Raw genomic sequence first — 113,432 nt, 5'->3', positions numbered from 1 at the left:
CAAGCACGGCCTGCGCGTCGAGGCATTCGTCTGCCGCAAGCCCGACGAGAACTTCGAGGGCGTCTACAAGTACCTGCTGCGACGCAACCGCCGGCTGTATTCGGTGGCGTACACGATCGACAAGATCGGCGACATCTACCTGGTCGGTCAGATCGCCGAGCACGCGGTGACCGCGGACGAACTGGACCGCATCCTCGGGCAGGTGCTCGAGGCGGCCGACGGCGACTTCAACACCCTTCTCGAACTCGGATTCGCCGGTTCCATCAAGCGGGAGTGGGAATGGCGTGTCTCGCGCGGCGAGTCGCTCGCGAACCTGAAACCGTTCGAACATCTCATCGAGGACTCGCAGTCCTGAGTATGGGTTGACCTCCCGCGGACGGGAATTGCGCGCGGGTAGAGTTGCGGCGACCCTGTGACTGGAGTCACAACTGCTTCTGCAACACTTCGAGGGAGTGACCCACGTGAGCTTCAAGAGCCCGTTTCCGGACGTCGAGATCCCGAACCGCAGTGTCTACGATTTCCTGTTCGGTCACCTCGACCCGGCGGACGGGGAGCGGCCCGCGTTGGTCGACGGTGCCTCGGGTGCGGTCACCACCTACCAGACTTTGGTGGCGCAGATCGGCGGGGTCGCCGGGGCGCTCGCGGCCCGCGGTCTCGCGGTCGGTGAGGTGGTGGCCCTGCATTCACCGAACGTGCCGGCGTTCGCCGCGGTGTTCCACGGCATCCTGCGCGCCGGCGGTGTCGCCACCACCGTCAACGCCCTCTACACCGCCGAGGACATCGCCAAACAGCTCACCGACTCGCACGCGAAGTTCCTGTTCACCGTCTCCGGCCTGCTGCCGCAAGCGACGGACGCGGCGGCACGGGTCGGGATCCCCACCGGGAACGTCATCGTCCTCGACGGCGCCGACGGGCACCCGTCGCTGACGGATCTGCTCACCGAGGGCCATCAGGCGCCGGACGTCTCGTTCGACCCGGCCACCCAGCTGGCGGTGCTGCCGTATTCGTCGGGGACCACCGGCCGGCCGAAGGGGGTGATGCTCACCCACCGCAACCTGGTCGCGAACGTGTGTCAGATCGACCCGCGGATGGGCATCGGCGCCGACGACCGGCTGTTGGCGGTGCTGCCGTTCTTCCACATCTACGGGATGACGGTGCTGCTCAACGCGGCCCTGTTCAACCGGGCCGCCCTGGTGACGATGCCGAAGTTCGACCTCGTCGAGTTCCTGTCGATCGTGTCCGGGCAGCGGTGCACGTATGTGTTCATCGCCCCGCCGGTCGCGGTGGCGTTGGCCAAGCACCCGCTGGTCGACGACTACGACCTGTCCTCGGTGCATTCGGTGTTCTCCGGTGCCGCCCCGCTGGATCAGGAACTGGGTAAGGCCGTCGCGACCCGGCTCGGCTGCCGGGTGCGGCAGGGGTACGGGATGTCGGAGATGAGTCCGGTCTCGCACGCGATCCCGTTCGACCGCGACGACATCGCCCTGGACTCGGTCGGCCCGACGATCGCGAACATGGAATGCAAACTGGTCGACCCCGCGACCGGGCAGGAGGTCGACTACCCGGCCGTGGGGGTCAGTGCGCCGGGGGAGTTGTGGTGCAAGGGCCCGAACATCATGGCCGGGTACCTGGGCAACGAGGCGGCGACCGCGGACACCCTGGACGCGGACGGGTTCCTGCACACCGGGGACATCGCGACCGTCGACGCGGAGGGGGTGGTGACGATCGTGGACCGGATGAAGGAGCTGATCAAGTACAAGGGGTATCAGGTGCCGCCCGCCGAACTGGAGGCGTTGTTGCTGACGCACCCGCAGATCGCCGACGCCGCCGTCATCGGGGTCCTCGACGAGGAGGGTGAGGAGGTGCCGAAGGCGTTCGTCGTCACCCAGCCCGGTGCCGAGGATCTGGACGAGGCGGCGGTGATCGCGTTCGTCGCCGACCGGGTCTCCCCGCACAAGAAGGTCCGCAGGGTCGAGTTCATCGACCTCGTCCCCAAGTCCGCCGCAGGCAAAATCCTCCGCAAAGACCTCCGGGCCGGCGAGGCCCGCCGGACCTGACGGCAGGGGTTCACGGCGCGAGGGTTCCGGCAGGCATGCCAGGATGAACGGCATGAGTACCGGAACCCTTGTGCTGCTCCGCCACGGCGAGAGCGAATGGAATGCGCTCAACTTGTTCACCGGCTGGGTGGACGTCCACCTGACCGATAAGGGCATCGCCGAGGGCAAGCGCGCCGGCGAATTGCTGCTCGAGCACGACCTGCTCCCCGACGTGCTGTACACGTCCCTGCTGCGCCGCGCCATCAGCACCGCCAACATCGCGCTCGACACGGCGGACCGGCACTGGATTCCCGTCATCCGCGACTGGCGTCTCAACGAGCGCCACTACGGCGCCCTGCAGGGACGCAACAAGGCGCAGGTCAAGGACAAGTACGGCGACGAGCAGTTCATGCTGTGGCGCCGCAGTTACGACACCCCGCCGCCGACGATCGAGCCGGGCAGCGAGTACAGCCAGGACACCGACCCCCGCTACGCGAACCTCGACGAGGTCCCGCTCACGGAGTGCCTGAAGGACGTCGTCGTCCGTCTGATCCCGTACTGGGAAGACACCATCTCGGCCGATCTGAAGGCCGGCAAGACCGTCCTGATCACCGCGCACGGCAACTCGCTGCGCGCCCTCGTCAAGCACCTCGACGGAATCTCCGACGAGGACATCGCCGGGCTGAACATCCCCACGGGCATCCCGCTGCGCTACGACCTGGACGAGAACCTGAAGCCGCTCAACCCCGGCGGCACCTACCTCGACCCCGAGGCCGCCGCCGCCGGCGCCGCCGCGGTCGCGAACCAGGGCGGGAAGTAACCCGTGCAACCGGCCGGACGTCCCGTTCGCGGGACGTCCGGCCAACAGCAGGTTAACTGCGGACGAAGACTCCGGTTGCCGCGTGTGACGTGCGCGGAAATGCCTGGACCCTGCGTAACCGGCCCGCCGCGCGAACGTACGATTCAGGCGTGAGTGTTGTTCAAGCCGTCCTGCTTGCCATCGTGGGCGGCTTCGTCGGTTACCTCGTCGGTGGCGTGCTGATCCCCATGCTGTCCACCCGGCAGGCGCAGCGAATGGAAGAGACGTCGGGGCTCACGATGTCTCAGGTCCTCGACCTGATCGTGCTGGCGTCCGAGAGCGGTATCGCCGTCGTCGACCAGTTCCACGACGTCGTCCTGTTCAACCCCCGCGCCGAAGAGCTGGGCCTGGTGCGGAACCGTCTCGTCGATGACCGTGCGTGGGTGGCGGCGCTCCGCGTCCTCGAAACCGGCGAACCCGTCGAGGTCGACCTCAGCACCAAGACCCCGCAGCGGGGACGCGACCGGATCGCGGTGCGCGGCACCGCACGCCTGCTCAGCAAGGAGGACCACAACTTCGTGGTCCTGTTCGCCGACGACGACTCCGAGCAGGTGCGGATGGAAGCGACCCGTCGCGACTTCGTCGCCAACGTCAGCCACGAACTCAAGACGCCCGTCGGCGCGATGGGTCTGCTCGCGGAGGCACTCCTCGAATCGGCGGATGATCCCGATTCGGTCCGGCACTTCGGCGAACGCGTGCTCGGTGAATCCGTGCGCCTCGGCAAGATGGTCACCGAACTGATCGCGCTGTCCCGGCTGCAGGGCGCCGAGAAGTTGCCCGACCTCGAGGCCGTCTCCGTCGACGAGGTGGTGGACGAGGCACTGCAGCGCTGCAAGATCTCCGCCGAAGCCGCAGGCATCGCCGTCACCACGGACCACAACAGCGGTTACGAAGTCCTCGGCGACCGCGCGCTGCTCGTCACCGCACTGTCCAACCTGGTGCAGAACGCCATCGCCTATTCGCCGAAGGGATCCCCGGTCTCGGTGAGCCGGTCCATCCGCGGCGACAACGTGGCGATCTCGGTGACCGACCGCGGCGAAGGCATCGCCAAGGCCGACCAGGAACGCGTCTTCGAACGCTTCTTCCGCGTCGACAAGGCGCGGGCCCGGGCGACCGGCGGGACGGGACTCGGCCTCGCGATCGTCAAGCACGTGGCCGCCAACCACAACGGATCGATCGACCTGTGGAGCAAGCCCGGAACGGGTTCGACGTTTACCCTGCAGATTCCTGCACACATCGAGACAGTAGAGACGAACGGCGGGGACGCCGACGGCGGAACTGTCGGGAGGAGAGAAACCGGTATGGAGGCCAAGCGATGACAAGTGTGCTGATCGTGGAAGACGAGGAGTCACTGGCCGACCCATTGGCCTTCCTGCTCCGCAAGGAGGGATTCGAGACGACGATCGTCGGCGACGGACCGTCCGCGCTCGCCGAGTTCGACCGGGCCGGTGCCGACATCGTCCTCCTCGACCTCATGCTGCCCGGCATGAGCGGCACGGACGTCTGCAAGCAACTCCGCAGCCGGTCCGGCGTCCCCGTCATCATGGTCACGGCGCGGGACAGCGAGATCGACAAGGTGGTGGGCCTCGAACTCGGCGCCGACGACTACGTGACCAAGCCGTACTCGGCGCGGGAACTGATCGCCCGCATCCGCGCGGTGCTGCGCCGGGGCGTCGACAGTGAACTCGACGTCGCGCAGGACTCGGCCGTCCTCGAGGCCGGACCGGTCCGGATGGACGTCGAACGGCACGTGGTCCAGGTGAACGGCGAGGCCGTCACGCTGCCGCTCAAGGAGTTCGACCTCCTCGAGTACCTGCTGCGGAACTCGGGCCGCGTGCTCACCCGCGGACAGTTGATCGACCGGGTGTGGGGCGCGGACTACGTCGGCGACACCAAGACCCTCGACGTGCACGTCAAGCGTCTGCGCTCGAAGATCGAGACCGACCCGGCCAAGCCGGAACACCTCGTCACCGTCCGCGGGCTGGGCTACAAACTGGAGGCGTGAGCGGACGCCGGCCCGACACGGTTGCGCACGAATTCGTCAGCCGCACAGGCAATTGCCGGTGCGGCTGACGAATTCGTGGGCGTCTGCCGGAACGGGCGTCGGTCAGAACGGGTTGTACACCCAGACGCCGCGGAACGGTGCCGAGATGATCTGCGTGATCGCGTGCTCGCGGCCCTGGTCGTCGAACTGCCTGCAGTAGACCGCGACGTAGTGCCCGTCGCCCTTGCATTCGATGACCCGGCCGGTGCCGTACGGGCTCAGCACGAGCGCCCGGTCACCCTTGTCGCCGAAGGCGCCCGGATCGAACGGTGCGACGAAGTTCGTCGTCTTGTCGTAGAAGGTGTTCCAGTCCGGGGTCGGGTCGGCGGACGCGGTCGGCGCAAGGGCGAGCGTTGCCGCGGCGGTCAACAGGGCACCGGTCAGAATTCGAGCGAACATGTTCTCTCCCGTCGTGGCTGTGCCCGGAATGGGGCCGTGACGGCTAAATCGACCGCTGGGTCCGGTCCGTTACCCGGCGGCCTTCCGCTGTGCGGCCACGGTCGCGGGATGGACTGCGACGAGTCCGAGGCCTGCCCTGCGCTTGCACAGCTTCGCCAATTCCGCGTACGCGGCCTTGCCGAGCAGTTCTGTCAGCTCCGGCGCGTACGACTGCCAGACGGCCTTGGCGCCGACGTGAGCGTCGGGTGAGCCCGAGCAGTACCAATCCAGGTCCGCGCCGCCCTCGCCCCAGCCACGCCGGTCGTACTCGGTGATGGTGGTCTTGAGGATCTGCTCGCCGTCGGGGCGTTCCACCCACTCCTGGGTGCGGCGGATCGGGAGCTGCCAGCACACGTCCGGCTTGACCTCGAGCGGCTCGATTCCGCGCTTGAGCGCCATCGAGTGCAGCGCGCAACCGACACCGCCCTCGAAGCCGGGACGGTTCAGGAAGATGCAGGCGCCGTGATACCGGCGGGTGCGCAGCGCGGGCTCGTCCTCGAGGTCGTCCTCCTCGATGTACCCCTTCTTGCCGAGCCCCTTCTCCATGAACTGCCAGTCCTCGGGTGTGAGCAGCTTCACTGACTTGTTCAGCTTCTCCAGATCCTCCTCGTCGGAGAGGAACGCGCCGTGCGAACAGCAGCCGTCGTCCGGCCGGTCGCCGATGATGCCCTGGCAGGCCGGAGTGCCGAACACGCAGGTCCAGTGGGATAGCAGCCACGTCATGTCCGCGGCGATGAGGTGCTCGGCGTTGTCGGGATCGGGGAATTCGACCCATTCGCGAGCGAAGTCGAGGGGTACTTCGGGGCTGGGTGTCATCTTGTGTGAACGCCCTGCTTTACGTGCTGTCACAAAGCCCGACGGTAGACCCAGTACCGTGTCAATGTGCGACTAGGGGTACTCGACGTCGGAAGCAACACCGTCCATCTTCTCGTAGTGGACGCCCACAGGGGCGGCCACCCCACACCGATGAGTTCGACCAAGTCGACTCTGAGGCTGGCGGAGAACACCGACGACAAGGGCGACATCACCGCTCAGGGTGCAGATCGCCTGGTCACGACGGTGGCAGATTTCGCCAGCATCGCGAGGACCTCCGGGTGCGGTGAACTCATGGCCTTCGCGACGTCCGCCGTCCGCGACGCCAACAACTCGGACGACGTGCTCGCGCGCGTCCACGACGAGACCGGGGTGACGCTCGAAGTCCTGTCGGGTGTCGACGAGGCCCGGCTGACGTTCCTCGCCGTGCGCCGATGGTTCGGGTGGAGCGCGGGCCGCATCCTGAACCTCGACATCGGCGGCGGATCCCTCGAACTGACGACGGGCGGCGACGAGGACCCGGACGTCGCCCTGTCGCTGCAACTCGGCGCGGGACGGCTCACCAGGGACTGGCTCGAGGCCGACCCGCCGGGCAAGCGTCGTGTGGCGGTGCTGAGGGATTGGCTGGACGCCGAACTGACCGTCCCGTCGAAGGAACTGCGCACGGCGGGGCAGTGGGACCGGGCCGTCGGCACGTCAAAGACGTTCCGGTCGTTGGCCCGGCTGACGGGCGCCGCACCGTCCGGCGCGGGCCCGCGGGTCAAGCGCACCCTCACCGCCAGCGGTCTCAGGCAACTCATAGCTTTCATTTCGCGGATGACGGCCTCGGACCGTGCAGAATTGGAAGGGGTGAGCTCCGACAGGTCGCAGCAGATCGTGGCCGGAGCACTCGTTGCGGAGGCCAGCATGAGAGCACTGGGCGTGGAGGAACTCGAAATCTGCCCCTGGGCTCTGCGCGAGGGTTTGATCCTCCGCAAGCTCGATACGGAAATGGGCGGTGAATTGATGGTGGGTGCTCGATGACCGAGGACAGTCAGCAGATCTCTGTGTCAGAGCTGCTCAAACGCAACGGGCAGCAGGTGGAGTCCCGGGGCGGACGGCGTCGGCGTGGCGTCGCGGGAGGAATCTCCGTCGCCGAGCTGACCGGTGAAATTCCGGTGGTGCGGGACCCGTCCGAATCGCGGGCACTCGAATCCGATTCCGAGCCGGAACCTGCCGCGCCCGAGCCGTCGCGCACGCCCGCGCCGGCGACGCCGTCTGCGCCGGCAGCATCGTCGGTGCGGGCTGACGAGCGCACCGCCGCTGTCGAGGCTCCAGTCGACGACAGCGACGATGACGACGACGAACCCATCGCCAGTCGTCCCGCCGGCCGTGGCCGCGCCGTGGTGCCGGGCGGCACGTCGCGCGATCACCAGGGAACCTGGGTCAGCCGCGCAGTCCGGAAGGAACCGCCCGCGCCGGAGGCCGCCACGCCGGCTCCGACGGTGGCCGCCCCGGTCGTGAAGAAGCCGGAACCGGCCCCGACCGTCGCCGCTCCGCGGGTGACACCGGCGCCGAAGGCCGACACCCCGGCCAAGGCCGAACCGGCCGCGAAGTCCACTACACCAGCGAAGCCCACCGCGAAGCCCGAAGCCCCGGCGAAACCCGGAACATCGGCGAAGGCGGGTACGGCAGCAGCGTCGAACGGCGCGTCGAAGTTCGCGAAGACGCCGAAGCCGGAGGCCCCCGCCACGGCGAAGCCGGAACCCGCGCTGCTGTCCGGATCGACGCTGGCCGGCGACCTGATGCGTCAGTCCCGGGACTCGGATGCGGCGAACGCGGCCGAGGAGACGGACCTCATCGAGGCCGCCACCGACGAGGCGGACACCGCGCAGCGCGACGACGACACGCACAAGACCGAGACCCCGCGCCGTTCCCGCAAGGAGGCGAAGGCCGAGAAGGCCGAGGCCGCGAAGGCGGGCAGGAACGACGAGGCCGGCGAGAACTCCACCCGCGAGTGGGCCGTCCTCATCGGTCAGGGTGTGGTGGCCGTGATCGCCGGGGCCCTGCTCTTCAAGGGTTTCGAGAAGCTGTGGGACGTCTTCCCGTGGGTCGCGCTGATTCTGGCGCTGCTCGTCATCGTGGGCCTGGTCGCCATGGTCCGCATCCTGCGCCGCACCGACGACATCACCAGTTTCGTGATCGCCGTCGTCGTCGGGATGATCGTCACTCTGGGGCCGTTAGCCTTCATGCTTGCGTCGGGCTGAGTTGCTCATGGTCGGGGACAGCGGGCACGAGCAGGTTCGACGGTCACCGCGTGGGCGGAAGGTACTGGTGGGCCTGTCGACGGCCTCGGTGTACCCGGAGAACACCGAGGCGGCATTCCGGTACGCGGCCGATCTGGGATACGACGGCGTCGAACTGATGGTGTGGGCCGAATCGGTCAGCCAGGACGCCGGCGCGGTGGCCGGACTGGTGCGCAGGTACGCGATCCCGGTTCAGGCGATCCACGCGCCGTGCCTGCTCATCTCGCAGCGGGTGTGGGGCGCCGACCCGGTCGCGAAGCTGGAGCGATCCGTGCGCACCGCCGAATCGCTCGGGGCGACGAGCGTCGTGGTGCACCCCCCGTTCCGCTGGCAGCGCCGTTATGCCGACGGCTTCGCCGATCAAGTGGCCGGCCTGGAACAGCGCAGCGACGTGATCGTCGCGGTGGAGAACATGTTCCCCATGCGGGCGGACGGCTTCTTCGGCAGCAAGGAGAGGTCCGCCGAGCGGCTGCGGCGGCGCGGCGGGCCCGGGGCGGCGCTGTCGGCGTTCAGCCCGTCCTACGACCCCACCGATTCGGGGCACGCCCACTACACGCTCGACCTGTCGCACACGGCCACGGCCGGGATGGATGCGATGAAACTGGCGGAGCGGATGGGGGAGGGTCTCGCGCATCTCCACCTCGCCGACGGCCGGGGTGCGTCGATGGACGAGCACCTCATTCCCGGTCACGGCGCCCAGCCCTGCGCGCAGCTGTGCCGTCACCTCGTCGACACCGGGTTCGACGGGCAGGCCGTGGTCGAGATCAACACGCAGAACGCCCGCACGCAGCGGGAACGGTCGTCGATGCTCGCGCAGGCGCTGGCGTTCGCCCGTGACCACCTCGAACCGGGCCGCGCCGCGTCGGGGTCGCCGCGCAGCCACTCCGGCGGCGATCACGACGACACCTGAGGCGTCTGCCGGGTTTCTCCTGCGGTAAGCTCGGGGTCACATTGGATAGTTTTAGTATCCAGTCGAGTTGCCGAAGGAGGGGCCGTGCGCGTTTCCGAGTTGGTCGCCCGCACCGGCGTTCCGCTCGCGACGGTGAAGTATTACCTGCGCGAAGGTCTGCTGATGCCCGGCGAGGCGACGAGCGCCACCCAGGCCCGGTACGGCGAGGAGCACGTGCAGCGCCTCGGCCTCGTCAAGGCGCTGGCCGGAGCCGGACTGCCGATTCCCCGCATCCGGGAGATACTCCGCCTCGTCGACCATCCCGACGGCTCGCTGTTCGACGTCCTCGGCCAGGCCATCGCGCAACTCCCGCCCTACCTCGACACACCAGCCGACGATTCCGACGAGTTCCCGCGGGCCCGCGCCGTCCTCGACAGGCTCGGGCAGGTGTACGACCCCCGGTACGTCGCGGTCGGTCAGCTCGAACGTGCCCTCGTGGCACTCGAGGAAGCCGGCATCCCGATGACCGAGGAGCGACTCGACGCCTACGGGCGCCACGTGCGCGGGATCGCCGAGATCGACATCGGGCTCATGCCCACGGCTTCGGCGGAGGACGCGATCCGGTACGCGGTGCTGGGCACGGCTGTCTACGAGCCCGTGATCGCCGCGATGCGCAGGCTCGCGCATCAGGACGTCGCGCAGAAGCGCTTCCGGAACCCCGAAGAACAGGACCAGCAGTGAGCTCAACTCCCTTCCACGATCTCAACGTCCTCACCGCTGCCGGTGACGGGACGTACCGGGCGTCGATCGACCCGATCTGGACGATCGGCCCCAAGGTGCACGGCGGCTCGATGATGTCGCTCTGCGCCGCCGCCGCCCGCAGGCGACTGCTCGACGAGACCGGCGATGCCGGGCTGCCCCGGGTGCAGCCCCTCGCGGTCGGGGCCAACTACCTGTCCGCCCCGGATCCGGGCGAGGTGACGCTGTCGACGACGGTGCGCAAGCAGGGTAAGCAGGTGTCGTTCGTCGACGTGGAGCTGACGCAGGGCGACCGTGTGGCCGTGCACGCGTCGGTCACGCTCGGCGTCCCTGACGTGGGCGAACCGCAGTACAGCGGAGACCACGCCCTGGCGCAGCTCCCGGTGGAGCCGCCCGCCGACGCCGTCGTGCTCACGGCCGACCACCCGATGGGGCAGATCGTCCACGTGGCGCAGGGCTGCGACATGCGGGTGGACGGGACGTCGGCGCACTTCCTGACCGGCAACCAGGGCGAACCCGAAGTCCGCATGTGGGTGCGACCGCGAGCCGGCGACGAGAGCGATCCCGACACCGCGGCGCTGTTCGCGATCATGACCGGCGACATCAGCGCCCCCGTGACGATGAACCGCGGCATGTTCGGCTGGGCACCCACGGTCCAGCTGACCACCTACCTGCGCAGGCAGCCCGCACCGGGCTGGCTGCGCGTGATGGCCAGTAGCACGGTGCTCGGCGGCGCATGGTTCGAGGAGGACCACACCGTCCTCGATTCGACCGGGGCGATCGTCGTGCAGAGCCGGCAGCTGGCGATGATCCCCCGCTAGGAAGGCGCCGCACAGCGGCGTGGCAGGCTGTTCGCCATGACGAGAATTGCGGTAATCGGAGGCGGCAAGATCGGCGAGGCCCTCATCTCGGGGCTTCTGCAGGCAGGTCACGCCGTCAAGGATCTGGTGGTGGCCGAGCAGCACCCTGCGCGCGCCGACGAGCTGGCTGCGGCGTACTCGGTGCGGGTCACCACCCCGTCCGACGCCGCCGAAGGCGCCGACGTCATCGTGATGGCCGTCAAGCCGGGAGACGTCGAGTCCGCGCTCACCGAGGTGTCCAAGGTGGAACTCGACGGCGAGCGCGAGCAGCTGCTCGTCTCGCTCGCTGCCGGCATCCCTACCGCCTTCTACGAGACGAGACTGCCTGCCGGGTTCCCGGTGGTCCGGGTCATGCCCAACACACCCATGCTGGTCGGTGAGGGCGTCAGCGTACTCGCGCCCGGCAGACACGTGAAGAAGGAACACCTCGACCTGGTCCGGGGCGTCCTGTCGTCGGTCGGCAAGGTCGTCGTCGTCCCCGAATCGCAGATCGACGCCGTCACCGCCGTCTCCGGCTCCGGTCCGGCCTACTTCTTCCTGGTCGCCGAGGCCATGATCGACGCGGGCGTGGGGCTCGGACTGACCCGGGCGACCGCGACCGAACTGGTCGTGCAGACCATGGTCGGCTCCGCGGCCATGCTCGACAGGTCGGGGGAGAGCGCGACCGAACTCCGTGCCGCCGTGACTTCGCCCGGCGGAACCACCGCGGCGGCAATCCGCCGGCTGGAGGGAAACGGTCTCCGAACAGCTTTTTTCGACGCCCTCGAAGCCGCGAAAATTCGTTCTGCCGAACTCGGCACGACGACCGAATGAATATTCGATTGCCCACACCCGTCGCAGTAACCCCATCCGTCCCGCTAAGCTCGAAGTAGCACGTGCGTGTCTGTTCCGCCGGAGGGGAAGCCGGCGGCGCGAGACGTGCCGGAGGTAAGTGGTTGATGACGTCTGCAAAAAAGCCGTCCAAGGGCTCGGCCCCGGACGGACAACCGGCACTGGCCGGAACGCAATTTCTCACCGTCGCCGAGGTAGCGACGCTGATGAGAGTGTCCAAGATGACTGTGTATCGGTTGGTGCACAGCGGCGAACTGCCCGCCGTCCGCGTGGGCCGCTCGTTCAGAGTGCATGCGAAAGCAGTGCACGACTACCTCGAAACCTCGTACTTCGACGCCGGTTGACCGATCGGCACGAAGAGGGTCACTTCGACCTCGTTTTCGGGGAGAGGACCCGCACCGGTACGATTAGCGACTGTCGTACCAGCCAGCTGGTGTCGTAAGGCGCTGAGCTAGTTAAAACGAGGCCCAGGCGCCAGAGTGGCGCGAGCGTACGTGATCGGCGTGCGCAGGAACGCTAGAGAAGAACGTGAGGGACACCCGCTATGGGTTCAGTGATCAAGAAGCGACGCAAGCGCATGTCGAAGAAGAAGCACCGTAAGCTGCTTCGCCGCACCCGAGTGCAGCGCAGGAAACTCGGTAAGTAAAGAGTTGCGTCCGGATGCCCGTCACCTTTTGGTGGCGGGCATCCTTCGTTTCCTGCCGCTCCTGTCGCGTAGTGGGCGACCGGCCAATTGTCGTTGTGCGAAGCGCCATCACCTTCCTGCACGTATCGTTGACGTCACTCGCTACGTGATCGGGGGTCTTTGTGGTTGTGAGTGACGAAGACAGTACTACGCGGACGGCGGTGCCGCGCGTCGTGCTGGTCACTGGGGCCAGCAGGTTTCTGGGTGGATATCTCGTCACCCGGCTCGCTCAGAATCCGGCCATCGAGCGGGTGATCGCGGTGGACGCGGTGTCGCCGAGCAAGGACATGCTGCGCCGCATGGGCCGTGCCGAGTTCGTGCGCGCCGACATCCGGAATCCTCTGATCGGCAAGGTGATTCGCAACGCCGAGGTCGACACCGTCGTGCACGCGTCGACGCTGGCGCGCCCGCCGAAGTCGGGTAGTCGCGCGGCCATGAAGGACATGAACGTCATCGGCGCGATGCAGTTGTTCGCCGTCTGCCAGAAGGCTCCGTCCGTCCGTAAGGTCGTGTTGCGTTCGGCCTCCGTCGTCTACGGCTGCAGCGCCAAGGACCCGGCCAAGTTCACGGAGGAGATGAGCGCCCGGCGCCGCCCCGCGGGCGCCTACGCGCGGGACTGCATCGAGATCGAGGGGTATCTGCGCGGAATGGGACGCAGGCGCCCCGACATCGGCGTGTCGATCGTCCGCCTCGCACCGCTGGTCGGGCCGCGACTCAACGCGACGGTCGCGCAGTACCTCACGTCACCGGTCGTGCCGACCATACTCGGGCGGGACGCACGCCTGCAGGTCCTGCACGAGGAGGACGCGCTGGCCGCACTGGAACGGGCCACGGTGTCGGGTCCGCCGGGCACGTTCAACGTCGCGGGCGACGGCGTCGTCATGATGTCGCAGGCCATCCGCCGCGCCGGGCGGATCGAGGTTCCGATGCCTTTCGCGTTGTTCCGTAACCTCGGGCGTGCGCTGATGGGGCCGGTGATGCGGTCGTACACCACCGAGCAACTCGAATACTTCCATTTCGGTTGCGGACTGGACACCACGCGCATGCGAACCGAACTATCCTTCGAGCCACGGTGGACCTCGATGCAGGCGCTCGACGACTTCGCTCGTGCTGCCGGCGTCAAGGCGATCATCAAGAACGAATGGGTCGACGCAGCAGAGAACGCACTACTCGCTCTTACCGGCACGGCGAAAGGGGAGAGGTGAACGAAGTGGCGAAGGTCATTCCGTTGCACGGTGCGACAGCCGCGCGCGGGACCGCTATCGGACGTTCGAGGCGTGAACAGAGCGAGAGCAGACATCCGTCCGCCATGCCGCCACCCGCCGTGATCACCCCACCCGAGCCCGTCACCGAGTCCTCGGCCGTCGACGCCGTCCGCCACGCCCTGGCCGAGCAGATCGTCAACACCGCCGAGTTCGTGCGCCGCCGGCTCTCGGGCGACTATCACGTCGACGACTTCGGCTACGACCCCCATTTCGCCGAGAACGTGTGGCTCCCCATCCTGCGCCCACTGTTCGACAAATGGTTCCGCGTCGAGGTGAGCGGTATCGAGAACATTCCGTCGACCGGCGGCGCGCTGGTGGTCGCCAACCATGCCGGTGTGCTGCCCATCGACGGCCTGATGACCTCCGTCGCCGTGCACGACCACCACCCCGCGCATCGCCCGCTGCGGATGCTGGCCGCCGACCTCGCGTTCGAGATGCCGCTGGTCGGCGGTGTCGCCCGCAAGGCCGGGCACACGCTCGCGTGCCACCCGGACGCCGTCCGCCTGCTGCAGGACGGGGAGGTCGCGGCCGTGTTTCCCGAAGGGTTCAAGGGCATCGGGAAACCGTTCAGCGAACGGTACAAGTTGCAGCGGTTCGGCCGCGGTGGCTTCGTGTCCGCCGCCATGCGGACCGGTGCGCCGATCATTCCGTGCTCGATCGTCGGGTCCGAGGAGATCTACCCGAAGATCGGTGAACTCGGCACGCTCGCCCGACTGCTGGGGATGCCGTACTTCCCGGTGACCCCGCTGTTCCCCCACTTCGGCCCGCTCGGCCTCGTGCCGCTGCCGTCGAAGTGGTACATCGAGTTCGGCAAGCCGATCGTCACCGACACGTACGACGCGTCGGCGGCCGACGACCCGATGGAACTGTTCGAGGTCACCGACCACGTCCGGGAGACCATTCAGCAGACGCTGTACCGGCTCCTCGCCAAGCGCCGGAACGTGTTCCTGGGCTGAGCCGCGGCGCGCGGCTCACGCCGCCTGTTCGCGGCGGCGCGCGACGACGGCGGCGAGTGCGCCGCCTGCCGCGCCGAGGAGCAGCGCGGTGGGGACGCCGATCTTGGCGGCCTTGCGTCCGGTCCGGAAGTCGCGGATCTCCCAGCCCCGGTTCTTGGCGAGCTCGCGCAGGTCGGTGTCGGGGTTGATCGCGACCGCGGTCCCGACGAGCGACAGCATCGGCACGTCGTTGTGGCTGTCCGAGTAGGCGGTGCAGCGCTTGAGGTTGAGGCCCTCGCGGACCGCCAGGGCGCGCACGGCATGCGCCTTGCCGAGGCCGTGCAGGATGTCGCCGACCAGACGTCCGGTGAACATCCCGTCCTCGCTCTCGGCGACCGTGCCGAGGGCGCCGGTGAGGCCGAGGCGTTTCGCGATGACCTGCGCCAGTTCCACGGGGGTCGCGGTGACGAGCCACACCTGCTGTCCGGCGTCGAGGTGCATCTGCGCGAGCGCCCGGGTGCCGGGCCAGATCTTGTCGGCGATCACCTCGTCGTAGATTTCCTCACCGAGCCGGGCGAGTTCGGCCGTCGACCGTCCGGAGACGAACGACAGCGCCTTCTCGCGGCCGGAGGCGACGTCGTCGCTGCTCTCCTTGCCGGTGACGCGGAACTTGACCTGCTTCCACGCGAAGTCGACGAGGTCGGATGTCTTCAGATACTTGCGGGCGGCGAGCCCCCGCGCGAAGTGGATGATCGAGGCGCCCTGGACCATCGTGTTGTCGACGTCGAAGAACGCGGCGGCCGTCAGATCGAGGGGAACGTCGTGTTCGACCAGTTCGGTGTCCTCGCCGGACGCGACGTGAAGCGCGAGGGCCGCGTCGGCGCTCGCCTCGCCTGCGACGTTGGCACGTACCTCGGCTTCGCTGGGTCCCAGCGGATTCCTGAACTGGCGTCGGCCCGGGAGGATGATCCCCGCCAGACCTGAACCGAAACCCGAGCCGTTCGGTAGTGATCGCGCAGGCACTCGCACCTCCCGTATCGCAGAAGCCTCTGGGAGCAGCCTATCCCCCGAATCGGGGACGGGGCGGGTGGATGGCCCCGCGGGGGGAACTGTGTGACGTTCATCTCCGAGCCGATTGGCGTCCGTGGACCCCGAAACGGCACAGTGACTCCACCGGAGGCGTCGAAAGGAAGTGGCGGGGCATGAGCACGGTTGGACACGAGGTGACGCTTCTCACGCGGGCGGGGTGCGGTGCGTGCGTGCCGGCCCGCGAGCGGTTGCTGGTTCTGTGCGAGGAGTTCGGGCTGGAACTGACGTGCATAGACGTCGACGAGGCGGCGGCCACGGACCCCGAAATCCGGGCCGAATTCGGCGACCGATTGCCGGTCGTGCTGCTCGACGGACGTGAGCACAGTTACTGGGAGGTCGACGAAGAGCGCCTTCGCTCGGATTTACGCAAGTAAGGGAACCCTAAAAGTGGGATCTTCCGATGCCGTGCAGGTAGGACCGCATGTCGCGCAGTCGCAGCGACTTTGTGCATGGGTTCACAAGCAGTTACCGTGGTGTGAACAATTCCCCGGAGCATCGTGAAGAACGGCATCGAATGCCGGTCGGACGAGGAGCCAACGACGTGACCGAAACGCACCAGACGCATGGGTCTGTGGCCCCTGGCGTCACGGGGGCGGTCGGGCAGTCTGTGGTCGGGTCGCCGGCCCCCTCGGTCGCCGGCGCGGCCCCGCTCGCCGAATCGCGGGACATCCCCCAGGCTACGGTGACGCGCCTCGCGACGTACCTGCGGGTCCTCGGAGTGCTTGCCGAACGCGGCACGATCATCGTCTCGAGCGAGGAACTCGCCGCCGCCTCCGGTGTCGGCTCCGCGAAGCTCCGCAAGGACCTTTCCTTCCTGGGCCCGAACGGTGTGCGCGGCGTCGGCTACGACGTGACGCGCCTGCGGGCCCGCATCGAGCGGGCGCTCGGCCTGGACCGCGGACACAAGGTGGTGCTCGTCGGCGTCGGCAACCTCGGCCAGGCGCTCGCCGGCTACGGCGGTTTCGGCCGGCGCGGGTTCTCCATGGTCGGGCTGTTCGACAGCGACCCGGCGCGGGTCGGCGCGCCGGTGGGCGACCTCACCGTGCGGCACGTCGACGAACTCGAGCAGGCCTGCGCCGAACTCGAAGCCACCATCGGCGTCATCTCGACCCCCGACGAGGCGGCGCAGGAAGTCGCCGACCGCCTCGTGCGCGCCGGACTGCGCTGCATCCTCAGCTTCTCACCCACCTCCCTCGACGTCCCCGATCACGTCGAGATGCGCCGCGTCGACCTCGCGGTCGAAATGCAGGTCCTCTCGTTCAACAGCGCACGTAACACGGAATCGGTACCCACCGCTCCGCGCGTCCGTATCGGACATTCGGCTGTCCCGTCCACCGCACCAAGAAACGGATCAGTGATCGCGCCGTGAGTGTTCTGCTTGTCGGGGTCTCGCACAGGACGGCCCCGGTGCCGGTTCTCGAGCGGGTGGCTGTCACCGACACCGATCGCCCGAAGTTGACGGACAAGCTTCTGGCGTCGTCGCACATCTCGGAGGCGATGATCGTCTCCACCTGCAACCGGGTGGAGATCTACGCCGTCGTCGATGCGTTCCACGGTGCGCTCGCCGAGGTCGGCGAACTGCTCGCCGACCACTCGGGGCTGGATCTGACCGATCTGCACCGGCACGCGTACGTGCGCTACAGCGAGGCTGCGGCGGAGCACCTGTTCGCCGTGGCCAGTGGTCTCGACTCGATGGTGATCGGCGAGCAGCAGATCCTGGGGCAGATCCGGACCGCGTACGCGTCCTCAGACGCCCAGCAGGCCGCGGGCCGCACACTGCACGAACTCGCGCAGCAGGCGCTGCGCGTCGGCAAGCGGGTGCACTCGGAGACCGGCATCGACTCCGCGGGCGCGTCCGTCGTGTCGGTGGCCCTCGACCGCGCCGCCGGCATCGTGGGTGCGGGCGGGCTGACCGGACGGACCGCCGTCGTGGTCGGCGCCGGATCGATGGGCGGGCTGTCCGTCGCACACCTCACGCGTGCCGGGATCGGCCGCATCATCGTCGTGAACCGCACCACGGAGCGCGCCGAGCACCTCGCCGACACGGCCCGATCCAACGGTGTCGCAGCGGAGGCCCTCGAACTGGCCGAACTCCCGGACGCGATGGCCCAGGCAGATGTCCTCGTGACCTGTACCGGCGCGGTCGGCGCCGTCGTCACGCTCGCGGACACCCACCGCGCGCTGGCACAGCCCGGCCGCGACTCCGAACGCCCCCTCGTCATCTGCGACCTCGGACTGCCCCGCGACGTCGAACCCGCCGTGTCGGGTCTGCCCGGGGTCACCGTCCTCGACATGGAGTCGCTGCAGCGCGATCCCGCTGCGGGCGCGGCCGCATCCGACGCCGACGCCGCCCGGTCGATCGTCGCCGCCGAACTCGCCAATTACCTCGCAGGCCAGCGGCTGGCGGAGGTCACGCCGACCGTCACGGCCCTGCGCCAGCGCGCGGCGGACGTGGTCGAGGCGGAGCTGATGCGACTGGATTCGCGTCTGCCCGGACTCGACGATCCCGAGCGCGACGAGGTGGCCCGCACGGTGCGGCGAGTGGTCGACAAGCTCCTGCACGCGCCCACCGTCCGGGTGAAGCAGCTCGCCTCCGCGCCCGGTGGCGACTCCTACGCCGCCGCCTTGCGCGAACTGTTCGAACTCAGCCCCGGATCCGTCGAGGCCGTCGCGAAGCCCACCGAACTCGGTGGCGCCGACCTGAGCACTATCGACATCACGGACGGCTTCTTCGCAGGCCAGGACCCGCTCCTGCGCCGCTTCGTCACTGACGACAACCATGGGAAGGAATCGCAGGCATGAGCGCCGTCGGCACCCGTACGCTGCGGATCGGAACCCGTGGCAGTGAGCTCGCGACCACCCAGGCCGGAACCGTGCGCGACGCACTGATCTCGGCCGGGCACGACGCCGAACTCGTCATCATCAAGACCAAGGGCGACCAGTCCATGGAATCGGTGGAGAAGATCGGTGTCGGTGTCTTCACCGCCGAACTCCGGGAAGCGCTTGCCGACGGCCGGGTCGACGTGGCCGTCCACTCCTACAAGGACCTGCCGACCGCCCGCGACGAGCGGTTCACGATCGCGGCCATCCCGCCGCGCGAGGATCCCCGCGACGCGCTCGTGGCCCGCGACGGACTGGTCCTCGGTGAGCTGCCCGCCGGTTCGAAGGTCGGCACGTCCGCACCCCGGCGCACGTCGCAGTTGCGGGCGCTGGGCCTCGGCCTCGACATCCAGCCGCTGCGCGGCAATCTGCAGCGGCGCCTCGGCAAGGTCGAATCCGGCGAACTCGACGCCGTGATCCTGGCCCGGGCCGGGCTGGCGCGGATCGGGCGACTGGATCTCATCACCGAGTCGCTCGAACCGGTGCAGATGCTGCCCGCACCCGCGCAGGGCGCGCTCGCCGTCGAATGCCTGTCGGTCAACACGGCACTCGTGGCGATCCTGTCCGAGCTCGACGACCCGAACAGCCGCGCCGCCGTCACGGCGGAACGCGCCCTGCTCGCGGAACTCGAGGCCGGCTGCACCGCGCCCGTCGGCGCCATCGCCGAGGTCGTCGAATCCCTCGACGACGACGGCCGCATCTTCGACGAACTGTCGGTCCGGGGCTGCGCCGCGGCCATCGACGGTTCCGACGTCATACGCACGGGAGCCGTGGGCTCCCCGGAGAACGCCGAAGAACTCGGCCGCTCCGTCGCGCGGGAGCTTCTCGAGCTCGGTGCGCGGGAGCTGATGAATGTCACCGAGGCCGGTGATGCCGATGTTTGATGTGCGAAGGCCGACTGATCGGCCGATCCGCTTCCTGTACCCATCTCGACACATGATCGCACTGGAGAATTACCGATGAGCCGAGTCCGTAAGAACACCCCCGGACGAATCCTGTTCGTGGGATCCGGACCGGGCGATCCGGCACTGCTCACCGTGCACGCACGGGACGTCCTTGCCGCAGCCACCCTCGCCTTCACCGACCCCGACGTCGACAAGGGCGTCACCGTCCTGGTGGGCACCGACCTGGGCGTCGACGCCGAGACCGGTGAGCCGCTCGCCGAGGTCCGTCCCGCACTGGGCGAGCCGGCCGAGGTCGCGAAGACCCTCGTCCAGGAGGCGAAGAACGGCCACGACGTCGTGCGTCTGGTGTCCGGCGACCCGCTGACCACCGACTCCGTGATCGCCGAGGTCACCGCCGTCGCGCGCACCCAGGTGCAGTTCGAGGTCCTGCCGGGCCTGCCGTCCGCGTCCGCCGTCCCCTCCTACGCCGGTATGGCGCTGGGGTCGGGACACACCGAGGCCGACGTCCGCGGCGAGGTCGACTGGGCCGCCCTGGCCGCGGCACCCGGACCGCTGGTCCTGCACGCCACGTCGGGCCACCTCGCCGAGACGGCGAGCGCCCTCGTCGAGCACGGCCTCGCCCCGCAGACCCCGGCCGCCATCACCGTCCGCGGCACCACCCGGCAGCAGCGCACCGTGGAAGCCACGCTGGCCACGCTGAACGAGGCCGGTTCGGAACTGGTCGGTTCGCTGGTGGTGACGGTCGGCAAGGTCGTCGCCCAGCGCAACAAGATGTCGTGGTGGGAGTCGCGCGCGCTCTACGGCTGGAAGGTCCTGGTGCCGCGCACCAAGGATCAGGCAGGCGAGATGAGCGACCGCCTCGTCACCCACGGCGCCATCCCGATCGAGGTGCCCACCATCGCCGTCGAGCCGCCCCGCAGCCCGGCGCAGATGGAACGGTCCGTGAAGGGCCTCGTCGACGGTCGCTACCAGTGGGTGGTCTTCACCTCCACCAACGCGGTGCGTGCGGTGTGGGAGAAGTTCGAGGAGTTCGGGCTCGACGCCCGCGCGTTCTCCGGCGTCAAGATCGCCTGCATCGGCGAGGCCACCGCCGCCAAGGTGCGCTCGTTCGGAATCAACCCCGAACTCGTGCCGTCCGGTGAGCAGTCGAGCGAAGGCCTGCTGGCCGAATTCGCCCCGTACGACGACGTTTTCGACCCGGTCAACCGGGTTCTGCTGCCCCGCGCCGACATCGCCACCGAGACGCTCGCCGAGGGCCTGCGCGAACGCGGCTGGGAGATCGACGACGTCACCGCGTACCGCACCGTCCGGGCCGCGCCGCCGCCGGCCGAGACCCGCGAGATGATCAAGACCGGTGGGTTCGACGCCGTCTGCTTCACCTCGTCCTCGACGGTCCGCAACCTCGTCGGCATCGCCGGAAAGCCGCACGCGCGCACCCTCGTCGCCTGCATCGGTCCGAAGACCGCCGAGACGGCCATCGAGTTCGGTCTGCGGGTGGACGTGCAGCCGGAGACCGCTCAGGTCGGCCCGCTGGTGGAGGCTCTCGCAGAGCACGCCGCGCGCCTGCGCGCCGAGGGTGCACTGCCCCCGCCGCGCAAGAAGTCCCGCGCTCGGCGATAGGCGCTACGCGCCTGTGAGTGGTTGAGGAGTCCAGGGACTCGTCAACCACTCACAGGCCCGACGAAGGAGGGCATGTCCTTGTTCCCGACCCACCGCCCGCGCCGGCTCCGCAGGACGCCGGCGCTGCGCCGACTCGTGGCCGAGACTTCGCTCGAGCCACGGCATCTCGTGTTGCCGATGTTCGTCGCGGACGGGATCGACGAGCCGCGTGAGATCTCGTCGATGCCCGGCGTGTTCCAGCACACCCCCGACTCGCTGCGGCGGGCGGCCACGGAAGCGGCCGAGGCGGGACTCGGCGGGCTCATGCTGTTCGGGGTGCCGCGTCCCGACGACAAGGATGCCGAGGGTTCGGGCGCCTCCGATCCGGACGGCATCCTGAACCGCGGATTGCGCTGGCTTGCAGACGAAGTCGGCGACGCGACGGTGATCATGGCGGACACCTGCCTGGACGAGTTCACCGACCACGGCCACTGCGGTGTCCTCGACGCGAACGGTGCGGTCGACAACGACCTGACGCTGCAGCGGTACGTCGACATGGCGATCGCGCAGGCCGAGGCCGGTGCGCATCTGCTCGGCCCGAGCGGAATGATGGACGGTCAGGTCGGCGCCATCCGGAAGGCGCTCGACGACGCGGGTTACACCGACGTCGGTCAGCTCGCGTACTCGGCGAAGTACGCCTCCGCGTTCTACGGGCCGTTCCGTGAAGCGGTCGGTTCGTCGTTGCAGGGCGATCGCCGCACGTACCAACAGGATTCGGCGAACCGCCGCGAATCGCTGCGTGAGGTGGAACTCGACATCGACGAGGGTGCCGACATGGTGATGGTGAAGCCGGCGATGTCCTACCTGGACATCCTGCGCGAGACGGCGGACCGTTCTCCCGTGCCCGTCGCGGCGTATCAGATCTCGGGCGAGTACTCGATGATCACGGCGGCCGCGCAGAACGGCTGGATCGACCGGGACGCCGCGATCCTGGAATCGCTCACCAGCATCCGCCGCGCAGGCGCCGACGTCGTGCTGACGTACTGGGCGACCGAAGCGGCGGGCTGGTTGTGATCGAGCCGTCGGCGGATACGGTGGTGCCATGACCCAGCAGTGGCCACCGACACCGCCGCACCAGGCCCCGCATCAGCAGAGCTCGCCTCCGCACAATTTCCCGTACCCCCCGCCGGTGCCGCAGCCGAAGCCCGAACGTCCGGCACCGGTCGACGTGGGCACCGCGGCCCAGTTGCTGTGGGCGGTGGCCGTGCTCGGTCTGATCCAGGCGCTGGGCGCGATGGTTCTCGTGGTGGGGGAGAAGTCGACGTTCGTCGACGAACTGATGAAGAACCCAAGCTTCACGTCCGGCGAGGTCGACATGACCCGCGACAGCGTGGAGAAGCTGTTCTACGTGGGCATCGGGTTCACGGTCGTCCTCATCGTGATCCTCACCGGGCTCTTCGTCCTGTTCGTGCACTTCATGCGGAAGGGCCGGAACTGGGCCAGGATGCTGATCACCATCGCGTGCGTGATGATGGTGGTGTGGACGATCCCGGTGCTCTTCGGCATCGGATCGGACGGAAGCGGTTCCGCGCTCGCACTCGGCGGCGTGCAGATCCTGCAGGCCGTGGTGGCCGTCGGCGCCGTCGTGCTGATGCACCGGAAGGATTCCAACAGCTACTTCCTGAGGTTGCCCCCCTCCGCCGAGTAGCTTCGATTTGCTCGTGAAATATAAAGATGTACCGTGAAGTACGTCACAAGAGGTAGAACGGCAGACTTCATTTCGACCGAAGGACTTTCCTCCATGCGCGCTGACGATCGAGCACACGGGTCTCGCAAAGAAGCAATGATGTTCGCGATCATCGTGGCCTTCGTGCTACTGACTCTGTTGCTCGTCGTGATCCCCGGCGTCCTCTCCTGACGAGCCCCACGTTTTCCTCGCGGACCGCGATGTCGCAGGATGAGCGTGTGAGCGAAACTGCCGTCCTGTTCAGTGAGCCGGGCGCCCGCTGGCGGATGGTGGCGTTCGGTCCGGTGCTCTGCCTGATCGCCTTGATCATCGAACTGCTGACCGGCCCCGTGGTGCACTGGTTCGCGCTGTCGCTCTTCGCGGTGCTGCTCAGCGGGTTCGTCTACGTGCAGGTGGTGGCCGCGCGCAGGCATGCGAGCGTCGAACTCACGACGTCGTCGTTGCGGCAGGGCACCGAAGACCTGCCGATCGCCGAGATCGCGAAGATCATGCCCCCCGCCGACCCCGAGTCGTACGAGCAGCAGCCGTGGGAAACCGCCCGGAGTCTCGGCGAACTGTCCGCGGTTCCGCGACGCCGGAAGGGCATCGGACTGCGACTGCGGGGCGGCGCCCTCGTACAGGCGTGGGCGAAGGACGATGTGGCACTGCGCGCGCAACTCGAATCGCTGCTCGCGAAGTCGGCGGGAGGATCTGCCGAATGAACCGCCGGACCGTGACGGCGGCAGCGGAGTGGCTCGGCGCCGTGGCCGCCCTCGCCGCCGCGGTGTGGTGCTGGAACCACGCCCGGTTCACATCGGAATTCGGTCCCGTCGCACCGGGTGCGCCCTCGTTCGAGGGCACCGCGTATTCCGGGTCGTGGATCGCCGTCGCCGCGGGGCTGGTGGCGGTCGCCGGACTGCTGGTGATCGATTCGGTGCGCCGGCTACGGCCCGGCCCGGCGGGCGAACCCGCCGAGCCGGCCGCGTCACCGGAAGATCCGGGTCTTGCGGACGGCGTCGGTCCCGGGACCGTCGAGCATCGCGGAGCCGAGTAGCGCCTCGGGAACCCCGAGCCCCTCGATCAGCGTCTGCGCGTGCGGCCGCAGCGACCGGCACCGCTCGTTGATTCCCCGCTGCACCGCCTTCGACCGCTCCACCGACAGCTGCCGGTGTTCCATGAACCACGCCTTGTCCTCCTCGATCACGCTCAGCGCGTAGAGGTCGCAGACATCGCTCAGCAGGTCGCGGGCCTCGTCGTCCTCGCACTCGTCGATGCCGGCGACGAACGCCTCGAGCACGATCCGGTCGATGTGGGCCTGCGCGGCGTGCAGCACATGGTCCTGCACGAAATTGAAGGCGTCGAACGGGTTCTCCTCGCGCTTCTGCGCACCCTGAAGGCGGCGAGCGGCGGTCGACAGCAGGTACTGCTCCCGATCCTCGAACATCGTGAGCTGAGTGCCGCGGTTGAAGAGGCTGCCGTCCTCCTCGTTGTCCTGCCGCGTGTCGAGAATCGTCTGGATGATCTGCTGTGCGGCAGTGCGCTTCTTGACGACGTCGGAGACCGTCGTGGCCGCGAACCGCATCCACTCGACGGGGCTCATGCCGCGCACCTCGTCCGCGTACGACGTGAGCAGTTCCTTGGCCACCAGCTGAGTCAGGACGTGGTTGTCGCCCTCGAACGTGGTGAACACGTCGGTGTCCGCCTTCAATGCCGTGAGCCGGTTCTCGGCCATGTACCCGGCGCCGCCGCACGCTTCCCGGGCCTCCTGGATCGCGCGGGTGGCGTGCCAGGTGTTCGCGACCTTGAGCCCGGCGGCGCGGCCCTCGAGTTCGCGCTGTTCCTGGGGGTCGGCGTCGTCACGGCTCTGGATCTCGTGCATCGTGGCGACGAGTTCGTTCTGGGCGAATTGCAGTGCGTAGGAGCGTGCGATCAGGGGGAACAGCCGGCGCTGATGGACGAGATAGTCCATGAGCAGCACTTCGTCCTCGGCCTGCGGCGCGTTGAACTGCCTGCGCTGCAAGGCATAACGGGTCGCGATCGCCAGCGCGACACGGGCGGCGGCGCCCGCGGACCCGCCGACGGTGACGCGTCCGCGCACGAGAGTGCCCACCATCGTGAAGAAGCGGCGGTTCGCGTTGTCGATCGGCGACGTGTACGTGCCGTCCGGTTCGACGTCGGCGTACTTGTTGAGCAGGTTCTCCCGCGGAATTCTCACCTGGTCGAACGTGATTCGGCCGTTGTCGACCCCGGGGAGGCCACCCTTGTAGCCGCAGTCCGACGTGTGGACGCCGGGAAGGTCGTTGCCGTCCTCGTCCCGGATCGGCACCACGAAGCAGTGCACGCCCCGGGACTCGCCGCCCGTGATCAACTGCGCGAACACTGCGGCCGTCGTCGCGTGCTGGGCCGCGCCGCCGATGTAATCCTTGCGCGAGGACGGTGTGGGGGAGTGGACGACGAATTCAGCCGTGTCCGGGTCGTACGTGGCGGTGGTCTCGAGCGCCTGCACGTCGCTGCCGTGACCCGTCTCGGTCATCGCGAAACAACCCAGCAGATCCAGGTCGACGAGACGCTTCACGTACGTCTCGTGATGACGCGCCGTGCCGAGATTCTCGATCGCGCCGCCGAACAGTCCCCACTGCACGCCGGCCTTGACCATCAGCGACAGGTCGGACATCGCCAGCATCTCGATGCTCGTGACGGCGGCGCCGGCGTCACCGGTACCGCCGTGGTCTTTCGCGAATCCGGCGGCCGCGTAGCCGTTGCTCGCGAGCAGGCGCAACTGTGTCAGCGTCTTGGCGCGGGCTTCGTCGAGGTCGGGGGTGTAGTGCGGCGCGAAGTCGGGGGTGCCGGACAGTTCCGCCCGGACGCGCTCGCGTACCTCCCGCCAGCGTCCGTCGAGTGTGCTTCTCAGGTGGTCAGCTGTGGTGGCCATGACTCGACAGTAGACGGCCGCCGCGACGGGTTGTGCGGTTCGGTTCGCCGGTACCGGGTACTCCTGCCTGGTGAGTGCTCACCGCCATCCGATCAGCATCACCACCGCGTCGGTGTCGCTCCACGAACAGCATCGGCTTCGGGTGCGCAGGCACGTGATCGTGTCGGTCGGCAGGCTTCTCGCGTTCGTGCTGTCGGCGGTGGTCTACGGACTCACCGGCAACCCGTGGCCGGCGGTGGCGATCATCGGTGTGTCGATTCCGCTGCCGTTGCTCGTCGCCCTCGTCGTCGGTGATCTGCCGCCGTGGGGGTAGGGGGATCACCAGAAACGGCTGCCGGGCCCGCCCTTGAACGGGCCGGCCACCCGATCGGTGATCCAGCCGCCGTAGAAGCCTCCCGCCTGTGGTCGCGCCCGCTCGCCGTCGACGAAACAGCCGTCCATCGGTGCCGGCGTGACCGCCACGTGCCCGAGAAGGAGGTCGTAGCCGGCGACCGGCCGCGGATAGTGCCACGCCGCACGCTCGGCGACGTGTCCGCCCGCGACGACGTCGAAATAATCTGCCCGCCCCTTCCACTCACACACTGTGCTGCCGTCGACCGGGCGCAGGACGCCGTCGGTGAAGCAGGACCGCGGAAGGTAGTACGTCGGCGGGTGGCTGGTCTCGAGCACTCGCAACGGGGTGCGGGTGCGTGCGACGAGTTGTCCGCCGAACCACACCTCCACCAGCTCGTCGCTCCGCCGGACCGCGGGCGGTCGCGGGTAGTCCCACACGGACTCCTGCCCCGGACCGGCGGGGTCCGGCACCGGACGGCCGCTCGTCACGGCAGGTCCGCCGGCGCGGTGATCACGGTGCGGCCCGGGTCGCGCCAGAACTCGGTGATCACGTCGGCGAGGGTGCCCGGTTCCGTGACGAGCGGTGTGACGTGGCCGGCGCCGTCCACCGTGGTGGCAGCGGCGTACGGCATCGCCGCCGCGGCGGCACGTGCCTGCTCGAGCGAGATCATCGTGTCTGCGCGGGGGACGATCATCAGCGTCGGTGCACCGATCTGGGGGAGCAGCGGGTGCAGCCCCTCCCGGTGCAGCATGATCGACTGCATCGCCTCGTGCATGCCACGCCGCGGCGCCTGCCGGAAGGTCCGGGAGACGGCCTGGAACTGTTGCGGGTGTGTTCGTGAAAGCTCCTTGCCGAGAAGGACGTTCATCACCGCGGTCGTGAGCGGTGGAATCGGCCCGGCGATGCGGTAGGCCCACACGATCGGCACGATCCTGGCGCGTTCCCGGCGGGTGAGGGCCTGGAGCGGTGTCCCGATCGTCACGACGGTGCGGCACCGATCGGGACTGTGGGCGGCCGCGACGAGTCCGACGTGCCCACCCCAGGCGTTGCCCACCCAGTCGACGGGTTCGGTGACGTCGAGCGCGTCGAGGACGGCGACGGCCGCCGCGGCGCACTCCTCCAGCGTGAACCGCCGCTGCACGGCGGTGCTCGCCCCGTGGCCGGGTCCGTCGATCGAGATCAGCCGCCGGTGCGCGACCAGGTGACTGCGCAGGGGAGCCCACGTCGTCAAGTCGACGAAAAGGCTGTGCCAGAGCACGGTCGGCGGTCCGCTGCCGGTGACGTGGACGGCGAGGTTCCCGACGCTCGTCGGGATCGTGCGGGTGAGCGTTCGTGTGTCCATGGGATGCCCCAGATGAGTGACGTGTCGAGAATTGCTTCGGAAACCGAAACTTCGGTAACCGTAGTATTCTCCGGTGTCATGGAACGGTCAAGAGGTCTGCCGACCGATCGGCCGGCGGTAGGGCAGTTGCTGGTCCGCCTGCTGCACGAGTTCCGCCGGGAGTTGAGCGAACCGATGGCGGAGCGCGGGTACGGCGATATCCGGCCACCGCATCTGCAGATCTTCGGCAACATCGGCTGGGACGGGCGCCGGCTGACCGAGATCGCCGCCCGGGCCGAACTGAGTCTGTCCGCGGCGTCCGAGTTGATCAACGATCTCGAGGAACTCGGGTACGTCGAGCGGGTGCCGGACACGCGGGACCGGCGGGCGAAACTCGTCGTCCCGACCGCGCGGGGTCGGCAGGCGCTGCAGGACGCCGCGGAACGGGTCGCCGAGATCGAGCATCACTGGGGTAGCCTCGTCGGCCGCGACCGATTCGACGACGCCTGCCACCTGCTCAGTTCGCTGCTCGACGAGCTGAGTGCGGACGATCCCTAGACGCGCGGCGGCGGCACCGCGGCGCGAACGAGCTGGTCGTGCCGCAGCGCGATTTGAGTCTGCGTCGCGATGACCGTCGACGAACGAAGGACGTTGTGCCCGTCGACGATCGAGTTGATCACCCGCTGAAGGTCGGCGTGGGTGCGGGCCACCACGCGGACGAGGACGTCGCCGGCGCCGGTGATCGTGTGTGCCTCGAGCACTTCGGGAATGGCGCTCAAATGTTCGACGACCGCGGCGTGCCCGTTGCCCTGGGCGATCTCGAGGGTCGCGAACGCGACCACCGGGAACCCCAGCGCCTCCGGGTCGAGGGTCGGTGCCGAACTGGTGATCACGCCGGTGCGTTCGAGCCGGTCGAGTCGCGCCTGGACGGTGCCGCGGGCCACCCCCAGGCGTCGCGACGCCTCCAGTACCCCGACCTTCGGCTCGGCGTGGAGCAGGTCGAGCAGTGCGGCGTCGAGTTGGTCGATGTTCATGGCGTCCCTGGTCAACATGTACGGTCGATCCGCTATTTCATCCAGCATTGTGTACAGAATGAACAGCGTCAAGAAGCACCGTTGCGCAGCGGTGTGCGCTGGATCACAGTGAGGTATGACTACCACCGACATTCGCCTGACGCCCCGTGAGGTGGCCGCACAGCTGGAGTCCGACGAGCTCCGGCAGCTGGTCGGTCTCGTCGAACACGACGACGCGTCGGATCCGTTTCCCGTGGTCGCGATGGACGCCGTCGTGTTCGTGTGCGGCAATGCGACGCAGAGCATGCAGTATTTCGTCTCCACCTGGGGCATGACCCTCGCCGCCTATGCCGGGCCGGAGACCGGCCAGCGCTCGCACAAGTCGTTCGTCCTCGAATCCGGAACGGCACGGTTCGTGTTGCACGGCGCCGTGGACCCGAAGAGTCCGCTCGCCGACCACCACCGGGCCCACGGCGACGGTGTGGTGGACCTCGCCATGGAGGTGCTCGACGTCGACCGCTGCATCGCACACGCACGCTCACAGGGGGCCACCATCCTCGAGGAGCCGCGCGACGTCACGGATCGGCACGGCACCGTGCGGCTCGCGGCGATCGCCACCTACGGCAGCACCCGGCACACCCTCGTCGACCGCAGCCGGTACGACGGCCCCTACCTACCCGGATTCGTCTCGCGCTCCAGCGGTTACGCGGCCCGGCCCGGGAAACCGGCACGCCTGTTCCAGGCGCTCGACCACGCGGTCGGCAACGTCGAGATGGGCCGGATGGATCACTGGGTGCGGTTCTACAACCGGGTCATGGGATTCACGAACATGGCCGAATTCGTCGGCGACGACATCGCCACGGAGTACTCGGCGCTCATGTCGAAGGTCGTCGCGAACGGCAACCACCGGGTGAAGTTTCCGCTCAACGAACCGGCGGTGGGAAAGAAGAAGTCGCAGATCGACGAGTATCTCGAGTTCTACGGTGAGCCGGGTTGCCAGCATCTGGCCCTCGCGACCGGCGACATCCTCGCGACCGTGGACGCGCTGCGCGCGGAGGGCGTCGAGTTCCTGGCCACCCCCGACGCCTATTACGAGGATCCGCAACTGCGTGCCCGCATCGGCACGGTGCGGGTGCCGGTGGAGGAATTGCAGAAACGAGGAATCCTCGTCGACCGCGACGAGGACGGGTACCTCCTGCAGGTGTTCACCACACCGCTCGGTGACCGGCCTACGGTGTTCTTCGAGGTGATCGAACGGCACGGATCGCTGGGGTTCGGGGCAGGCAACTTCCGGGCCCTGTTCGAATCCATCGAGCGCGAACAGGCGGCCCGCGGCAACCTGTGAACCTCGGAACGGCGCGACGGATCGGGAGAGTGATCCTGGCCACCCACTACACCCTGTCGTTGGCAAATTCGACAGAACTGGGACACTGGAGGCCGTGACTGTTTCCTCCGGTGACCCCGACGTGCACGCTTCCCGCTCCGCCCAGCTCTTCGAGAGGGCTGATCTGGTCATTCCCGGCGGCGTCAACTCCCCGGTGCGGGCCTTCCACTCGGTCGGCGGCACCCCGCGGTTCATCAGGGAAGCGTCCGGTTACACGCTCACCGACGTCGACGGCAACGACTACGTCGACCTCATCTGCTCCTGGGGGCCGATGATCCTCGGGCACGCGCACCCCGCCGTCGTCGAGGCCGTGCAGAAGGCGGCCACCACGGGCCTGTCGTTCGGCGCGCCCACCGAGGGTGAGATCGAACTGGCCGAGGAGATCGTCCGCCGCGTCGCGCCGGTGGAGAAGGTGCGGCTGGTCAACTCCGGCACCGAGGCCACCATGAGCGCCGTGCGCCTCGCCCGCGGATTCACCGGCCGGACCAAGGTCCTCAAGTTCTCCGGCTGTTACCACGGACACGTCGACGCGCTGCTCGCCGACGCCGGCTCGGGACTGGCCACGTTCGGCCTCCCCACGTCGCCCGGTGTGACCGGCGCGCAGGCCGAGGACACCATTGTCGTGCCCTACAACGATCTCGACGCCGTCGCCCGGGTGTTCGCCGCGAACGAGGGCCAGATCGCGTGCGTCATCACCGAGGCCGCCGCCGGCAACATGGGCGCGGTGGCGCCGCAGCCCGGATTCAACGAGGGCCTGCGCACGCTGACCCGCGACAACGGCGCGCTGCTCATCATGGACGAGGTGATGACCGGATTCCGGGTCAGTTCCGCCGGCTGGTTCGGACTCGACGGCGTCGCCGGCGACCTCTACACGTTCGGCAAGGTGATGAGCGGCGGCCTGCCCGCCGCTGCGTTCGGTGGCCGTGCCGACGTCATGGCCCACCTCGCCCCCGCCGGACCCGTCTACCAGGCAGGCACGCTGTCCGGGAACCCGGTCGCCGTCGCCGCCGGGCTCGCGAGCCTGCGCGCCGCGGACCAGGGTGTGTACGACGCCCTCGAGCGCAACAGCGCCACCCTGCGGACGCTGCTGTCCGACGCACTGACCGCGGCGAGCGTGCCGCACCGGGTGCAGACCGCGGGCACCATGCTCAGCGTGTTCTTCAGCGAAGACCCGGTGACCGACTACGCCGAGGCCAAGGCCGCGCAGACCTGGCGTTTCCCGGCCTTCTTCCACGGACTGCTCTCCCGCGGGGTGTACCCGCCGCCGAGCGCGTTCGAGGCGTGGTTCGTCTCCGCCGCCATGGACGACAGAGCGTTCTCGATCATCGCCGACGCCCTGCCGCACGCCGCGAAGGCCGCCGCCGCGGCCGTCCAGCCCTGACGAGTCTTCCCCTCCGGGGGCCGGCGGCCCCGCCGCCGACACCCACCTGACCTCCCGCCCCGACCCGAGGAACCGCAACGTGACCGAAGCCGATCATCCCGACCACACACAGACCCGCACCATCGTGCACGTGCTCCGGCACGGCGAGGTGCACAACCCGCGAGGGATCCTCTACGGCAGGCTCCCCGGGTTCCGGCTGTCGGTGACGGGTGAGGCGCAGGCCCGCGCGGTGGCGTCGGTGCTGGCCAAGCACGACATCACGCACGTCGTGTCCTCGCCGCTGCAGCGGGCACAGGAGACGGCCGCCCCGATCGCCGACGCGCACGGCGTCGACATCGCGACGGACGAGAACCTCGTCGAGGCCGGCAACGAATTCGAGGGACTCAAGGTGTCCGTCGGCGACGGCGCGCTGTCCCGTCCCCGGCACTGGTGGAAACTGCGCGACCCGTTCACACCGTCCTGGGGCGAGCCGTACCTGCAGATCGCGCATCGCATGCTGGCCGCGGTCAACACGGCCCGCGTGTCGGCGGTGGGCCACGAGGCCGTCGTCGTCAGCCACCAACTCCCCGTCTGGACCCTCCGCCGGTTCCTGCAGGGCGAGCGGCTGTGGCACGATCCGCGGCACCGCCAGTGCGGTCTCGCGTCGCTGACGTCGCTCGTCTACGAGGGCGACACCCTCATCGACATCGTGTACTCGGAGCCCGCGGGCGCGTCGGATCCGAGGGTGACCGGGGCATGAACCGAGGGCGCTTCGCCGGGCTTCTCGCGGTGATCTGTACGGCCGCGGTGTCGCTGTCGGCGTGTGCGTCCGGCGACGACGCCGTGGCCCAGGGCGGCACGTTCGACTTCGTGTCGCCGGGCGGGCAGACGGAGATCTTCTACGACCCGCCCGCCGACCGCGGCACCATCGGCACGGTGTCCGGACCCGACCTCATGACCGAGGGCAAGACCACCTCGCTCGACGATTTCGACGGTCAGGTGGTCGTGCTCAACGTGTGGGGGCAGTGGTGCGGCCCGTGCCGGGGTGAGGCGAACGACCTCGAGCAGGTGTACGAGGAAACCAAGGATCAGGGTGTGTCGTTCCTCGGGATCAACGTGCGCGACAACCAGCAGGACAAGGCCCAGGACTTCGTGATCGACAACAAGGTGTCGTACCCGTCGATCTACGACCCCGCCATGCGGACGATGATCGCACTGGGCCAGAACTACCCCACGAGCGTCATCCCCACCACGATCGTGCTCGACCGGGAACACCGCGTGGCCGCGGTGTTCCTGAAGGAACTGCTCGCCGAGGACCTGAAGCCGGTGGTCGAACGGGTGGCGCAGGAATCGTGAACTCCAGCACCGCCCTTCTCGCCGGCGGCGTCGGCGACGCCTTCCAGTCCACCGCGGCCACCGGACCGCTGCTGCTCGCGCTCGGCGCGTGCGTCCTCGCCGGTCTGGTGTCGTTCGCGTCGCCGTGCGTCGTGCCGCTCGTCCCCGGCTACCTGTCCTATCTCGCGGGTGTCGTCGGTGCGGACGCCCCGGCCGTCACCGCTGAGGAAGCAGCCACCCGGACGAAGACCGTGTCGGACGGACGGTTGCGGGTCGCGGGCGCCGCGGCCCTGTTCGTCGCCGGTTTCACCGTGGTGTTCGTGCTGGCCACCGCGTCGGTGTTCGGCGCCATCTCGGCCCTCGCGATCAACCGCGACGTCCTGATGCGGGTCGGCGGGGTGGTCACCATCGCCATGGGCCTGGTGTTCATCGGTCTGATCCCGGCCCTGCAACGGGACACCCGGCTCGAGCCGCGGCGCATCTCCAGCCTGGCCGGGGCGCCGCTGCTCGGTGCCGTGTTCGCGCTGGGCTGGACGCCGTGCCTCGGCCCGACCCTGGCGGGCGTCATCTCCCTCGCTGCGGGCACCGACGGTGCCACCGCGGCCCGCGGAGTGGCCCTGATCGTCGCGTACTGCCTCGGCCTCGGGTTGCCGTTCGTGATCCTCGCGCTCGGCTCGTCCCGCGCGCTGCGCGGCGTCGGCTGGCTGCGCCGCAACGCGCGCACGATTCAAATCTTCGGCGGAATCATGCTGGTGGCCGTGGGTATCGCCCTCGTCACCGGCGCGTGGGACCAGTTCGTCGGCTGGGTTCGCGACGCCTTCATCTCGGAAGTGACTTTGCCCATATGAGCGACATCCAGACCCCCGAGGCCCCGGAAGCAGCACCGGTGCCCCGTCAATCGTTGCCGGGCCGCGCGTTCGCGCTGGTCCGCAACACGTGGCGCGGGCTGACGTCGATGCGCACGGCGCTGGTGCTCCTGTTCCTGCTCGCCCTCGCCGCGATCCCGGGCGCGCTGCTGCCGCAGCGCAGCCTCAACGCGGGCAAGGTCGACGAGTACATCGCGAACCGGCCGACGCTCGGTCCGTGGATGGACAAGCTCGAACTGTTCGACGTGTTCGGCAGTTTCTGGTTCACCGCGATCTACGTCCTGCTCTTCATCTCCCTCGTCGGCTGCATCCTGCCGCGTTGCGTCGACCACGCCAAGGCGCTGCGCACCCGTCCGGTGCCCGCCCCGCGGAACCTCGCGCGACTGCCGCACCACCACGAGGACCGGGTCGACGAGACACCGGAGGAACTCGCCGCGCGCATCCGCACCCACCTGAAGGGGTGGCGGGTCGAGACCCGCGCTGGCGGGGAACGGGCCGCCCACGACGGCGAGATCACCATCTCCGCGGAGAAGGGCTACTTCCGCGAACTCGGCAACCTCGTCTTCCACCTGTCGCTCGTCGCGCTGCTCGTCGCGATCGCCGTCGGCAAGCTGTTCGGCTACGAGGGCAACGTGATCGTGGTCGCCAACAACGGTCCGGGGTTCTGCACCACGTCGCCCGCGGTGTTCGACTCGTTCAAGGCGGGCAACACCCAGGACGGCACCGGCATGACGCCGCTGTGCATCAAGGTGAAGGATTTCGCCGCCGACTACCTCGACAGCGGTCAGGCCGAGATGTTCACGTCCAACATCGCCTACCAGGCCGGCGACGACCTCGAGACGAACACCTGGCGGGACGGGCAGTTGCAGGTCAACCATCCGCTGCGCGTCGAGGGGGACCGCGTCTACCTGCAGGGACACGGGTATGCGCCGACGTTCACCGTCACGTTCCCGAACGGGGAAACCCGCACCGAGACGCTGCAGTGGCGTCCCGACGACGCGACGACGTTCCTGAGCAGCGGCGCGATGCGATTCGACCCGCCCGGCGGCATGTACACCGACACCGACGAGCGGCGGAAGAACCAGATCGCGATCGAGGGGCTGTTCGCCCCGACCGCGCTGCTGCACGGCAACCTGCTGGCGTCGAGTTACCCGGCGATGAACGACCCGGCCGTCGCCATCGACATCTACAAGGGCGACACCGGCCTCGACACGGGCAACCCGCAGTCGCTGTTCTCGCTCAACACGGAACTGATCAACCAGGGCCGTCTCGTGAAGCAGGACCGGGTGAATCTGAAGCCGGGGGAGAGTTCGACCCTGTCCGACGGCACCCAGGTGCGGTTCGACGGCGCCGTGGACTTCGTGAACCTGCAGGTGTCGCACGACCCGGCGCAGCAGTGGGTGCTGGTGTCGGCCCTGACGATGATGGCGGGACTGCTCGTCTCGCTGCTGGTCAAGCGCCGCCGGATCTGGGCCCGCATCTACCCCGCGGACGCCGGCGGGCCGGGGCCACGACGTACTGTAGTAGAGCTTGGTGGACTCGCCCGGACCGATCAGGCCGGCTGGGGCGACGAGTTCGGCCGGCTCTGCACCCGTCTGCTCACGGACGATACGAAGCCTGACGCGCAGGAGAGCCAACGATGACGACCAACGAGACACTGGCGCAATACAGCGACTGGGCCTTCCGATCAGCCTTCACCGTGCTGGTGCTGGCGCTCGTGCTGCTCATCGTGCAGTACGCGTCCACCCGGGCGCAGGCTGTGCAGGACCGGGAACTCGTGGCGGCCGGATCCGGCGCGCGTGCGTCCGAGGCGCCCGACGTCCCCGGTCGGGTGGTCGAGCAGCCGAAGAAGCCCCTGTCCGAGCGTTTCGGCGGCATGGGCGCCGCCGTGCTCGTCGTCGGCACGGTACTGATCTTCGCGTCGATCGTGCTGCGCGGATTCGCGACCGAGCGGTTCCCGCTCGGGAACATGTACGAGTTCGTGACGATGGCCTGCGCCGCCGCGCTCGTCGTCGGTCTCACACTGCTGTCGAAGCCGGCGTACCGGTCGATGTGGGTGTTCCTGCTCGTTCCCGTCCTGATCCTGATGTTCCTCGCCGCCACCGTGCTGTACGCGGACGCGGCACCCGTGGTGCCCGCGCTGCGGTCGTACTGGCTGCCGATCCACGTCACCATCGTGAGCGTCGGTTCCGGTGTGTTCCTCGTGTCGGGCATTGCGAGCCTGTTGTTCCTGCTGCGCATGCGGTACCCGCGCGGCGAGGAGGGAACCGGTGTGTTCGCGCGGATCGCGGAGCGGTTGCCGGACGCGCAGACCCTGGACCGCCTGGCGTACAAGACCACCATCATCGGGTTCCCCCTGTTCGGCGCCGGAGTCATCCTCGGCGCGATCTGGGCCGAGGCCGCGTGGGGCCGATTCTGGGGCTGGGACCCCAAGGAGACGGTGTCGTTCATCGCCTGGGTGATCTACGCCGCCTACCTGCACGCCCGCGCGACGTCCGGATGGCGCGACACCAAGGCCGCCTGGATCAACGTCGCGGGCTTCGTCGCAATGCTCTTCAACCTGTTCATCATCAACATGGTGGTGTCGGGATTGCACTCGTACGCGGGCCTGAACTGACCGTCGCCACCGACTGATATTCTTCCGCCGCGACGTCTCCGAACGGTGAGAACCGGTGGGGACGATGGAGACTTCACGAGGGGGACGTTCAGCCATGTCCGAAAACAACTCCGGTATCTGGGAGCCGGTGCGGCCTGCATCGAATCCGCCCGCGGACGGCATCGGATCGAACGTCGCCTGGAACGCCGCGCGGCAGGCCCCGTACGTTCAGCCGCAGGGTCCCAATCCGTTCGCGCAGCCCGCCGCCCAGGCCCCCGCCGCCGCACCCGCGCGGCCACAGTCCCAGGCCCCCGCCCCGCAGCAGGCTCCCGCCACCCCAGCCGCACAGCAGGCTCCCGCACCCCAGCCGGCGGCGTTCACGCCCCCGCAGCAGCCGCCGGTCCAGCACGCACCCCAGTCTGTCGTCCAGCAGGCGCCCCAGCAGCCTGCGAATCGTCCGCACACCACGAACGCCGAGCAGCAGTACGCGGTGTCGGCCCGTGACCTGTCGACGTCGTTGCTCCTCAAGCAGGTCAAGCCCGCCCCCACCACCGGGTGGCGCAAGGCGCTGTACCGACTGTCCGGCCGCTACGTCAACGTCGGGAACAGCGCGAAGGAACAGCGGCGGATCGAGCTGACCAAGCAGGTCAACCAGCCGCTGCAGGGGTGCTACAAGATCGCGCTGCTCAGCCTCAAGGGCGGGGTCGGCAAGACCACGACCACCGCGACCCTCGGCTCCACGTTCGCGTCGCTGCGCGGCGACCGCGTCATCGCCGTCGACGCGAACCCCGACCGCGGCACGCTCAGCCAGAAGATTCCCCTCGAGACTCCCGCGACGGTGCGGAACCTGCTGCGCGACGAGCAGAGCATCGAAAAGTACAGCGACGTCCGCAGTTACACGTCGCAGAGCAGGCACCGGCTCGAGGTGCTCGCGTCCGACAGCGACCCGGCGGTCTCGGAGGCGTTCAGCGCCGACGACTACTCGCGGACCGTCACGATGCTCGAGAAGTTCTACAGCATCGTCCTCACCGACTGCGGCACCGGACTGATGCACTCCGCGATGCAGACCATCCTCGAAGAGGCCGACGCGCTCGTGGTGGTCAGTTCGGGGTCCGTCGACGGCGCCCGCAGCGCCTCCGCCACACTCGACTGGCTGGACGCCCACGGATACCGCGAACTCGTGGCCCGGTCGGTGGCCGTCGTCAATGCAGTACGCCCGAGGTCGGGCAAGGTGGACCTGCCGAAGGTCGTCGAGCACTTCGAGCAGCGGTGCCGCCTGGTGCGGCTGATTCCGTTCGACCCGCACCTCGAAGAGGGGGCCGAGATCGAACTGGAGCGGCTGCGTCCGAATACGCGCAACGCGCTCCTCGAACTGGCCGCCGCGGTGGCCTCCGACTTCCCGGCGTCGAGTTTCGCGCTACAGGACCGTCGCTGAGGCAGGGACGCCGATGGTGCCGGCTCGACCGGCACCACGGCACTTGCTCATCCGGCCGGGTCGGCAGGACCGGCATCGGGTTCGTCGGACTTCTTCCGACGCGTCTCCCGATCCACCTTCCACAGGAAATCCGGATCGTCGTCCGGTCCCTGCACCCGCGTGCTCAGCACGGGCCGCGTGTTCGGGCCGAACGCCTTCCACATGAGGACCGCCACTGTCACGAGCCCGATGAGTGCCAACAGATAGATCACCGCGCACCTCCTTACACCGCTCGAGGGTAGCCGGTATTCCTCGAGCGTAGCCGCGTCGGCGGCAGAGGTCACCTACCCGGGTCGCGGGGCGCCCGGGTAGTGGCAGTCGCGGTCGGGGGGCCCTACGGTCGGCCTGCGCCCGCCTCCGTCGTCAGGGAGCGGAGCAGCTGCATGACCTCGGCCTCGCGGAAGCGGCGGTGCCCGCCGGGGGTGCGCAGCGATCCGAGCCGGCCCGCGTGCGCCCAACGCGTCACGGTCTTCGGGTCGACATGGAACAGGGCAGCCACCTGGCCCGGGGTCATGAGGGCTTCGTTGGATCCGCTGAAACCGGGTCCGTTGTAGGTGGGTGCGCTCATCGACGATCCTCCACTGCTTTCGACTGATCTGTGCTGAAGCCGGCCGCTGTTGCGACTGATCTCGGTCATCGTGACATCCGAGACCCCGGGTACTCGAACGATCTAATGTTGGTAAAGGGGAGGTAATAGACAAATCGGATAAGTCGGACGTGTGAGGAGCCCCCTCGGCGGTGGGTAACCTGGGAGCGTGAGCGAGTCATCCGAGAAGCCAGAAGACCAGGTCGAGCCCGCGAATTCGAGCGCGACAGCGAAGCAGGGCGGGCGGGTGACCAAGGGGCAGCTGGCGCGCGACGTCGCGATCTATTCGATCGCCCGGCTGCTGCTGGTCGTCGTCATCGGCGCCGTCATCCTCGGCGTGGCCGCACTCGTCGGGGTCGCCGTGCCGCTTCTCGTCGCCGCGATCTTCGCGGTCCTCATCGCGCTCCCGCTGTCGCTGCTGCTGTTCGCGAAACTTCGGAAGCGGGTCAACGAGGGGATCGCCACGTTCGACGCGCAGCGCCGCGCCGACCAGGCCGACCTGCGTGCCCGGCTCCGCGGTGAGGGCACGTCCCGGTGACGGTCGACGACTGCGTCGTCATCGACCGGAGCGTGCCGCGGGACTGGGTCGACAACGCCGTCCGCCTCATCGACGCGGACGCGCAGCGCAGCGCCGACACGCACCTGCTGCGGTACCCGCTGCCCGTCGACTGGGGTGTGCAGCTCTATCTCAAGGACGAGTCGACCCACATCACGGGCAGCCTCAAGCACCGGCTGGCCCGGTCGCTGTTCCTGTACGCGATCTGCAACGGCTGGATCACCGAGGGGACGACGGTCATCGAGGCGTCGTCGGGATCGACGGCCGTCAGTGAGGCGTACTTCGCGAAGATGCTCGGGCTCGACTTCGTGGCCGTCGTGCCGCGCAGCACGAGCGGCGCGAAGATTGCCCTCATCGAGGCGCAGGGCGGTCGCTGCCACTACATCGACCACCCGCCGGAGATCTACAGCGAGGCCCGTCGGCTCGCCGCGGAAACGAACGGTCACTTCATGGACCAGTTCACGCACGCGGAACGGGCTACCGACTGGCGCGGCAACAACAACATCGCCGAGTCGATCTACCAGCAGATGATTCAGGAAGAGCACCCGGTGCCGGCGTGGCTGGTCATGAGCGCCGGAACGGGCGGCACCAGCGCGACGCTGGGCCGGTACATCCGGTACCGCAGGCACGCGACGCGCCTTCTCGTCGTGGACCCCGAGAACTCCGCGTTCTTCGGCGGCTACGAGACCAACTCCTGCGAGTACGCGACGGGAATGCCCTCGCGGATCGAGGGCATCGGCCGGCCGCGGGTGGAGCCGTCCTTCGTCGGGCAGGTCATCGACCGCATGATGCGGGTGCCCGACGCCGCGTCCATCGCGGCGGCCCGGCACGCCAGTTCGGTGCTGGGCCGCCGGGTCGGCGGGTCGACGGGCACGAACCTGTGGGGTGCGTTCACCGTCGTCGCGGAGATGCTCGCGGCCGGACGGTCCGGCAGTGTCGTCACCGTTCTGTGCGACGGCGGCGAAAGGTACGCCGACACCTACTTCGACGACGACTGGGTGAAAGGTGAGGGCATCGACCTGTCGGGTCCGACCGCCGTGCTCGACCGGTTCGCGGCGACGGGGGAGTGGCCGGGTCAGCCCGGCTGAGGCGCGGTGGCGGCGGTACGCACCGGCGCGGTCACCGCGCGGGACATCGTGACCCGCGGCCATGCGGCGAGACCGTGCCGGGCCTCGTCGTCGCGGATGCGTGACAGGCCCGGAGTGAGGTCGGTCTCCGGCAGGGGGCGGAAGCCCAGCCGCTCGTAATAGGGGGCGTTCCACGGGACGTCGACGAACGTGGTGAGGGTGAGCGCGGGCAGTCCGCGGACGGCCGCCCACGACGAGATCTCGTCGAGCAGCAGGGCGCCGAGGCCCTGGCGGGCGTGGCCCGGGTGGACCGACACCTGTTCGATGTGCGCGCCGCCGTCGACGACGGCGACGAGTGCGTAGGCCACCGGGGCGTCGTCTGCGTCGACCGCGACCCAAATGCATTCCAGCTGGAGGTATTCGGTCAGCTCGTCGAGTGAGAAAGGGGGATCGTCGGCGACGGCGTCCATTCCGATGTCGCGAAACGGCGCACCCGCCGCGATTTCGATGTCTTGCAGAGCGGGCAGGTCGGTGGAAATGGCCGGGCGGATCACAGGTCTTTTGTACCCGAAATCGTGCTGTTCGCACAGTTTCCCTGCACTTTCCCGATACCTACTCCTCCGTAGGCTACGCAACCGTAGGTTGGTAGCCTGGCGTGAGGACGACGGAGCGGGGACGCGCATGGACAAGCCCGAGGTGACTCTCGAGAACTACGAAGCGGTGTACGCGTACTACCGCGACCACCGGCAGAATCGGTTGCTCGCCAAGCTGGCGTACGCGTCGCTGTACGCGAAGTACCGGCCGCGGATCGTGTACGCGGACGACGCGAAGGCGCAGCTGGCCGGGCTGGTGAAGTCGGGCAGGGTGCTGATCGTCGCCGCCAATCACGTGACCCACAGCGATCAGTACACGCTGGCGGCGACGGCCTGGAACACGCCGTTGCGCCGCGCGATCGGACGCACCCGGGTGCTCGCGAAAGACGAATTGTTCGTCGACCCCGACCTGCACAGGAAGGTCGACATGATGGGCGGGATCCCGGTGTTCCGCAGCAAGAACTACGGGCTCCGCGCGGTCGCCGACGCGGGCAGGCTCATGATGGACATCTCCGCCGAACGGCTCTGCCGCGGCGACAACCTGGCGATCTTTCCCGAGGGCACGTGCAACGAGGACGATCCGACGCGGCTGCAGCACATCAACAGTGGCATCGGCCACATCGCGAAACGTGCGGCGGATCGCGGAGTCTCGCCCGTGCTGTTGTCCATCGGCATCAGTTACGGGCCGGACGCCCACGGGCCCGACCCCGAGAACGTGAAGTCGGCCAGCGTGTTCGTGTCGGAGCCGGTATTCGACCTCCCGGCGAAACCGATGGACATCGCGCACGTCGTGCAGAAGGACCTGCAGATCGCCGTCGACGGGGCGGTCGCGGCGTACTGACGGCCTTCCCGCAATCTGTCAATCAGGGTTGACACCCGATCGGTGTCAACCTAAATTGACATTCATGACCGAAGCAACCACGCTCGCCGCAGCGGCGGGCAGCCCCGACCCCGCCGAGGGGTTGCGGGCCGTGCGTGCGCTGCGGCGTCTCCTCGAACGGCTCGAGGCCATCCAGGTCGCCAACGCCCGCGCTCAGGGCTGGTCCTGGCAGGCGATCGCCGACTCCCTCGAGGTGAGCAGGCAGGCCGTCCACCAGAAACACAACCGGAGAGGGAGGTAACGGCGCATGTTCGAACGATTCTCGACGGACGCCCGGGCCGTGGTGATCGGCGCGCAGCAGGAAGCGCGCGACGTGAAGTCCTCGCAGATCGGGCCCGAACACCTCGTGCTCGCCCTGCTGTCCGTGAAAACCGAACCCGTCCACGGCATCCTCGCGGACGCCGGCATCGAGGAGGACACCGCGCGATCGACCGTCGCGGCCCACGGGACCGCCCTGAGCGACGCCGACGCGGAAGCACTCGAATCGATCGGGATCGACCTCGACGCCGTGCGGCAGAGTCTCGAGCAGAACTTCGGCAAGGGCGTGCTCGATCCGGAACAGCCCTCGGAGAAGCGCGGCTGGTTCGGCCGGAAGTCGGGACACATCGGATTCACCCGCGACGCGAAGAAGGCGATCGAACTCTCACTGCGGGAGGCGCTGGCGCGCAAGGACGATCACATCGGCGCCGAGCACATCTTCCTCGGAGTGCTGCGCGTCGCCGAGGGCACGACGAAGGAGATCCTCGAGGTCCGGGTCGGGGTCGGCGAACTCCGCCGCCGCGTGCACGCGGCGCTCGACGACCGCGCCGCCTGACCGGTCGCCCGGTTCCCGTTTGTCCGATCGGTGTGCCAGCATGCACGCATGACCTTCTTGGTACGCCTCGTCATCAACGCGTTCGCGATCTGGCTGGCGGCAGCCTGGGTGTCGGGTATCGACATCTCCAGTTCGGGCAACGGAACCGGCTGGGACATCGTGGTGCTGCTCGGCATCGCGCTGGTGTTCACCGTCGTCAACATCTTCGTCAAGCCGCTGGTGAAGTTGCTGTCGCTGCCGCTGCTGATCCTGACGCTCGGCCTGTTCACCCTGGTGATCAACGCCCTGATGCTGTTGCTCACCGCGTGGCTGAGCTCCCAGACCGAGTACGGCCTGACCGTCGACGGCTTCTGGACGGCCGTGTGGGGTGGCCTGATCATCTCGATCGTCAACTTCGTCCTCGGCATCCTGCTGCCGGACGGTGACTGACCGGGGCCGCTCAGGCGGCTGACAGGGCCACGGCCGTGGCGGCGCCCCAGACCAGCATCGCCAGCCCCGAATCCCGCAGCGCGGGAATCAGTGCGAGGCCCAGGCCGCCCGAGCGGACGGGGGCGTTCGCCCGGACCGCGAGGGGCAGCGCGAGCAGTCCGACGAGCGCCCACGGGGTGCGCAGCACCAGGACCAGGGTCACGACGAACGGGACCGTCAGCGTGACCAGGTGCAGGATGCGGGTTCGCGAGTCGCCGAGCCTCACGGCGAGCGTGCGTTTGCCGGATTCGGTGTCGGTGGGAATGTCCCGCAGATTGTTGGCGACGAGAACCGCGCTCGAGAACGACCCGACGGCGACCGCGGACACCACACCGGCCCAATCGATCGTCTCGGCCTGTACGTACTGGGTGCCCAGGACGGCGACGAGACCGAAGAACACGAAGACGGCGACCTCGCCGAAGCCGCTGTACCCGTACGGCTTCGTGCCGCCCGTGTAGAACCAGGCGCCCACGATGCACAGGGCGCCGATCAGCACGAGCCACCACGCGGTGGTGACGGCGAGGACGACGCCGGCCACCGCGGCGACCGCGAAGCAGGCGATGGCCGCCGCCTTCACCGCCGACGGTTTCACCAGCTTGGACCCGACGAGCCGCAGCGGTCCGACGCGCTCGTCGTCGGTGCCGCGAATACCGTCCGAGTAGTCGTTGGCGAAATTGACGCCCACGATCAACGCGAGAGAGACCACCAGTGCCAATACCGCCTTCCACCACACCGCGCCGCCGAGCGATGCCGCGGCGCCGGTGCCCACGAGCACCGGGGCGATCGCGTTCGGGAGGGTGCGCGGACGAGCGCCTTCGATCCATTGAGCAGCCGTTGCCATGCACCGATCTTTGCACCGAGCGAGAAGGCGCCCGCACCCACACCGAACTTCGAGAAGTTCGCGTCCGCTCGGTGCAATACCATCGAACGCGGTGGACCAGCAGATGAGCGTGGACGAGACGGTGGCACCGGCAAGCGCGCCGATCCAGGTCGCGTTGTTGGGTGAGGTATCGACGCGGCGATCGGGCGCGCTCGCACCGCTGCCCGGCACCCGCGCGCGCAGCCTGCTCGTCGCCCTCGCCCGCGATCCCGGCCGGAGCCGGTCCGCGCAGGCCCTCATCGACGAGGTGTGGGGCGAGGATCCGCCGCGGTCCCCGATGAACGCGCTGCACACACAGGTCTCCCGGCTGCGGGCCGCGCTGCCGGACGGGGCGCTGGAGATCGGCCCGGCCGGATACCGGCTGGCCGTGTCCCGGGACGCCGTCGACCTGACCCGTGCGGAGGACGTGGCACGCCGACTGCAGGGCCGGGGACACGGCGGCGGCGCCGGGCCGGACGAGATCCGCGACGCACTCGCGCTGTGGCGGGGCGACCCGGGCGCCGACCTTCCCGCGGGCGCCGCCGCAACGGAACTTGCAGCGGACGCCGCGGTGATCCGGGGCCGGCTCGAGGCCGCGGACCGGGCGGCGCTGGTGGAGGCCGGAGACTGGGCGACCGCTCTGCCGAAGGCGCAGGCCCACGTGCTCGCCGAACCCCTCGACGAGCGAGCGCACGCCGACCTCATGCGCGTGCTCGCCGGGCTCGGGCGCGACAACGAGGCGCTGGACGTGTTTGCGACCTTCCGCAGGCGCCTGGTCGATCGGCTGGGGGCAGACCCGTCGCCTGCCCTCGTCGCGCTGCACACCGAGATCCTGCGCGGCGACGGCGCACCCGAGTCGGACGGCCGGCGCCCCGAGGCGCCGGACCGCACGGCGATCGGCCTCCGGGCGGCACCGAACGCTCTGCTGGGGCGTGACACCGACGTGGCGGAGATCGAGGGACTGCTCACGTCCTCGCGGGTCGTGACCATCCTCGGACCCGGCGGTGCGGGTAAGACCCGGCTCGCGCACGAACTGGGTGCGCGGGCCGCCGCGCGGACGTCCGTGGCCCTGGTGGAACTCGCGTCGCTGCGCAGCAGTGAGGACGTCGTGGCGGCGATCAGCAGCACTCTCGGTCTCAGCGAGATCGACATCGCGCCGGGACGGCTCACCCTCAGCCGCATCCATTCGGCGCGGGAAAAGCTCCGGGAAGCGCTGTCGGCGGGGCCGATGCTCCTGATTCTCGACAACTGCGAGCACGTCGTCGGTGCCTGCTCCGAGATCGTGGCCGACCTGGTGGCCGCAGGCGCTCAGCTGACCGTCCTCGCGACCAGCCGATCACCGCTCATGCTCGCGTCCGAGGCGGTGTACCCGCTGCCGCCGCTGGCGATCGACGACGACGATGCGCCCGCCGTGCAACTGTTCACCGCCCGGGCCCGTGCAGTACGACCCACGGCGCGGCTCGACCCGGAGACCGTGCGCAGTGTCTGCCGCACCCTCGACGGGCTGCCGCTCGCGATCGAACTGGCCGCCGCGCGGGTACGCAGCATGAGCGTCGAGGACATCGGCCGCAGGCTCGAGCACCGGTTCGCGCTGCTGCGCTCGCACGACCCGACGTCGCCCGAACGGCACCGCACCCTGCACGCCGTCATCGACTGGAGCTGGCAGCTTCTGGGCGAGCAACAGCAGATCGCGCTGCGCAGACTGTGCCGGTTCCCGGCGGGGTTCACCCTCGACGCCGCCCGGACGATCGCGGAATGGGACGGCGTCGACGATGTCGTGGAGGCCGTCGAGGGCCTCGTCAACCAATCGCTGCTGTCCGTGTCCGAGACGCCCGACACGCTGCGCTACTACATGCTCGAGACGGTGCGGGAATACGGCGAAGAGCGACTCGCCGAGGCTGCCGAGGAGCCGGAAGTGTTTGCCCGCCAGCGAGTGTGGGCACACGCGTTCGCGTCGGAGGCGCTGGTGCGGTGCCGTGCCGATCAGGTCGCGCTCGCCGACGACATCGACGCCGATCACGACAACTTCCTCGCCGTGCTCCGGTGGGCGGTCGAGCGGGGCGACGCCCAGACGGTCGCGATCGTGTTCCCGGTGCTCGGCGGCCTGTGGGCCATCCGGGGCGCGCACTCGGAGGTGATGAACTGGACGCCGCGGATCCTCGCGGCAACGGAAGACGCGGATCTGAGCGACGTCGACTCGGAATTGGTGGCGTACACGTTCCTGCTCGCGGCGATGCATCTGGTGTTCGGCGGTCAGGCCCGCACCCTCGCCCGCACCCGGACGCGATTGCGGCACCTCCTCCGCGGGCGCGCCGATCTGCCGCCGGTCTCCTCGTTCGCGGTGAACGTCATACTGTCCCTGGGTTCGGGGCGGCGGCACGCCAGGGCGGTCGCGGAAGGGGTGCGCTCGCACGATCGGGAAACCCATGCGGCGGCGCTGGCAGCGCGAGCCAGCATGCGGGAGAACCTCGGCGATTTCCGCGGCGCCGTGCGCGACGCGCAGGCCGTCTCCGAACTGTGCGCCGCGATCGGTGACGTGTGGGGCACGGCGATGGCGGCGCAGTTCCTCGGCTCGCTGTACAGCCAGTCCGCACGGTACCGGGACGCGGTGGGGCTGTATCAGGTCGCGGTCGAGAAGTTGCGGAAACTGGGCGCGCAGGAGGAGGCGAATCAGCTGTGGGGTTTCCAGGCCTCCGCACTGATCGCGGACGGCGACGTGGAGGCGGGCCGCAAGGTGCTGGCCGAGACCCTGCTCGAGCATCGCGGTCCCGGCGCGGGGACGGACGACCAGCAGGACGAGTGGCGGATAGCCGCCATCGGCAGTCTCGCGGAAGCCGATCTGTCGGACGGCGACGTCGAACGGGGGCTCGCCCGGTACCGGGAGGCGCTGGACCTGATGTACCCCCGGATCACGGCCGCGCCCTACGCCGATCCGTACGGACTTCTGCTGGCGGCTTCGGTGGTGTCCGCCCACGTGCTGCACGGCCGGTCCGAGATGATGGTGGACGTCGTTCGGCAGCTCGCGGACTGGGCGCGGTCCCGGCTGGGTGTGGGCGCATATCCGGATCTGCCGGTCACCGGCGCCGTCGCGGCGGGCATCGGATGTTTCGAGATCGCGCGCGGTGATGCCGACCGCGGCCTCGCGCTGCTGGCACTGTCCGTGCCGGCGCGCGCCCGGCAGGACAGCGTCTCGCTGCAACACCACCGGCACGTCGCGTTCGCACTCGAGAACGTCGAGGCGGACCGCTGGACGTCGGCGCAGGCGAGGTTCGGCGCGTCGTCTCGTCGCGCGGTGCACGCCGAGATTCTGGACGTGCTCGCCGCCGTGAGTCGCGACCTCGCGTCAGGCGGGCACCCGGCCGCCGACCCGCGCCGCGCAGGAGCGTAGGAGGTCGGTCAGCTCCGGGTCGTCGACCGCCAGCCGTCCCGTCTTCCCGATCGCCGCGAGGCACCCGGTCACCGCGTTCCGTGCGTCGTGCACCGGGACGGCGACCGCGCTGCGGCCGACGCGCACCTCGTCGACCTCGCGGGCCGAACCGGTGTGCCGGACGGCGTCGAGTTCGGTCCGCAGCGTGCCGAAGTCGGTAATGGTCGACGACGTCACCCGGCGCAGGCTCGACGGGACCAAGTCGGGACGAGACGCGAGGAGGACCTTGCCGATCGCGGACGCGTGCAGGTGGGCGGCGATCGTGTTCTCGCCGCTGAGTTCGTGGTCGGGATCCCGGTCGACGAATCGCACCCGGCTGCCCGCGAACGACGCCAGATGGATCCCGAAACGCACCTGTTCCCGCAGTTCCTCGAGGACGGCGTGGTGGTCGACCGGGTCCGGTGCCGCGTCGGCCCCTGCCAGTTGCCGGGTCCGGCGGCCCAGCGCGAACCCGGACAGATCCGCGATCCGCACCAGATAGCCGTCGGCGGTCAATAGATTGAGCAGCCGGTACGCCGTGGCCTGCGGGATCCCCGCGTGCGCGGCGATGTCTCGCGCCGTCGCCCCGGACCCGAGTTGCGCGACGGCCTCGAGCAGGGCGAGCGCTTTCTGCACGGCGCGTGGTTCGTGGCCCGCGATCTCCCCGGCTCGGGCGCCCATCACCGGGACCCGGGAGTGCGTCCAGCCGCCGTCAACGCGAGGTTCCCGGCGGCATCCGTCGCGAACACCCCGGCCCCGGGCAGCACGTCGTCCGTCTCCGCGGTGTCGAACACACCCACCGACCGCAGACTCGCCGGGCGCCGCCAGCGCAGATACACCTGCCACGCCGAACCCGACAGCAACAGGGCCAGCACCACGGCGGGGACCATCGTGAAACCGTGGGCCACGTTCACGAACAGCATGTAGGCCAGCACGATTCCGCCGGCGACGCTGCCCGCGACTCCGGCCGCCAGTACGAGGGGTGTGTGCTCCCCGATCCGGCTGAGGAACCGCACCGACGCCACTGCCACCAGCACGTACGCCGCGACCACCGCCGTCCTGGCGATCAACTGCACGTGACCGAACGCGGCCGATTTGCCGACGACGCCGAACGTCGCGGCACCCGCGCACACGACGCACACGACGACGGTGAGGGCCGCGTACGGGGTGCGGTAGCCGCGGTGCACCCGGGCGAACAGGCGCGGGACGACGGTTTCGATTCCCATCGAATACAGCAGGCGCGACGCGGCATTCGACGACGCCATCGCCGACGCCAGCCACGACGTGCCCAGACCGAGGTTCAGGGCGATCACCACGGCCGGGTCGACCCCGGTTGCGGTGCCGTGGAGGTACGCGTTCACCAGGGTGTCGGTGCGACCGGACCAGGCGGCCCACGCCGAGAAGATGAACAGGCCGCCGCAGATCATCGGCGTGAGCATCACGGTGCGGGTGACGGTGGCGAGCGGCCGTTTGGCCTCGGGGCCGAAGAACGTGGCGCTCTCGAATCCGGCCAGCGCGAACACCGCGGCCAGCGTCATGAGCAGCGGCCCGTACGCGGAATCGGACGGCGGCACCGCGGCGTGCTGGCCGCCCGCACCGGTCACGACCATCAGGCCTGAGATGAACAGCAGCGAGCACGATTCGATGGCGAGGATGGCGAGCGCCGCGAACCGGACCCCACGCACCAGGCAACCGAGGATGACGATCGCGATCCCGGCATACACGAGGAGGCGTTCGGCGGGCCCGCGCAACTCCACCCCGAAGAAGCCGAGCGTCGCGATCACGGCCTGACCGCCGTGATACAGCGTCATCACCGCGCTGCCCACATACTTCGTCAGCATCGCGACGCCCGCCGTCAGCGCGGCCCGCGTGCCGAGGCCCTGGAACACGAAACTGTAGAGACCACCGGCGGCCGCCATGCGCCGCGTGAACTGCGAGACGCACACCGCGATCAGCGACACCACCACCGTCGCGACGACGATCGTGATCAGACCGCTGAGCAGCATCTGGTGGGTGAACATGGTGACGGGCAGCACCACCATCGACACCGCAGGCGCCGTCGTGGCGACCGACTGGGCGAGAACCTCGACGCCCGACAGTTGCCGCCTGCCCAGCGCACGCAACGGTGACAGGGCCGCACGTGCGGGCTCGCCGGTGGCGAACGAACGCGCGATGGCGTCGGAAAGGGCTGACATGCGCGTGAAACTAGCCGGATCGTGTTGCGGAGAAGTTTCGGTTTCGGGTCGAATGCCGACCCGGGAGTGAGAACGGACCGCGGCCGTTCCCGCTCGGTGGCCTCAGACTGTTTCGCCGTCGACAACTTCCCGACTCGCGCCCCGCCCAGGATTAATCCGGACAAGTTACCCGGGTCGCCGGGCGCAAGAATGGGAGCGCGAATTGGCATTTACACGTAGATCTTTCATGAAGGGACTCGGGGCCACCGGGGGCGCCGGACTCGCGTACGGCGCGATGTCGACGCTCGGGCTCGCACCGTCGACCGCCGCTCCCGCCCGCACGTTCCAGCCGCTCGCGGCCGGCGACCTCATCGGCAAGGTGAAGGGCAGCCACTCCGTGGTCGTGCTCGGCGGCGGCCCCGCCGGTCTGTGTTCGGCGTTCGAACTGCAGAAGGCCGGGTACACGGTGACGGTTCTCGAGGCCCGCACCCGGCCCGGCGGCCGCGTCTGGACCGCCCGGGGCGGCACCGAGGAGACCGACCTGAACGGCGAGACGCAGAAGTGCACGTTCTCGGACGGCCACTTCTACAACGTCGGCGCCACCCGTATCCCGCAGAGCCACATCACACTCGACTACTGCCGCGAACTCGGCGTCGAGATCCAGGGCTTCGGAAACCAGAATGCCAACACGTTCGTGAACTACGCGAGCGACACCTCGCTGTCGGGACAGTCCGTCACCTACCGGGCGGCGAAGGCCGACACGTTCGGCTACATGTCCGAGCTGCTGAAGAAGGCCACCGATCAGGGCGCCCTGGACCAGGTACTGACCCGGGAGGACAAGGACGCGCTGTCGGAGTTCCTCAGCGACTTCGGCGACCTGTCCGACGACGGACGCTACCTCGGGTCATCCCGCCGCGGTTACGATTCCGAGCCCGGAGCCGGCCTGAACTTCGGCACCGAGAAGAAGCCGTTCGCGATGCAGGAAGTGATCCGCAGCGGCATCGGCCGCAACTTCAGCTTCGACTTCGGCTACGACCAGGCGATGATGATGTTCACCCCGGTCGGCGGGATGGACCGGATCTATTACGCATTTCAGGACCGGATCGGCACCGACAACATCGTCTTCGGCGCCGAGGTCACGTCGATGAAGAACGTGTCCGGCGGTGTCACCGTCGAATACTCCGCAGGCGGCGCGCGGAAGTCGATCACCGCCGATTACGCGATCTGCACGATCCCGCCGCACCTCGTCGGCCGACTGCAGAACAATCTGCCCGCCGACGTGCTCACCGCGCTGAAGGCGGCCAAGCCGTCGTCGTCCGGAAAGCTCGGTATCGAGTACTCGCGCCGGTGGTGGGAGACGGAGGACCGCATCTACGGCGGCGCGTCCAACACCGACAAGGACATCTCGCAGATCATGTTCCCGTACGACCACTACAACTCCGACCGGGGCGTGGTCGTCGCCTACTACAGCAGCGGCAAGCGGCAGGAGGCGTTCGAGTCGCTCACCCACCGCCAGCGGCTCGCCAAGGCGATCGCGGAGGGCTCGGAGATCCACGGCGAGAAGTACACCCGCGACATCTCCTCGTCGTTCTCGGGCAGTTGGCGCCGCACCAAGTACTCCGAGAGCGCCTGGGCGAACTGGGCGGGCAGCGGCGGTTCGCACGGCGGCGCCGCCACCCCCGAGTACGAGAAGCTGCTCGAACCCGTCGAGAAGATCTACTTCGCCGGCGACCACCTGTCCAACGCCATCGCCTGGCAACACGGCGCGCTGACATCCGCCCGCGACGTCGTCACCCACATCCACGAGCGCGTGGCCCAGGAAGCCTGACCCTTTCCCCTAACCAGGAGTTGTGCACTGTGAAGTCTTTTCGTACCAAGGCCGTGACCGCCGCGCTCGCCGCTTCCGCTCTGATCGCCGGGGCGACGTCGTGCTCCTCCGACGAAGCGGCAGCGGAGGCGCCCGCGAGCACCTTCGTCTCCAAGTCCGTTCTCGAAGCCGGGGAGGCGAATCCGATGATCGCACAGGGTGTCGCGATCGGCGGCGGCACCGCCGTCTACAAATCGAGCGGCATCGGCCCGGGCGCGTCCAACAAGGCCGCACCCGAGGGCACCCCCGAGTCGTACATCGACACTCACGTGTTCTCCGGCGGCGCACTCCCGGCCGGGGTCACCATCACGGAGGCGCAGGGCATCAACGCGCTGAAGCGGATTCGCGACAATCTCGAGGCACAGGGCCTCACGCTCGAAGACGTCGTGACCATGCGGGTGTTCCTCGACAACGCCCCCGGCACCGACCGCGCCGACTACGCAGGCTGGAACCGCGCCTACCGGCAGTTCTTCGCGAACACCAACCTCGACACCGGCGACACCGAACTCGTCCCGCTCGGCACCGCCGAACCGGCCGCCCCGATGGAACGGAACTCCGCGCGTCCCAGCCGGTTCGCGCTCGAGGTCGCGAGCCTGCCCGCCGCGGGCTGGCTCGTCGAGGTCGAGGTGGACGCCGTGTACCCCGACGGTGAGGGGCCGCAATAGTGGGGGCGCTGAGCCCGAGCCACTGGGCGATCATCGCGGTGGTGCTCGTGGTGCTGTTCGGGTCGAAGAAACTCCCGGACGCCGCCCGCGGCCTGGGACGGTCGATGCGGATCCTCAAGACTGAGGTGGGGGAGTTGCAGGCGGACGCTCCCGAACTGGAGAAATAGACGAAGCGAGCCGGTGGACCCCGCGTCCACCGGCTCGCTCGTCCTCGAGGTGTCAGGCCTTACGCATGTAGGTACGGACCGTCAGCGGTGCCATGATCGCGACGATCACGGCGGCGCCGAGCAGCGACCACACGACGTGGACACCGAAGTGGCCGTCGTTGACGAGTTCCCGCACCGCGGTCACGACGTGCGACACGGGGTTGACGTTCACGAACGCCTGCATCCAGCCGGGCATCGTGTCGGCAGGCACGAACGCGTTGGACATGAACGTCAGCGGGAACAGGATCAGCATCGAAATGCCCTGCACCGAAGACGCTTTGCTCATCAGGACGCCCATCAGCGCGAAGATCCAGCTGATCGAGAACGCGCAGACGACGACGAGCGCTCCGGCCGACACCACGCCGATCACGCCGCCGCCCGGCCGGTACCCCATCGCGATACCGACGGTGAACGTGATGGTCGTGGCGATGCCGTACCGCACGACGTCGGCGAGGAGAGCGCCGGACAGCGGCGCGATCCGGGCGATCGGCAGCGACTTGAAGCGGTCGAAGACGCCCTTGTCCATGTCTTCCCGCAACTGGGTGCCGGTCACGATCGACGTGGTGATCACCGTCTGAACCAGGATGCCGGGGATGATGATCGGCAGGTACGACGCCACGTCGCCGGAGATGGCGCCACCGAAGATGTACGTGAACATCAACGTGAAGATGATCGGCTGGACGACGACGTCGAACAGTTGCTCCGGGTTGTGCTTGATCTTGAGCAGTCCCCGGTACGCCATGGTCAGCGTGTTGGCGACGGACTGTTCGAGGCTGATCCGGTTCCGGGCCTCCGGAATCGGTTGCGGGCCCGCGTGTGCGCGGGATTCAAGGGTGGTGGTCATGCGACGCTCCGTTCGGTATCGGCGTCGGCGGCAGTGTCTTCTGCGCCGTGGCCGGTGATGGTGAGGAAGACCTCGTCGAGACTCGGCTTCTGGACGGTGATCTCGTCGACGGCGATCCCGTGGTCGCGCAACCGGATCAGGAGTTCCACGGTGAGCGACGGATCGGTCATCGGCGCGGTGAGGCGGCCGATCTCCGGTGTGATCGCCACATCCACGCCGAGGGTGTGTGCGATCACCGAACGCGCGTCGTTGATCTGTCCGCGATCGGCCAGGGTCAACTGCAGCGAAGAGACGCCGACGGACGCCTTCAACTCGTCCGCTGTGCCGTCCGCGATCACCTTCCCGCGGTCGATGACGGCGATCCGATCCGCCAGCTGGTCCGCCTCGTCGAGGTACTGCGTGGTGAGCAGCACCGTCGACCCGTCCGCGACCAGCCGGCGGATGGTATCCCACATCTGGGCACGCGTCCGAGGGTCCAGGCCCGTCGTCGGCTCGTCGAGGAACAACAGCGGCGGATGGGCGATCAGGCTGGCCGCCAGGTCCAGACGACGTCGCATGCCGCCCGAGAAATTCTTCAGCGGCTTCGTCGCCGCCTCGGTGAGGTCGAACTCCTCGAGCAGTTCCGTGCACTTGCGTCGGGCATCCCCCCGGCTCAGACCGAGCAACCGGGCGAAGATGACCAGATTCTCGACCGCCGACAGGTCCTCGTCGACCGACGCGTGCTGGCCCGTGACACCGACCAGCGAGCGCACCGCATTCGGTTCACGCACCACGTCGTGGCCGAAGATCCGGGCCTCGCCGCCGTCCGGACGCAACAGCGTCGCAAGCATCCGCACCGTGGTGGTCTTGCCGGCGCCGTTCGGGCCGAGCACTCCGTACACCGACCCCGTCGGCACGGACAGGCTCACGCCGTCCACGGCGCGCTGACGGCCGAAGAGCTTCACGAGCCCGTCGGCCTCGATGGCTGGGGGAGTTGCAGTGAGGTTCATGCCGTAGACGATGCAGCCCCCCACTTGCAGCGGGCTTGCACGACTCTTGCACGAACTCGCGAGGGCTGCTGTCCTGCGGATTCACAGGCATTCGCCGGAATCAGCCGCAATTGCGTGGGCATCTGACGAATGTCTCCGCGAATGTGCCTACCTCCGGTGCCTCGCACGTACACAGGCCCGATCGAAGCGCGCCTTGACGACGGCGAAGTCGAACAGGTCCCTCCACGTCCAGCGAACGACCTCGTAGCCGGCGTCGCGGATTGCATCCTCACGGAGCTTCTCCCGGTGTACGGCGGTGGCAGCTTCGCCACCGTCGGCGCCGTACTTCCCCATGCCGTCGAACTCCCCGACTACACCGCATCCAGTCCAGAAGAAATCGACACGGCCGAGGAACTTGCCGGTGCTGTCGTGGAGCACATGCTGGAGTTCGGGCGACGGCAGGTCGTGCTGGTGGAGGCGGATGCGGCTCAGCGATTCTCCCGGGCTCTCACTGCGACCGTCGAGAAAGCCCGCTGCCCGCCGCGCTTGTGCAATGCCTTTACGAGATCCGGCCCGGCCGACCTCGGCCAGAATTTCATGGAGCGTGACGAGTCGACGGTGCAGGGCCGAATCGCCGGCGACGACAGCCTGGTCGAAGGTTGAAATGCGTGCCGTATCCACCACAGTTCGTGCGGGTGAGGTGACGGCCAGCCCGCCGACCGTGACGACATCGGTGGCGTCGAACGGTGTGGCGTGGACGTGTACCCCCGCAGTTCGACCGCCGCCGGACGCGTGATTCCTCGTCAGGTGCACCCGTTCCAGCGACATGTCCCCGAGATCCATGCCGTGCAACAGCGCCGCGGAGGTGTGGCTCACCACGACGCCTGGCGGGCGCGACTGAACCGCCGCCGCAATGCGGAGGCGGTGTAGCGCCGGCCCGTCGAGTCCGGCGAAGTGCTCATCAGAGACGTATGCACCCGCCGCGATCCGCACAAGGCGCCCGGAATCACGCGCATGCCGGATCTCGGAGTCGGTCACGCCGTCGGCCAAGGCCTTTCGTCTGAATACCACGTCGTCGGTCATGCCGAACATCGTGCCTCACGCCGCAGTCGTGACCAGTCGGCTCACCTGGGCTTATCCGGAGCCTGTGGATGGAGCGCAGCCTGTGGACAACACCATCCGCGGGGCTATTTGCCAGACGCGCGGAAATTGCGGGCGCGTTTGGCTAAAACCTCCGCGAACGGCAACCCGCTAGCCGAACCGCGCCTCCAGCGCGCGCCGGTCGACCTTGCCGGGACCGCGGAGGGGGAGGACGTCGACGAGGAGGAGTTCGCGGGGGGCGGCGGTGGAGTCGAGGGTGCGTTCGACGAAGGTGCGAAGTTCGGCGAGTGTCGGTGCGGTGCCGGGTTCGGCGACGACGACGGCCGCGACGCGGCGTCCCAGCCGTTCGTCGGGGAGTCCGATCACCGCGCATTCCCGGACGGCGGGGTGGGCGACGAGGGCGGCCTCGACCACCTGCGGGACGACGGTGAGTCCGCCGGTGGAGATGGCTTCGTCGAGTCGGCCGGAGATGGCGAGGACGCCGTCGGTGACGGTGCCTGCGTCGTCGGTGCGGAACCAGCCGGGTTCCGAGAACGCGGGATGGCCGGGGAGTCCGCGGTACCCGGACGCGAGCATGGGGCCGCCGAGGAGGACGCGGCCGTCACCGTCGATGCGCACGTGGGCGCCGTCGAGGGGCACCCCGTCGTACACGCATCCACCGCACGTCTCGCTCATTCCATACGTACGGACAACCGTGATCCCGGCGTCGACGGCGCGTCGCAGGACCGGCGCGGGGGTGGCGGCTCCACCGAGGAGGACGGCGTCGAGCGCGGCCAGCGACGTCACGGCTTCGGGGTGGTTGAGCGCCTTGACCAGCTGGGTCGGGACGAGCGAGGTGTAGCGGCGGGGTCCGGGCATCGATTCGACGGCGGCGGGCAGCGCGCCGGGGTCGAAGCCTTCGGACACGTCGATCACCACCGGGTCGGCGCCCGCGAGGACGCTGCGCAGCAACACCTGCATGCCTGCGATGTGGTGGGCGGGAAGGGCGAGCAGCCAGGAACCCGGACCGCCGAGCCGCGCATGCGTCGCCTCACCGCTGGCACGGAGGGCAGCGGCGGACAGCATCGCCCCCTTCGGTACGCCCGTCGTCCCGGACGTCGCGACCACGAGTGCGACACCGTCGTCGATCGGGTCCCCGGGCCGCAGTGCGTCCGTCAGCCGCCGGGTCTCCCGCTCGTCCGCGGCGGGCACGGGAAGCGCGGCGGGCGCGGTCCCGTCGAGGATCGAGGACAGTTGCGGCAGGATGCCGACAACCCCGGCACCAGGTGGGACGGGCAGGACCCGCAATTCGCTCACTGGGCCGGCCCGGCAAGCGGCCAGCGCATCATTGGGCCGGCCCCGCAAGCGGCCAGCCGCCCGCAGCGAGGTTGCTGCGTACCCGGTCGACGTCCGATTCCAGCGGCAACTCGTCGGTGACCTTGGTGATGAGCACCTGGATGTCGGTCTTCTCGATGGGCAGGTCGCCCTCCTCGACGAGGGCGTCGGCGACGGCGTCCACCTCGTCTTCCGACAGGCGACGGGTGAGCAGCGCGAACAACGGAATGTAGTCCTGCTCGGGCACGCCGTTCGGGTAGCCGGCACGCAGCCAGCCGATGATGGAGGAGAGAAACGGTGGAAGGCTCATGGCTAGCCTGCGTCGCGGGTTTCTTCCGTGTCGCCGGCGTCGTCGCCGCTGTCGGCGTCGGTACCGACCGGCCAGCCCCCGGCCTCGAGGTTCTCCGTCACCCGGGCAACGTCTTCCTCGGACGGTTCCTCGTGGGTGATCTCGCTGATGAGGCGTCGGATGTTGTCGTAGTCGACGTGGCGTTGCGGCGCCTCGTGGGCGGTTTCGATCGACAGCGCGACGACCTGTTCGATCTCCTCGTCGGTGAGACGGCGACGCAGCACGGCCAGCAACGCGAAATGGTCCTTCGCCGGGATTCCCTCGGGATACCCGGCGCGTAGCCAGTCGAGCACGGAGCTGAGTGAATACTTGGGCACGCGTTCGGCCTCTTTCGTCGATGGAACGGGGACTCGTGGTCGCCGCTCAGAAGATGTGGATACCGAAGCTGCTGGCCAGGAAGTCCTTCATCAACAGAAGTATCCCAGTGATGATCGCGATCAGCACCACGGCGAAACAGACATAGGCGCCGATCCGGCCTGCGACGGTCGGCTGCGTGGTGCCCTCGGCGGTGTCGACGCCGCCGAGTGACCGCAGTCCGAGCGCGAAGATCGCGGGGAGGCCGGCGCCGAACAGCAGACCGACGAGGACGACCTGCCAGAGCGACTGAACGGTGGTGGTGAGCAGTGTCATGGGAGCCCCCTCAGCGGTTCGCGGCGGGACCGGCGGAGTCCGCGGTCTCGGCCACTTCCGGTTCGGTGGGTTCGGCCGAAGCGTGGGCCTCGCCCGACCCCCACTCGGCGTTCACGTTGCCGGACGTCACCGGTTGCAGGCGGGAACGCAGGTACATGAACCCGGCGAGCAGGATCAGGGCGGCGAACACGACCAGAACGCCTGGCAGACCGCCGATCAGGTGGGCGATGACCCAGCACACGGCGCCGACGATCGCTGCCGACGGCAGCGTGACCAGCCATGCGACGGCCATGCGTCCGGCGATGCCCCAGCGGACCTCGGCGCCCTTGCGTCCGAGTCCGGTGCCGAGGATGGATCCGGTCGCGACGTGTGTGGTGGACAGCGGCAGCCCGAGGTGGCTGGACGTGAGGATGATGGCGGCGGACGAGGACTCCGCGGCCATGCCCTGGGGAGCGGCGATCTCCACGAGTCCCTTGCCGAGGGTGCGGATGATCCGCCAGCCGCCGAGGTACGTGCCGAGGGCGATGGCGATCGCGCAACTGAGCTTCACCCAGAACGGCATCTCGTCGTCGGCGGACAGGCTTCCGTGCGCGACCAGTGCGAGGAAGATCACGCCCATCGTCTTCTGGGCGTCGTTGGTTCCGTGGGCCAGCGACACCAGGGAAGCGGACCCGATCTGGCCGATGCGGAACCCGTGCTCCTTGGTGCCCTCCGGCACGCCCGACGTGATCCGGTAGACCAGCTTGGTGCCCGCGGTGGCGACGAGAGCCGCGACGACGGGGGCGAGGACGGCGGGAACGACGACCTTGCTGAGCACCCCGCCCCACTCGACGCCGCTCATGCCGATGGATGCGATGGCCGCACCGATCAGACCGCCGAACAGTGCGTGCGAAGAGCTCGACGGCAGGCCGAGCAGCCACGTCGCCAGATTCCAGATGATGCCGCCGACCAGGCCCGCGAACACGATGAGCAGCAGATCCTCACCGCCCACTTCTCCCAGGTTCACCACGCCCTTGGCGACTGTCGCCGCAACCTCCACGGACAGGAACGCGCCGACGAGATTCAACGATGCGGACAGCGCGACAGCGACCTTGGGGCGCAGAGCTCCCGTCGCGATCGAGGTGGCCATTGCATTGCCGGTGTCGTGAAAGCCGTTCGTGAAATCGAAAGCGAGGGCGGTGACAACTACCACCAGGAGAACTACGAGCTCTGCGGTCACACCCAGATTGTGCGGATTTCAACCGAAAAAGTACAGCTGATGTCAGGTGTACAGGATCACTCCTGCGTATGGCCTTCCGTCAGTTCTCACCCTTCGGACGGGAGTCGCGGCGGATGGGGTGATCCTCCGGGATCTGCACGAGCACGATCGGGATGCCGTCGGGGTCCGCGATCCACATCTCGAACAGTCCCCACGGTTCCTGCCGGGCCTCGCGGTCGATCTTCACCCCGGCGAGGACCAGCTCGGTCTGGACTGCGGTGAGGTCGCGAACCTGCAGCCAGAGGGCGCCGTCGAAGGACGTCGACTCGCCCGTTCCGCCGTGCGCGGCAACCTCGATCAGGCCCTGACCGGCGAAGAACACGGTGCCGCCGGGGTATTCGCGGGCGATGGCCAGCCCGAGGATGTCGCGGTAGAAGCTCAGTGTCGTCGCGTAGTCGCGCGGCCGCAGAATCGTCCTGCTGCTGAGGATTTCCACCCGTCACCCTCCTTCGCCGGGCCGGGCTTCGTGTCCCGTCCGGCCGTGTGTGCGTCGATCTTCCTTCATCTCGGCTTCGTACAGGTGCCGCCGTCCGTCCGCGAGTTCGTGACGTGCGCCACGTTCGTGCTCGCGCAGCGGTGACCAGTACTGGTCGTCGAACTCCTCGACGATCTGGAACGTCCACCGGCCCTCGACGACGTTGCGGCCGACCAGTTCGGACTGCACCCGGTCCGCGACGTCGGCGTGGCCGGCGTCCCGCAGTGCGTCGACGGCCTCACCGAGCTGGAGGTCGGCGTGGCCGATCAGCTGATGGAACGAGTACAGGTGGCCGCGGGCGCGTTCGACCGTTTCGAGGGCCTCGGACAGCTTCCCGAGTGCGGCGACGGTGTCGTCACTCACTCCGGGCGGACGGCGATGTTCCGGCGCGGGGAGCTCGCGGTCGATGCTCATGTGGGTCAGTGTGCCCGAATCGGGGACGTCGCGCGCCCTCTCCTGCCGTGGCGGCGAATCCGGGCGCGTAATTCACCCTCCGAGGGTCTACTCCCGCGTGTTCTCCCGGTGCTGGACTGGATTGGCAACTGTGGACGACGAGGGGACTGGGCCATGAGTTCGAGCGTGACAGGGAAGCCGATACCGGGTGGCGAAGCGTTGCCGTTCCCGCCGACGCCGTCGGGAAGCATCGCGGGCCGGACCATGCAGGAGTCGGTCTACAGCCCGAGTCCGAAGGAGCGGCGGCTTCCCGACGACGCCCCGAACATTCTGATCGTCCTCATCGACGACGCCGGACCGGGTCTGCCCAGCGGCCTCGGAGGTGAGGTGAACACCCCGACACTCGACGCGATGCTGCAGGACGGCGTCGGCTACAACCGATTCCATACGACCGCAATGTGTTCACCGACCCGCGCGTCGCTGCTGACCGGCCGCAATCACCATCGGGTCGGGAACGGGCAGATCGCTGAGCTGGCCAACGACTGGGACGGTTACTCCGGTCACATCCCGCGGTCGAGCGCGACGGGGGCCGAGGTGCTGCGTCAGTACGGGTACAGCACCGCCGCATTCGGGAAATGGCACAACACTCCCGCCGAGGAGACCACCGCCGCCGGTCCGTTCGACAACTGGCCGACCGGTCTCGGGTTCGAGTACTTCTACGGCTTCCTCGCCGGCGAGGCGTCGCAGTACGAACCGAACCTGGTGCGGAACACGACGGTGGTGCTGCCCCCGAAGACCCCGGAGGAGGGCTACCACCTCAGCGAGGATCTCGCGGACGACGCGATCGGCTGGCTGCGCAGGCACAAGGCGTTCGAGGCGGACAAGCCGTTCTTCATGTACTGGGCCAGCGGCTGCCTGCACGGACCGCACCACATCATGAAGCCGTGGGCCGACAAGTACGCCGGGAAGTTCGACGACGGCTGGGACGCCTACCGGGAGCGGGTCTTCACGCGGGCGAAGGAGAAGGGCTGGATTCCCCCGGAGGCGGAGCTGACCGACCGCGACCCGACGATGGCGGCGTGGGACGACATTCCGGAGGACGAGAAACCGTTCCAGCGCAGGCTGATGGAGGTGGCCGCCGGGTACGCCGAGCACTGTGACGTCCAGGTGGGCAGGCTGTTCGACGAACTGGACCGCCTGGGGTACCGGGACGACACCCTGGTTCTGTACATCTGGGGCGACAACGGCTCGTCCGGTGAGGGCCAGAACGGCACGATCAGCGAACTGTTGGCGCAGAACGGCATTCCGACCACACCCGCGCAGCACATCGCGGCGCTCGAGGAACTCGGTGGCCTCGACGTCCTGGGGTCGCCGAAGACCGACAACATGTATCACGCGGGCTGGGCGTGGGCGGGTAGCGCACCGTACAAGGGGATGAAGCTGCTGGCCTCCCATCTCGGTGGCACCCGCAACCCGATGGTCGCCCGGTGGCCTGCGAAGGTGACCCCGGACCCGGTACCCCGCACGCATTTCCTGCACTGCAACGACGTGATGCCGACGCTGTTCGACATCGTCGGGATCACTCCGCCGCGGACGGTGAACGGTGTTCCGCAGGACCCAATCGACGGTGCCGGCTTCGCGCAGACGCTCGTCGACCGCGATGCCCCGGGTGGGAAGCTCACCCAGTACTTCGAGATCATGGGCAGCCGGGCGATCTACCACGACGGCTGGATGGCGTCCGCGTTCGGGCCGCGCGCACCCTGGGCGGCAGGTATGCCGGGCGGCATCCGCGACTGGAGTCCGGACGACGACGTGTGGGAGCTCTACAACCTGGACGAGGACTGGACTCAGAACCGGGATCTCGCCGAGCAGCATCCGGAGAAGCTGGCGCAACTGCGGGAACTGTTCGCGATCGAGGCGGCGAAGAACAATGCGCTCCCCGTCGGTGGCGGGCTGTGGGTGGTCGCACTGCACCCCGAGCAGCGGATCACGACGCCGTACACGAGCTGGGAGTTCTCCGGCGACACCATCCGCATGCCCGAATTCTGCGCGCCCGCGCTGGGCAACAGGAACAACCGGGTCACCCTCGACCTCACCGCGCCGGAGAGCCCGAGCGGAGTGCTGTACGCACTGGGGAGCAACGCGGGCGGGCTGACGTGCTTCGTCGACGACGGCTCCCTCTGTTACGAATACAACCTGTTCATCCTGATGCGCACGAAGATTCGTTCGACCGTTCCGCTTCCGCCGGGCACACGGAAGGTGGAGGTGGTCACGGAGTTCGTGGAGGCGCGGCCCGGTGGCCCGCTGAACGTGAAGCTCTGCGTCGACGGCAGTGTCGTCGGGGAGGGGCAGGTGCCGGTGAGTGCGCCGTTGCTGTTCACAGCCAACGACTGCCTCGACGTCGGCACCTGCCTCGGTTCCCCGGTGTCGCTGGACTACTACGACAGGAAACCGTTCCCGTTCAACGGCACCATCGACCGCATGTCGGTCGAGTACACGTAGAGAGATGGGCTCTCAGAAGTACCAGGGGTAGGGCTTCCAGTCGGGTTCGCGCTTTTCGAGGAAGGAGTCGCGGCCCTCGACCGCCTCGTCGGTCATGTACGCCATGCGGGTTGCCTCGCCGGCGAACAGTTGCTGACCGACGAGGCCGTCGTCCTGCAGGTTGAACGCGTACTTGAGCATGCGCTGCGCCTGCGGGGACTTGCCGTTGATCTTGGTGGCCCAGTCGATTGCGACGTCCTCGAGTTCGGCGTGGTCGACGACCTTGTTGACGGCGCCCATCTGATGCATTTCCTCGGCGGTGTACGTCTCGCCGAGGAAGAAGATCTCGCGGGCGAACTTCTGGCCGACCATCTTGGCGAGGTAGGCGCTGCCGTATCCGCCGTCGAAGCTGCCGACGTCGGCGTCGGTCTGCTTGAACCGGGCGTGTTCGCGGCTGGCGAGCGTCAGGTCGCACACGACGTGCAGGCTGTGACCGCCGCCCGCGGCCCAGCCGTTGACGAGGCAGATGACGACCTTCGGCATGAACCGGATCAGCCGCTGGACCTCGAGGATGTGGAGTCGTCCCGCGCGCGCCTTGTCGACGGTGTCCGCGGTTTCGCCTTCCGCGTATTGGTATCCGCTGCGCCCGCGGATGCGCTGGTCGCCGCCGGAGCAGAACGCCCAGCCCTCGTCCTTGGGGCTCGGGCCGTTGCCGGTGAGCAGCACGGCACCCACGTCGGACGTCATCCGGGCGTGGTCGAGCGCCCGGTACAACTCGTCGACGGTGTGCGGGCGAAAGGCGTTGCGTACTTCGGGACGGTCGAACGCCACCCGGACGATTCCCTGGGTGACATGCCGGTGGTAGGTGATGTCGGTCAGGTTCTCGAAACCGGGAACCGGTCGCCAGTGCTGCGGGTTGAAAGTCACGGCTCCGAGGTTATCGGGTGCCGTTGGCGGGTGTCCGCGCGCGCAGCAGTTTGCCCGGGTTTACCGTGCAGGTATGAGCGAACAGGCTGCGGACGTCACCCGTCTCGACCGCGACGGCGACGACGAGTACGAGCACCATGGCGGGTTCCCCAAGTACGAGCCGGTGACGCCCGGCCCGGACTGGGCCCGGTTCGTCGACGGAATGCGCACGTTGCAGGACCTCGCGGTGTCCGTGAACGCCCCGGACGACGTGCTCGCCGCGGCCGCGGACCAGGTGGAGAAGCTGGCCGAACTGCTCGGGCCGCACGTCGCGCCCGAGGGGCGGTCGCCGGCGGGCCGCACGATCGAACTGCCCGGCAGGGGGAGTCTCCTTCTGCCGCCGTGGAACATCGAGAAGTTCGGGCCGGACGGGGTGCGGAGCACCGGCATGTTCCGCCGCTACCACCTCGGGGGGAACGGCGCCGCGCACGGCGGCACGCTGCCGCTGCTGTTCGACGACCTGATGGGCATGATCGTCCACGCGTACGGCCGGCCCATCAGCCGCACGGCGTACCTGCACGTCGACTACCGCGCGATCACACCGCTGAACACCACGCTCGCCATCGAAGGGAAAGTGGACCGCGTCGACGGGCGCAAGACGTACATCACCGCCCGGCTGACGCACGGTGAGACGCTGCTCGCGGAATGCGAGGCACTCATGCTGGTGCTCCTGCCCGGGCAGCCCTGACCCGTGACGTCCCTGCCCTCCGTCGGGGAGGTTTTGGCCGACGCGGTCGTGGTGAGTCTGCCCATGCGCGTGCGGTTCCGCGGCATCACGACGCGAGAAGCATTGCTGCTGCGCGGGCCCGCGGGATGGGGCGAATTCGCACCGTTTCCCGAATACGCGGACGACGAGGCGGCGCACTGGCTGCAGTCGGCGATCGAGGACGCCTGGCTCGGGCCGCCGCCCGCCGTGCGAACGCGGGTGCCGATCAACGCGACGGTCCCCGCCGTCGACGCAGACCGGGTGCCCGACGTGCTCGCGAGGTACCCCGGCGCACGGACCGCGAAAGTGAAAGTGGCCGAACACGGTCAGACCCTCGACGACGACGTCGCGCGGGTGCGGGCGGTGCGGGCACTCGTCCCGAACGTGCGCGTCGACGCCAACGGCGGCTGGTCGGTCGACGAGGCCGAGGCGGCGCTGCGGGCACTGACCGCCGACGGTCCGCTCGAATACGCCGAGCAGCCGTGCGCGAGTGTGCCGGAGCTGGTGGAGGTCCGCAGGCGGATACCCGACGTGCGGGTGGCCGCCGACGAGAGCATCCGGCGGGCCGAGGATCCGCTGAAGGTCGTGCGGGCAGGCGGCGCGGACGTGGCCGTGGTGAAGGTCGCCCCGCTCGGCGGGATGCGGCGAGTGCTGTCGCTCGCCGACGAGTTGGCCTCGCACGGTGTGCCGGTGGTCGTGTCGAGCGCCCTGGACACCGCCGTCGGCATCGCTGCCGGTGTCGCTGCCGCCGCGGCTCTCCCGGAATTGGAGTTCGCGTGCGGCCTCGGTACCGGGGGACTGTTCGAGGCGGACGTGGCCCGCTCCCGCGAACCGGTCGACGGCGAACTCGACGTCGAGGCGGTGGCACCCGACGTCAACCGTGTCGCGGCTCTCGCCGCGTCGGAGGAGCGTTCGCGCTGGTGGATCGAGCGGGCACGCCGATGCCATGGCCTGCTCGAACAACGCGGCGTCCGGTTTTTCGTATAGTGTCTGGCCGGACCTGATCGCTCAGTCAATACGGAGGCATTGAAAGTGGTTGCAGCTCTGAACGAAACCCTGCTCGACGAGTCGCGCGTTCCTGCGGTCGTCGCAGACGTCCAGGCTCTCATCGACGCGGAGGTTTCGGACAAGTCGGGGGCCTCGGGACTGGCACTCAAGGGTGGATACGCCACCGTCAAGAAGGTGGGACCGTCGATCGTGCCGGACGCCATCGAGGGTCTGCTGCCGGCGTTCGTCACCAAGCTCGAGCCGTACTGGCAGGCATTCACCGCCAGCGGTGAGGCCGGATTCTCCGAGTACCTGGTCGCGCGTAGCGACGAGGTCGCGGACTCGCTGCTCGGCGTGACCGACGAGCGCATCGAGGGCAGCAACCGCGGCGCTGTCAAGAAGGTGTACTCGTCGCTGCGCCCGTCGGCGAAGAAGAATGTGATCGAGGCACTTCCGCGTCTGGGCGCCCTCGTCCAGAAGCACGCCAACTGAGAACCCAGGTGAGTGGCAAAGCGTGCCCCGGCACTCTTTGCCACTCACCTGTGGTCAGTTGGCCGCGTGACCGAAACGCCAGTACCCGGTGAACGAGATGTTCGACTTCGGGATCCGGCGCTCGTTCACGAGGTGGCGCCGCAGCGCCGTCGTCAGCTCGCTCTCGCCTGCGACGAACGTGTAGGAGGGCCCGGCGGGCAATTCCGCCTGCTTCACCGTGTTCAGTGCGAGCACCCCCGGGCGGGCGTCGGCGTCCTCGCGGACGAGCCAGTGCACGTTCACGCCGTCACCCACCGAAACGTCCTGAGCGTCTTCGGCATCGGGGATCTCGACGAACACCTCGGCCCGCAGGTCCTGCGGCGCCGAGCGCAGGATCCCGACGATCGCGGGAAGCGCGCTCTCATCCCCGACGAGCAGTTGCCACTCGGCGTCCGGAGTCGGGTTGTAGATCAGGCCCTCGTCGAGGATCGCCACCTCGTCACCGGCCGATGCCGCGTTCGCCCACGCCGACGCGGGACCGAGGTCGCCGTGCGAGGCGAAGTCGATGTCGATCTCGGTGGTGTCGCCGAACGTTCCCGACCCTGCGACGCGGAGTTCGCGGACCGTGTAGTTGCGCACCACCGGCCGGGTGTCCTTGGACATCAGCTTGTACTGGGCGTACCAGAGGTTGCTCGCACTGGTCGGAAGCCGCAGCGTGCTCTGTCCCTGCTGGGGGATGAACATCCGGAACCACTGGTCGAAGCCCATGGGGCTGACGGAGTCGAGTTCCTCACCCGCGATGGTGACGCGGACGAAGTTCGGGCTGATCTGCTTGCCTGCGACCACTCGTGCGGACGCGATCCGGCGACTCTGAGGTTTGACGAACTTGCTGCGCTGGGCCATGTCGGTGGTAGCTCCCCCGGTTGCGGTCTGGTTATCAGGTAAGCCTAACCAATTGAGTGGTTATTCGGGGCGGTGCGGGCGGTCCAGCATCACGACCTTCGGCGGCAGACCCCACTCGTTACGGCCGAGGCGGCTGAGCGGAGCGAGTTCGGCGAAGTCCGGCAGCCCGTCGGCGGCGAGCGCCTCGGGACGCACCGCGATCGTGACGACGTCGCCCATCACCACGAACGAGTCACCGACCGGGGTCACCCCGTGCAGGGTGCATTCGATGGCGACCGGCGAGCCCGCGACCCGGACCGGCCGGACCCGCTCGCTGGGCTCGGTCTCGATGCCGAGCGCGGCGAACTCGTCGACGTCGCTGTCGTAGGTGGCGGAGCTGGCGTTGACGGCCGCCACCAGGGGCTCCGTCGCCAGGTTGATCACGAACTCACCCGTCGCCTCGATGTTCCGGAGGCTGTCCTTGCGGGTGACGGACGTGAACTGCACCACCGGCGGCTGCGTGCTGGACACCGAGAAGAAGCTGTACGGGGCCAGGTTGGCCACCCCGTCCGCGGAGACCGTGGACACCCACGCGATCGGTCGCGGCACCACCGAGGCGGTCAGCACCTGGTAGATGCGGCGTGGAGGAAGCTCGGCGGGATCGAAGACAGTGCGCATGCCCACATGGTGTCAGCGCCCGGGATGTGGCCGTGAACTCACCCGGCCAGGTCGCCGGACGAGGGTGCCGGAGGATCTGACACTCTTGATGGCGTGAACCCGTCCACTGCTCAAGCCACCGCGGTCGTCGACGAACTGGTCCGCGGGGGAGTACGCGAGGTCGTGCTCTGCCCGGGTTCGCGGAATGCGCCGCTGGCATTCGCCCTGCAGGCCGCCGACCTCGAGGGCCGACTGCGGCTGCACATGCGCATCGACGAGCGCACCGCGGGATTCCTCGCTCTCGGCCTGGCCGTGGCAGGCAAGCGTCCCGTCCCGATCGTCATGACGTCCGGCACCGCGGTCGCCAATCTCGGTCCCGCCGTCCTCGAGGCCAACTACGCCCGGGTGCCTCTCGTGGTGCTCAGCGCCAACCGCCCGTACGAGATGCTCGGCACCGGCGCCAACCAGACCATCGAGCAACTCGGCCTGTTCGGCAGCCAGGTGCGCGCGACCATCAGCCTCGGCCTGGCCGAGGACGACGCCGCGCAGAACAGTCAGTGGCGGTCGGCGGTCTGCCGGGTCCTCGCCGCCGCGCGCGGCACGAGGTCGGGCAACGCCGGACCCGTGCACTTCGACATCCCGCTCCGGGAACCGCTCGTCCCCGACGTGCACGCGCAGGGCCCGGTCCCGCAGGGACGTCCGGGTGGGGCGGCGTGGACCACCACCCAGCACGCGACGCTCGACGTGGCGATGGACCTCGACATCACCGCTGACACCATCGTGATCTCCGGGCACGGATCGGCGCTGCGACCGGAACTCGCCGGACTTCCGACGGTCGCAGAGCCGACCGCACCCCTGCACGGCATCCCGGTGCATCCGATGGCACTGCCCCAGCTCAAGCCGCGGCAGGCCGTCATCACCGGACGCCCCACCCTGCACCGGTCCGTGTCGAAGGTCCTCGCCGATCCGGCGGTGGCCGTCTATGCGCTCACCACCGGCCCCCGCTGGCCCGACGTGTCCGGGAACGTGCTGGCCACGGGAACCCGCGCGGTGGTGACCGGTGAACCCGACCGGGCCTGGATCAACCGCTGCCGCACGCTGTCCGAGCACACCGACAAGGCGGTGCGCGCGCAACTCGCCGCCCACCCGAAGGCGACGGGCCTCCATGTGGCGGCCGCCGTCATGGACGCCCTGACCGATGGCGACCAGTTGCTGCTCGGCGCGTCCAACCCCGTCCGGGACGCTGCACTGGTCAGCTATCCGGCGCCGAAGGTCCGGGTGCTGTCCAACCGGGGCGTTGCCGGCATCGACGGCACCGTGTCCGCTGCCGTCGGTGCGGCCCTCGCCTACGAGGAGGGGCGCACGGTGGCCCTTCTCGGCGACCTCACGTTCCTGCACGACGCGTCCGGGCTGCTCATCGGCTCGGGCGAACCGCGGCCCCGGGACCTGACGATCGTCGTCGCCAATGACGACGGCGGCGGCATCTTCGAATTGCTCGAACAGGGCGATCCGCAGTACGCCGGGGTGTTCGAGCGAGTCTTCGGCACACCGCACGGGATGGATCTCGCCGCCCTCTGCGCCGCCTACCGGGTGGAGCATCACCTGGTGGGTCTGGGTGAGCTGTCGACGCGGCTGAGCACACCCGACGCACCCGGCGACCGCGGAATCCGGGTGCTCGAGGTGACCACCGAACGTTCCGGGCTGCGCGAACTGCACGCCGCGGTGCGGGCACAACTGTGAATGCGCGGGTGACGCGGCGGGTCCGGCGCGGGGTGCTGGTGGCGGCGATCGGCATTTCCATCCTGGCCGTGCTCCTCGTCCTCGCGGCCTGGCGCAACGACCACACCATCCAATCCGACCGCGGCGTGGCCACGGCGGAGGTGCTGTCGGCGGGGTCGTTGCGGTCGGCCATCAGCTTCGTCACCCCGGACGGGGTGACGCACAACCCCGAACTCGGGGTGCTGTACCCGACCAACCTCACGGTCGGTCAGCGAATCGACGTCGAGTACGCGCGCAGCGACCCCGACCTGGTGCGCGTGTCCGGACGCGACGCCAGCGTGGCCGTGATCCCCGCCGGTTCGCTGATCGTCGTGACGTGGCTGATCGCGGGACCGGTGCTCTGGTACCTCCGGCGGCGCGAGATCCCGGCGGAATCCACGCAGGCGACGTCATCCTGAATTTCCCGGAACTTCGCGCGACGGTCACGTCGATCTCGCTGCTGTGACCACGGGCACTGCCACGCTGAGCGCGTGAGAGTAGCCATCGTCGCGGAATCGTTTCTTCCCAACATGAACGGTGTGACCAACTCGGTGCTGCGGGTTCTCGACCATCTGCAGCGCACCGGACACCAGGCGATGGTCGTCGCCCCGGACACGGTCGGATCGCAGGCACCGGCGCCGACCGAACACGACGGTGTGCCCGTCCACCGGGTGCCCGCGGTGATGGTGCCGAAGGTCAGTTCGCTCCCGGTGGGTCTGCCGCAGCCCGGGCTCACCGCCGCGCTGCGGTCGTTCGACCCCGATGTCGTGCACCTGGCGTCGCCGTTCCTCCTCGGGGCGGGCGGTCTCGGTGCGGCACACCGGCTCGACGTCCCCACGGTCGCCGTGTACCAGACCGACGTGGCGGGGTTCGCCGAAAGTTACGGCCTCGGCATCACCAGCCGGGCGGCGTGGGCGTGGACCCGTCGCATCCACCGGGGCTGCACACGCACCCTCGCGCCGTCCACGTCGGCGGTCGAGGCATTGGCCGAGCAGCGGATTCCGAGGGTTCACCGCTGGGCACGCGGTGTGGAGACCACTCGATTCGCGCCGTCCCGCCGCAGCACCGGACTGCGGGACTCCTGGCTGGGCGGCTCCGACAGGCTGGTCGTCGGGTTCGTGGGCAGGCTCGCACCCGAGAAGCACGTCGAGCGGCTCGCCGCGCTGGCGGGCGATCAGCGGGTGCGGCTGGTGATCGTCGGCGACGGTCCCGAGCGGAGCCGCCTGCAGAGGTTGATGCCTGCCGCGGTCTTCACCGGCCAGCTCGGCGGTGCGGAGCTCGCCGAGGCCTACGCGAGCCTGGACGTCTTCGTCCACCCCGGCGAGCACGAGACGTTCTGCCAGGCGGTGCAGGAGGCACTGTCCAGCGGGGTGCCGGTGATCGGACCGGATGCCGGTGGACCCCGCGATCTCGTCGCGCACTGCCGCAACGGCTATCTGCTCCCGGTCGACCGGTTCGGCGAACTGCTGCCGAGCGCCGTCGACGCGCTGCGGGACCGTCGCATGCGGGCTCGTTTCGGGGAGGCCGCCCGGCAGTCGGTGCTGCACCGCACGTGGCCCGCGATCTGCGACGAATTGCTGGGCCACTACGCAGCGGTCGCGGGCGGTCAGGGCTTTCGCGAAACCCGAGCCGCCTGACCGGCGGCTCGGCGTCGGCGGGGAATTCGAGGGGCCGGCTCGTCGTTGGCCGGGGTATGGCGAAGTACAAGACTGTCAATCCCGCGACCGGTGACACCGTCCGGGAATTCGAGACCTTGGACGATGCGGGAGTGGAGTCGGCGCTCGCACGCGCCCACAGCGGATACCTGAGCTGGCGGACGATACCCGCTGAGGAACGAGCCAGGATTCTGGGCCGGACCGCGGACCTCTACGCCGAGCGCGAGGACGAACTGGCGCGGATGATCGCGCTCGAGATGGGCAAGCCCGTCCGGGAGGCCAAAGGCGAGGTCAAGCTCTCCTCGGCGATCTACCGCTACTACGCCGACAACGGTCCCGCACTGCTGGAGGCGGAACGGCTCGACGTGCCCGGCGCCGACGAATCCGTCGTCTACCGCAGGCCGATCGGTGCGCTCGTCGGCGTGATGCCGTGGAACTACCCGTACTACCAGGTCGCCCGCTTCGCGGCCCCGAACCTCGTGCTCGGCAACACCGTGCTGCTCAAGCACGCCCCGAACTGTCCGCAGTCGGCGCTGCTGATGGAGGAGATCTTCCGGCAGGCCGGCCTCCCCGAGGACGCGTACGTCAACGTGTTCGCCACCAACGAGCAGATCGCCGACATGATCGCGGATCCGCGTGTCCAGGGCGTCTCCCTCACCGGCAGTGAACGGGCCGGGATCAGCGTCGCCGAGACGGCGGGCCGCAACCTCAAGAAGGTCGTCCTCGAACTCGGCGGTTCCGACGTGTTCGTCGTCCTCGACACCGAGGACATGGACGCCACCGTCAAGACGGCGACCCGGGCCCGCCTGTCCAACGCCGGCCAGGCCTGCAACTCGCCGAAGCGGTTCATCGTGACGGAACCGAACTACGACGAGTTCGTCGCGAAACTCGCCGAGTCGTTCAAGGCCACACCGACGGGCGATCCGCTCGACGCCAAGACCGTCCTCGGGCCGCTGTCGTCGCAGACCGCGGCGGATTCCCTGATCGAGCAGATCGAGGACGCCGTCGCCAAGGGCGCGACGCTCCTCGCGGGCGGGAAGAAGATCGACGGTCCCGGCTCGTACGTCGAACCGACGCTGCTCGTCGACGTGACCCCCGAGATGCGCGCATACAGCGAGGAACTGTTCGGACCGGTCGGCGTCGTCTACAAGGTCGCCACCGCCGCCGAGGCCGTCGAACTCGCCAACTCCTCCGCCTACGGTCTCAGCGGGTCGGTGTGGAGCAGCGACCTCGACGGGGCCCGCGAGGTGGCCGACCGGCTCGACGTCGGGATGGCGTACGTCAACGAGCACGGCACGACGCTCCCCGGTTTGCCGTTCGGCGGCGTCAAACGCTCCGGCGTCGGCCGCGAACTCGGTCCGTGGGGGATGGACGAGTTCGTCAACAAGAAGCTGGTGCGTGTCTCCAAGAAGTGACCGCCCCGCCACCGTGCCCGGCGCCGACACCGGTGCCGGGCACGGTTGGTAGCGTTTCGGGCGTGGCAACTACACACGGTTCGCGGGCGTCGCTCGAAAAGGATCCGCACGAGGTCGCGTCGATGTTCGACGGCGTCGCGAAGCGCTACGACCTCACCAACACGATCCTGTCGTTCGGCCAGGACCGCAGCTGGCGCAAGGCGACGCGCTCCGCTCTGGCCCTGAAGCCGGGGGAGCGGGTCCTCGACCTCGCCGCCGGGACCGGGGTGTCGACCGTCGAACTCGGACGGTCGGGCGCCTGGTGCGTGGCCACCGATTTCTCCAAGGGGATGCTGCAGGCAGGCAGCGGCCGCCACGTGCCGATGGTCGCGGGCGACGCGATGCACCTGCCCTACGCCGACGCCGTGTTCGACGCCGCCACCATCTCCTTCGGGCTGCGCAACGTCTCCGATTTCGACGCCGGCCTCCGCGAGATCGCCCGGGTCACCAAACCGGGTGGGCGTCTCGTCGTGAGCGAGTTCTCGACGCCGGTGTTCGGGCCGTTCCGGACGGTCTACATGGAGTACCTGATGAAGGCGCTGCCGCGGGTCGCGCGCGCCGTCAGCAGCAACCCCGACGCCTACGTGTACCTCGCCGAGTCCATCCGCGCCTGGCCCACCCAGCAGGAACTCGCGCTGCGCATCGAAGCGGCCGGGTGGCGGAACGTGCAGTGGCGCAACCTCACCGGCGGTGTCGTCGCGCTGCACCGCGCCACGCGCTGACCGTCAGCCGAACAGCGGTCGCGAGTCGACCTTCTGCGACACCAGGCCGGAGGCCCGCCACGCGCGGGCGGTGAGGTCGCTGTCCTCCTCGGTGACGAGGTTGCCCATCACGCGCACCGCAACGGTCATCAGCGCGCGGGACCGCATCGCCACCGGACCGGACGCGGGCAGGACCCGCGGCACGGTCAGCAGACCGGCGAGGCGCCGCGCCACGGAGAACGCACGGCCGTACCGCTCCCGCAGGATCGACGGCCACAGCCGCGTCAGGTCGTCGGCGTCGAGGACCTCCGCGACCAGGCGCCCGCCTTCGAGTCCGTAGTCGATGCCCTCGCCGTTCAGCGGGTTCACGCACGCCGCCGCGTCGCCGATGATCGCCCAGTTCCGGCCCGCGATGTGCGACACCGCTCCGCCCATCGGCAGCAACGCCGACGCGACGGCCCGCAGTTCCCCGTCCCAGTTCCATTCTTCGCGGCGCTGCGCCGCATACAGGTCCAGCAGGGGGCGCAGCGCGCCGGGTGCCGGACGTTTGGCGGTGGCCAGGGTGCCGACACCGATGTTCACCTCGCCGGTGCCCAGGGGGAACACCCAGCCGTAACCCGACTGCAGCGTCCCGGCGGCGTCCCGCAGTTCGAGGTGGGACGTGATCCACGGGTCGGCGCTGCGGTCGGTGGCGATGTAGGCGCGGGCGGCCACACCGTACGCCGTGTCCCGGTGCCATTCGCGACCCAGCTGCTTGCCGAGGGTGGAGCGGACACCGTCGGCGACGATCAGCGTCCGGCAGCGGACGGTGTGGGTCCCGTCGGCGGTTTTCAGGGTCACCGCCGTCACCCGGTCACCGCCGTGTTCGACGCCGATCGCCTTGGCGCCCTCCACCATGACGGCGCCGGCGTCGACGGCGGTCGCGCGGATGCGGTCGTCCAGCTCGGTGCGGGCCACGGCGCTGCCGACGGCCGGGAACGACCTGCCGGGCCACTCGAGTTCGAGCTCCTGCCCGAACCCGCTGAGCCTCAGCCCGCGATTGGTGCCCTTCGACCGCACCCAGTCGCCGAGACCGAGATGGTCGAGCTCGGCGACGGCGCGGGGAGTGAGTCCGTCGCCACACGTCTTGTCGCGGGGAAACACCGCCGCGTCGGCGAGGACCACGTCACGCCCTGCGCGCGCCGCCCAGGCGGCGGCCGAGGACCCGGCCGGACCAGCACCGATGACGAGGACGTCGGTGGCGGTGGGAAGCGGGGATCCCGCGGGCGACTGTTCTGCTGCGACCACGCCTACATCCTGTCAGGCTTCGCTACACGACCGCGGCGAGGCCGACGGGCGGCGGAACCGCTAGGTTCACTACCGTGGTAGCCGAGCCGCCACCGACGGCGCGGAGCCGCGCCGTCACTGACGACAGGAATGGGTACTGAGAACGTGAGCACCGAGGGCGCAGCACACACCGCTGCCGACGCTGTAGTGGGCACTACGGTCGCCGGGATCGATCTCGGCGACCCGCAGCTCGCCGCCACGGTCCGTGAAGGACTGAAGCAAGTCGAGGAACTGCTGGTCAGTGAGCTCTCCGACGGGGAGGATTTCCTGACGGAGGCGGCGTTGCATCTCGCGAAGGCGGGAGGCAAGCGTTTCCGCCCCCTCTTCACGGTGCTCACCGCCCAGCTCGGACCGAAGGCCTCCGACCCGTCGGTGGTCACGGCGGCCACCGTCGTCGAACTGGTCCACCTTGCCACGCTGTACCACGACGACGTGATGGACGAGGCCTCGATGCGCCGCGGCGCGCCCAGCGCGAACTCGCGGTGGGGCAACAGCGTTGCCATCCTCGCCGGCGACTACCTGTTCGCCCACGCGTCGCGTCTCGTGTCGACCCTCGGCCCCGAGGCGGTGCGCATCATCGCCGAGACGTTCGCCGAACTCGTGACCGGCCAGATGCGCGAGACGATCGGGCTCCGCGGCGAGCAGGATCCGGTCGAGCACTACCTCAAGGTGGTGTGGGAGAAGACCGGTTCGCTGATCGCCGCGTGCGGGCGCTTCGGCGGCACGTTCTCCGGTGCGGACGCCGATCACGTGAAGCGGCTCGAACGGCTCGGTGACGCCGTGGGCACCGCCTTCCAGATCTCCGACGACATCATCGACATCTCCTCGGTCTCCGCGCAGTCCGGCAAGACCCCCGGAACCGATCTGCGGGAGGGCGTGCACACGCTGCCCGTCCTGTACGCGCTGCGCGACGAGGGTCCCGAGGCCGACCGCCTGCGCGTGCTCCTCGACGGCCCCGTCACCAACGACGACGACGTCGCCGAGGCCCTCGCGCTCCTCGAACGCTCACCCGGCATGGCCGCCGCGAAGGCGAAGCTCGAGGAGTTCGCGGTCCAGGCCCGCGCTCAGCTCGCCGAACTGCCGCAGGGCCCCGCCAACGACGCCCTCGTGAAGCTCGTCGATTACACGATCGAGCGCGTCGGCTGAGCCGTATCGTCAGTACCCGGACTCGTCTTCACCCGATCTCGTTCGCCGGACGGGAACCGTCCCGCCACCGTGTTTCGTTGAATGATCACGATCTCGAAATTCGGACGACCGTGATCGGGGTGACAACGACAAGGAAGGCGTGACGTGCGCTACGCAAACGGGGCGAAGACTCTGGTTCTGTTGGTCGGCATGTCGGCGCTGATCGTGTTCATCGGCGCCCTGTTCCGGAACCCGACCATCCTGCTGCTGGCCATCGTGTTCGCGGTGGGCATGAACGCGTACGTGTACTTCAACAGCGACAAGCTGGCGCTCAAGGCCATGCACGCCCAGCCGATCACCGAGGTGCAGGCGCCGGTCATCTACCGCATCGTCCGGGAACTGGCGACCACCGCGCACCAGCCGATGCCGCGGCTCTACATCAGCCCCACCAGCGCGCCCAACGCGTTCGCTACCGGGCGCAGCCCCCGCCACGCGGCGGTCTGCTGCACCAGCGGCATCCTGCAGATCCTCGACGAGCGGGAACTCCGGGCCGTGCTCGGGCACGAGCTGTCGCACGTCTACAACCGCGACATCCTCATCTCGTCGGTGGCAGGCGCGATGGCGGCCGTCGTGTCGGGACTCGCGAACTTCGCCATGTTCGCCAACATGTTCGGCGGCCGCGGCGGGGGACAGGGCGCGAACCCGATCGCGCTGCTCCTGGTGTCGCTGCTCGGGCCCATCGCCGCGACCGTCGTCAAGCTCGCGGTGTCGCGGTCCCGGGAGTTCCAGGCCGACCAGTCGGGCGCCGAACTCACCGGCGACCCGCTGGCGCTCGCGTCGGCACTCCGGAAACTGGAACGTGGCACTCAGGCCGCGCCGCTGCCGCCGGAGCCTCAGCTCGCCGCACAGTCGCACCTGATGATCGCCAACCCGTTCCGCACCGGCGAGAAGATGAGCCGGATGTTCTCTACCCACCCGCCGATGGCCGAGCGGATCGAGCGCCTCGAGCGGATGGCAGGCAGGTAGGCGGCTTCGCCGCCCGTGCGTGGTCGACGAGTGCAGGGACTCGTCAACCACGCACGGGCGCGGAGCGCCTACCGGTAGTTCACGAACTGCAGCGCGATCCCGAAGTCCTCACCCTTCAGCAGGGAGATGACGGCCTGCAGGTCGTCGCGCTTCTTGCTGCTCACGCGCAGCTCGTCACCCTGGATCTGCGCCTTGACGCCCTTGGGGCCCTCGTCGCGGATCTTCTTGGTGATCTTCTTGGCGTTCTCCGTGGTGATGCCCTGAACGAGGCTGCCGGACAGCTTGTAGATCTTTCCGGACTGCGCCGGCTCGCCCGCGTCGAACGCCTTCAGGGAGATGTCACGCCGGATCAGCTTCTCCTTGAAGACGTCCAGGGCGGCGAGCAGTCGCTCCTCCGTGTCGGCCGTCAGGGTGATGGTTTCCTCGCCGGACCATTCGATCGATGCTCCCGTGTTCCGGAAGTCGAACCGGGTCGACAGTTCCTTGCCGGCCTGATGGAGGGCGTTGTCCACCTCTTGACGCTCGACCTTGCTCACCACATCGAAGGACGAATCAGCCACTTCACACTCCCGGTTTCGTCTGGTTCTCCCCGCCGCGACCCGGCCGGGGGCCCGCCGAATGCCGGCGAGCAGATTCGACGCTATCGGTTCGCAACCGCCCGTATCCACCCGGTTTGCAAAACGGGGGGCCGTTCGTTGTATTCTTCTTTCCGCAGCGGAGAGCGATTTCCCACAGATTTCGCGCTCCTCGTGCAACCCCGGCAGATTGCCCGAGCGGCCAATGGGAGCGGACTGTAAATCCGTCGGCTTATGCCTACGTAGGTTCGAATCCTACATCTGCCACACACAGAACCCCGGTGAGCGACAGCTCACCGGGGTTCTGTCGTTCGTGGGAAGACCGGGTGCAGAACCTGCTGACCCGGCCCGGTGCGGGCCGCGACGCGAACTGCCGGGTGTAGCGACTTACGAAAGCCGCTGACCAGGCAATTTGTTTCTGGTCGGAACTTCTGTGTAATCTCGTCAAGGCTTCAGCGCGCAGCGATGTGCGAGCGAAGCACGCCCCCTTAGCTCAGTCGGCAGAGCGTTTCCATGGTAAGGAAAAGGTCAACGGTTCGATTCCGTTAGGGGGCTCGCTGGATTGAAGTGGAGCGCCTGGTGCGCGACACTCGACACCGAGGCGGTGTAGCTCAGTTGGTAGAGCAAACGACTCATAATCGTTGCGTCGCCGGTTCAAGTCCGGTCACCGCTACACAATATGCATGATCCACCCTGATTGTTCGTAATCAGATTCACCCGAAAGAAGGCATCCCGTGGCCTCCTCGACTGACGTTCGGCCCAAGATCACTTTGGCCTGCGAGGTATGCAAGCACCGCAACTACATCACCAAGAAGAATCGGCGTAACGACCCCGATCGCCTGGAGATCAAGAAGTTCTGCCCGAACTGCGGAACTCACCAGTCGCATCGCGAGTCCAAGTAACACGGTCCGGACAAGGACTGCGTTCGCGAAGGGAGTCCTCTAGGCTGCCCTCACGCGCTGACGTCAAGGGTAGAAGAGGTTCTTTCGCGTGACTGACACTGTGACAGAGACAGAGGCCTACGTGCCCGCGGCTGTTCCTGCTGATCCTGCCGCGCACGCACTGGCGATGGTCGGGCACCACTACCGCGTCGACGACTTCTACGAGGTCGGACGCGAGAAGGTGCGCGAGTACGCGCGTGCCGTGCAGGACTGGCATCCCGCTCACCACGACGAGGAAGCCGCGAAGGGCCTCGGCTACGACGGCCTCCTCGCTCCTCTGACCTTCATCTCGCTCGTCGGCATCATCGCTCAGGGACGCCTCTTCAAGGAGATCGTCACCGGCTACGACCCCAGCCAGATCCTCCAGACCGACCAGCGGCTCGAGTTCCACAAGCCGATCAAGGTCGGCGACCGGCTGGTCTGCGACGTCTACCTGGAGTCGTTCCGTCAGATGGGTGGCAGCGACATCATCGTCACCAAGAACATCGTCACCGATCAGTACGACGAACTCGTCCAGACCACGTGGACGACGCTCGTCGCCCGTACCGGTGGCGAGGTCGACGAGAACATCGCTCACGCAGTCAAGGACGTGATCATGCATGGCGCTTCGTAAGTTCGAGGACGTCTCGGTGGGTGAGGAACTCCCCGAGCGCATCGTGAAGCTCACGCGTGGCGACCTGGTCAACTACGCGGGCGTGTCCGGCGATCCGAACCCGATCCACTGGAGCGACGAGGTCGTCAAGCTCGCCGGTCTGGACAACGTGATCGCGCACGGAATGCTCACCATGGGTCTCGGCGGCGGTTTCGTCACGTCGTGGCTCGGCGATCCGGGTGCGGTCAAGGAATACAATGTTCGTTTCACGAGCTCGGTCTACGTCCGCGAGGACGAGGCCGCGCAGGTCGAGTACACCGGTAAGGTGAAGTCGCTCGACGAGGAAAGCAAGACAGCAGTAGTCGCGATCGTGGCGCGTTCCGAGGGAAAGAAGATCTTCGGTCGCGCCACCGCAACGGTCCGTCTGGCCTGACAGCCGGGTGGATTGGGTTTGTTCCGGGGCTTTGAAGTACACTGAGATTTCTGGGATTACTCAGCGCTGCGCGCTGCCCTACGGTGCTGTACGGCCGGCAAGGGTGGCGCGCGTGTCATGTAATCACAGAGAGGTCGGTCAAGAATTGGTTCGAGGCTAGAGTCGGACCAGGTCTCCCGACCAAAGGGGCGTAGCTCAACTGGCAGAGCAGCGGTCTCCAAAACCGCAGGTTGCAGGTTCAAGTCCTGTCGCCCCTGCCCCCGGATGCCAGCGACTGAGAGGAACGACGTGAGCGAGGAGCGCGCCAAGCGCGACGGCGACACTTCAGGGTCCACACGCCCGGACAGTGCCGACGACACCGCGGCCGACGCCACCACCACGCGTTCCGCCACTCCCTCGGGAAAGCCCAGCGGTAAGCGCCAGGGCCGCCGTTCTCCGGCGGGCGCCGAGGTCGCCGCGAGTTCCGTGAAGGCACCGGAACAGTCGAAGTCGGATACGACCACCAAGGTCAAGCCGGCGAAGAAGGATCGCGCCGACACGCCGCGCAAGGAAAACATCTTCAAGCGCCTGCGCCGGTTCCTCCGCGAGGTCATCGCCGAGCTGCGCAAGGTCATCTGGCCCAATCGCAAGCAGATGATCACCTACACCAGCGTCGTCCTGGCATTCGTGGTGTTCATGGTGACGTTCATCGGCGTGTTGGATCTGGCGGTCATCAAGGGCGTCACCTGGTTGTTCGGTTGACGGAATCCGCCCCGGTGGATCCGAAGTATGTGAGTGACGAGAGGAAGCGAGTGCCCCAGTGAGCACCCCCGAGAACGACACGAATGAGGCTTTGGCCGAAGAGCGTGTTTCTGCCGAGGCGGCAGCCGAAGTGGATGTCGAGGCTGCCGACGAGGGCACCGAAGCCGCGGAAATCTTCGGTGACGACGTCGCCGACGACGTGCCGGCCGACGAGATCATCGAGGACGAGGCGCCTGCCGAAGAGGCCGAAGCCGAAGAAGACGCTGTTGCCGCCGAAGAGCCTGTGACCGCTGAAGAGCCCGAGGATCCTGTCGCGGAACTCAAGGCCGCCCTGCGTCGCGCCCCCGGCGACTGGTACGTCATCCACTCCTACGCGGGCTACGAGAACAAGGTCAAGGCGAACCTCGAGACCCGTGTCCAGAACCTCGACGTCGGCGACTACATCTTCCAGGTGGAGGTTCCCACCGAAGAGGTCACCGAGATCAAGAACGGACAGCGCAAGCAGGTCAACCGCAAGGTTCTGCCCGGCTACATCCTGGTCCGCATGGATCTCAACGACGAGTCCTGGGGAGCCGTGCGCAACACGCCCGGCGTCACCGGATTCGTCGGTGCGACGTCGCGTCCCTCTCCGCTGACCCTCAACGAGGTGATCAAGTTCCTGCTCCCGCAGCAGGAGCAGAAGAAGCAGGCCGCCGCGGCGACGGTCACGGCCGGCGAGACCGGCGGAGAGACCTTCGCGAAGCCGCTCATCGAGGTCGACTTCGAGGTCGGCGAGTCGGTCACTGTCATGGATGGCCCGTTCGCCACGCTGCCCGCCAGCATCAGCGAGGTCAACGCCGAGCAGCAGAAGCTCAAGGTCCTGGTCTCGATCTTCGGTCGCGAGACCCCGGTCGAGTTGTCCTTCACGCAGGTCGCGAAGATCTAGCGCCCCATACTTGCACTGCAGTAGCAAGAAACACACCCAGCAAGAATTAGGAAATCGAGATGCCCCCCAAGAAGAAGAAGCTCGCAGGGCTCATCAAGCTTCAGATCCAGGCCGGTCAGGCTAACCCTGCACCGCCCGTGGGTCCCGCGCTTGGTCAGCACGGCGTGAACATCATGGAGTTCTGCAAGGCCTACAACGCGGCGACTGAGTCCCAGCGCGGCAACGTGGTGCCGGTCGAGATCTCGGTCTACGAAGACCGGACCTTCGATTTCAAGCTGAAGACCCCTCCGGCTGCCAAGCTGCTGCTCAAGGCTGCAGGCGTGCAGAAGGGCTCCGGCGAGCCGCACAAGACCAAGGTCGCGTCCGTGACCATGGATCAGGTGCGCGAAATCGCGAAGACCAAGCAGGAAGACCTCAACGCGAACGACATCGAGCAGGCCGCGAAGATCATCGCAGGCACCGCACGCTCGATGGGTATCACGGTCGACGGCTGAGTCAGCCCTGATCAATTGACGGCACCGCCGTCGACGATCAATTGACGGCACCGCCGTCGACGAAAGCGTGGGAGGGCCGGCCAGGCCCCGACCACTACTGAACCATTCACCACCGCAGACAAGACACACGCTGCGGTGAGAAGTTAGGACAGAAGAAATGGCAAAGCGCAGCAAGGCGTATCTCGCCGCCGCTGAAAAGGTCGACTTCGACAAGCTGTACAGCCCGCTGCAGGCTGCGAAGCTGGCGAAGGAGACGTCGTCGAGCAAGATGGACGCGACCGTCGAGGTTGCAGTCCGTCTGGGCGTCGACCCCCGCAAGGCGGACCAGATGGTCCGCGGCACGGTCAACCTGCCGCACGGCACCGGTAAGACCGCCCGCGTCATCGTGTTCGCAGTCGGAGAGAAGGCCGCCGAGGCCGAGGCAGCTGGAGCCGACGCCGTCGGTGCCGAGGACCTCATCGAGCGGATCCAGGGTGGCTGGCTCGATTTCGACGCCGCCATCGCGACTCCCGATCAGATGGCCAAGGTCGGCCGCATCGCCCGCGTCCTCGGACCGCGTGGCCTGATGCCGAACCCGAAGACCGGCACCGTGACGGCTGACGTCACGAAGGCCGTCGCGGACATCAAGGGCGGAAAGATCAACTTCCGCGTCGACAAGCAGGCCAACCTGCACTTCGTGATCGGCAAGGCATCGTTCGACGACGCCAAGCTGGTGGAGAACTACGGCGCCGCGCTGGACGAGATCCTGCGTGCGAAGCCGTCCTCCGCGAAGGGCCGCTACGTCAAGAAGGTCACCGTTTCGACCACCACCGGACCGGGCATCCCGGTGGACCCGAACCGCACCCGCAACCTTCTCGAGGATGCTGACGCGTAAGTCTCGCTTCACACAGTTCGGCCGGTACGGAATTCTTCCGTACCGGCCGAACTGCTTTGTCCGGATTCAGTGCTCGTCGGTGGTTCCCGGTTCGGTCTTCTTCCGCCACGCCAGCATCACGGAATCCGTGCGGGCAGGCGCCCAGGGCATGAAGATCGCGACGACGACGGCGCAGACCACGACGGCGCCCGCCGCGACGAGCGACGCGGTGTGCGACCCCTGCAGGACCGTCGTCTTCATGGTGAGGATGAGATTCTCACGCTGCTGCTCCAGGAACGGCGGGATCTCACGCTTGCGGATCTCGAGCACGCTCAGCACCGTGGCGCGGGCGAAGCCCTTCTCGTCGTCGTTCATCAATGCGGCCGGAATCCGGTCGAGCAGCGGACTCATCGTCGTCGCGTAGTACGACGCGACGATCGATCCGAGCACGGCGACCCCGAGCGTTCCTCCGATTTCCCTCGTCGTGTCGTTCACGGCCGAACCCGCCCCGGCCTCGTCGAGCGGCAGCGACGCCATGATCGACTCGGTTGCAGGCCCCTGCACGATGGCCAGGCCCAGCGCCATCGACACCATCGACGGGAGTACGTCCGTCAGGTAACTGCTGTCGACGGCAACCTGACCGCCGAGGTACAGGCCGACCCCGGTCAGGAGGAGGCCGAACACGATCACCGGGGTCGTCCCGACCCGCTGCGCCAGCAATGTGGCGACCGGGGCGCCGACCGCCACCGACACCGCGAACGGCAGCGACGCGACACCGAACTCGAACGGCGTGTACTCGCGGACACCCTGGAAGTACTGGGTGATGAGGAACAGGAAGCCGAACATCGAGAAGTACCCGATGGCGATCGCGAGCGCGGGCAGGGAGAACCGTCGGTTGCGGAACAGCCGCAGGTCGAGGATGGGGTGGTCGGTGCGCAACTCCCAGAGGACGAACCCGGTCAGGACCGCGATCGAGAGCGCGACGGCGCCGACGGTGACGGTCGACGTCCACCCGTGGTGCGGGGCTTCGATGATCGCCCACACGAGGACGGTGATGCCGGTGATCGAGGCGGCGATGCCGAGGAGATCGATGCGCCCGATGACGGAGGCGCGCGATTCCGGCACCAGCACGAGCGTCGCAATCGCCGCGAAAACGGCGATCGGCACATTGATCCAGAAGACGGAGTGCCAGCTGAAGTGTTCGAGCAGCCACCCACCGGCCATCGGGCCGATGGCGATCGCGAATCCTGCCATCGCTGTCCAGGCGGCGATGGCCAGCGCGCGTTCGCGCACATCGGTGAAGATGTTGATGACGAGGGCGAGGGTCGCGGGGAAGACGGCGGCGGCGAAGACACCCATCGCGGCTCGGGCCGCGACGACCTGGCCCAGACTCTCGGCGTTGGCGCCGGCGATCGACATGACGGCGACGCCGATCAGGCCGATGACCATGACGCGTCGACGCCCGTAGCGGTCGCCGAGGTTGCCGAACGCCAGGAGCAGGCCGGCGAACGTCAGTGTGTAGGCATCGACGACCCACTGGAGGCCGCTGACGCTGGTGCGGAGTTCGACGCCGATCGACGGGAGGGCGACGTTGACGATGGTGTTGTCGAGTACCACCAGCAGTTCGGCCAGGCAGATCACGGCGAGCGCGAGGAAGCGGCGCGTCCGGGACCCGGCCACGACGGCTCGGGCTTCGAGGATTGTCATGAGAAAAAGCTAACTCATGCCTGTTACGTGGCGTAACAGGTAATTGAGCGCAATTTCGGTCTGATGGCCCACATCTACGCATCGGACGTGACGCCGATCACGTCCGAGGGTTCGGGTTCGGCCGCGATTTGGCGGTTGAGCAGGGCATGCCGTAATCTGTCCTGCGGAGTTCGATGCACTATTCGAGCTTCACCCCAAATCATGTTCTACCCAAGACCGTTGGTGATCGCTCCCGCAAGGGTGTGATTGAAAGTCCGGGAATGTCCGGCGGCCCACGCAGGAGGACGAGGTAGGGGGATGCGTATCGGTCGTGGGCTCGCGCCCCGGCCGAATGGCTTCCTTTCACGCCCCGTGTGCCCTGCACCGGGGCGTTTTGCATGTCGTGGATTGTGTGCTCCGGGATACCCGGCGGTGCGCAGCGGTTCCGAAGTGGGATAACGACTGTCATGAGAGGAGGCGAAGTATGGCAAAGCCTGAGAAGGTTTCCGCAGTTGCGGAGATCACCGAGCAGTTCAAGGGTTCGACCGCTGCTGTGATCACGGAATACCGTGGTCTCACGGTGGGCAACATCACGACACTGCGACGCGCTCTCGGAGAGGGTGCCACCTACTCCGTCGCCAAGAACACCCTGGTCAAGCGTGCCGCTGCTGAGGCGGGCGTCGAGGGCCTTGATGACCTTTTCGTCGGTCCGACCGCCATTGCATTCATCAAGGGCGAGCCCGTCGATGCTGCGAAGGCTCTGAAGAACTTCGCTAAGGACAACAAGGCGCTCATCATCAAGGGCGGCTACATGGACGGCGCTGCGCTGTCCGTGGACGAGGTCAACAAGATCGCGGACCTCGAGTCCCGCGAGATCCTGTTGGCCAAGCTTGCCGGCGCGATGAAGGGCAACTTGGCAAAGGCCGCAGGCCTGTTCAACGCTCCTGCTTCGCAGGTGGCCCGTCTGGCCGCTGCTCTGCAGGAAAAGAAGGCCGCAGAAGGCGGAGCTGCCGAAGCTCCCGCCGAGGCTGCAGCCGAAAGCTGATCCGCACCCGCGCATCACTGCTATAACCCCGCCCGGTCGCGGATCAGCGACATGGGACTTACAGGAAGGACCGCCACAATGGCGAAGCTCAGCACCGAAGAGTTGTTGGACCAGTTCAAGGAGCTCACCCTCCTCGAGCTCTCGGAGTTCGTGAAGGCATTCGAGGAGACCTTCGAGGTCACCGCTGCTGCTCCGGTTGCCGTTGCTGCTGCCGGTGCCCCGGCTGCTGCCGGCGCCGACGCTGCCGAGGAGCAGGACGAGTTCGACGTCGTCCTCGAGTCGGCCGGCGACAAGAAGATCCAGGTCATCAAGGTCGTCCGTGAGGTCGTTTCCGGCCTCGGCCTGAAGGAAGCCAAGGACCTCGTCGAGGGTGCTCCGAAGGCCATCCTGGAGAAGGTTGCCAAGGACGCGGCCGACGCCGCCAAGGAGAAGCTCGAGGCTGCCGGCGCGAAGATCACCGTCAAGTAAGACGGTCTCTCCCGCGCTGCTCACCGAGCAGACGAAGAGGGCCACTCCCCACCTGTGGGGAGTGGCCCTCTTTTTGCGTCTTCCGGGGGCTTCGGAGTGTCGAGATTCCTGGCCGAAAGCTGGACGCGCGACCAAAAATTTCGCTACCGTTATCCCAGTTCAGACGCGTTGTTTTGCATAGTGGGACCCGCTGTTGGCATGCTTCCTTACTCATGAGTAGCATCCCTTGTCACAGGTAACACGTCGATGCGATAGAGTGACCCAACCCACACGGGGTGAGTGCATCGAACGGTCGCGGAGGTAATGGTGGGAGTCGAGGTATCCGTCGAGGGACTGACCAAGTCCTTCGGCTCGCAGAGGATCTGGCAGGACGTCACGTTGACTCTTCCGGCCGGTGAGGTCAGTGCGTTGCTCGGGCCGTCGGGTACGGGTAAGTCGGTGTTCTTGAAGTCGCTGATCGGTCTGCTCCGTCCGGAGCAGGGGTCGATCGTGATCGACGGAACCAACATTCTCGAGTGCTCCTCGAAGGAGTTGTACGAGATCCGGAAGTTGTTCGGGGTGCTGTTCCAGGACGGTGCGTTGTTCGGGTCGATGAACCTGTTCGACAACGTGGCGTTCCCGTTGCGCGAGCACACGAAGAAGTCCGAGTCCGAGATCCGCAAGATCGTGATGGAGAAGATGGAACTGGTCGGTCTGCTCGGGGCCGAGGACAAGCTGCCGGGCGAGATTTCCGGTGGTATGCGTAAGCGTGCCGGGCTGGCGCGGGCGCTGGTGCTGGATCCGCAGATCATTCTGGTCGACGAGCCGGACTCTGGTCTGGATCCGGTACGTACCACGTATATTTCGCAGACGTTGATCGACATCAACGCGGAGATCGATGCGACGATTCTGATCGTGTCGCACAACATCAATCTGGCGCGGACGGTGCCGGACAACATCGGGATGTTGTTCCGTCGGCATCTGGTGATGTTCGGTCCGCGGGAGGTGTTGCTGACCAGTGAGGAGCCGGTGGTCAAGCAGTTCCTGAACGGCACGATGATCGGTCCGATCGGGATGTCGGAGGAGAAGGACGAGGCGCAGATGGCGCAGGAGCAGGCGATGGTCGATGCCGGGCATCATGCCGGTGGTGTCGACGATGTGGAGGGGATCGTTCCGCAGATGAAGGCGACGCCGGGGATGCCGTTCCGGCAGGCCGTGGCCCGTCGTCAGGAACGGGTCCGGCACATCATGCACACGTTGCCGGAGAACGCGCAGATCGCGATCCAGGAAAGCCTCGACGAGAATTCCGGCGGAAACGGCGGCGGAGGCTACGACTACGCATACAGCCAGGAAGACACACAGGTCATCCCCGCATACCGGGGCGAAGGATACGAAAACACCACTCACGGGCAAGGGTAGGCATATCGGATGGGGGTTACCCGCAGCTCGGTCTTGCGGCCGGTCAACGGTGCGCTGACGCAGGCCGGAAACATCGTCGAGCTCTTCGTCGACGTCGCACGAAACACGTTCAAACGGCCGTTCCAGTTCCGCGAGTTCATCGAACAGGCGTGGTTCATCGCCAGCGTCACGATCCTGCCCACGGCCATGGTCGCGATTCCGTTCGGCGCAGTGGTGTCGCTGCAGACCGGATCGCTCATCAAACAGCTCGGTGCAGAGTCGTTCACGGGAGCGGCCAGCGTGCTCGCTGTCATCCAGCAGGGTTCCCCGCTGGTGACGGCACTACTGGTGGCCGGGGCTGCGGGCTCGGCTGTCACGGCGGATCTCGGTGCGCGGACGATCCGCGAAGAGATCGACGCCATGGAAGTGCTCGGCATCAACCCGATTCAGCGACTCGTCGTGCCCCGGGTGCTCGCCATGGTTCTCGTCGCGATCCTGCTCAACGGCCTGGTGTCCGTCGTCGGCATCGCGGGTGGCTACTTCTTCAACGTCATCCTCCAAGGGGGTAATCCCGGTGCGTACCTGGCATCGTTCTCGGCCTTCGCGCAGCTTCCCGACATCTGGGTCGGCGAGCTCAAGGCGGCCGTCTTCGGTGTCATCGCCGGTGTCATCGCCGCATACAAGGGGCTCCATCCGAAGGGCGGACCCAAGGGCGTCGGTGACGCGGTGAACCAGTCGGTGGTGATCACGTTCCTGCTGTTGTTCTTCGCGAACCTGATCCTGACCATGGTGTACCTCCAGATCGTTCCGGCGAAGGGATCGTGACCCGATGACAATCGCCAAGGGACGCGGTGACCGGACCCTGATGGCAGCACGCCGGGTCGGTCGTGCGCCGCTCAACGTGCTCGACCGGGCCGGCGAGCAGATGTCGTTCTACGCCAGGGCAATCGCCTGGTCACCCCACACTCTCGTGCACTACCGCAAGGAGGTGCTCCGGCTGCTGGCCGAGGTCACCTTCGGCAGCGGCGCGCTCGCCGTCATCGGCGGCACCATCGGCGTCATCGCGATGATGTCCGGCTTCACCGGCGTCGTCGTCGGACTGCAGGGTTTCGCCGCGCTCGAACAGCTGGGCAGCTCGGTCCTCACCGGCTTCCTGTCCGCCTACGTCAACACCCGTGAGATCGCGCCGATCGTTGCGGCACTCGCGCTCTCGGCCACCGTCGGCTGTGGTTTCACCGCGCAGCTCGGCGCCATGCGGATCTCGGAGGAGATCGACGCACTGGAGGTCATGGCGGTGCCGAGTGTGCCGTTCCTCGTCACCACCCGCATGATCGCGGGATTCGTCGCCGTCATCCCGCTGTACATCGTCGGTCTGCTCGCGGCCTATCTCGCCTCCCGCATCATCAGTACGGTGTTCAACGGCCAGTCGACCGGGTCGTACGACCACTACTTCAACCTGTTCCTGCCACCGCAGGACGTGCTCTACTCGTTCGCGAAAGTGCTGATCTTCGCGTTCGTGCTGATCTTGATCCATTGCTACTACGGCTATCACGCGTCGGGTGGTCCCGCCGGTGTGGGTGTGGCCGTGGGCCGGGCGGTCCGCACCGCGATCGTCACCATCGCCGTTCTCGACTTCTTCCTCAGCCTCGCCATCTGGGGCACGACGACCACAGTGAGGGTGGCCGGATGACCAACACGACATCTGTTGTGGGACGACGGGTGCTGGGGCTGGTGTTCTTCCTCGTCCTCGCGTTGTTCCTGGCCTTCACCATCGGCATGTTCAACAAGACCTTCACCAAGGTCGTCAAGATCGACCTCCTCACCGACAGTGCCGGAAATGCCCTGCCCCCCAACGCGGACGTGAAGGTCCGTGGTCTCATCGTCGGAGAAGTGCGTTCGGCGACCCCCCAGGAGGGCGAGGTCACTCTCGCTCTCGCGATCCAGCCGGACAAGGCACCGCTGATCCCGTCCAACGCGACGGCGCGACTGCTGCCCAAGACGCTGTTCGGTGAACGCTACGTGTCGCTGATCGTTCCGGAGGGCGACACGGCTCCGCCGATCCAGGCCGGTGACACGCTGCGTCAGGACAAGAGCGGCAACGCCGTCGAGGTCGGCGAGGTGCTGGACGGTCTGCTACCGCTCCTGCAGGCGATTCCGCCGCAGGACCTGGCGAACACGCTCGGCGCGCTGTCGCAGGGGCTGAGCGGCCGCGGTGCCGAACTCGGGCTGACGCTCGACCGGCTCGAGGAGATCTTCGGCGGGCTGAACACCGAACTTCCCGCTATCCAGGAGGATCTGCGGGGCCTTGCGGACTTCTCGCAGACGTATTCCGAGGCGGCGCCCGATCTGGTCAACGCCCTCGACAGCCTGCGGACCACCGGAAACACCGTGGTGGAGAAGCAGAATGAGATCTCCACGCTGCTCGTGTCGCTGACCGCAACCGCGTCGAGCACCGCGGATCTCCTGCAGACCAACGCCGAATCGATCGTCAGTATCGCCGCCGATTCGCGTGAGGCACTGCAGATTCTCGGCCGCTACTCGCCGAGCTTCGAGTGCACGTTCGCGGGCTTCGCGAAGTCCGCCCCCGTTGCTCGTGAACTGCTGGCACCGGACGATCCGCACCCGGGTGTGCGCGCCAGCGTGCAGTTCGTCAACCCGAAGGGTCGCTACGTGCCCAACCAGGACGAGCCGCGCCTGCTCGACAACCGCGGACCGGCTTGCTACGACGACGTCACCGCTCCCGGTGGGAAGTTCCCGCAGTACCCGGGCGGCTCGTCCTACAACGACGGCGCCTACCAGGTGCCTTCGAGGAATCCCGGCCCGTCGACCATCGACTTCTTCCCGGCGCCCGCCGGCGTCCCCGATCAGGTCCCTGGATACGGAGCCCAGGTCACGCCCGCAAGCTACGCGGGTTCGACGATGGAACAGGACACGTTGGACGTCGTCTACGGCGAGGCCGGGGGAATGGCACCGGAGGACGTGCCGAGCTGGACGACACTCGTCGGCGCGCCGACCATGAGGGGGACTGAGGTGAGCTTCAAGTGAGGGGACTGACCGCACCATTGGTCAAGCTGATCGTGTTCGCCGTGGTCACCATCCTGGCGACCGGTCTGCTGGCCGCCACCATCGCCAACCTCGGCGGCGGCGGTGGCACCAAGTTCAACGCGATCTTCTCGGACGTCACCTCGCTCAACGAGGGCGACGAGGTCCGCATCGCCGGTGTGCGCGTGGGGCAGGTCGAGAAGATCGCTATCCACGACGACCGTGAGGCGGAGGTCCAGTTCACCGTGGCGGAACGGGACTGGCTGCCCGCCAGCACCACCGCGACCATCCGCTTCCGGAACCTCGTGGGGCAGCGCTACATCGCGCTCGAACAGGGCGAGGGCCAGCAGGGGATGAAGATGAACGGAGGCGACACCATTCCGATCGAGCGGACCAAGCCTGCCGTCAACCTCACCACCCTGTTCGACGGCTTCCGGCCGCTGTTCCAGACCCTCAGCGCCGAAGACGTGAACAAGCTGTCGTACCAGATCATCCAGGTGTTCCAGGGCGAGTCGGGAACCATCACGGAACTCGTCAAGAACACGGCAAGCCTCACCAACACGGTCGCCGACAAGGATCGCGTGATCGGTGCGGTGATCAACAACCTCAACGACGTGCTCGCCACGGTGAATCAGCGTGACGATCAACTCGATTCGCTGATCGTCAACACCCAGCAACTCGTCACGGGTCTCGCGAACGAGCGGGGAACCGTCGGCTCGGCGGTGACGTCCCTCGCGGGACTCACCGACGCGACGGCCGATCTGCTCGAACCCACCCGACCGTCCATCCAGGAATCCATCACGTCGCTGAACACGCTGGCGACGACGTTGAACCGTAACTCCGACACGGTCAACAGCGTTCTCCAGACGCTTCCGGTGAAGCTCGAGAAGCTCGGCCGGGCAGCCAGTTACGGATCCTGGTTCCAGTTCTACCTCTGTGGAGTCGACATCGTCGCAGGACCAGGTACCGCGCCCCAACTGAACCTGCCCACGGGCTTGCCCACCGTCAACCAGCCGATCTATACGAACTCGGCGAAACGGTGCACGCAGGACGGCCTACAGGAGTTGCAGACACGATGAGCAGACGTCGCAGCCCGGCAGTGGCTGGTGCCCTCGGCATTCTCGTGGTGCTTCTGGCCACCCTGTCGGCTTTCTTCCTCGATTCGTTGCCGTTCATCGGCGCCGGGTCGACCTATCACGCCCAGTTCACCGAGGCGGCGGGGCTCAAACCCGACAACGAGGTCCGCATCGCGGGTGTCAAGGTCGGCAAGGTCACGTCCGTCGAACTCGACGGCGACCGTGTGGACGTCGCCTTCAAGGTGTCCGATGCGTGGGTCGGCAACGAGACGTCCGCGTCCATCCAGATCAAGACGATCCTGGGCCAGAAGTACCTGGCGCTCGACCCCCGCGGCTCGGACACGTTGAACCCGAGCGACGTGATCCCGTTGGACCGCACCACGTCTCCGTACGACGTGATCGAGGCGTTCTCGGCCGCCGCGCAGACGGTGGGTGACATCGACTCCGATCAGCTCGCACAGAGCATGGTGACGCTGTCGCAGGCGTTCGAGGGGACACCCACGGAGATCCGCGCGTCCCTGGACGGTGTCAGCAGGCTGTCGCAGACCATCGCGAGCCGCGATCAGGAACTGCAGAAACTGTTCGACGCGACCGGCAAGACCACCAAGGTCCTCGCCGACCGCAACGCCGAATTCAACCGGTTGATCAGCGACGCCGGTCTGCTGCTCGGCGAGCTCAACAGCCGTCAGCAGTCGATTTCCCAGCTGCTCACCGGAACTCAGAGGCTGTCGCAGCAATTGACCGGACTCGTGCGTGACAACGAGGCCGCGATCGGTCCCGCGCTCGAACAGCTCGACGGCGTCGTCGAAATCCTGAAGGCCAACAACGAGAACCTGGACAAGGCGATGAAACTGTACGAGCCGTTCGTCCGCCTGTACACGAACGTGGTCGGCAACGGTCGCTGGTTCGACCAGGTCGTGGTGAACCTCCTGCCGCCGGGGCTGCCCGACATTCCCGGTCCGCGCGATCCCGTCCGAACGTTGGGGGGTAACTGATGGCAGACGTCGACAACGGAGCCGACCGCGGAGGACGCGGCGGAATCGCCCTCATCGCGGGAATCGTCATCGTCGCGCTGGTGATCGCCGGCGCCCTGTGGTGGGTGTTCACCCGGGCGGGCACCACGAAGATCACCGCGTACTTCGACAAATCGGTGGGCATCTACGAAGGCTCGGATGTGCGGGTCCTCGGTGTGAAGGTCGGATCGGTCGACGGCGTGGAGCCGCTGGGCGATCAGGTGAAGGTCGACATGCGCGTCGATCGCGGCGTCGACATTCCCGCCGACGCGAAGGCCGCGCAGGTCACGCCGTCGGTGGTGTCCGACCGCTACATCCAGCTCGCGCCGGCCTTCACGGGCGGCGAGAAGATGGAGAGCGGCGCGGTGATCTCACGGGACCGCACCGCGACCCCCGTGGAGGTCGACCAGTTGTACGCGAGCATCGAGGAGCTCTCCACTGCACTCGGCCCGAACGGGGCGAACAAGGACGGCGCGCTGTCGCAGTTCGTCGAGACCGGCGCCGCCAACCTCGACGGCAACGGTGAGGCGCTGGGGCAGAGCATCACCCAGCTTTCCGACGCTGCCCGCACGCTCAACGAGAGTCGCGGCGACCTCTTCGACACCGTCAAGAACCTGCAGGTCTTCGTGGGTGCGCTCGCGGCCAACGATCAGCAGGTCCGCGACTTCAACTCGCAGCTCTCCGACCTGTCCGGATTCCTGGCGGGGGAGCGGGAGAACCTCGGCGCCGCCCTGAACCAGCTGGCGATCGCCCTCGGCGACGTCTCGAAGTTCGTGGCCGACAACCGGGAGATCCTTGCCGAGAACGTGGACGATCTGGTGCCGGTGACGCAGACCCTCGCGGACAACCGGGAGTCGCTCGTCAACTCGCTGACGCTGCTGCCGCTGGCTATCAGCAACCTGGCCAACTCCTACGACGCGGAATCCGGAAACCTGGCCTCGCGCCTGACATTCACGGATCTGCAGGATCCGGCCGGAGTCGCCTGCAAGTTGATCGACCTCGGCAAGCTGGTTCCCGGCGATCCCCGATTCGAGCAACTCGGACGTCAGATGCAGCCGCTGATCGACAACTGCACCAACATCACGTCGCAGATCACGCAGTCGGCGAAGACTCCGTCGCTCGTGCTTCCGTTCGGGATCATGAGTGCGGACAACATTCAGCGGACGGTCACTCCCGGCACGGTGCCGGGTGTCGTGTCGCCGCGATTCGAAGGCGCAACGGGTGGTGAGGGCGAATGAAGCGGTCGGTAATCCTCGGCGCCGGTGCGTGCGCCGTCGCCATCGCAGTGACGTCCTGCTCGTCGGAGGGAATCTACGGGGTCCCGCTGCCGGGCGGTCCCGATGTCGGTGACAACCCCATGCATCTGACGATCCAGTTCGACGACGTCCTCGACCTCGTCCCGCAATCCGCGGTCAAGGTCGACGGCGTCCCGGTGGGGCGGGTCGAAACGATCAAGGTGGCACCGGACGGCTGGACGGCGGACGTGGAGGTCGTCCTCGACTCGTCCGTCGATCTCGCCGCCAACGCGGTCGCCGCCATCGAGCAGACGAACCTGCTCGGTGAGAAGTTCGTGCAGCTGTCCGAGCCGCCGGAGGACAAGGATCCCGCGCGGCTCGAGGACGGCGACACGATCCCCCTGGATCGCACCCGCCACGCCACGGAGATCGAGCAGGTTCTCGGCGCGCTGTCGCTGCTGCTCAACGGCGGCGGCGTCGGCCAGTTGCAGCCGATCGTGCACGAACTCACCACCGCCCTCGACGGGCGTGAGGATCGGGTCCGGAGTCTTCTGGAGCAGACGAACACACTCATCGACGGTCTCAACCAGCAGCGCGACGACATCACCCGCGCCCTGGACGGTCTCGACGCGCTGACCACGCGGGTGGACGAACAGAACGAGAAGATCGGACTGATCCTCGACGAATTGCCGATCGCGGCGGAGGTGCTCAACGAGCAGCGCCCGCAGCTCACCCAGATGCTCACGCAACTGGACCGGCTCGGCACCGTCGGCACCGACGTGATCAACAGGTCGAAGGACAACCTGATCGCGGATCTCCTCGCGCTGCGGCCGACCCTGAAGGCACTCGCCGATTCGGGCGACAACCTGCCCAATTCGCTCGCGTTCATCCCGACCGTCCCGTTCCCGGACGGCGTCGAGAAGATCGCACTCGGCGGGTCGGTCAACCTGTTCCTCTCGGTCGACCTGCAGATCGGCGATGCGCTGAGCGCACTCGGCGTCGGACAGGGCAACCCGGTGTACGTGCCGCCGAAGTTCGGTGAGCCCAAGCCGATCGTCGACCCGTCCAACCCGTACTACAACGGCAACGGCCCGAAGCCGGGGTGGCCGACGGTGTCCTTGCTGCCGATTCCGCCGATCGTCCCCGCCCCGACAGGCCTGCGGATTCCGGGTCTCCCCGGCGCCGCGCCCGCCGGTAACGGCACATCGGACGGGGCGGCGCCGCCGCCGCAGAACCCGCTCGGGGGACTGCTGGAGCAGTTCGGAATCGGGGGTGGACAGTGAGGTCACGACTGGTCAGGATCCAGCTCGTCGCGTTCGCCATCGTGGCGATGCTCGGGCTGGTCTATGTCGGCGCCAAGTACGTCCGCCTCGACAACCTGCTCGGGTTCGGTGAGTTCGACGTGAACGCGCAGTTCAAGGACTCCGGCGGCATCTTCACCAACGCCGAGGTCACGTACCGCGGAGTTCCCGTCGGCCGCGTCGGCGACCTGTCGCTGACCGCGGACGGCATCAACGTCCAGTTGAAGATCTCCTCGGGCGGGCCGGACATCCCGGCGTCGGCCAAGGCCGTCGTCGCCAACCGGTCCGCGATCGGTGAGCAGTACGTGGACCTTCAGCCCGACAGCGACCAGGGACCGTACCTCGAAAACGGCTCGGTGATCGTCGAGGCCGACACGTCGACACCCGTCCCGGTCGAGCAGGTGCTGATGGCCACCGACGGTCTGGTCCGGTCGGTTCCGGTCGATTCGCTGCGCACCGTCGTCACCCAGCTGGGAACGGCGTTCAACGGCAAGGGTGAGGATCTGCAGACGCTCGCGGATTCGCTCTCGACGCTGACGAAGGACGGACTCGACGTTCTGCCTCAGACACTGGCACTCGTCCGGGACAGCCAGACGGTGCTCGCGACGCAGTCCGATCAGTCGTCCGCGATCGTCCAGTTCAGCTCCGACCTCGACGCGGTCGCGGCGCAGCTGCGGACCAGCGACCCCGATCTCCGGGCGATCATCGACAAGGGAATTCCGGCGAGCGACGAGGTCGGTCTGCTGGTGAACCAGATCGGTCCGAGTCTCACCACCGACCTGACGAATCTCGCCGCGGTCGGTGACAAGCTGGCTCCGCAGGCGATCGCGCTGCGGCCGATCCTGATGTTCCTGCCCGCCATCGCGGCGTCCGCGTCGACCGTGGCCCCCGGCGACGGCACGGTGCATCAGGGCATCGTCCTGGAAACCAACAATCCGCCGTCGTGCACACTCGGTTACGAAGGGACGCAGGAGATCCTGGCCGAGATGAAGCGGCAGGACCCGAACTTCGACGACACCCAGCAGGACTTCCCGTTCAACACGAAGGCCAACTGCGACGCTCCCCAGGGAAGCGTGACGGGTGTGCGAAGTGCAGACCGCATCGTGTTCGCCGATCCGGACACGATCCAGCCGTGGGATTTCAAGCCGAAGGTCATGCCTGACACTCTCAACTTGAATCCCATCGCAACGCAGCTCGCGCCGCTCCTCGGGGTTACTCCCAAGTAGCATTCGGTTCCAGCCGAGGGCGAGTTGAAGAAAACAATCAGTAGGGTATTGGTGTGACGCGAATTACCACGCCCCCGGAGTCGGGACAACCGGCTCCGGGGAAGGACAGAACTCTGAAGGCCTCGTTTGCTGCGGTGACCGCACTGGTGGTGATCGCGGTTGTCGCAGCCGGATGGTTCGGCTTCGGGTGGGCGCGAGCGCTCTTCGTGGACAAGCCGATCGCCGACGCACGCGATTCCGCGTTGACGGGCGCCCAGCAGGCCGCGATCAACCTCAACTCGGTCGATTCCGCGGACCTCGACGGATCGTTCGAGAATATGAAGTCGTCGATCACGGGCGACAAGATGAACCAGGACCTCCAGGCGACGATGGACGGGTTCACCGACCAGATGCGTCAATCGGGTGCGGCGAGCAAGGCCGAACTGATCCAGGGCACCCTCACGGAACTGAACACGGACGACGGCACCGCGAAGGCTCTGGTCGTCGTGGCCGTCACCACCACCTGGCCGGACCGCTTCGACAAGGCCAAGGTGACGATGCGGATGGACGTCCAGGACGTGGACGGGGTCTGGAAGGCCTCGTCGGTCGAACCGGTGGGCGGTCGTATCCCGCTCGAGAGCGGTCCGGTGCCCGCCGCCGGCGCGGCCCCCGCCCCGGCCCCCACCGAACCGGCTCCCGCCGAGCAGGCGCCGGCCGAACAGGCACCTGCTCCCGAGGGCGACGGCAGCGGCCAGTAGTCCTGATGTGCCGCGGCGACGCGTCGCCGCGGTGTCCACGTCGACGACAGCTCGTCGTGCAATGAGAAAGTGGTGAACTATGCCCCCCAAGCGCCGAAACAACGTGCCGGACAGCGCTGCAAAGGGCAGGCGTCCGCGCGTAGCGGGGACCCGTCAGACAACGTCGAAGCCTCCCCGATCGGACACCCCGGTCGACAAGACGGAACCGGTGACAAAGCCGGACACGGTGAAGAAGCCGGATCTGGTGAAGAAGGTGGAACCGGCCGAGAAGGCCGAGACGACCGCGGTGGCGGCCTCTACCACCGCCACCGAGACGGCGAAGGCCGCGCAGGCGGGCAAGGCGAAGGTTGCCAATCTTCAGCCGCGCATGAGCAAGCAGCAGGCGCCCGCCGTCGCCGCGACCGCGACCGACACCGACGGTGGGACCGGCCGCATCACCTGGAAGCTCGTCGGGATCCTCGGAGCGGTGGCGGTGGGGCTCGGTGTGTTCGCGGCCGTCGCGGCGATCACACCCGGGGCGGACATCTCGAACACGGCGTGGGTCGATGCGGGCGCGACCGCCGAGGTGACGAAGGCGGGCACCGAGGCGATCGAGACGCTGTACACCTACAGCTACGAGACGATCGATCAGGACTTCGACAAGGCGCGCGGCTACCTCGACGACGCCAAGCGGGAAGAGTTCGACTCGACCGCCGACACCACCAAGCAGGCTGCCATCCAGACCAAGACGGCCACCCAGGCGTCCGTCACCGACATCGGGGTCACGGTGCTCGACGGCGACCGCGCCGAACTCCTCGCGCACATGAACGTCAGCGCCACCGGTGACGCCGTCGCTCAGGGCAGTGCCGCCACCCCGCTGTCGATCAAGATGGAGAAGATCGACGGCAAATGGGTGCTGTCCGACATCTCCGACAGCGAGGGCTGATCGACACCCGGAAGGGGTTGAACCGGAACGGAATTCGAGTGCGCAGCGGGCGGGACGCCTGAATTCGGTTCTCCGGCGGAGTGAATCGATTCCCCGGACCGGATCGTGTTCAGGATTGTATGGGGATCCCTTGCTGTGGTGACGGTTTCGATCCCGCGGTCGATCCGGGGTTGGCCGGCTTCCGGGCCAGGAATCTCGGCGCCCACCAGTTGGCCTCGCCCATCAACTTCACCAGCGCGGGCACCAGCATCATGCGGATGACGGTGGCGTCGATGACGAGCGCGACGATCATCCCGAGACCGATGAACCGCATCATCGTCAGTTCCGAGAGTGTGAACGCTCCGGTGACGACGATCAGCAGCGCGGCGGCCGCCGTCACGATGCGCCCGGTGTGCGCCGTGCCGATCCGCACGGCCTCCTCCGTCGACGCGCCCGCGTCGTGGGCCTCGACCATCCGCGACATCAGGAAGATCTCGTAGTCGGTGGAGAGCCCGAACACCACCGCGATGATGAGGACCACCATCGTCGCGGGCAGCGGCCCCGGCGTCACCCCGAGGAACTCGGCCCCGTGACCGTCCTCGAAGATCCACGTGAGCACACCGAACGAGGCGGCGAGGCTGAGGGTGGCCATCGCGATCGCCTTCAGGGGTAGCACCACGGACCGGAACGCGAGCAGCATCAGCACGAAGGTGACGGCCACCATGATCCCGATCATCCACGGCAACCGGGCGCCCATCGCGTCCAGTCCGTCGGCGGTGAGGGCGTTCAACCCGCCCAGCATCTTCTCGGTGCCGTCCGGGGTGGGGAGGGTGCGCAGGGCGGCGGCCGTCGCCATCGCCCCCGCGGTCCGGTCCGCGTCGTCGAAGACGGCCCGGATGGCGACGAACGTGTCGGTGGCGCCGACCGGGACCACCCGCTGGACGCCGTCGACCGCGGCCGTCGCTGCGAAGAACTCTGCCGTGGCGGCCGGCGGCGGCGCCTTGCCGTCGCTGCCCTGCAGCACGAGCGTCGCCCCGTTGTTGGCGAGCGGAAAATCGGCGGCGAGATCGTCGACGGCGACCCGCAGCGGGTGCCCCACCGGCAGTCCCGTGTGATCGAGATCGCCGAGCGACGCGCCTGTCAGGGGCGCGGCGAGCACGAGCAGCGCCGCGACGATCGCCGTCGCGATCGGGACGGGCCGCTGCATCACCCGCGCGGCGACGCCGCCCCAGAATCGGTGCGCCCGGTCCTCGCCGCGCTCGACCACTCCCCGTCGCCAGGTCAGCGAGTTGATGCGGGGCCCGAGCAGCGCGAGGGCGGCGGGCAGCGCCGACAGCGTCAGCACCGCGGCGATCGCGATGGCCGCCATCCCGCCGTAGGCGAACGACCGGACGATCGCCTGGGGAAACACCAGCATGCCCACGAAACCGCACACCAGCAGGAGCGCGGAGAACCCCACGGTCCGGCCCGCGGTGGCGAGCGTCCGGCGGACGGCGTCGTCGGTGCCGGCGCCGGACCGCAGCTCCTCACGGAACCGGGTCACCACGAACAGTCCGTAGTCGATCGACATGCCCAGCCCGACGAGGCTGGCGATGTTCACCGAGAATGCGCTGACCTCGGTGAAGTACGAGATCACCCGCAGGGCGCCGAGGGCGCCGAGGATCGCGAGACCGCCGACGCACAGCGGTACCGCCGCGCCGACGAGGCCACCGAAGATGACGAGCAGCAGGAGCAGCAGGATCGGGAACGACACCGCCTCGGCCCGCAGCAGGTCGCTCTCGGACACCTCGTTGAACGCGTTGGCGGCGGCGCTGAAACCGCTGAACTCGGCGGCCGTGCCGTCGATGACCAGCAGCGGCCGGAGGTCGTGGTAGGCGGAGATCCGGGTGTTCTCGTCGCCGCTCAGCGACAGCACCACGAGTCCCTCGGTACCGTCCGTGGACCGCAGGAACTCCTTCGCCTGCGGCGGCGCGGACCAGTACGACAGGGGAGTGCCGGCGAGCACGCCGGGGTCGATCCGCGCGAGGTGGGCGGACACTTCGGGGCCGAGGTCGTCGATCGTCGAACCCGGACGGGCGTGGTAGGTCACCGCCAGGTCGGGGGTCTGCCTGCCGAACGCCCACTCGATCAGTCGCTCGACACGCGCGGACTCGCTGCCCGGGTCGGTGTACCCGCCGAGGCTCAGCCGGTCGAACACCCCCGAACCCCACGCTCCGCCGAGCAGCACCAGCAGCACGGTGGCGGCGAGAACCAGCTTCGGTCGGGCGACGACGAACGAACTCCAGCGCGTCACGGCTCTGCTTCCCTCGAGAAATCGACGGCGATCGCGTGCGCATATTGTTCACCGCCCGCCGACGGCTGGAAAGGGGCGCCGGGAACGGGCCGCGGGCCTCGCGAAACGACACGACACGCCCTCAGACTCTTGACGCCGCGATGATCACGCGTCACTCTGATGCGTGAACATGCGCAGTGACGCGTGGCCGAGCGCCCGGCTGGGTGCTGTTTCGGGTGCCCGACTCGACATCTACTGAGTTTGGGTGTACTTTTGGACGTTGCGCTGGCTGCCTCCTGTCCACCTCTCGTCCGTACCGCTGCGAAGTGATTCACTCTTCAGCAACTGTGACGAGTTTCGTTCGGGTTGTGACCAGCGAAATTCGAAGCAGATACAGCGGCGGTCGCAACAGCAAGAGCGGCCCGCGTGAGGTGCTGGAAGGACGCATCTTGGCAGTCTCTAGCCAGACCAAGGCAGTTTCCGGAATCCCCGGAGCCCCGAAGAGGGTTTCGTTCGCAAAGATTCGCGAACCCCTCGAAGTTCCCGGGCTTCTTGATCTACAAACCGATTCGTTCGAGTGGTTGATCGGTGCGCAGAGCTGGCGCGAACGCGCCGCCGCTCGTGGCGACAGCGCAATCTCCGGCGGTCTCGAGGACATTCTCGCGGAGCTTTCCCCGATCGAGGATTTCTCGGGCTCGATGTCTCTGTCCTTCTCGGACCCGCGCTTCGACGAGGTGAAGGCCTCGACGGACGAGTGCAAAGACAAGGACATGACCTACGCGGCGCCTTTGTTCGTCACCGCGGAGTTCATCAACAACAACACCGGTGAGATCAAGAGCCAGACGGTCTTCATGGGCGACTTCCCGATGATGACCGACAAGGGCACGTTCATCATCAACGGCACCGAGCGTGTCGTGGTCTCGCAGCTGGTGCGTTCCCCCGGCGTCTACTTCGACCACTCCGTCGACAAGGGCACCGAGAAGGACCTGCACAGCGTCAAGGTCATCCCGGGCCGTGGTGCATGGCTCGAGTTCGACGTGGACAAGCGCGACACGGTCGGCGTCCGCATCGACCGCAAGCGCCGCCAGCCCGTCACCGTGCTGCTGAAGGCCCTCGGCTGGACCACCGAGCAGATCGCCGAGCGCTTCGGCTTCTCGGAGATCCTCATGGCGACCCTCGAGAAGGACAACACCGCAGGCACCGACGAGGCGCTGCTCGACATCTACCGCAAGCTGCGTCCGGGCGAGCCGCCGACCAAGGAGAGCGCCCAGACGCTCCTGGAGAACCTGTTCTTCAAGGACAAGCGCTACGACCTGGCTCGCGTGGGCCGCTACAAGATCAACAAGAAGCTGGGCCTGAACACCGGGCAGCCGATCGTCGCGTCGACCCTCACCGAGGAAGACATCGTCGCCACCATCGAGTACCTGGTGCGCCTGCACGCCGGTGACACCGAGATGACCGCCCCCGGCGGCGTCGCGGTGCCCGTCGAGGTCGACGACATCGACCACTTCGGCAACCGTCGTCTGCGCACGGTCGGTGAGCTCATCCAGAACCAGATCCGCGTGGGCCTGTCCCGCATGGAGCGCGTGGTCCGTGAGCGCATGACCACCCAGGACGTCGAGGCGATCACGCCGCAGACGCTGATCAACATCCGGCCCGTCGTGGCTGCGATCAAGGAGTTCTTCGGAACGTCCCAGCTGTCGCAGTTCATGGACCAGAACAACCCGCTGTCGGGGCTGACGCACAAGCGTCGTCTGTCCGCCCTCGGCCCGGGTGGTCTGTCCCGTGAACGTGCCGGCCTCGAGGTGCGAGACGTTCACCCGTCGCACTACGGCCGCATGTGCCCGATCGAGACCCCGGAAGGTCCGAACATCGGTCTGATCGGTTCGCTGTCGGTGTACGCACGGGTCAACCCGTTCGGATTCATCGAGACGCCGTACCGCAAGGTCGAGGGCGGCCAGGTCACCGACCAGGTCGACTACCTGACCGCGGACGAAGAGGACCGCCACGTCGTCGCGCAGGCCAACTCTGCTGTCGACGCCAACGGTCACTTCACCGACGATCGCATTCTGGTCCGTCGTAAGGGCGGCGAGGTCGAGTTCGTCTCGTCCGCCGAGATCGACTACATGGACGTCTCGCCGCGGCAGATGGTGTCCGTCGCCACCGCGATGATCCCGTTCCTCGAGCACGACGACGCCAACCGTGCCCTGATGGGCGCGAACATGCAGCGTCAGGCGGTGCCGCTCGTTCGCAGCGAGGCCCCGCTGGTCGGCACCGGCATGGAGTTGCGTGCCGCCGTCGACGCGGGCGACGTCATCGTCACCGAGAAGACCGGTGTCGTCGAAGAGGTCTCCGCCGACTACGTCACGGTCATGGCCGACGACGGCAGCCGCAAGACGTACCGGATGCGCAAGTTCGCGCGTTCCAACCAGGGCACCTGCGCCAACCAGCGTCCGATCGTGGACGAGGGACAGCGTGTCGAGTCCGGACAGGTCCTCGCCGACGGCCCCTGCACCGAGAACGGTGAGATGGCGCTCGGCAAGAACCTGCTCGTCGCGATCATGCCGTGGGAAGGCCACAACTACGAGGACGCGATCATCCTGTCGCAGCGCCTCGTGGAAGAGGACGTCCTCACCTCGATCCACATCGAGGAGCACGAGATCGATGCCCGCGACACCAAGCTCGGTGCCGAGGAGATCACTCGCGACATCCCGAACGTCTCCGACGAGGTCCTCGCCGATCTCGACGAGCGCGGCATCATCCGTATCGGTGCCGAGGTTCGTGACGGCGACGTGCTGGTCGGAAAGGTCACGCCGAAGGGCGAGACCGAGCTGACCCCGGAGGAGCGCCTGCTGCGCGCCATCTTCGGTGAGAAGGCCCGCGAGGTTCGCGACACGTCGCTGAAGGTTCCCCACGGTGAGACCGGCAAGGTCATCGGCATCCGCGTGTTCTCGCGCGACGACGACGACGATCTGCCCCCCGGTGTCAACGAGCTGGTCCGCGTCTACGTGGCACAGAAGCGCAAGATCCAGGACGGCGACAAGCTCGCCGGCCGCCACGGCAACAAGGGCGTCATCGGCAAGATCCTCCCGCAGGAGGACATGCCGTTCCTGCCCGACGGCACGCCGATCGACATCATCCTGAACACCCACGGTGTTCCGCGTCGTATGAACATCGGTCAGATCTTGGAGACCCACCTCGGGTGGATCGGCAAGACCGGCTGGAACGTTCAGATCGCCGGCGACGGCTCCCGGCCCGATTGGGCGGAGCAGTTGCCGGAGGAGATGCTGTCGGCACCTTCCGACTCCAACATCGCCACCCCCGTGTTCGACGGCGCCAAGGAAGACGAGCTCACCGGTCTCCTCGGTTCGACGCTGCCGAACCGCGACGGCGAGGTCATGGTCGCGTCCGACGGAAAGGCCACGTTGTTCGACGGCCGTTCCGGCGAGCCGTTCCCGTACCCGGTCTCGGTCGGCTACATGTACATCATCAAGCTGCACCACCTGGTCGACGACAAGATCCACGCTCGGTCGACCGGTCCGTACTCGATGATCACCCAGCAGCCGCTCGGCGGTAAGGCCCAGTTCGGTGGCCAGCGCTTCGGTGAGATGGAGTGCTGGGCGATGCAGGCCTACGGCGCGGCATACACGCTGCAGGAACTGCTCACCATCAAGTCCGACGACGTGGTGGGTCGAGTCAAGGTGTACGAGGCCATCGTCAAGGGCGAGAACATCCCCGAGCCGGGTATCCCCGAGTCGTTCAAGGTGCTCTTGAAGGAGCTCCAGTCGCTCTGCCTCAACGTGGAGGTGCTGTCCTCGGACGGCGCGGCCATCGCGATGGCGGACGGCGACGACGAGGACCTGGAGCGGGCCGCAGCGAACCTGGGCATCAACCTGTCCCGGAACGAGGCGGCGACGGTCGACGACCTCGCGAACTAGTTTTCGGTCCCCGGGTCACGGAAATCCGTGGCCCGGGGGCGTAGTTCACATTTGAATTGGCAGTCAGGAATCGGCGGGTGACCGTTGATCCACAATCCCTCTGGGGAAAGGAAGTTACGTGCTCGACGTCAACTTCTTCGATGAACTCCGCATTGGCCTCGCCAGTGCAGAGGACATCCGCAATTGGTCCTACGGCGAGGTCAAGAAGCCGGAGACCATCAACTACCGCACGCTCAAGCCCGAGAAGGACGGCCTCTTCTGCGAGAAGATCTTCGGCCCCACCCGGGACTGGGAGTGCTACTGCGGCAAGTACAAGCGTGTCCGCTTCAAGGGCATCATCTGTGAACGCTGCGGCGTCGAGGTGACCCGCGCCAAGGTTCGCCGTGAGCGCATGGGTCACATCGAACTGGCTGCCCCGGTCACCCACATCTGGTACTTCAAGGGCGTGCCCAGCCGTCTCGGCTACCTGCTCGACCTGGCGCCGAAGGATCTCGAGAAGATCATCTACTTCGCCGCGTACGTCATCGTCGGTGTCGACGAGGAACTGCGTCACAACGAGCTGTCCACGCTCGAAGCCGAGATGCAGGTCGAGAAGAAGACCGTCGCCGATCAGCGCGACGCCGACCTCGAGGCCCGCGCTCAGAAGCTCGAAGCCGACATCGCCGAGCTGGAGGCGGAGGGCGCCAAGTCCGACGTCCGCCGCAAGGTCAAGGACGGCGGCGAGCGCGAGATGCGTCAGCTCCGTGACCGCGCGCAGCGCGAGCTGGATCGTCTCGACGAGATCTGGACCACGTTCACCAAGCTCAGCGTCAAGCAGCTCATCGTCGACGAACTGCTGTACCGCGAGCTCGTCGATCGCTACGGCGAGTACTTCACGGGCGCCATGGGTGCCGAGTCGATCCAGAAGCTCATGGAGAGCTTCGACATCGACGCCGAGGCCGAGAACCTCCGCGAGACCATCCGCAGCGGCAAGGGGCAGAAGAAGCTCCGCGCGCTGAAGCGTCTCAAGGTCGTCGCTGCCTTCCAGGCCAACCAGAACTCGCCCATGGGCATGGTTCTCAACGCCGTCCCGGTGATCCCGCCGGAGCTGCGTCCGATGGTTCAGCTCGACGGTGGCCGCTTCGCCACCTCCGACCTGAACGACCTGTACCGCCGCGTCATCAACCGCAACAACCGCCTCAAGCGACTGATCGACCTCGGTGCCCCCGAGATCATCGTCAACAACGAGAAGCGGATGCTGCAGGAGTCCGTGGACGCGCTGTTCGACAACGGCCGTCGCGGCCGCCCCGTCACGGGTCCCGGTAACCGCCCGCTGAAGTCCCTGAGCGACCTGCTCAAGGGCAAGCAGGGTCGTTTCCGTCAGAACCTGCTCGGTAAGCGCGTCGACTACTCGGGTCGTTCCGTCATCGTCGTCGGCCCGCAGCTCAAGCTGCACCAGTGCGGGCTGCCGAAGCTGATGGCTCTCGAGCTGTTCAAGCCGTTCGTGATGAAGCGCCTGGTCGACCTGAACCACGCGCAGAACATCAAGTCCGCCAAGCGCATGGTGGAACGTCAGCGCGCGCAGGTGTGGGACGTCCTCGAAGAGGTCATCGCCGAGCACCCCGTGCTGCTGAACCGTGCACCGACGCTGCACCGTCTGGGCATCCAGGCCTTCGAGCCGCAGCTGGTCGAGGGCAAGGCCATTCAGCTCCACCCGCTGGTGTGTGAGGCCTTCAACGCCGACTTCGACGGTGACCAGATGGCCGTGCACCTTCCGCTGTCCGCGGAGGCGCAGGCCGAGGCACGCATCCTGATGCTGTCGTCGAACAACATCCTGTCGCCCGCGTCGGGTCGACCGCTCGCCATGCCCCGTCTGGACATGGTCACCGGTCTGTACCACCTGACCCGGTTGGACGAGGGTGCCACCGGCGAGCTCGCGGCGTCGACCGGTGACGAGGCGGAGCAGGGCGTGTACTCCTCGCCCGCCGAGGCTCAGATGGCCGTCGATCGCGGTGCGCTGGTCGTGCAGGCGAAGATCAAGGTGCGGCTCACGCAGCAGCGCCCGCCCCGTGACATCGAAGCGGACCTGTTCCCCGAGGGCTGGAACTACGGTGACGGCTGGACGGCGGAGACGACGCTGGGTCGCGTGCTCTTCAACGAGCTGCTCCCCGCGGACTACCCGTTCGTCAACGAGCAGATGCCGAAGAAGCGTCAGGCGACGATCATCAACGATCTCGCCGAGCGTTACCCCATGATCGTGGTCGCGCAGACCGTCGACAAGCTGAAGGACGCCGGCTTCTACTGGGCCACGCGTTCGGGTGTCACGGTCTCGATCTCCGACGTCCTCGTGCCGCCGGAGAAGGCTCAGATCATGGAGTCCTTCGAGGCTCAGGCCGATCAGATCGAGAAGAAGTACCAGCGTGGTGCTCTGAACAAGACCGAGCGCAACAGCGCCCTGGTCAAGATCTGGTCCGAGGCCACCGACGAGGTCGGTAAGGCCATGGAGGCGCACTTCCCCGACGACAACCCGATCCCGATGATCGTGAAGTCCGGCGCCGCCGGCAACATGACTCAGGTTCGCTCGCTCGCCGGCATGAAGGGTCTGGTGACCAACCCGAAGGGTGAGTTCATCCCGCGTCCGATCAAGTCTTCCTTCAAGGAAGGCCTGACCGTTCTCGAGTACTTCATCAACACGCACGGTGCCCGTAAGGGTCTGGCCGACACCGCGCTCCGCACCGCCGACTCGGGTTACCTGACCCGTCGTCTGGTGGACGTCTCGCAGGACGTCATCGTCCGCGAGGTCGACTGTGGAACCGAGCGCGGCATCGTCACCACGATCGCCGAGAAGCAGGCCGACGGATCGATGATCCGCGACGCCCACGTGGAGACGAGCACGTACGCCCGCACCCTGGCCGCCGACGCGGTCGACGAGAACGGCAACGTCATCGTCGAGCGTGGACACGACCTGGGCGACCCGGCCATCGACGCGCTGCTCGAGGCAGGCATCACGCAGGTCAAGGTCCGTTCGGTGCTCACCTGCACCACCGGCACCGGCGTCTGCGCCACCTGCTACGGCCGCTCCATGGCCACCGGCAAGCTCGTCGACATCGGTGAGGCCGTCGGTATCGTCGCCGCACAGTCCATCGGTGAGCCCGGTACTCAGCTGACCATGCGTACGTTCCACCAGGGTGGTGTCGCCGGAGACGACATCACCGGTGGTCTGCCGCGTGTTCAGGAGCTGTTCGAGGCCCGCGTCCCCAAGGGCAAGGCCCCGATCGCCGACGTCAGCGGCCGTGTGCAGCTCGAGGACGGCGACCGCTTCTACAAGATCACCATCGTCCCGGACGACGGTGGCGAAGAGGTTGTCTACGACAAGCTCTCGAAGCGTCAGCGTCTGCGTGTCTTCAAGCACGACGACGGCACCGAACGCCTTCTGGCCGACGGTGACCACGTCGAGGTCGGTCAGCAGCTCATGGAAGGTGCTGCCGATCCGCACGAGGTGCTGCGTGTCATGGGCCCCCGTCAGGTGCAGATCCACCTCGTCAACGAGGTCCAGGAGGTGTACCGGAGCCAGGGTGTGTCGATCCACGACAAGCACATCGAGGTCATCGTGCGTCAGATGCTGCGTCGCGTCACGATCATCGACTCGGGTGCGACGGAGTTCCTGCCCGGTTCGCTGACCGAGCGTGCCGACTTCGAGGCGGCCAACCGCCGGGTCGTCGCCGAGGGTGGCGAGCCGGCAGCTGGACGTCCGGTGCTGATGGGTATCACCAAGGCATCGCTGGCGACCGACTCGTGGCTGTCCGCGGCGTCGTTCCAGGAGACCACTCGCGTGCTGACCGATGCGGCGATCAACTGCCGCAGCGACAAGCTGATCGGTCTGAAGGAAAACGTGATCATCGGAAAGCTGATCCCTGCCGGTACCGGTATCAACCGTTACCGCAACATCCAGGTTCAGCCGACCGAAGAGGCCCGCGCTGCTGCGTACGCGGTTCCGTCGTACGACGACCAGTACTACAGCCCGGACGGCTTCGGCCAGAACACCGGTGCCGCGGTGCCGCTGGACGATTACGGTTTCAGCAACGATTACCGGTAGGCGCTCCGCGCCCGTGAGTGGTTGACGAGTCCCCGGACTCGCCGAGCACTCACCAACGGACGAAGGCCCCACCCCTCTCTCTTCGGGGGTGGGGCCTTCATCCGTTTCCACTGCCGACACCCGTGTCGAGCCTTGTCGGCGGATGTTCGCCGTTGCTAGCGTCGAATGATGGCCCGGTCGAGGTTCGCCGTCGCGCTCGCACTCGCCGCCGTCGTGGGAGTCGCGACCTCCTGCACGGCCTCGGACACCCAGCAGAGCGAGGCGACGTCGTCCGCGGCGCCGGCCTCGTCCGATACCCCCACGGTGATCACTCCGGTGGTCGCGGACGTGGTGGCCGCACCGATCCCCGTGACAGGCAGTGACGGCCGCGTGCACCTCGCCTACGAACTGCGGTTGACGAACACCGGTTCGCAGCCGGCGACGATCACGTCGCTGCAGGTGAAAGGTGACGGCCGCACGCTGGTGGACCTGAGCGGTGATGCGCTGACACCGTGGTTCCAGGCGCTCGGCGGCGGTCCGAAGGCAGGCAACGTCCTCGCCCCCGGACAGCAGGGGCTGGTGTGGATCGACGCGACCCTCGACAGTCCCGACGACGTGCCGCGCAGCCTCGACCACGTCGTGAATGTCGACTTCCCGCAGGCGACGTCGCTCGTGCCGAAGCAACTCGCCGAGAACGTCGCGGACACGGACGTCGACACCCGCGAGGCCGTCCGGATCCGGTCGCCGCTCGACGGTCCGCGGTGGCTCGACGGCACCGGCTGCTGCACGGTCACCTCGCACCGCGCCGCCGTGCTGCCGATCAACGGCCGGATGCTGGCGGCCGAGCGATTCGCCATCGATTTCGTTCAGCTCGACGAGCAGGGTCGCATCTACACCGGCGACCAGAAGCAGCTGTCGAGCTACGAGTACTACGGCGCGCCGGTCCGCGCCGTGTCGGACGGCGAGATCATCGCCGTCGTCGGCAATCTGTCCGAACAGGTTCCGGGGGCCAGTCCGCAGGGACTGCCGCTCGACCAGTACGGCGGAAACCACGTCGTGCAGGCGATCGGGGACGGTCGATTCGCGTTCTACGCGCACCTGCAGCCCGGCAGCGTGGACAACATCAGCGTCGGCCAGAACCTGCGGGCGGGCGAGCAGATCGGGTTGCTCGGCAACAGCGGAAACACCGACGCGCCGCACCTGCACTTCCATGTGATGGACGGGCCGGACTTCCTGGCGTCGAACGGCATTCCGTTCGAGTTCGAGAACTTCGACCTCGACGGCCGGGTGACGGGGGAGAGTCTCGAGGCCGCCGCGACCGCCGGCGCCCCGGTGGTCGACGAAGCGGGGGCGCAGACCGGATCGCGTTCCGATGAAATGCCGCTGTACCTCGATGTCGTGACGTTCCCGGGCAGCTAGCCGTCGAGCGGCGCCGGAGCACCAGCCGGCACTCGCCCCGTGACGACTATCCTCGACATCACCTGTCCGATATGCGTGGTTCGCTGAACGGAGACGAGATGTCCGAGAAGAAGATCGATCGCGTGAAGGCCGAGTCGGCACTCGAAGTCGTGCGGGAGAGCCCCACGATCGCACTCATCACCGTCGCGCCGGCGCTGGTCGTCTTCGGCGTGGTCTGGTGGCTGTTCGGATTCTGGTCCGCGCTGGTGCTGGTCCTGATCCTCGGTGTCGTCGCCGTCGTCGGCCGGAAGCTGTTCTGAGGCCGTTACCGCGGAACGTGGAACGTGGCGAGGGACGCCGCGCTCGACGTGAGTTCGTCCCACTCGCACGGCACCGTGAGGACGGCGAGCGCGGACGTCGGGAACTTCTCCCGCATCAGGTTGGCGTCCCCGGTGTCGGGATTGCCCGCCAGATCCAGCGCCGTGGACGGCATCCCGGGGGCGTGCCCGACCACCAGCAGGGTGCGCACCGACGGCTCGATCCGCACGATTTCCGTCAGCACCTCCGACGGGTACGCGCCGTAGAGTTCCTCGGCGAACCGGGCGGGAGCGCCGACCCGGGTCGCCTCCAGCGTTTCCCGGGTCCGCCGCGACGTCGAGCACAGCACCGCGTCGATCGGCGGCTGAGTGGACCGCAGCCACTCGCCGGCCAGCCCCGCCTGCGTGCGCCCGCGCGGCGCCAGCGGCCGCTCGTGATCCGCGACCCCCTCCGGGTACGCCGACTTGCCGTGGCGCATGAGGATCAGCGTGCGGTTCCGCGACGGGCTGTGCGAGGCCATGGTGAGACGTTAGCTCCCCCCGCCTGATCAGGGGGTGAGCGGCCCGACGTGGGCCACCGCCCGCAGCGCGTCGTCGACCAGGAACCACACGGTCAGCGACGTGTCGTCCCGGCGCCTGCGCAGGACGATCCTGTCGGTCGACACGATGGGCGCGAGGTATTCGAGCACCGCGCGGTGAGGATTGTCGACCAGTCGGCCGCCGCCGGGATGCTCGTGGTCGGCGAGCAGTTCCTCGACCGCCTGCCAGTAGACGGCGTTGTTGACGTGGTCGAAGGGGTCGATGTCGGTGCGGCGCAGGACGAACTCGCTGTCCTCGATCCCGTCCTCGTCGGCGGCGGGGGCATTCTCGACGAGCCACCGCTTCCACTTCAGCCGGTGTTCCTCGGCGGACTCCCCGAGGCGTTCGATGAACCCGTCGTCGATGCGGGTGGGCATGCCCGTTTCCCCGCTGATGTGGATCCAGAACCCTTCGGTCTCGATCAGCGCGCCGGCCTCACCCTGGATCTGCACCCGCATGTTCGTCCAGCGGGTCGACAGTGCCGAGCACCAGCGCCGGAGGTGCACGCGTTCGGGCCACACGGCGGGCCGCAGGACGTCGATGACGGTGCGCCGGACGATCCACAGGGGGTGGCTGTCGGCGGCGTCGACCGCGTCGAGGTTGTCCAGACCGGCATCCTGCAGGTAGCGCGCGATGCCGTCGAGGCGGAGTCGTTTGGCGGCGTCGATGTCGCCGGTGCGGACCGGCCAGGACGTCTCGAAGAAGCGGCCGCGTGAGGGCGGGGCGGCGAGGGGTCGGTCGAGTGCCAAGGTGCGGTTCCTTCGCTCGTGGACGGGGCCCTGATTCTTCCATCCGGCGCCGGTGCTTGTTTGCGGACGCGATTCTCAGTACAGTTCATATAACTGTTACTACGTGTAACATAAACGAGTTCGACGGTCCGGACAGGTGTGAGGAAACCGCAATGGCATATGTCATCACCCAGGCGTGCTGCAACGACGCGAGCTGCGTCTCCGCATGCCCCGTGAACTGCATCCATCCGACGCCGGAGGAACGGGAATTCGCGCAGACCGAGATGCTGCACATCGACCCGGAAACCTGCATCGACTGCGGGGCCTGCGTCGATGCCTGTCCGGTCGACGCGATCTTCCCCGAAGACAAGCTCCTCGGCTCGCTCACCCGCTACAAGGACATCAACGCCGAGTACTACACGACCAACCCCATGCCGACCGGGTGGATCCCGCTCACACCCGCGACCCCGCCGCGGCGCGACCTGGGCACGCTGCGGGTCGCGGTCGTCGGCGCCGGTCCGGCCGCCTGCTACGCCGCGGGTGAACTGCTCGAACGTTCGGACGTCGAGGTCGAGATGTTCGAGAAGCTGCCGACCCCGTGGGGACTCGTCCGCGCCGGCGTCGCCCCCGACCATCCCGGCACCAAAGAGGTGACCCGGATGTTCGAATGGAGTCTCGACCGGCCGAACTTCGAGTTCCACCTCAACGTCGAGGTCGGCAAACACGTCACCCACGACGAGCTGCTGGAGAATCACCACGCCGTCATCTACGCCGTCGGGGCGTCGAGCGACCGGCGGCTGGGAATCCCGGGTGAGGATCTCCCCGGCGTGCACGCCGCCACGGAGTTCGTGGCCTGGTACAACGGCCACCCGGACTACGCGGGGCGTACGTTCGACCTGTCCGCGACGCGCGCGGTGATCGTCGGCAACGGCAACGTCGCGCTCGACGTGGCCCGCATCCTCACGATGAACGTCGAGGAGCTGGAGCGGACGGACATCGCCGATCACGCCCTCGCCGCGCTGCGGCGCAGCAACATCGAGGAGGTCGTGCTCCTCGGCCGGCGTGGACCGGCTCAGGCCGCGTACAGCAACCCGGAGTTCCTGGCGCTCGGCGACCTCGAGAACGTGGACCTCGTCATCGATGACGCCGACCTCGACCTCGACCCGGCCAGCGCGGCGCTGCTGGACGATCCGGCGACCGCGATGAAGGTCCGGCTGGCGCGGGAGTTCGCGCAGCGCGCGCCCCGCCCCGGTCACAAACGCATCGTGTTCCGCTACCTGACGTCGCCGATCGAGGTCACCGGCACCGGCAAGGCCGAGGCCCTGCGTTACGGGCGCAACGAACTGGTGGTCGACGAATCCGGCGCGCTGTCCGCCCGGGCCCGCGGTGAGGAGGGTTCGCTGGAGACCTCGCTCGTGCTGCGCTCCATCGGGTATCGCGGCAATCCCGTCGGCGGCGTCGCCTTCGACGACAGGCGCGGCGTGATCCCCAACGAGCACGGGCGGGTCACCGACCGGGTGTACGTCACCGGGTGGATCAAGCGCGGTCCCAGCGGGGTCATCGGCACCAACAAGGCGTGCGCCAAGGAGACCGTGTCCTCGCTGCTCGCGGATTTCGAGTCCGGCAAACTCCTCGGCACGGTCGGGACCCGCAAAGACGTGAAGAAGCTCGTCGAGCGGCGCCAGCCGGAACAGATCGGCTTCGCCGGCTGGCGCGCCATCGACAAGGCGGAGACATCGCGCGCGGCGGGATCGGCCCGGCCGCGCGTGAAGATGACCGACACGGTCGAGATGGTGACCGTCGCCCGTAGACGGAAGCGGCTGTTCGCTCGATGACGCCTCCCGTCACCCCTGCGCGTCTAGTGTTTCGAGCATGCGCGCAGTGGTGGTGACGGCGCTGACGGGCCCGAAGTCCCTGGTGTCGTGGTGTCGGCGGAAGCGGATTCGATCCGGGATGCCGGGTGCCGGCGGCGACGCATTCGATGAGGCCGTCCGGGTGCTGGCCCAGGCCGGCCTCGTGCTGGACAATGCGGTGCTCGTCCAGGACTGAACCCGCAGGTCGTGGTCGCTGCCGGGGACTGTGATACCTGACACCATTTATTCGGTTGCGCCTTAGTTGCTCTTGGGCAATAGTTGCATGAGCGCTAGCATTCGAGGGTGCCCGACAATTCTCCTGATCTTCTCTTCGAACTACTCAACGACTTCTTCACCCAGCTGTTGAGTGCGGGGGAGTCGGAGTCGATGGACAACCTCATCGAGCTGGACCTCACGTTTTCGCAGGTGCGCATGCTCTTCGCGCTGGCTCAGCACGGTGAGCCGCTTCCGATCAACGAAGTGGCCGAGCGGTTGCGGCTCTCGGTTGCCGCGGCGGGTCGAAACGTCGATCAGCTCGTGAAGCTGGGTCTCGTGGTCCGCCGGGAGGACGAGCGGGATCGGCGGGTCAAACGGGTCTCCCTGTCGGAGGCCGGGCATAAGGTCGCCAACCAGCACATCGAATGCAAGCGTGATCAGTTGCGACGGTTCGCATGGCGGGTTCCGGAGAGCGAGCGGACTCGGCTGATCGAGGCACTACGACCGATCCTCGCGGGGGAGTCCCTGCGAGAACTCAACCAGGAGATATTCGGATGACATCGCCGACCGCCGCGAACGCGGCGCCCGACAAGCTCGACGGCACGGTCCTCAAGATCGCGTCCGTGGTGGTGCTCGGTGCCATCATGTCGATCCTCGACGTGACCGTCGTCAGCGTCGCGCTGCCGACGTTCGCCACCGAGTTCGACACCTCGTACGCCACCGTCGCGTGGACGATGACCGCGTACACCCTCGCCCTGGCGACCGTCATCCCCGTCACCGGGTGGGCGGCCGACCGCTTCGGCACCAAACGCCTCTACATGACGGCCCTCGTGCTGTTCGTGCTCGGCTCGGTGCTGTGTAGTTTCGCGTGGGACATCACGTCGCTCATCGGCTTCCGCGTCCTGCAGGGGCTCGGCGGCGGCATGTTGATGCCGCTCGGCATGACGATCATGACGAAGGCGGCGGGCCCCGACCGCGTCGGCCGGGTCATGGCCGTTCTCGGTATCCCCATGCTGCTCGGCCCCATCGGTGGCCCGATCCTCGGCGGCTGGCTGATCGAGGCGGCGAGCTGGCACTGGATCTTCCTGATCAACCTGCCCATCGGCATCATCGCCCTGGCCGCCGCGTTCATCATCCTGCCGTCCGACCAGGCCTCGCCGTCCGAGTCCTTCGACTTTCTCGGCATGCTGCTGCTGTCGCCGGGTCTGGCGCTGTTCCTGTTCGGTGTGTCGTCCATCCCGGAGGTGGGCACCGTCGCCTCGGCCCGCGTGCTGGCTCCCGGTGTGATCGGCCTGGTCCTGATCGTCGCATTCATCTTCCACGCGCTGCGCAAGGACCACCCGCTCATCGACCTGCACCTGTTCAAGAACCGGCAGCTGTCGGTCGCGGTCATCACGACTTCGCTGTTCATCGTCGCGTTCATGGGTGCCGGTCTGCTGTTCCCGAGCTACTTCATCCAGGTCGGCGGGCACACCACGCTCGCGGCCGGCCTGCTGATGGCTCCGCAGGGTATCGGCGCGATGCTGACGATGCCGGTGGCCGGACGACTCGTCGACAAGATGGGCCCCGGCAAGATCGTGCTGACGGGTCTGCCGCTGATCCTCATCGGCCTGGGCGTCTTCACACAGGTGGCGGCGGATTCGCCGACCTGGCTGCTGATGGGTGCGCTGTTCGTGATGGGCATGGGCATGGGCTGCACCATGATGCCGCTGATGACCGCGGCGATCGTGACACTGTCGAACGAGCAGGTCGCGCGCGGTTCCACGCTGATGAACATCGTCCAGCAGACCGCGGGTTCGATCGGTACCGCCGTCATGTCGGTGGTCCTCACCAACCAGTTGCTCGATCGCGGTCTCGACAGTCAGACGGTCGCGATGCAGCACGTGCCCGAGGTCGCCGCACAGGAGCCTCCCGGAATGGTGGACCAGGTGCTGAGCCAGGCCGCCGACGCGTTCGGCAACACGTTCCTGGTCGCCACCGTGCTGATCGCGTTGACGCTCATCCCGGCGTTCATGCTGCCGCGGAAGAAGTCGGTCAACCCGCATCTCGAGGCCGAGGGTGCCCCGACGGTCATGATGCACTGATCGGGCTCGTCCCGAGCGAACGTCGCCGAGGGGGGGAAGAGCAACCGACTTTCCTCCCTCCGCCGCTTCCTGAACAGGACGAAGTGAGTTGGGGTTTTCACCAATTCCCTCAACCACCCCGAGCCCTTCCCCGAGAGGAAACACCCCT

General features: G+C 67.7%; 114 protein-coding genes, 4 tRNA genes and 1 pseudogene (1 of these 119 cut by a window edge). 87 read left to right on the top strand and 32 right to left on the bottom strand.

All coding sequences use genetic code 11. The features are described from left to right. The 5 genes from ACFU5V_RS17810 to ACFU5V_RS17790 all read left to right on the top strand — a co-directional run. Positions 1-355, top strand: partial view of a YbjN domain-containing protein gene (locus ACFU5V_RS17810; protein ID WP_095862545.1) — the 3' portion only. The gene continues 137 nt to the left of window position 1, outside the view; the window shows 355 of its 492 coding nt (coding positions 138-492); its start codon lies off the left edge, out of view; the stop codon is at positions 353-355. A 106-nt stretch (positions 356-461) separates the two neighbouring features. Continuing rightward, positions 462-2,057, top strand: coding sequence for an AMP-binding protein (locus ACFU5V_RS17805; protein ID WP_378700949.1), 1,596 nt, complete (start codon positions 462-464; stop codon positions 2,055-2,057). Positions 2,058-2,100: 43 nt separating this feature from the next. Then, positions 2,101-2,856, top strand: a complete 756-nt coding sequence (locus tag ACFU5V_RS17800; RefSeq protein WP_378700947.1) for a phosphoglyceromutase — start codon at positions 2,101-2,103, stop codon at positions 2,854-2,856. A 149-nt stretch (positions 2,857-3,005) separates the two neighbouring features. Next, on the top strand, positions 3,006-4,214 hold the full coding sequence (locus ACFU5V_RS17795) for a sensor histidine kinase (RefSeq protein WP_378442496.1): 1,209 nt from the start codon (positions 3,006-3,008) through the stop codon (positions 4,212-4,214). Next, the gene (locus ACFU5V_RS17790; protein WP_005251956.1) at positions 4,211-4,900 is read left to right on the top strand and encodes a response regulator transcription factor; all 690 of its coding nucleotides are present in this window, start codon (positions 4,211-4,213) and stop codon (positions 4,898-4,900) included. The genes ACFU5V_RS17795 and ACFU5V_RS17790 overlap by 4 nt, the downstream gene beginning before the upstream one ends. Before the next feature lie 102 nt (positions 4,901-5,002). Here the strand turns inward: ACFU5V_RS17790 and ACFU5V_RS17785 are convergent, their stop codons facing one another. Then, positions 5,003-5,338 (bottom strand): hypothetical protein, encoded by a 336-nt coding sequence (locus ACFU5V_RS17785; RefSeq protein ID WP_378700944.1) that lies wholly within the window; start codon positions 5,336-5,338, stop codon positions 5,003-5,005. A 69-nt stretch (positions 5,339-5,407) separates the two neighbouring features. After that, a complete protein-coding gene (locus ACFU5V_RS17780) occupies positions 5,408-6,193 on the bottom strand; it encodes a hypothetical protein (RefSeq protein WP_378431256.1) in 786 nt (261 codons plus the stop codon). A gap of 66 nt (positions 6,194-6,259) precedes the next feature. On the opposite strand from ACFU5V_RS17780, the gene ACFU5V_RS17775 reads away from it, so the two are divergent. The 10 genes and pseudogenes from ACFU5V_RS17775 (at position 6,260) to ACFU5V_RS17730 (ending at position 14,720) form a co-directional block, all read left to right on the top strand. Then, entirely contained in the window at positions 6,260-7,213 is a 954-nt protein-coding gene (locus ACFU5V_RS17775; RefSeq protein ID WP_378431257.1) for a hypothetical protein, read from the top strand. Further along, positions 7,210-8,436, top strand: a complete 1,227-nt coding sequence (locus tag ACFU5V_RS17770) for a hypothetical protein (protein ID WP_378700942.1) — start codon at positions 7,210-7,212, stop codon at positions 8,434-8,436. Before ACFU5V_RS17775 ends, ACFU5V_RS17770 begins: the two co-directional genes overlap by 4 nt. A 7-nt stretch (positions 8,437-8,443) precedes the next feature. Then, positions 8,444-9,385 (top strand): sugar phosphate isomerase/epimerase family protein, encoded by a 942-nt coding sequence (locus ACFU5V_RS17765; protein WP_378701136.1) that lies wholly within the window; start codon positions 8,444-8,446, stop codon positions 9,383-9,385. Positions 9,386-9,469: 84 nt separating this feature from the next. Further along, a complete protein-coding gene (locus tag ACFU5V_RS17760; protein WP_378700940.1) occupies positions 9,470-10,105 on the top strand; it encodes a MerR family transcriptional regulator in 636 nt (211 codons plus the stop codon). Beyond that, the gene (locus ACFU5V_RS17755) at positions 10,102-10,944 is read left to right on the top strand and encodes a thioesterase family protein (RefSeq protein WP_378431262.1); all 843 of its coding nucleotides are present in this window, start codon (positions 10,102-10,104) and stop codon (positions 10,942-10,944) included. Before ACFU5V_RS17760 ends, ACFU5V_RS17755 begins: the two co-directional genes overlap by 4 nt. A 21-nt stretch (positions 10,945-10,965) precedes the next feature. Beyond that, positions 10,966-11,796, top strand: a pseudogene (gene proC / locus ACFU5V_RS17750) (pyrroline-5-carboxylate reductase); the annotation flags it as partial. A gap of 125 nt (positions 11,797-11,921) precedes the next feature. After that, positions 11,922-12,158, top strand: coding sequence for a helix-turn-helix domain-containing protein (locus tag ACFU5V_RS17745; RefSeq protein WP_005258384.1), 237 nt, complete (start codon positions 11,922-11,924; stop codon positions 12,156-12,158). A 200-nt stretch (positions 12,159-12,358) separates the two neighbouring features. After that, positions 12,359-12,460, top strand: a complete 102-nt coding sequence (locus tag ACFU5V_RS17740) for a 30S ribosomal protein bS22 (RefSeq protein ID WP_003402602.1) — start codon at positions 12,359-12,361, stop codon at positions 12,458-12,460. Positions 12,461-12,660: 200 nt separating this feature from the next. After that, positions 12,661-13,704, top strand: coding sequence for an NAD-dependent epimerase/dehydratase family protein (locus ACFU5V_RS17735; RefSeq protein ID WP_378431300.1), 1,044 nt, complete (start codon positions 12,661-12,663; stop codon positions 13,702-13,704). After that, positions 13,701-14,720, top strand: a complete 1,020-nt coding sequence (locus tag ACFU5V_RS17730) for a lysophospholipid acyltransferase family protein (RefSeq protein ID WP_378431263.1) — start codon at positions 13,701-13,703, stop codon at positions 14,718-14,720. Before ACFU5V_RS17735 ends, ACFU5V_RS17730 begins: the two co-directional genes overlap by 4 nt. A 15-nt stretch (positions 14,721-14,735) precedes the next feature. Here the strand turns inward: ACFU5V_RS17730 and ACFU5V_RS17725 are convergent, their stop codons facing one another. Then, the gene (locus ACFU5V_RS17725; protein ID WP_012688936.1) at positions 14,736-15,722 is read right to left on the bottom strand and encodes an HAD family phosphatase; all 987 of its coding nucleotides are present in this window, start codon (positions 15,720-15,722) and stop codon (positions 14,736-14,738) included. Between the two features lie 179 nt (positions 15,723-15,901). On the opposite strand from ACFU5V_RS17725, the gene ACFU5V_RS17720 reads away from it, so the two are divergent. From ACFU5V_RS17720 to ACFU5V_RS17680, 9 genes are all read left to right on the top strand, one after another. Further along, entirely contained in the window at positions 15,902-16,162 is a 261-nt protein-coding gene (locus ACFU5V_RS17720) for a glutaredoxin family protein (RefSeq protein WP_378431264.1), read from the top strand. Positions 16,163-16,302: 140 nt separating this feature from the next. Further along, positions 16,303-17,157, top strand: coding sequence for a redox-sensing transcriptional repressor Rex (locus tag ACFU5V_RS17715; RefSeq protein ID WP_378431266.1), 855 nt, complete (start codon positions 16,303-16,305; stop codon positions 17,155-17,157). Next, positions 17,154-18,590 (top strand): glutamyl-tRNA reductase, encoded by a 1,437-nt coding sequence (locus tag ACFU5V_RS17710; RefSeq protein ID WP_378700937.1) that lies wholly within the window; start codon positions 17,154-17,156, stop codon positions 18,588-18,590. Before ACFU5V_RS17715 ends, ACFU5V_RS17710 begins: the two co-directional genes overlap by 4 nt. Further along, on the top strand, positions 18,587-19,552 hold the full coding sequence (gene hemC, locus ACFU5V_RS17705) for a hydroxymethylbilane synthase (RefSeq protein ID WP_072939883.1): 966 nt from the start codon (positions 18,587-18,589) through the stop codon (positions 19,550-19,552). The genes ACFU5V_RS17710 and hemC overlap by 4 nt, the downstream gene beginning before the upstream one ends. A 75-nt stretch (positions 19,553-19,627) precedes the next feature. Continuing rightward, a complete protein-coding gene (locus ACFU5V_RS17700) occupies positions 19,628-21,193 on the top strand; it encodes a bifunctional uroporphyrinogen-III C-methyltransferase/uroporphyrinogen-III synthase (protein ID WP_276140405.1) in 1,566 nt (521 codons plus the stop codon). Between the two features lie 78 nt (positions 21,194-21,271). Next, positions 21,272-22,246 carry a porphobilinogen synthase gene (gene hemB / locus ACFU5V_RS17695; RefSeq protein WP_378701134.1) on the top strand — a complete coding sequence of 325 codons (975 nt, stop codon included), beginning with the start codon at positions 21,272-21,274 and terminating at the stop codon, positions 22,244-22,246. 28 nt (positions 22,247-22,274) lie between these two features. Beyond that, complete coding sequence (locus ACFU5V_RS17690) at positions 22,275-22,880, top strand: hypothetical protein (RefSeq protein WP_378700935.1); 606 nt, start codon at positions 22,275-22,277, stop codon at positions 22,878-22,880. Positions 22,881-23,137: 257 nt separating this feature from the next. Continuing rightward, positions 23,138-23,620: a hypothetical protein gene (locus tag ACFU5V_RS17685; RefSeq protein WP_378700932.1), complete on the top strand. Its 483-nt coding sequence runs from the start codon at positions 23,138-23,140 to the stop codon at positions 23,618-23,620. Continuing rightward, positions 23,617-23,952, top strand: a complete 336-nt coding sequence (locus tag ACFU5V_RS17680; protein WP_378431273.1) for a hypothetical protein — start codon at positions 23,617-23,619, stop codon at positions 23,950-23,952. Before ACFU5V_RS17685 ends, ACFU5V_RS17680 begins: the two co-directional genes overlap by 4 nt. Here the strand turns inward: ACFU5V_RS17680 and ACFU5V_RS17675 are convergent. Next, positions 23,884-25,830 (bottom strand): acyl-CoA dehydrogenase, encoded by a 1,947-nt coding sequence (locus ACFU5V_RS17675; protein WP_378700930.1) that lies wholly within the window; start codon positions 25,828-25,830, stop codon positions 23,884-23,886. The genes ACFU5V_RS17680 and ACFU5V_RS17675 overlap by 69 nt on opposite strands. 70 nt (positions 25,831-25,900) lie before the next feature. Between ACFU5V_RS17675 and ACFU5V_RS17670 the strand changes: the two genes are divergently transcribed. Then, on the top strand, positions 25,901-26,143 hold the full coding sequence (locus ACFU5V_RS17670; RefSeq protein ID WP_378700928.1) for a DUF3099 domain-containing protein: 243 nt from the start codon (positions 25,901-25,903) through the stop codon (positions 26,141-26,143). 5 nt (positions 26,144-26,148) lie between these two features. On the opposite strand, the gene ACFU5V_RS17665 is transcribed toward ACFU5V_RS17670, so the two are convergent. Beyond that, a complete protein-coding gene (locus ACFU5V_RS17665) occupies positions 26,149-26,652 on the bottom strand; it encodes a DUF427 domain-containing protein (RefSeq protein ID WP_378700926.1) in 504 nt (167 codons plus the stop codon). Further along, positions 26,649-27,506 (bottom strand): alpha/beta fold hydrolase, encoded by an 858-nt coding sequence (locus tag ACFU5V_RS17660; protein ID WP_378700924.1) that lies wholly within the window; start codon positions 27,504-27,506, stop codon positions 26,649-26,651. Before ACFU5V_RS17660 ends, ACFU5V_RS17665 begins: the two co-directional genes overlap by 4 nt. A 78-nt stretch (positions 27,507-27,584) precedes the next feature. Between ACFU5V_RS17660 and ACFU5V_RS17655 the strand changes: the two genes are divergently transcribed. Next, positions 27,585-28,043 carry a MarR family winged helix-turn-helix transcriptional regulator gene (locus ACFU5V_RS17655; RefSeq protein ID WP_378700920.1) on the top strand — a complete coding sequence of 153 codons (459 nt, stop codon included), beginning with the start codon at positions 27,585-27,587 and terminating at the stop codon, positions 28,041-28,043. Here the strand turns inward: ACFU5V_RS17655 and ACFU5V_RS17650 are convergent. Beyond that, positions 28,040-28,519: an Lrp/AsnC family transcriptional regulator gene (locus ACFU5V_RS17650; RefSeq protein WP_378431280.1), complete on the bottom strand. Its 480-nt coding sequence runs from the start codon at positions 28,517-28,519 to the stop codon at positions 28,040-28,042. The two genes, ACFU5V_RS17655 and ACFU5V_RS17650, sit on opposite strands and share 4 nt — an antisense overlap. 115 nt (positions 28,520-28,634) lie before the next feature. Between ACFU5V_RS17650 and hppD the strand changes: the two genes are divergently transcribed. The 8 genes from hppD (at position 28,635) to ACFU5V_RS17610 (ending at position 37,474) form a co-directional block, all read left to right on the top strand. Continuing rightward, positions 28,635-29,843, top strand: coding sequence for a 4-hydroxyphenylpyruvate dioxygenase (gene hppD / locus ACFU5V_RS17645; protein WP_378700918.1), 1,209 nt, complete (start codon positions 28,635-28,637; stop codon positions 29,841-29,843). A 94-nt stretch (positions 29,844-29,937) separates the two neighbouring features. Next, positions 29,938-31,263, top strand: a complete 1,326-nt coding sequence (gene hemL, locus ACFU5V_RS17640; RefSeq protein ID WP_378700916.1) for a glutamate-1-semialdehyde 2,1-aminomutase — start codon at positions 29,938-29,940, stop codon at positions 31,261-31,263. Between the two features lie 79 nt (positions 31,264-31,342). Continuing rightward, positions 31,343-32,002, top strand: coding sequence for a histidine phosphatase family protein (locus ACFU5V_RS17635; protein WP_378700914.1), 660 nt, complete (start codon positions 31,343-31,345; stop codon positions 32,000-32,002). Next, positions 31,999-32,598: a TlpA disulfide reductase family protein gene (locus ACFU5V_RS17630; protein ID WP_378431283.1), complete on the top strand. Its 600-nt coding sequence runs from the start codon at positions 31,999-32,001 to the stop codon at positions 32,596-32,598. Before ACFU5V_RS17635 ends, ACFU5V_RS17630 begins: the two co-directional genes overlap by 4 nt. Then, positions 32,595-33,425: a cytochrome c biogenesis CcdA family protein gene (locus ACFU5V_RS17625; protein ID WP_378431284.1), complete on the top strand. Its 831-nt coding sequence runs from the start codon at positions 32,595-32,597 to the stop codon at positions 33,423-33,425. The genes ACFU5V_RS17630 and ACFU5V_RS17625 overlap by 4 nt, the downstream gene beginning before the upstream one ends. Continuing rightward, complete coding sequence (locus ACFU5V_RS17620) at positions 33,422-35,086, top strand: cytochrome c biogenesis protein ResB (protein ID WP_378700912.1); 1,665 nt, start codon at positions 33,422-33,424, stop codon at positions 35,084-35,086. The genes ACFU5V_RS17625 and ACFU5V_RS17620 overlap by 4 nt, the downstream gene beginning before the upstream one ends. Beyond that, positions 35,083-36,060, top strand: a complete 978-nt coding sequence (gene ccsB / locus ACFU5V_RS17615; protein WP_378700910.1) for a c-type cytochrome biogenesis protein CcsB — start codon at positions 35,083-35,085, stop codon at positions 36,058-36,060. Before ACFU5V_RS17620 ends, ccsB begins: the two co-directional genes overlap by 4 nt. Before the next feature lie 94 nt (positions 36,061-36,154). After that, the gene (locus tag ACFU5V_RS17610; RefSeq protein ID WP_378700908.1) at positions 36,155-37,474 is read left to right on the top strand and encodes a MinD/ParA family protein; all 1,320 of its coding nucleotides are present in this window, start codon (positions 36,155-36,157) and stop codon (positions 37,472-37,474) included. A gap of 47 nt (positions 37,475-37,521) precedes the next feature. On the opposite strand, the gene ACFU5V_RS17605 is transcribed toward ACFU5V_RS17610, so the two are convergent. Next, entirely contained in the window at positions 37,522-37,725 is a 204-nt protein-coding gene (locus ACFU5V_RS17605; protein ID WP_072939927.1) for a hypothetical protein, read from the bottom strand. A gap of 122 nt (positions 37,726-37,847) precedes the next feature. Beyond that, positions 37,848-38,081 (bottom strand): BldC family transcriptional regulator, encoded by a 234-nt coding sequence (locus ACFU5V_RS17600; RefSeq protein ID WP_124395103.1) that lies wholly within the window; start codon positions 38,079-38,081, stop codon positions 37,848-37,850. Positions 38,082-38,268: 187 nt separating this feature from the next. Between ACFU5V_RS17600 and ACFU5V_RS17595 the strand changes: the two genes are divergently transcribed. Together ACFU5V_RS17595 and ACFU5V_RS17590 are read left to right on the top strand one after the other, a co-directional pair. Beyond that, the gene (locus ACFU5V_RS17595; protein ID WP_378700904.1) at positions 38,269-38,637 is read left to right on the top strand and encodes a DUF4229 domain-containing protein; all 369 of its coding nucleotides are present in this window, start codon (positions 38,269-38,271) and stop codon (positions 38,635-38,637) included. Continuing rightward, on the top strand, positions 38,634-39,743 hold the full coding sequence (locus ACFU5V_RS17590) for a PLP-dependent cysteine synthase family protein (RefSeq protein ID WP_378700902.1): 1,110 nt from the start codon (positions 38,634-38,636) through the stop codon (positions 39,741-39,743). The genes ACFU5V_RS17595 and ACFU5V_RS17590 overlap by 4 nt, the downstream gene beginning before the upstream one ends. Here ACFU5V_RS17590 and ACFU5V_RS17585 read toward each other — a convergent pair. After that, entirely contained in the window at positions 39,731-40,276 is a 546-nt protein-coding gene (locus tag ACFU5V_RS17585) for a GNAT family N-acetyltransferase (protein WP_072939935.1), read from the bottom strand. The two genes, ACFU5V_RS17590 and ACFU5V_RS17585, sit on opposite strands and share 13 nt — an antisense overlap. A 127-nt stretch (positions 40,277-40,403) precedes the next feature. Between ACFU5V_RS17585 and ACFU5V_RS17580 the strand changes: the two genes are divergently transcribed. The 4 genes from ACFU5V_RS17580 to ACFU5V_RS17565 all read left to right on the top strand — a co-directional run bounded on the left by ACFU5V_RS17580 (position 40,404) and on the right by ACFU5V_RS17565 (position 42,438). Beyond that, positions 40,404-41,156 carry a lysophospholipid acyltransferase family protein gene (locus ACFU5V_RS17580; protein WP_378431292.1) on the top strand — a complete coding sequence of 251 codons (753 nt, stop codon included), beginning with the start codon at positions 40,404-40,406 and terminating at the stop codon, positions 41,154-41,156. 64 nt (positions 41,157-41,220) lie between these two features. After that, the gene (locus ACFU5V_RS17575) at positions 41,221-41,436 is read left to right on the top strand and encodes a hypothetical protein (protein WP_005258323.1); all 216 of its coding nucleotides are present in this window, start codon (positions 41,221-41,223) and stop codon (positions 41,434-41,436) included. Between the two features lie 6 nt (positions 41,437-41,442). Continuing rightward, a complete protein-coding gene (locus ACFU5V_RS17570; protein WP_378700900.1) occupies positions 41,443-42,009 on the top strand; it encodes a Clp protease N-terminal domain-containing protein in 567 nt (188 codons plus the stop codon). Positions 42,010-42,057: 48 nt separating this feature from the next. After that, complete coding sequence (locus ACFU5V_RS17565) at positions 42,058-42,438, top strand: phage holin family protein (RefSeq protein WP_072939943.1); 381 nt, start codon at positions 42,058-42,060, stop codon at positions 42,436-42,438. A gap of 10 nt (positions 42,439-42,448) precedes the next feature. Here the strand turns inward: ACFU5V_RS17565 and ACFU5V_RS17560 are convergent, their stop codons facing one another. After that, a complete protein-coding gene (locus tag ACFU5V_RS17560) occupies positions 42,449-43,318 on the bottom strand; it encodes a 1,4-dihydroxy-2-naphthoate polyprenyltransferase (RefSeq protein WP_378431294.1) in 870 nt (289 codons plus the stop codon). A 103-nt stretch (positions 43,319-43,421) separates the two neighbouring features. Here ACFU5V_RS17560 and ACFU5V_RS17555 point away from each other — a divergent pair, with 103 nt between their 5' ends. Continuing rightward, positions 43,422-46,724: a BTAD domain-containing putative transcriptional regulator gene (locus ACFU5V_RS17555; RefSeq protein WP_378701132.1), complete on the top strand. Its 3,303-nt coding sequence runs from the start codon at positions 43,422-43,424 to the stop codon at positions 46,722-46,724. Here ACFU5V_RS17555 and ACFU5V_RS17550 read toward each other — a convergent pair. Together ACFU5V_RS17550 and ACFU5V_RS17545 are read right to left on the bottom strand one after the other, a co-directional pair. Further along, a complete protein-coding gene (locus ACFU5V_RS17550; RefSeq protein WP_378700898.1) occupies positions 46,680-47,423 on the bottom strand; it encodes an IclR family transcriptional regulator in 744 nt (247 codons plus the stop codon). The two genes, ACFU5V_RS17555 and ACFU5V_RS17550, sit on opposite strands and share 45 nt — an antisense overlap. Next, positions 47,423-48,937: an APC family permease gene (locus ACFU5V_RS17545; protein ID WP_378700896.1), complete on the bottom strand. Its 1,515-nt coding sequence runs from the start codon at positions 48,935-48,937 to the stop codon at positions 47,423-47,425. Before ACFU5V_RS17545 ends, ACFU5V_RS17550 begins: the two co-directional genes overlap by 1 nt. A gap of 202 nt (positions 48,938-49,139) precedes the next feature. On the opposite strand from ACFU5V_RS17545, the gene ACFU5V_RS17540 reads away from it, so the two are divergent. The 3 genes from ACFU5V_RS17540 to tatA are packed head-to-tail and all read left to right on the top strand — an operon-like array spanning position 49,140 to position 51,615. Then, positions 49,140-50,744, top strand: coding sequence for a flavin monoamine oxidase family protein (locus ACFU5V_RS17540; protein WP_378700894.1), 1,605 nt, complete (start codon positions 49,140-49,142; stop codon positions 50,742-50,744). A 29-nt stretch (positions 50,745-50,773) separates the two neighbouring features. Then, positions 50,774-51,448: a Rid family hydrolase gene (locus tag ACFU5V_RS17535; protein ID WP_378700892.1), complete on the top strand. Its 675-nt coding sequence runs from the start codon at positions 50,774-50,776 to the stop codon at positions 51,446-51,448. Further along, positions 51,448-51,615 (top strand): Sec-independent protein translocase subunit TatA, encoded by a 168-nt coding sequence (gene tatA, locus ACFU5V_RS17530; protein WP_005252050.1) that lies wholly within the window; start codon positions 51,448-51,450, stop codon positions 51,613-51,615. Before ACFU5V_RS17535 ends, tatA begins: the two co-directional genes overlap by 1 nt. Before the next feature lie 52 nt (positions 51,616-51,667). Here tatA and ACFU5V_RS17525 read toward each other — a convergent pair whose 3' ends face one another. The 10 genes from ACFU5V_RS17525 to ACFU5V_RS17480 form a co-directional block, all read right to left on the bottom strand. Then, on the bottom strand, positions 51,668-52,498 hold the full coding sequence (locus ACFU5V_RS17525; protein ID WP_378700890.1) for an ABC transporter permease: 831 nt from the start codon (positions 52,496-52,498) through the stop codon (positions 51,668-51,670). Next, complete coding sequence (locus ACFU5V_RS17520; RefSeq protein ID WP_378700888.1) at positions 52,495-53,487, bottom strand: ATP-binding cassette domain-containing protein; 993 nt, start codon at positions 53,485-53,487, stop codon at positions 52,495-52,497. The genes ACFU5V_RS17525 and ACFU5V_RS17520 overlap by 4 nt, the downstream gene beginning before the upstream one ends. Before the next feature lie 147 nt (positions 53,488-53,634). After that, a complete protein-coding gene (locus ACFU5V_RS17515; RefSeq protein WP_378700886.1) occupies positions 53,635-54,549 on the bottom strand; it encodes a hypothetical protein in 915 nt (304 codons plus the stop codon). A 168-nt stretch (positions 54,550-54,717) separates the two neighbouring features. Further along, positions 54,718-55,863 carry an o-succinylbenzoate--CoA ligase gene (menE, locus tag ACFU5V_RS17510; protein ID WP_378700884.1) on the bottom strand — a complete coding sequence of 382 codons (1,146 nt, stop codon included), beginning with the start codon at positions 55,861-55,863 and terminating at the stop codon, positions 54,718-54,720. Positions 55,864-55,891: 28 nt separating this feature from the next. Next, on the bottom strand, positions 55,892-56,191 hold the full coding sequence (locus tag ACFU5V_RS17505) for a DUF3349 domain-containing protein (protein ID WP_005252058.1): 300 nt from the start codon (positions 56,189-56,191) through the stop codon (positions 55,892-55,894). 2 nt (positions 56,192-56,193) lie between these two features. Continuing rightward, on the bottom strand, positions 56,194-56,547 hold the full coding sequence (locus ACFU5V_RS17500; protein ID WP_378700882.1) for a DUF3349 domain-containing protein: 354 nt from the start codon (positions 56,545-56,547) through the stop codon (positions 56,194-56,196). Between the two features lie 46 nt (positions 56,548-56,593). After that, positions 56,594-56,860, bottom strand: coding sequence for a hypothetical protein (locus ACFU5V_RS17495; RefSeq protein ID WP_378700880.1), 267 nt, complete (start codon positions 56,858-56,860; stop codon positions 56,594-56,596). Between the two features lie 10 nt (positions 56,861-56,870). Then, a complete protein-coding gene (locus tag ACFU5V_RS17490) occupies positions 56,871-58,079 on the bottom strand; it encodes an anion permease (RefSeq protein ID WP_378700878.1) in 1,209 nt (402 codons plus the stop codon). Positions 58,080-58,158: 79 nt separating this feature from the next. Next, positions 58,159-58,554: a VOC family protein gene (locus tag ACFU5V_RS17485; RefSeq protein ID WP_378435805.1), complete on the bottom strand. Its 396-nt coding sequence runs from the start codon at positions 58,552-58,554 to the stop codon at positions 58,159-58,161. Between the two features lie 3 nt (positions 58,555-58,557). After that, on the bottom strand, positions 58,558-59,007 hold the full coding sequence (locus ACFU5V_RS17480; RefSeq protein ID WP_378435807.1) for a hypothetical protein: 450 nt from the start codon (positions 59,005-59,007) through the stop codon (positions 58,558-58,560). A gap of 153 nt (positions 59,008-59,160) precedes the next feature. Between ACFU5V_RS17480 and ACFU5V_RS17475 the strand changes: the two genes are divergently transcribed. After that, positions 59,161-61,488: an arylsulfatase gene (locus ACFU5V_RS17475; protein WP_378700876.1), complete on the top strand. Its 2,328-nt coding sequence runs from the start codon at positions 59,161-59,163 to the stop codon at positions 61,486-61,488. A 12-nt stretch (positions 61,489-61,500) separates the two neighbouring features. On the opposite strand, the gene ACFU5V_RS17470 is transcribed toward ACFU5V_RS17475, so the two are convergent. After that, on the bottom strand, positions 61,501-62,394 hold the full coding sequence (locus ACFU5V_RS17470) for a 1,4-dihydroxy-2-naphthoyl-CoA synthase (RefSeq protein ID WP_072939980.1): 894 nt from the start codon (positions 62,392-62,394) through the stop codon (positions 61,501-61,503). A 73-nt stretch (positions 62,395-62,467) separates the two neighbouring features. Between ACFU5V_RS17470 and ACFU5V_RS17465 the strand changes: the two genes are divergently transcribed. Genes ACFU5V_RS17465 through ACFU5V_RS17455 form a run of 3 tightly spaced genes read left to right on the top strand, consistent with a single transcriptional unit; the run spans position 62,468 to position 64,618 of the window. Next, on the top strand, positions 62,468-63,121 hold the full coding sequence (locus ACFU5V_RS17465) for a PaaI family thioesterase (RefSeq protein WP_378435812.1): 654 nt from the start codon (positions 62,468-62,470) through the stop codon (positions 63,119-63,121). A gap of 3 nt (positions 63,122-63,124) precedes the next feature. Next, complete coding sequence (locus ACFU5V_RS17460) at positions 63,125-64,126, top strand: o-succinylbenzoate synthase (protein ID WP_378700874.1); 1,002 nt, start codon at positions 63,125-63,127, stop codon at positions 64,124-64,126. 45 nt (positions 64,127-64,171) lie between these two features. Continuing rightward, the gene (locus tag ACFU5V_RS17455) at positions 64,172-64,618 is read left to right on the top strand and encodes a DUF6918 family protein (RefSeq protein ID WP_378435816.1); all 447 of its coding nucleotides are present in this window, start codon (positions 64,172-64,174) and stop codon (positions 64,616-64,618) included. Between the two features lie 54 nt (positions 64,619-64,672). Here ACFU5V_RS17455 and ACFU5V_RS17450 read toward each other — a convergent pair whose 3' ends face one another. Both ACFU5V_RS17450 and ACFU5V_RS17445 read right to left on the bottom strand, forming a co-directional pair. Further along, on the bottom strand, positions 64,673-65,500 hold the full coding sequence (locus ACFU5V_RS17450) for a siderophore-interacting protein (protein ID WP_378435818.1): 828 nt from the start codon (positions 65,498-65,500) through the stop codon (positions 64,673-64,675). A gap of 60 nt (positions 65,501-65,560) precedes the next feature. Then, positions 65,561-66,157, bottom strand: coding sequence for a flavin reductase family protein (locus ACFU5V_RS17445; protein ID WP_378700872.1), 597 nt, complete (start codon positions 66,155-66,157; stop codon positions 65,561-65,563). 93 nt (positions 66,158-66,250) lie between these two features. On the opposite strand from ACFU5V_RS17445, the gene menD reads away from it, so the two are divergent. The 5 genes from menD to ACFU5V_RS17420 all read left to right on the top strand — a co-directional run bounded on the left by menD (position 66,251) and on the right by ACFU5V_RS17420 (position 71,725). Continuing rightward, on the top strand, positions 66,251-67,876 hold the full coding sequence (gene menD, locus ACFU5V_RS17440; protein WP_378700870.1) for a 2-succinyl-5-enolpyruvyl-6-hydroxy-3-cyclohexene-1-carboxylic-acid synthase: 1,626 nt from the start codon (positions 66,251-66,253) through the stop codon (positions 67,874-67,876). After that, positions 67,873-68,313, top strand: coding sequence for a DUF3592 domain-containing protein (locus ACFU5V_RS17435; protein ID WP_378700868.1), 441 nt, complete (start codon positions 67,873-67,875; stop codon positions 68,311-68,313). Before menD ends, ACFU5V_RS17435 begins: the two co-directional genes overlap by 4 nt. Positions 68,314-68,385: 72 nt before the next feature. Further along, positions 68,386-69,531: a glycosyltransferase family 4 protein gene (locus ACFU5V_RS17430; protein ID WP_378435826.1), complete on the top strand. Its 1,146-nt coding sequence runs from the start codon at positions 68,386-68,388 to the stop codon at positions 69,529-69,531. 56 nt (positions 69,532-69,587) lie between these two features. Next, on the top strand, positions 69,588-70,964 hold the full coding sequence (locus ACFU5V_RS17425) for an NAD-dependent succinate-semialdehyde dehydrogenase (protein WP_378700866.1): 1,377 nt from the start codon (positions 69,588-69,590) through the stop codon (positions 70,962-70,964). 62 nt (positions 70,965-71,026) lie between these two features. Continuing rightward, positions 71,027-71,725, top strand: coding sequence for a demethylmenaquinone methyltransferase (locus tag ACFU5V_RS17420; RefSeq protein WP_012688877.1), 699 nt, complete (start codon positions 71,027-71,029; stop codon positions 71,723-71,725). A 3-nt stretch (positions 71,726-71,728) separates the two neighbouring features. Here ACFU5V_RS17420 and ACFU5V_RS17415 read toward each other — a convergent pair whose 3' ends face one another. After that, entirely contained in the window at positions 71,729-72,991 is a 1,263-nt protein-coding gene (locus ACFU5V_RS17415; protein ID WP_378441926.1) for a geranylgeranyl reductase family protein, read from the bottom strand. Positions 72,992-73,120: 129 nt separating this feature from the next. Between ACFU5V_RS17415 and ACFU5V_RS17410 the strand changes: the two genes are divergently transcribed. Both ACFU5V_RS17410 and htpX read left to right on the top strand, forming a co-directional pair. Then, positions 73,121-74,176: a polyprenyl synthetase family protein gene (locus ACFU5V_RS17410; RefSeq protein WP_378441928.1), complete on the top strand. Its 1,056-nt coding sequence runs from the start codon at positions 73,121-73,123 to the stop codon at positions 74,174-74,176. 144 nt (positions 74,177-74,320) lie between these two features. Next, a complete protein-coding gene (htpX, locus tag ACFU5V_RS17405; RefSeq protein WP_276140361.1) occupies positions 74,321-75,181 on the top strand; it encodes a zinc metalloprotease HtpX in 861 nt (286 codons plus the stop codon). Between the two features lie 68 nt (positions 75,182-75,249). Here the strand turns inward: htpX and ACFU5V_RS17400 are convergent, their stop codons facing one another. After that, positions 75,250-75,741: a YajQ family cyclic di-GMP-binding protein gene (locus ACFU5V_RS17400; protein ID WP_007298080.1), complete on the bottom strand. Its 492-nt coding sequence runs from the start codon at positions 75,739-75,741 to the stop codon at positions 75,250-75,252. 199 nt (positions 75,742-75,940) lie between these two features. Between ACFU5V_RS17400 and ACFU5V_RS17395 the strand changes: the two genes are divergently transcribed. From ACFU5V_RS17395 to rplA, 11 genes are all read left to right on the top strand, one after another. Beyond that, positions 75,941-76,023 (top strand) — tRNA-Tyr (locus ACFU5V_RS17395). A gap of 215 nt (positions 76,024-76,238) precedes the next feature. Then, positions 76,239-76,311 (top strand) — tRNA-Thr (locus ACFU5V_RS17390). Positions 76,312-76,356: 45 nt separating this feature from the next. Beyond that, a tRNA-Met gene (locus ACFU5V_RS17385) sits at positions 76,357-76,429 on the top strand. 61 nt (positions 76,430-76,490) lie between these two features. Continuing rightward, complete coding sequence (gene rpmG, locus ACFU5V_RS17380) at positions 76,491-76,658, top strand: 50S ribosomal protein L33 (protein ID WP_005252089.1); 168 nt, start codon at positions 76,491-76,493, stop codon at positions 76,656-76,658. 88 nt (positions 76,659-76,746) lie between these two features. Next, complete coding sequence (gene hadA, locus ACFU5V_RS17375) at positions 76,747-77,310, top strand: (3R)-hydroxyacyl-ACP dehydratase subunit HadA (RefSeq protein WP_043824409.1); 564 nt, start codon at positions 76,747-76,749, stop codon at positions 77,308-77,310. Beyond that, positions 77,297-77,722: a (3R)-hydroxyacyl-ACP dehydratase subunit HadB gene (gene hadB, locus ACFU5V_RS17370; RefSeq protein WP_005252091.1), complete on the top strand. Its 426-nt coding sequence runs from the start codon at positions 77,297-77,299 to the stop codon at positions 77,720-77,722. The genes hadA and hadB overlap by 14 nt, the downstream gene beginning before the upstream one ends. Before the next feature lie 184 nt (positions 77,723-77,906). Beyond that, a tRNA-Trp gene (locus ACFU5V_RS17365) sits at positions 77,907-77,979 on the top strand. Between the two features lie 31 nt (positions 77,980-78,010). Continuing rightward, complete coding sequence (gene secE / locus ACFU5V_RS17360) at positions 78,011-78,463, top strand: preprotein translocase subunit SecE (RefSeq protein WP_378440635.1); 453 nt, start codon at positions 78,011-78,013, stop codon at positions 78,461-78,463. Positions 78,464-78,521: 58 nt separating this feature from the next. Further along, the gene (nusG, locus tag ACFU5V_RS17355) at positions 78,522-79,388 is read left to right on the top strand and encodes a transcription termination/antitermination protein NusG (RefSeq protein WP_378700863.1); all 867 of its coding nucleotides are present in this window, start codon (positions 78,522-78,524) and stop codon (positions 79,386-79,388) included. Between the two features lie 59 nt (positions 79,389-79,447). Further along, positions 79,448-79,882, top strand: a complete 435-nt coding sequence (gene rplK / locus ACFU5V_RS17350; protein WP_005252095.1) for a 50S ribosomal protein L11 — start codon at positions 79,448-79,450, stop codon at positions 79,880-79,882. 157 nt (positions 79,883-80,039) lie between these two features. Next, on the top strand, positions 80,040-80,756 hold the full coding sequence (gene rplA / locus ACFU5V_RS17345; RefSeq protein WP_012688869.1) for a 50S ribosomal protein L1: 717 nt from the start codon (positions 80,040-80,042) through the stop codon (positions 80,754-80,756). 66 nt (positions 80,757-80,822) lie between these two features. Here the strand turns inward: rplA and ACFU5V_RS17340 are convergent, their stop codons facing one another. Next, positions 80,823-82,442 carry an MFS transporter gene (locus ACFU5V_RS17340; RefSeq protein WP_378700861.1) on the bottom strand — a complete coding sequence of 540 codons (1,620 nt, stop codon included), beginning with the start codon at positions 82,440-82,442 and terminating at the stop codon, positions 80,823-80,825. Positions 82,443-82,905: 463 nt separating this feature from the next. On the opposite strand from ACFU5V_RS17340, the gene rplJ reads away from it, so the two are divergent. The 13 genes from rplJ to ACFU5V_RS17275 all read left to right on the top strand — a co-directional run bounded on the left by rplJ (position 82,906) and on the right by ACFU5V_RS17275 (position 95,866). Continuing rightward, positions 82,906-83,466: a 50S ribosomal protein L10 gene (rplJ, locus tag ACFU5V_RS17335; protein ID WP_005252102.1), complete on the top strand. Its 561-nt coding sequence runs from the start codon at positions 82,906-82,908 to the stop codon at positions 83,464-83,466. Positions 83,467-83,544: 78 nt separating this feature from the next. Then, on the top strand, positions 83,545-83,934 hold the full coding sequence (gene rplL / locus ACFU5V_RS17330; RefSeq protein WP_012688867.1) for a 50S ribosomal protein L7/L12: 390 nt from the start codon (positions 83,545-83,547) through the stop codon (positions 83,932-83,934). Between the two features lie 303 nt (positions 83,935-84,237). Further along, the gene (locus ACFU5V_RS17325) at positions 84,238-85,332 is read left to right on the top strand and encodes an ABC transporter ATP-binding protein (RefSeq protein ID WP_043824406.1); all 1,095 of its coding nucleotides are present in this window, start codon (positions 84,238-84,240) and stop codon (positions 85,330-85,332) included. A 9-nt stretch (positions 85,333-85,341) separates the two neighbouring features. Next, the gene (locus ACFU5V_RS17320; RefSeq protein ID WP_005252107.1) at positions 85,342-86,136 is read left to right on the top strand and encodes an ABC transporter permease; all 795 of its coding nucleotides are present in this window, start codon (positions 85,342-85,344) and stop codon (positions 86,134-86,136) included. A gap of 4 nt (positions 86,137-86,140) precedes the next feature. Next, entirely contained in the window at positions 86,141-87,001 is an 861-nt protein-coding gene (locus ACFU5V_RS17315; protein WP_025433123.1) for an ABC transporter permease, read from the top strand. Continuing rightward, a complete protein-coding gene (locus ACFU5V_RS17310; RefSeq protein ID WP_378700859.1) occupies positions 86,998-88,356 on the top strand; it encodes an MCE family protein in 1,359 nt (452 codons plus the stop codon). Before ACFU5V_RS17315 ends, ACFU5V_RS17310 begins: the two co-directional genes overlap by 4 nt. Continuing rightward, complete coding sequence (locus ACFU5V_RS17305) at positions 88,353-89,432, top strand: MCE family protein (protein ID WP_378700856.1); 1,080 nt, start codon at positions 88,353-88,355, stop codon at positions 89,430-89,432. Before ACFU5V_RS17310 ends, ACFU5V_RS17305 begins: the two co-directional genes overlap by 4 nt. Further along, positions 89,429-90,424, top strand: coding sequence for an MCE family protein (locus tag ACFU5V_RS17300; protein ID WP_378700854.1), 996 nt, complete (start codon positions 89,429-89,431; stop codon positions 90,422-90,424). The genes ACFU5V_RS17305 and ACFU5V_RS17300 overlap by 4 nt, the downstream gene beginning before the upstream one ends. Beyond that, positions 90,424-91,680, top strand: coding sequence for an MCE family protein (locus ACFU5V_RS17295; protein ID WP_378439906.1), 1,257 nt, complete (start codon positions 90,424-90,426; stop codon positions 91,678-91,680). The genes ACFU5V_RS17300 and ACFU5V_RS17295 overlap by 1 nt, the downstream gene beginning before the upstream one ends. Then, positions 91,677-92,960: an MCE family protein gene (locus ACFU5V_RS17290; RefSeq protein ID WP_219459205.1), complete on the top strand. Its 1,284-nt coding sequence runs from the start codon at positions 91,677-91,679 to the stop codon at positions 92,958-92,960. The genes ACFU5V_RS17295 and ACFU5V_RS17290 overlap by 4 nt, the downstream gene beginning before the upstream one ends. Continuing rightward, on the top strand, positions 92,957-94,204 hold the full coding sequence (locus tag ACFU5V_RS17285) for an MCE family protein (protein WP_160098658.1): 1,248 nt from the start codon (positions 92,957-92,959) through the stop codon (positions 94,202-94,204). Before ACFU5V_RS17290 ends, ACFU5V_RS17285 begins: the two co-directional genes overlap by 4 nt. 134 nt (positions 94,205-94,338) lie before the next feature. Beyond that, positions 94,339-94,941 (top strand): hypothetical protein, encoded by a 603-nt coding sequence (locus tag ACFU5V_RS17280; RefSeq protein WP_378439907.1) that lies wholly within the window; start codon positions 94,339-94,341, stop codon positions 94,939-94,941. Between the two features lie 79 nt (positions 94,942-95,020). Continuing rightward, a complete protein-coding gene (locus ACFU5V_RS17275) occupies positions 95,021-95,866 on the top strand; it encodes a hypothetical protein (RefSeq protein ID WP_378700852.1) in 846 nt (281 codons plus the stop codon). A gap of 109 nt (positions 95,867-95,975) precedes the next feature. On the opposite strand, the gene ACFU5V_RS17270 is transcribed toward ACFU5V_RS17275, so the two are convergent. Further along, positions 95,976-98,138, bottom strand: coding sequence for an MMPL family transporter (locus ACFU5V_RS17270; RefSeq protein ID WP_378700850.1), 2,163 nt, complete (start codon positions 98,136-98,138; stop codon positions 95,976-95,978). 410 nt (positions 98,139-98,548) lie between these two features. Here ACFU5V_RS17270 and ACFU5V_RS17265 point away from each other — a divergent pair, with 410 nt between their 5' ends. From ACFU5V_RS17265 to ACFU5V_RS17250, 4 genes are all read left to right on the top strand, one after another. After that, complete coding sequence (locus tag ACFU5V_RS17265) at positions 98,549-102,055, top strand: DNA-directed RNA polymerase subunit beta (RefSeq protein WP_012688855.1); 3,507 nt, start codon at positions 98,549-98,551, stop codon at positions 102,053-102,055. A 118-nt stretch (positions 102,056-102,173) separates the two neighbouring features. Further along, entirely contained in the window at positions 102,174-106,130 is a 3,957-nt protein-coding gene (locus ACFU5V_RS17260) for a DNA-directed RNA polymerase subunit beta' (RefSeq protein WP_276136186.1), read from the top strand. Positions 106,131-106,295: 165 nt separating this feature from the next. After that, entirely contained in the window at positions 106,296-107,528 is a 1,233-nt protein-coding gene (locus tag ACFU5V_RS17255; RefSeq protein WP_378700848.1) for a M23 family metallopeptidase, read from the top strand. A 98-nt stretch (positions 107,529-107,626) separates the two neighbouring features. Further along, positions 107,627-107,827 (top strand): hypothetical protein, encoded by a 201-nt coding sequence (locus ACFU5V_RS17250; RefSeq protein ID WP_043826362.1) that lies wholly within the window; start codon positions 107,627-107,629, stop codon positions 107,825-107,827. A gap of 5 nt (positions 107,828-107,832) precedes the next feature. Here ACFU5V_RS17250 and ACFU5V_RS17245 read toward each other — a convergent pair whose 3' ends face one another. Together ACFU5V_RS17245 and ACFU5V_RS17240 are read right to left on the bottom strand one after the other, a co-directional pair. After that, complete coding sequence (locus ACFU5V_RS17245; RefSeq protein ID WP_378436036.1) at positions 107,833-108,345, bottom strand: SixA phosphatase family protein; 513 nt, start codon at positions 108,343-108,345, stop codon at positions 107,833-107,835. A 27-nt stretch (positions 108,346-108,372) separates the two neighbouring features. Beyond that, entirely contained in the window at positions 108,373-109,152 is a 780-nt protein-coding gene (locus tag ACFU5V_RS17240) for an acyl-[acyl-carrier-protein] thioesterase (protein WP_378436038.1), read from the bottom strand. 152 nt (positions 109,153-109,304) lie between these two features. On the opposite strand from ACFU5V_RS17240, the gene ACFU5V_RS17235 reads away from it, so the two are divergent. The 4 genes from ACFU5V_RS17235 (at position 109,305) to ACFU5V_RS17220 (ending at position 113,284) form a co-directional block, all read left to right on the top strand. Then, positions 109,305-110,966 carry an FAD-dependent oxidoreductase gene (locus ACFU5V_RS17235; protein WP_378700846.1) on the top strand — a complete coding sequence of 554 codons (1,662 nt, stop codon included), beginning with the start codon at positions 109,305-109,307 and terminating at the stop codon, positions 110,964-110,966. Between the two features lie 37 nt (positions 110,967-111,003). Further along, the gene (locus ACFU5V_RS17230) at positions 111,004-111,180 is read left to right on the top strand and encodes a hypothetical protein (RefSeq protein WP_378700844.1); all 177 of its coding nucleotides are present in this window, start codon (positions 111,004-111,006) and stop codon (positions 111,178-111,180) included. Positions 111,181-111,287: 107 nt separating this feature from the next. Then, positions 111,288-111,758, top strand: a complete 471-nt coding sequence (locus ACFU5V_RS17225; RefSeq protein WP_378436044.1) for a MarR family winged helix-turn-helix transcriptional regulator — start codon at positions 111,288-111,290, stop codon at positions 111,756-111,758. Next, complete coding sequence (locus ACFU5V_RS17220) at positions 111,755-113,284, top strand: DHA2 family efflux MFS transporter permease subunit (protein ID WP_378700842.1); 1,530 nt, start codon at positions 111,755-111,757, stop codon at positions 113,282-113,284. The genes ACFU5V_RS17225 and ACFU5V_RS17220 overlap by 4 nt, the downstream gene beginning before the upstream one ends. Positions 113,285-113,432: the final 148 nt, after the last annotated feature.

The sequence above is a fragment of the Rhodococcus sp. NPDC057529 genome (genome assembly GCF_042802055.1).
Lineage (GTDB): Bacteria > Actinomycetota > Actinomycetes > Mycobacteriales > Mycobacteriaceae > Rhodococcus_F.
Note: the sequence above shows the minus strand (reverse complement) of the source record. Positions and strands in the feature narration are given on the sequence as shown.

Coding starts and splice junctions, on each gene's coding strand:
- ACFU5V_RS17800 (WP_378700947.1), top strand. CDS start 2,101: ATGAACGGCATGAGTACCGGAACCCTTGTGCTGCTCCGCCACGGCGAG.
- ACFU5V_RS17790 (WP_005251956.1), top strand. CDS start 4,211: ATGACAAGTGTGCTGATCGTGGAAGACGAGGAGTCACTGGCCGACCCA.
- ACFU5V_RS17785 (WP_378700944.1), bottom strand. CDS start 5,338: ATGTTCGCTCGAATTCTGACCGGTGCCCTGTTGACCGCCGCGGCAACG.
- ACFU5V_RS17780 (WP_378431256.1), bottom strand. CDS start 6,193: ATGACACCCAGCCCCGAAGTACCCCTCGACTTCGCTCGCGAATGGGTC.
- ACFU5V_RS17770 (WP_378700942.1), top strand. CDS start 7,210: ATGACCGAGGACAGTCAGCAGATCTCTGTGTCAGAGCTGCTCAAACGC.
- ACFU5V_RS17765 (WP_378701136.1), top strand. CDS start 8,444: ATGGTCGGGGACAGCGGGCACGAGCAGGTTCGACGGTCACCGCGTGGG.
- ACFU5V_RS17745 (WP_005258384.1), top strand. CDS start 11,922: ATGACGTCTGCAAAAAAGCCGTCCAAGGGCTCGGCCCCGGACGGACAA.
- ACFU5V_RS17740 (WP_003402602.1), top strand. CDS start 12,359: ATGGGTTCAGTGATCAAGAAGCGACGCAAGCGCATGTCGAAGAAGAAG.
- ACFU5V_RS17720 (WP_378431264.1), top strand. CDS start 15,902: ATGAGCACGGTTGGACACGAGGTGACGCTTCTCACGCGGGCGGGGTGC.
- ACFU5V_RS17715 (WP_378431266.1), top strand. CDS start 16,303: ATGCCGGTCGGACGAGGAGCCAACGACGTGACCGAAACGCACCAGACG.
- hemC (WP_072939883.1), top strand. CDS start 18,587: ATGAGCGCCGTCGGCACCCGTACGCTGCGGATCGGAACCCGTGGCAGT.
- ACFU5V_RS17700 (WP_276140405.1), top strand. CDS start 19,628: ATGAGCCGAGTCCGTAAGAACACCCCCGGACGAATCCTGTTCGTGGGA.
- ACFU5V_RS17690 (WP_378700935.1), top strand. CDS start 22,275: ATGACCCAGCAGTGGCCACCGACACCGCCGCACCAGGCCCCGCATCAG.
- ACFU5V_RS17680 (WP_378431273.1), top strand. CDS start 23,617: ATGAACCGCCGGACCGTGACGGCGGCAGCGGAGTGGCTCGGCGCCGTG.
- ACFU5V_RS17675 (WP_378700930.1), bottom strand. CDS start 25,830: ATGGCCACCACAGCTGACCACCTGAGAAGCACACTCGACGGACGCTGG.
- ACFU5V_RS17660 (WP_378700924.1), bottom strand. CDS start 27,506: ATGGACACACGAACGCTCACCCGCACGATCCCGACGAGCGTCGGGAAC.
- ACFU5V_RS17655 (WP_378700920.1), top strand. CDS start 27,585: ATGGAACGGTCAAGAGGTCTGCCGACCGATCGGCCGGCGGTAGGGCAG.
- ACFU5V_RS17650 (WP_378431280.1), bottom strand. CDS start 28,519: ATGAACATCGACCAACTCGACGCCGCACTGCTCGACCTGCTCCACGCC.
- hppD (WP_378700918.1), top strand. CDS start 28,635: ATGACTACCACCGACATTCGCCTGACGCCCCGTGAGGTGGCCGCACAG.
- ACFU5V_RS17630 (WP_378431283.1), top strand. CDS start 31,999: ATGAACCGAGGGCGCTTCGCCGGGCTTCTCGCGGTGATCTGTACGGCC.
- ACFU5V_RS17620 (WP_378700912.1), top strand. CDS start 33,422: ATGAGCGACATCCAGACCCCCGAGGCCCCGGAAGCAGCACCGGTGCCC.
- ccsB (WP_378700910.1), top strand. CDS start 35,083: ATGACGACCAACGAGACACTGGCGCAATACAGCGACTGGGCCTTCCGA.
- ACFU5V_RS17610 (WP_378700908.1), top strand. CDS start 36,155: ATGTCCGAAAACAACTCCGGTATCTGGGAGCCGGTGCGGCCTGCATCG.
- ACFU5V_RS17600 (WP_124395103.1), bottom strand. CDS start 38,081: ATGAGCGCACCCACCTACAACGGACCCGGTTTCAGCGGATCCAACGAA.
- ACFU5V_RS17580 (WP_378431292.1), top strand. CDS start 40,404: ATGGACAAGCCCGAGGTGACTCTCGAGAACTACGAAGCGGTGTACGCG.
- ACFU5V_RS17575 (WP_005258323.1), top strand. CDS start 41,221: ATGACCGAAGCAACCACGCTCGCCGCAGCGGCGGGCAGCCCCGACCCC.
- ACFU5V_RS17570 (WP_378700900.1), top strand. CDS start 41,443: ATGTTCGAACGATTCTCGACGGACGCCCGGGCCGTGGTGATCGGCGCG.
- ACFU5V_RS17565 (WP_072939943.1), top strand. CDS start 42,058: ATGACCTTCTTGGTACGCCTCGTCATCAACGCGTTCGCGATCTGGCTG.
- ACFU5V_RS17560 (WP_378431294.1), bottom strand. CDS start 43,318: ATGGCAACGGCTGCTCAATGGATCGAAGGCGCTCGTCCGCGCACCCTC.
- ACFU5V_RS17555 (WP_378701132.1), top strand. CDS start 43,422: ATGAGCGTGGACGAGACGGTGGCACCGGCAAGCGCGCCGATCCAGGTC.
- ACFU5V_RS17550 (WP_378700898.1), bottom strand. CDS start 47,423: ATGGGCGCCCGAGCCGGGGAGATCGCGGGCCACGAACCACGCGCCGTG.
- ACFU5V_RS17545 (WP_378700896.1), bottom strand. CDS start 48,937: ATGTCAGCCCTTTCCGACGCCATCGCGCGTTCGTTCGCCACCGGCGAG.
- ACFU5V_RS17525 (WP_378700890.1), bottom strand. CDS start 52,498: ATGACCACCACCCTTGAATCCCGCGCACACGCGGGCCCGCAACCGATT.
- ACFU5V_RS17520 (WP_378700888.1), bottom strand. CDS start 53,487: ATGAACCTCACTGCAACTCCCCCAGCCATCGAGGCCGACGGGCTCGTG.
- ACFU5V_RS17515 (WP_378700886.1), bottom strand. CDS start 54,549: ATGACCGACGACGTGGTATTCAGACGAAAGGCCTTGGCCGACGGCGTG.
- ACFU5V_RS17505 (WP_005252058.1), bottom strand. CDS start 56,191: ATGAGCCTTCCACCGTTTCTCTCCTCCATCATCGGCTGGCTGCGTGCC.
- ACFU5V_RS17495 (WP_378700880.1), bottom strand. CDS start 56,860: ATGACACTGCTCACCACCACCGTTCAGTCGCTCTGGCAGGTCGTCCTC.
- ACFU5V_RS17480 (WP_378435807.1), bottom strand. CDS start 59,007: ATGAGCATCGACCGCGAGCTCCCCGCGCCGGAACATCGCCGTCCGCCC.
- ACFU5V_RS17475 (WP_378700876.1), top strand. CDS start 59,161: ATGAGTTCGAGCGTGACAGGGAAGCCGATACCGGGTGGCGAAGCGTTG.
- ACFU5V_RS17465 (WP_378435812.1), top strand. CDS start 62,468: ATGAGCGAACAGGCTGCGGACGTCACCCGTCTCGACCGCGACGGCGAC.
- ACFU5V_RS17450 (WP_378435818.1), bottom strand. CDS start 65,500: ATGGCCCAGCGCAGCAAGTTCGTCAAACCTCAGAGTCGCCGGATCGCG.
- ACFU5V_RS17445 (WP_378700872.1), bottom strand. CDS start 66,157: ATGCGCACTGTCTTCGATCCCGCCGAGCTTCCTCCACGCCGCATCTAC.
- ACFU5V_RS17425 (WP_378700866.1), top strand. CDS start 69,588: ATGGCGAAGTACAAGACTGTCAATCCCGCGACCGGTGACACCGTCCGG.
- ACFU5V_RS17410 (WP_378441928.1), top strand. CDS start 73,121: ATGGGTACTGAGAACGTGAGCACCGAGGGCGCAGCACACACCGCTGCC.
- hadB (WP_005252091.1), top strand. CDS start 77,297: ATGGCGCTTCGTAAGTTCGAGGACGTCTCGGTGGGTGAGGAACTCCCC.
- rplK (WP_005252095.1), top strand. CDS start 79,448: ATGCCCCCCAAGAAGAAGAAGCTCGCAGGGCTCATCAAGCTTCAGATC.
- rplA (WP_012688869.1), top strand. CDS start 80,040: ATGGCAAAGCGCAGCAAGGCGTATCTCGCCGCCGCTGAAAAGGTCGAC.
- ACFU5V_RS17340 (WP_378700861.1), bottom strand. CDS start 82,442: ATGACAATCCTCGAAGCCCGAGCCGTCGTGGCCGGGTCCCGGACGCGC.
- rplJ (WP_005252102.1), top strand. CDS start 82,906: ATGGCAAAGCCTGAGAAGGTTTCCGCAGTTGCGGAGATCACCGAGCAG.
- rplL (WP_012688867.1), top strand. CDS start 83,545: ATGGCGAAGCTCAGCACCGAAGAGTTGTTGGACCAGTTCAAGGAGCTC.
- ACFU5V_RS17325 (WP_043824406.1), top strand. CDS start 84,238: ATGGTGGGAGTCGAGGTATCCGTCGAGGGACTGACCAAGTCCTTCGGC.
- ACFU5V_RS17320 (WP_005252107.1), top strand. CDS start 85,342: ATGGGGGTTACCCGCAGCTCGGTCTTGCGGCCGGTCAACGGTGCGCTG.
- ACFU5V_RS17315 (WP_025433123.1), top strand. CDS start 86,141: ATGACAATCGCCAAGGGACGCGGTGACCGGACCCTGATGGCAGCACGC.
- ACFU5V_RS17310 (WP_378700859.1), top strand. CDS start 86,998: ATGACCAACACGACATCTGTTGTGGGACGACGGGTGCTGGGGCTGGTG.
- ACFU5V_RS17300 (WP_378700854.1), top strand. CDS start 89,429: ATGAGCAGACGTCGCAGCCCGGCAGTGGCTGGTGCCCTCGGCATTCTC.
- ACFU5V_RS17295 (WP_378439906.1), top strand. CDS start 90,424: ATGGCAGACGTCGACAACGGAGCCGACCGCGGAGGACGCGGCGGAATC.
- ACFU5V_RS17290 (WP_219459205.1), top strand. CDS start 91,677: ATGAAGCGGTCGGTAATCCTCGGCGCCGGTGCGTGCGCCGTCGCCATC.
- ACFU5V_RS17275 (WP_378700852.1), top strand. CDS start 95,021: ATGCCCCCCAAGCGCCGAAACAACGTGCCGGACAGCGCTGCAAAGGGC.
- ACFU5V_RS17255 (WP_378700848.1), top strand. CDS start 106,296: ATGATGGCCCGGTCGAGGTTCGCCGTCGCGCTCGCACTCGCCGCCGTC.
- ACFU5V_RS17250 (WP_043826362.1), top strand. CDS start 107,627: ATGTCCGAGAAGAAGATCGATCGCGTGAAGGCCGAGTCGGCACTCGAA.
- ACFU5V_RS17245 (WP_378436036.1), bottom strand. CDS start 108,345: ATGGCCTCGCACAGCCCGTCGCGGAACCGCACGCTGATCCTCATGCGC.
- ACFU5V_RS17235 (WP_378700846.1), top strand. CDS start 109,305: ATGGCATATGTCATCACCCAGGCGTGCTGCAACGACGCGAGCTGCGTC.
- ACFU5V_RS17230 (WP_378700844.1), top strand. CDS start 111,004: ATGCGCGCAGTGGTGGTGACGGCGCTGACGGGCCCGAAGTCCCTGGTG.
- ACFU5V_RS17220 (WP_378700842.1), top strand. CDS start 111,755: ATGACATCGCCGACCGCCGCGAACGCGGCGCCCGACAAGCTCGACGGC.